This window comes from Frondihabitans sp. Leaf304 (assembly GCF_001423105.1).
In the GTDB taxonomy this organism is placed as follows: domain Bacteria; phylum Actinomycetota; class Actinomycetes; order Actinomycetales; family Microbacteriaceae; genus Frondihabitans.
In genome coordinates this window covers 578,543-693,885 of the sequence record NZ_LMNV01000002.1, presented here as the reverse complement: position 1 = coordinate 693,885, position 115,343 = coordinate 578,543, and the positions used below count along the sequence as shown (strand labels likewise).

The window sequence follows — 115,343 nt, the reverse complement described above, 5'->3', positions numbered from 1 at the left end:
CGCCGTCGACGTCGAGGCGGGTACCTTCCGCGTCGAGCGCCTCGACGGTCGCCGCATCGACCGGATCCGCTTCACGCCGGCTGTCGACGACAGCATCGCCCGAGAGCACATTGATGCCGCCACTGCCGCGGCTTCGCGCGAAGGGCAGGTGACCCGATGAGCAGCGACTGGTGGGGAATCGTCTGGCTGGTCGTGCTGCTGCTCGGCAACGCCTTCTTCGTCGGCGCCGAATTTGCCGTCATCTCGGCGCGGCGGTCGTCGATCGAACCCAAGGCGGAGGCCGGCAACCGTGCGGCCAAGACTACGCTCTGGGCGATGGAGCACGCGACGCTCATGCTCGCGACCAGCCAGCTCGGCATCACCGTGTGCTCGCTGCTGATCCTGAACGTCTCGGAGCCCTCGATCCACCACCTGCTCGAAGGGCCGTTGCACCTGACCGGCCTCTCGACCGAGTTGGTCGACACCGTCGGTTTCATCATCACGCTGCTGCTGGTGTCGTTCCTCCACGTCGTCTTCGGCGAGATGGTGCCGAAGAACCTCTCGTTCTCGGTGCCCGACCGCGCAGCACTCCTGCTCGCCCCGCCGCTGGTGTTCGTCGGACGCATCTTCAGCGTCGTGATCCGGTCGCTGAACTGGGTGACGAACTGCATCATCAAGGCTTTCGGCGTCGAGCCGAAAGACGAGGCCACCAGCGCGTTCACCGTCGAAGAGGTGCAGACGATCGTCGCTCAGTCGCAGCGCGAGGGCGTGCTCCGCGATACGACGGGTGCGCTCACCGCCGCGTTCGAGTTCACCGAGAAGAAGGTCTCCGACGTCGCGGTGGCCCTGCCGTCGCTGGTGACGCTCGATGAGGCGGCGACGCCGGCCGAGGTCGAGCGAGCCGTGGCGCAGAGCGGATTCTCGCGGTACGTGCTCGTCAACGAGCAGTCCGAGCCGACCGGGTATCTCCACCTCAAAGACGTGATCGATCTCGCCGATGACGAGTACTCGGATCCTGTGCCTCCGAAGCGGATCCGGCAGCTGATCTCGATCTACGAGGGCACCGAACTCGAAGACGCCCTCGCGACCATGCGCCGTGCCGGAGTGCACGTCGCGCGGTCGTTCGACGAGCGGGGTACGACCCGCGGCGTGCTGTTCCTCGAAGACATCATCGAGGAGCTCATCGGCGAGGTGCAGGACGCCACCAGGCGTCGGTAGCGCGGTGTCTGCCGTGGCTGCGATCCGCGAGTGACGGCAAATGCCCCCTGCACGCGTGTGCAGGGGGCATTTCGCGTCACTCGGCGCCGCCGGCGCGGTGGGCTACGCCGGTGGGCCAGCTACGCCGGCTGCGACACGTGGAACGGTGCGCGGTGGTACTGCTGCGGGTAGTACGGCAGGTCGACGCCCAGCTCGGCCGCGACCCGGAGGGCGAAGTGCGGGTCGCGAAGGAACTCGCGGCCGACGAAGACGACGTCCGACTCACCGTCGGCGACGATCGCCTGGGCCTGATCGGCGCCGATGATCAGGCCGACCGCACCCGTCTCGACCTCGGCGTCGGCGCGGACCGACGCGGCGAGCGGCACCTGGTAGCCGAGGCCCACCGGGATCTCCGCTTTCGCGACGTTTCCGCCGGACGAGATGTCGAACAGGTCGGCACCGGCGTCGCGCGCCCAGCCCGACACGATCGCGGTCGAGGCTTCGTCCCAGCCGCCCTCGGTCCAGTCGGTGGCCGAGAAGCGGACCAGGATCGGGAAGTCGTCTCCGGTGGCGGCACGGATGCCGCGAACGGCGTCGACCACGATGCGGGCAAGGTTCTCGAGCGATCCGCCGAACTCGTCGGTGCGCTGGTTGCTGAGCGGCGAGAGGAACTCGTGCATGAGGTACCCGTGGGCGGCGTGGAGCTCAACGAAGTCGAACCCTGCCTGCTGCGATCGGACGGCACCGTCGACGAACGCCTGTACAACGCCCCGGACCTCCTCGGTCGTCAGCTCGCGGGGAACGTCGTAGCCGTCGAACGCGATCGGAGACGGGCCGACCGTCTTCCAGCCGTGCTGCGACTCGTTCAGCGTGCCGACCTGGTCGTCCCAGGTGCGAGGCGTCGAGGCCTTCCGCCCGGCATGGGCGAGCTGCACGCCGATGGCGGAGCCCTGCGAGTGAACGAAGTCGACGATTGGGCGGAACGCGTCGCGCTGCGCGTCGTTCCAGATGCCCAGGTCTTGCGGCGAGATGCGGCCCTCGGGCACGACGGCCGTCGCCTCGGTGATGATGGCGCCGGCGCCGCCGCGGGCGAACGAGCCCAGGTGCACGAGGTGCCAGGTGCTGGGCATCCCGTCGAAGTTCTCAGCCGAGTACTGGCACATGGCGGGTACCCAGAGGCGGTTGCGGAAGGTCGTTCCGCGCAGCGTGATGGGGTCGAAGAGCGAAGTCATATCTGTTTCAACGACGTCGGCCGCGGATCATTCCGGCAGGTCGAGGGGGAGCGCAGGATCCGACGCGGCCAGCCCGGTGAGGAACTCCCGGAGCGAGGCGGGCGACGTGAACACGTGCCCGGTGATGCCGAGGGCTTCGGCCGCCTCCACATTCACGCGCTTGTTGTCGACGAAGACCATCTGGCCGGGCGTGATCGCGAGCTCGCGCAGAACGGTCTCGTAGATGGAGGCGCTCGGCTTCAAGTCGTGCATCTCGGCGCTGACGAAGTGCCGGTCGAAGAGGGTGCCCACGGGGCCGAAGCGGAAGGGCGAGCCGAAGTCGAAGCCGGCGTTCGAGAGGAGGGCGAGCGGCGTGCCCCCGTCGTGCAGCTCTTCGAGGATCGCCACCGTGCCGGGCTCGGGGTGGAGCCACCCGGCGAAGTCGACCGCCCAGAGCTCGTGGATGCGCCCGAGGGTGAATTCGGTGTCGTTCTCGGCGGCGATCAGGCGCCAGTACTCGACGATCGAGAGGTCGCCCGAGTCGAGTGCGTCGCGGTGCGCGTCGTAGCTGCGCCACAGCCCCTCAGCGGCAACCCCGGCGAGGCGCTCCACTTCGGTGCGAGCCGAAGCCGGAGGCGACACGCTGATCACCTCGCCGTAGTCGAAAACGATCGTGCGGCCCGGAATCGACAAAGACATGCCAGTCACGCTAGCGGAGCCCGGTGAACACGCGACAGGCCTACCGTGGGGGAGTGACTGCATCGACCGAACCCACGTATACCCCTTGGACGCCCTCCGACGCGGGCGGCTCAATCTCGGTTCCCCGCGAGAACGACGACAAGTACAGCCGCGGCGTGCTCGGCGTCGTGACCGGCTCAGACCAGTATCCGGGCGCGGCCGTGCTTGGTGTCGATGCCGCTTTGCACACGGGCCTCGGCATGCTCCGCTACCTGGGGCCCTCCCGTGCATCCGATTTCGTGCTCCACCGGCGACCGGAGGCCGTGACGAGCCCCGGTCGCGTGCAGGCCTGGTTGCTCGGCTCGGGGATCGACCCGGCGACCCTCGACGGCGTCACGACGAACCGCTTCGCCGAGGCGGTCGCGACCGGCAACCCGATGGTGCTCGACGCGGGTGCCCTGCAGCTTCGCGAGCAGGCGACCGGGCCGATCGTCGTCACACCGCACTTCCGCGAGCTCGCCCGAGCCACCGGGCTGGAGGTCTCCGAGGTCGCCGACGACCCCGCGAACGCTGCGGCGCGGGTGGCCGACGAGTGGGGCGCGACGGTGCTCCTCAAGGGGCACCGGACGTACGTCGCCGCACCCGGCGGGGTGCGACTCGTGGCCTCGAGTGCGCCGTCCTGGCTCGCGACGGCCGGGGCGGGGGATGCGCTGGGCGGGATCCTCGGGGCTCTCGTTGCCACGCACGCCGACGAGATCGCGAGCGACTCGAATGCGCTCGCGCGATTGGCAGCGACCGCGAGTGTCGTTCACGGTCTCGCCGCCGAGCGGGCGTCGGGCGGTGGGCCGCTCACGGTGCTCGGGCTCATCGACGCACTGCCGGCGACCATTGCCGAGCTGCTCCGGGGCTGATCCGTCGTGCTGCTGAAGCGCCCGCAAATGTGAGAGCGATCCGCTCCCGCAGGCCGGCGGCGGCGGCGGCGGGTGGCGGATCGCTCTCACGCTGGCGGGTGGGCGGAGATCAGGCTGCGGGCGACGCCTTCAGCAAAAACTCCACCGAACCGGAGTCTTCGACCTTGACGAAGCCGAGGCTGGGCGCTGCGACCTTGTAGTCGGCGAAGGTGACGGGGATCGACCCGCTCACTTCGGCGCCGTCGCCCGACAGCGCCGCCTGCATTGGCACCGAGACCGTCTTGGTGACGCCGTGCATGGTGAGTTTGCCGGTGGCCGTGAACTTCGTCACGTCGCCGTCCGAGAGATCGCCGGTGTCGAGGGGTGAGGTGAGCGTGAATGTCGCGTCGGGGTGGATGTCGGTCTCGAGCGCGGAGGTGCGGAAGTACTCGTCGCGACTCGTGCTATCGGTGGCGATCGACGCGACGTCGACCGTGATGTCGGCCTTGGTGATCGAGTCGGAGTCGAAGTCGACCGTGCCGGTGACGTCGGAGGTCTTGCCGACCACGGTCACGTCGGTGCCGTTCAACACCTCGTCGACCCGGTAGCCGGCGGTACTGCCCGATCCGACGCTCCATGACCCGGTGAGGTCGGACCCGGCGAGTGCGGAGTCGCCCGGCGTGACGGACACGGTGGGCGCGGCCTCGGGCTCCCCGACGATGACATCGCGGTAGAAAGCGGGACCGGCGATGGCGACGACTCCGCCGACCACGACGACTCCCGCTGCCACACCGATGAGGACCTTGCTTCGTCTCTTCATGCCAAAACGATGACGCGTCACCCTTGCCGAGTCCTGAAAGCGTGCAGGCCGTGCAGGCTTAGCGGCACGTGTCGGTTCGCTAGCCTTCGAGGGTGACCCGCATTCGAGCCCTGCTGCCGATGGTGCTGCTCTGGGTCACGTTTCTGGCGGTGCACGCGTGGCTGTCGGTCGCCGTGTGGAACGGCCCGCACACGCCCCTGAACGACGTGTCGACCGTGTATCGCGACTGGATCCTTCGGGGTTCTCTCGGCGACGGCTGGGTCGGTGTCGACCTCGCCTGGGTGTACCCGACGGCCGCACTCGTGCCCATGCTCGCCGCAGCGGCTGCCGGCTTCGACCACTACTCGGAGGCGTGGCTCGTGCTGGTGGCGCTGCTCGACGCAATTGCCCTCGGGGTCATCGTCAGCGGCCGATCTCGGCGGCACCTCGTCGCCGGCTTCTGGTGGCTCGCCTACCTGCTGGCGCTCGGCCCGATCGCCGTCGGTCGGATCGACAGCATCACAGTGCCGCTCGCGATCGCGGGCCTGCTCGTCGCCGCTCGGCGCCCGGGGGTGGCGGGCGTTCTCCTCGCTCTGGCCACCTGGATCAAGGTCTGGCCGTTCGCCCTGATTCTGGCGGTCGTGATCGCCGAGAGACGAAGGATCCGGGTGCTCGCCGCCGCCGCCACGACGAGCCTTGCGATCGTGCTCGCCGCTGTGCTCGGCGGGGGCAACCTGGCCGGCATCGCGGGGTTCGTCGGCAAGCAGACCGGGCGCGGGCTGCAGTTGGAGGCACCGATCACCACGTTCTGGCTGTGGGCTGAGGCGCTCGGAGCCGCAGGAGTCTCGACCACGTTCGATCAGACGCTGCTCACGTACCAGGTGACGGGGCCCGGCTCAGGGTTGGCTGCCGCCGCCACGACGCCGATCATGGTGCTGGCGCTCCTGCTACTCGTCGCCCTCGGCATCGTCGCCACTCGCCGCGGGGCACCGGCCGTGATCCTGCTGCCCCCGCTCGCCCTCGCCCTGACCACGGCGTTCATCGTCACCAACAAGGTGGGGTCGCCTCAGTACGAGGCGTGGTTGGCGGCACCGGTGGTGCTCGGACTCGCGACTCTCGGCCGTCGCTTCACAGCGCCGAGCATTCTCACCGTGCTGATCGCCGGCCTCACCCAGGTCATCTACCCCTGGCAGTACGACGCCCTGGTCATGGCCCTGCCGTGGATGGTCGTCGTCGCAACCCTCCGCAACGTGCTTCTCGTGACTCTCCTCGTCGTCGCCGCGCGGGCGATCGTCGTCGCTGGCCGCCCTGGGGAGAACTTCGGCGGGGTCGGGGCGACGAATGCGAGGATGAAGCCATGATCGTCGCATTCAGCGTTTCTCCCTCCGGTGGGCCGCCCGCAGGCTCCGAGCCCGATTCCGTGCACGACGCAGTGGCTGCCGCCGTCAAGGTCGTGCGCGACTCCGGCCTGCCGAACCGCACCTCGTCGATGTTCACCGAGATCGAGGGGGAGTGGGATGAGGTGATGGCCGTCGTCAAGGCTGCGACCGAGGCCGTGGCGCCGTTCGGGCGTCGCGTCTCTCTCGTGCTGAAGGCCGACATCCGTCCGGGGCACACCGGCGAGCTCGACGGCAAGATCGAGCGACTCGAACGGGCTCTCGGCGAGGCTTAGAATCGACTGGGAGAACAACCGCTCCCGCACGACTCGACGGCGAGTTGTCGATCCCCTTTCCGACGACGAAATGGCTGTCTTCCCGTGCCTCAGATCTCACCCCGCCGGAGGCGCTTCGCGCTCCTCTCCCTCGCGATGGGCGGCTTCGGCATCGGTGCCACCGAGTTCGTCGCCATGGGGCTCCTGCCGAACATCGCTCGCGACCTCCTCCCCGGCCTCTACGCCAGCTCGGTGGAAGACGCCACCGCGCACGCCGGCATCATGATCAGCGCCTACGCGCTCGGGGTGGTGGTCGGTGCCCCGACCATCGCGGCGACGACCTCGCACCTGCCGCGCAAGAAGCTGCTGCTGATTCTGCTCGCCGCGTTCCTGGTCGGGACGATCGCGAGTGCGATTCTGCCGTCGTTCGGGCTCGTCGTGCTCGCACGCTTTGTCGCCGGGCTCCCGCACGGGGCGTACTTCGGTATCGCGTCGCTGGCTGCGGCCAATCTCATGGGCCCGGGCAATCGCGGCAAGGGCGTCGCGTTCGTCATGGCGGGTCTCACCATCTCCAACATCGTCGGCGTCCCGCTCATCACCGCGCTCGGCCAGGCAGCCGGCTGGCGGGTGGCCTACGGCGCGGTAGCCCTCATCTTCGCTCTCACCTTCTTCGCCGTGGCCCTGGCGCTGCCGCATCAGCCGGCCGCCGAGGGGGCTTCGATCCGGCGTGAGCTCAGCGCCTTCCGCCGGCCGCAGGTCTGGCTCGTGATGGGCGTCGGCGCGATCGGGTTCGGCGGATTCTTCGCCGTCTACAGCTACGTGTCGACCGCCGTCACCGAGGGTGCCGGCATGCCCGAGGGGTGGGTGCCGTTCGTGCTCGTCGCCGTGGGCGTCGGCATGACCATCGGCAACCTGCTCGGCGGCTGGGGTGCCGACACCAACCTCCGCCGAACGATCTACTTCGGCTTCGGTGGCCTCCTGGTGGCGCTGATCGGCTACGCCCTGACCAGCGAGATGCTGATCGGCATCTTCGTCTTCGCTTTCCTACTCGGCTTCTTCAGCTCGGTGATCAACCCGGCTATCCAGTCGCGCCTCATGGAGGTCTCGGGCGACGCGCAGGTGATCGGTGCAGCGCTCAACCACTCGTCGTTCAACCTCGGCAACAGCCTCGGCGCCTACCTCGGCGGGGTCGTCCTCGCAGCAGGCCTCGGCGTGGGTTCACCCGCATGGGTCGGGGCGATTCTGGCCTCGGCCGGAGTCGTGCTCGTGACGATCAGCTTCGCGGTCGATCGGCGGGGTCGGGGCAACTCGGGGTCGGGCAGCGCAGGATCCGGCGGTTCGTCGATCGGCTCCGCGGATCGTTCGCCCCGAACTCAGCCGGTGCCCGTCGCCGGCCTGTAACGACGTCGATCCACGTCTTCTCGGTCGAGAAGACGTGGATCGACAGTGTGGGTCCTAGAAGCCGGTCGGCCCGGCATCGTCGGTCTGCAGAAGGATGCCGTCTTGGATGGCGCGCTTCCGCAGGGCGACTTTGGTGCCCACGTCGAAGCCGGCGACGCGGTACTTCTCGCGGATGCGCTTGAGGTACGACTTCGCGGTCTCTTCGGAGATGCCGAGCTGGTACGCGACCGCCTTGACGGGTTCGCCACCGCCGTAGAGCGCCATGACGCGGCGCTCCTGGGCGGAGAGCTTCGGCACACCGCCGACCTCGGAGGCGTTCAAGGCGAGGTCGAGCTCGGCCGAGATGTACGACTCGCCGATCGAGGCCGTGCGGATCGCCTCGACGATCATCTCGGCGTCTTCGCTCTTGACGAGGTAGCCGAGGGCACCGGCAGCGAGTGCCTCGCGGACCACATTCGGCTCGGAGTACGTGCTCATCAGGACGGTCTTGACGCCGGCCGTCTTGAGAGTCGAGATCTTGAGAGAGATCGGGAGGTTGTCTTTGAGGTCGAGGTCGAGGAGGACGACGTCGACCGGAAACTCCGGGTGCGTGAGCAGCTCGGGCCAGGATGCGACCGCGGCGACCATGGAGATGTCGCTTGCGGCGCCGCGAATCCATTCGCTCAGGGCCCCGAGCAGCATCTTGTGATCGTCGACGAGGGCGAGACGAATTCGTCCTTCGGAGTCAGGCACTGGTTTCTCTCTTTCGATGGGTGGCTTCGGTAAGCCGCGAGGCGTAGTGACGCGCACAGGGAACACCCGGTGCGCTCATGTTAGGCGTCTGCCGGGTTCTCGACGGAACACCTGATGGCGAGCCGCAGACTGCCCTGGTGGGTTGAGGTCTGAAAGTCACCGACGCGGTTCAGGGCGTTCCAGGTGGCGGGGGTGACCCGATTGCGGCGGATGCCCGTCGAGGTGACGTCGATCGGGACGTCGATGGTGCGTCCTGCGAGAGACGCGATCGAGTTCGACGTGCCGATGGGGCCGAGGGTGAGAGTGATGCTCGTGCCGGCAGCTCGGGTGCGGCGATCACCGAGGAGGAGCCATACGGCTTGAAGGAGCCCGTCGCGCTGCTCGGGGGTCAGCAGGCCGGCGAGGGACGACGGATCAGCGAGCTTGACGGCGCGGCCCAGGTATTCGGATTCGGTGACGGCGTGATACAGCCAGGTCTCGCGTCGTCCTTCGATGAGGTGGAGGCGCAACTCGGTCGCGAGCGAAGCGGCGGTGGAGGCGACCTGCGGTTCGAGAGGGAGTGGGATGTCGCCCACGGCCACTCCGTCGAGCAGCTTCTCGGCGGCGAGGTCGAGACGGGCCAATTCGTCGCTCGCGAGCATTCCCACGGCGAACCGCGGCTGGGTGACGGTCGACTGCACGAGGACGCGGTCGAGCTCGATCTGAATCATGCCGCGGAAGCGCTGCACGGCATAGGTGGCGATGGCGGGCGGCAGGACGGCCAGGGCGATCGTGGCGACCTGCTGAGGGAACGTGACCCGGTCGATCGGCGTGGTGAGGATCACTGCGCCGACGAGGAGGAGGAACAGGGCTGCCGTGGCGATGATGAGCTCGCGGGCCGGCCGGAGGGTGATGAGGGGGAGGAGGCCGAAGCCGACCGAGATGCTGGCGGTGGCGTAGGCCCCGACGTTGTGCAGGGGCCAAATGGCGATGAAGTCGAGGACGACCACGAGGGCGAGGGCTGCGCACAGGCCGATCATCACTGGGCCGGTCAGGCGCTCGCCCTGGATGGCGACGAGGGTGACCACTCCGATGAATGCGGCGAGGTAGACGAGCCAGGCGACGATGGCGGGCGCGGCCACCGGATACGAGGAGAGGTGCACCAAGAAGAAGATCAGGCCGTAGATGGCCTGCAGGGCTGCGACGGCGGCGGCGCCCATTCCGAGATAGCCGGTGCCGAGGGTCGCACCCGCCTGCTGGGCCTGGCGCATGGAGCGAGCACCGGTGGAGGAGGTCGGAAGACCCCTGGGTGCCCTCCGGTGTCGGGGGACGCCGAGGGTGTTCTCATCGATGCTCACGCGGGGAGCCTCCGGTCGCTAGTGCTCATCGCGGTGCCTCCAAGACGACGGTTGTGCCGGCTCCGGGAGCAGAGAAGAGACGGGCGCTACCGCCGACCTCTCGCAGCCGGTTGACGACACTCTCTTTGAAGCCGAGACGCTCCTCGGAGACGCCCTCGAGCTCGAATCCGACGCCGGCGTCGGTGACCATCGCCCGGACCATCTTGTCGTCGTGGATGATCGTGACGTGCGCCTCGACGACGCCCGCGTGACGCCGGACGTTCTCGAGGCACTCGGCGAGTGCGAGGAGGAACGCGTCGAGCACGTTTGTCGGGAGGAGCACCTGACCGGTGCCGTGCCAGCTGACTTCCAGGCCCATTCGACCGAACCGCTGCTTGACCGACTCGAGTGTCTGGCCGAGGGGGCTCTCTTCGACGGTGTCGAGGTTGTAGTCACCGGAAGCCTGCGGCTGCGGTGTCGAGCCCAGGCGGAGGTGGCGAAGCAGGCGGGCGTCCTCGGCCGCCTGAGCGCGGAGAGCATCGGGCGTGACTCCGAAACCCGAGTGGGCGAGAAGGGTCAGGGTCGCGAGCACGGTGTCGTGCAAGAGCCGTGCGCCCTGGCGGCGCTGGGCCTCGGTCTCGCTTGCCTGGCGCTCGGCCCGGTGGGCGTTTCCGATCGAGTAGATGCGGCGGGCTGCACGGGGAACGCTGTTGCCGATCCAGAATCCGGCCACGAAGCAGAGGACCCAGCCGAGGAGCACGGCGGCGACCTGCACGGAGAAGATCGACTGCGTACCGATCACGACCTCGGCGACAACGACCACGGCAGCCGCGGCCGCGAGGAGCACGCGCTTGGTGCTCGAGGAGAGCAGGAGAGCGAAGGAGGCGATCGCGCCGCCGACCAAGGGGATAACGGCAGTCGCGAGAGGCCCGTCGATGCCGCCCGGCACGAGCGCGATACCCCCGGCGATCAAACCCGCAGCCATTCCCAAGACGACCCACAGCATTTTGCCGCTTCGGCCGATCATGATGAAGAAAGCGATCATCACGAGGCTGAAGAAGACGATGGCAGCTTGCCGTCTCAGGTCGGTCACGCCCGGGTAGCTCAGGGCCACCAACGAGACAACGGTTGCCGAGATCCCGAGAAAGCGGGTCGTCGTCCGGAGAAGACGATCGCGCTCCTGGGCGAAGAGATCCATTCGAGTCCAACAGTCAGAAGAGAGGGCCGCCCGAGAGGGCGCCTAGACACATCGTTCCACAGATGTCGCGCCGGGGGACGGTACAGGGGGATCGGCGCGCTGATGAAAAAGGTGTCGAGCGAGACTCATTCTGGCGGAAAGCGCGCTCATCCTTCAAGTAGGGCTCGAAGGTGGTTCCCCACCGCCTCGTTTTCGATCAAGAATCCGTCGTGGCCGAACTCGCTCGGAAGGATCACCGCCTCGCTGGCGGCCGCGCCGCGGAGGCCCTCCGCGATCAGCACCTGGTCGCGGGGTGGGAACAGCCGATCGGAGTCGATGCCGATGACGAGCGACCGGGCGGTGATCCGCGACAGGGCTCCGGTCACGCCACCGCGATCCCGTCCGATGTCGTGGCTGTTCATGGCCCGCGCGAGGCTCACGTAGCTGTTGGCGTCAAAGCGGCGAGTGAACTTGTTGCCGTGGAAATCGAGGTAGCTCGCCACCGAGAACCGACCGCTGCCGGTCAGGGGGGAGAGCTCGCTCTGCCATCCCCGGCCGAATCGGGCGTTCAGCTCGTCGGGCGAACGGTAGTTGAGCAGAGCCATCCGTCGGGCCAGCGCGAGGCCGCGGTAAGGGCCCTCGCCGTCGGCGGCCTCGTAGTAGTCGCCGCCGAGAAACCCGGGATCCATGTGGACGGCTTCGATCTGCACCGTGTTGAGTGCGATCTGGTCGGCACTCGTCGAGGCGGTGGTCGACAGCACACCGAGGCGCGCCACTCTCTCCGGCTGGCCGACGGCCCATTCGAGGGCGTGCATGCCTCCCATCGAGCCGCCGATCACGGCGTGCCAGCGATCTACGCCGAGCTCGTTGGCGAAGCGCACCTGCGCCTCGACCTGGTCTCTGACGGTGAGTCTCGGAAAACGGCTGCCCCATTCGTGACCCTCGGGGTCAAGGGAAGCCGGGCCGGTGGATCCTTGGCAGCCCCCGAGCATGTTGGGTGCTACGACGAACCAGCGGTCGGTGTCGATCGCGAGCCCCGGGCCGACGATGCCGTGCCACCAACCGGCGGTGGCGTGGCCCTCGCCCGCGGGGCCGGCGAGGTGGCTGTCACCGGTGAGAGCGTGCAGCACCAGCACGACGTTCGAGTCGTCGGTCGCCCGGGTGCCGAACGTCTCGTACGAGATGCGAGGTCGGGGGAGCGTCTCGCCGCTCTCCAGCTCGAGGTCGTCGAGAGTGACGAAGAGCCGATCGCCGACCGGATCGCCGTCTCGCCAGGCACCCGTCGCGGGTGGCTTGCCGAGCATGGTCCGGCGGGTGCGCTCCGTGATGACCCGCGAGGGCACCGTGTCTTCGGGGGTCGTCTGCCAGTCCATTTGGGTCAAGCATGACAACAAAAGGCGGCGACCGCCGGACTGTTACGCCCGATGGTCGCCGCCCCGTGGGATCCTCGGCCGGCGTCAGCTGCTCTTGAGCAGCCCGGTCGTCACCTGCCTCGCAGCGGTGAACCCGGCGTCGAGGTCGGCCTTCAGATCGTCGATGTTCTCGAGGCCCACCGACAGTCGCACGAGGCCGGGGGTGACGCCCGTCGTCAGCTGCTGCTCAGGGGTGAGCTGCGAGTGCGTGGTCGAAGCGGGGTGGATCACCAGCGAGCGGACGTCGCCGATGTTGGCGAGGTGGCTGAAAAGGTGGAGGTTGTCGACGAGGGCCGCCCCGGCGTCGACGCCGCCCTTGAGTTCGAACGAGAGCACAGCCCCGACGCCCTTGGGTGCGTACTTGTTCGCGGCCGCGTACCAGGGGCTCGTCGGCAGTCCGGCGTAGAAGACATTGGCGACGTCGTCACGGGCGTCGAGCCACTCGGCGATCTCCTGGGCGTTCTGTACGTGCCGTTCGATGCGCAGCGACAGTGTCTCGATGCCCTGGATGAGCGAGAAGGCGGTGTCGGCCGAGTTCGACGAGCCGAGGTCGCGGAGCAGCTGCACCCGCGCCTTGATGATGTAGGCGAGGGGGTCGCCGACCGCGCCCGTGTAGCTGGCGCCGTGATACGACGGGTCGGGTTCGGTGAGCTCGGGGAACTTCTCGACGTTCTTCGACCACTCGAACTTTCCGCCGTCGACGATGAGCCCGCCGATGACGGTGCCGTGACCGCCGAGGAACTTCGTCGCGGAGTGCACGACGATGTCGGCCCCGTGCTCGAACGGGCGGATCAGGTAGGGCGTCGCGATCGTGTTGTCGACGATGAGCGGCACGCCGGCCTCGTGCGCGATCGACGAGACGAGCGAGATGTCGAGGATGTTGATCTTCGGGTTGCCGATGGTCTCGGCGAAGAAGAGCTTGGTGTTGGGGCGTACGGCGCGGTGCCACTCGTCGGCGTCGTCCTGGTTCTCGACGAATGTGGTCTCGATGCCGAGCTTGGCGAGCGTGTACTTGAACAGGTTGTAGGTGCCGCCGTAGATCGACGACGACGAGACGATGTGGTCGCCCGCCTGTGCGATGTTCAGGACGGCGAGGGTCTCGGCCGCCTGTCCGGACGCGACGAGCAGAGCCCCCGAGCCGCCCTCGAGAGCGGCGATGCGCTGCTCCACGACGTCGTGGGTGGGGTTCATGATGCGCGAGTAGATGTTGCCGAACTCCGCGAGCGCGAACAGATTCTTCGCGTGCTGCGAGCTGTCGAACACGTACGACGTCGTCTTGTAGATCGGCGTGGCACGCGCGTGGGTCGTCGGGTCGGGCTGAGCGCCGGCGTGGATCTGCTGGGTCTCGAACTTCCAGGCGTTCGTCTGATCGGGCATTGAGGTCTCCTCGGGGTTCCGGTGCCGGCCGATCCTCGGTGAACGGGCGGTCGTTCTCTCTGGGGCGAGCGTAGGCCCGGCGTCCGGTGTGCGCCACGGCGGCGACACGCGGCGTAACGGGGTACGACGAGGATCCGCGAGCGCGTTTGCCACAATCGGCCCATGCACTCGACCGCGCCCTCCCTCCCCTCCTGGCCCGCCACCTCGGCGAGTCATCGTCGGTCGGAGGTCTCCGCCGTGATCGGACGGGGCGACGCCGCGTGGTCGCGGGCATCGACGGGCGTGCTCCGGTGGGAGGTGAAGACCCGAAGCGGCTTCCGGGTCGACGACGGACGCCCCGTGGTCGCCGGCCGATGCGTGACGGTGACGGCGAAGGTCGCGGGTGTGCGAGTGGTCGAGCCGGTTCAGGTGGTCGAGGTAGTCGATGAGCCGTCTCGCGTCGGTTTCTCGTACCGGACGCTTCCCGGCCATCCGGTCGACGGCGAAGAGGCCTTCGTCGTGCACCGCTCGGGCGACGACGTCGTGCTCACCATCCGGTCGCTGACGCGCCCCGCTCCGCAGCAGCCCTGGCGCGCGCTGTTCCCGCTGCTGCGGGTGGCGCAGGTGGTTGCGCGGCGCCGGTATCTGCGTGCGCTGGAGTAAACGCGGGCCGGTCGGCGAGGTGGCGACGCGGTTCGGCCAAACTGACGTGGCGCGCCGGGTCGCAATGGCCGACGTGCGTCGGGTCGCTAACGGCGGCGATCGACCGTCGGCCTCAGCAGGTCGGGCTCGGCACCGAACTCGGCATAGGTGAGTTCGCCGTCGACCCAACGCCGCTAGAGTGCTCGTGCTTGGCGGCTGCTTCGCCCGCCCTCGAGTTGCGAAGACTGCCCGGCACGCTCGACGGTCGTGCTGCGGCGGGCTGAGTCGATCGAGTCGATCCGGCTGGGGTTCATGGCGTGCTCCCTTCGAGACCTCCAAGTCCACAGGCGAGCCTTCTGGCGAAACAGGTGCGCCGCCGAAGTCGCTAGCGTGGACGCACCGACGAAAGAGGGATGGACGCATGGCACGACGCGCAGTGGTCACGGGAGCGAGCTCGGGTATCGGAGAGGCCACGGTTCGGCTGTTCCGCGAACGCGGCTGGGAGGTGCTGGCGGTGGCTCGGCGCGAAGATCGCCTGCGACAGATCGCCGCCGAGACGGGCGCGACCTGGTTCCGGGCCGACGTGACGAGCGACGCTGACATGGCGGCCCTCCGCGCCCACGTCGAAGAGACCGGCCCGGTCCACGCCCTGGTCAACAACGCGGGCGGTGCCTTCGGGCTCGACAGCGTCGAGGCGGGCTCGATCGACGACTGGCAACGCATGTTCGACGTCAACGTGCTCGGTACCAAGCGCGCGATCAGCGGACTCCTGCCGTCGCTGCGAGCCGGGGCGAAAGACGCAGGATCCGGCGACATCGTCACCGTCACCTCCATCGCCGGCCACATCGCGTACGAGAACGGGGGCGGCTACAACGCCGCCAAATTCGCGGAACACGCGCTCGTCGCGGCCCTCCGTCTCGAGCTCAACGGCGAGCCGCTGCGCGTGATCGAGATCGCCCCCGGCATGGTCAAGACCGACTTCTCGCTGGTGCGGTTCGACGGCGACCAGGCGCGCGCCGACGCCGTCTACGACGGAGTCGTCGCCCCGCTGACGGCTGACGACATCGCCGAGTCGATCGTGCACTCGGTCGAACTGCCGGCCCACGTCAACCTCGATCTGGTGACGATCAAGCCGGTAGCGCAGGCGCAGCCGTACAAGCTGACGCGCGGCGAGCTGACGACGCGCGGCTGACGCGCGGCCGGGATCAGCCGATCGACACGAACTCCGCCACATCGTCGCGCGGCAATACGTCGGCGACGGCACCGACCTCCAGCTCGAGCAGCTTGACCCAGCCGCCCGACGACGACAGGAAGGCGGTGTCGGATGCATCGCGCCCGGTCGCGATGCGCACGAGACTCTGACGCGGAGCCAGGTGCGTCGCGTCGATCACGTACCACCGACCGTCGATGAGAGCCTCGGCGACCGCGTGGAAGTCCATCGGATACAGGCCCGGCGCGTACACCGACACGAGCCGCGCCGGAACGTCGAGCGCTCGCAGCAGTGCAACGACGAGGTGGGCATAGTCGCGGCAGACGCCGCGCCGGTCGAGAAAGGTGCGGACGGCGCCATCGGTCGGCGCGCTCGAGCCCGGCACGTACGAGAGGTGCCCGTTGACCCAGGATCCGACGGAGTCCAGCAGGTCGAGACCGCTCAGCCCCGCGAAATCGCTGCGCGCCGTCGGAAACAGCGTGTCGGATTCGCAGTAGCGGCTGGGCCGCAGGTACTGGATGCTGTCGAGTGCACCGAGAGCGATCGGATCCTGCTGTCCTGTGACTTCGACGCGATAGTCCATCTCGAGCCGACCCGGAGCCATCTGCGCGACGTGAAGGCGAGTGCCGCGATCGTCGATGACCTCGCGGATCGGCACCTCTCTGCCACCCTGGGTGACCGACAGTGTCTCGGTGATTCGCTGTCCCTCGGCAGCGGCCACCGAGAGCACCAGCTCGGCGGGCTCGGTCGACGACAAGACCATCCGGGAGAACGCGTTCCGCTGCATGCACGAAGCTTAAATGGCAGGGCGAGCCCGGAACCAGAAATCGAACATACGTTCGAATTCTGCAGTACGATCGAGGTATGTCACTCGCGTTCCAGACCTCGCTTTTCGACGACCTCGACGCCGACCCCACCCTCGAGAAACTCGGCAGCTCGGTCGAGCGAATCGACCTCGGCGAGGGCGCCTGGCTCGACGTCCGGCCGGGCTGGGTGCAGAACTCCGATGCGCTGTTCGAGCGTCTCGCCGGCGGGGTCGACTGGAAGGCCGACCGGCGCGAGATGTACGACCGGGTCGTCGACGTTCCCCGTCTCGTTTCATGGTTCGGCCCCGACCACGTCTTTCCCGATCCCGTGCTCACCGAGGCCCAGGCCGCTCTCAACGACCACTACGGGCGACCGTCGCAGCAGGTGTTCGAGACGGCAGGGCTCTGCTTCTACCGAACCGGAGACGACAGCATCGCGTGGCACGGCGACAAAGTCGGCGACGCCATCGATCGCGACACGATGGTCGGCATCGTCTCGGTCGGCGCCGCCCGCACTCTGGCGCTGCGCTCGCGGTCGGGTGGCGAGGTGCGGCGCTTCCCCGTCGGGCACGGTGATCTCGTCGTGATGGGCGGCTCGTGCCAGCGCACGCACGAGCACTCGATCGCCAAGACGAAGCGCGCGATCGGGCCGCGCATCAGCATCCAGTTTCGGCCCGTGTGGTCGCGATCGGCGTGATGACGGCGGCCCCGCCGCCCACTACGGTTGACTCCATGGTTTCCCTCTCCGATGACGCCGTGCCCGGCGTGCGTGCCGACGACCTCGAGCCGGTCTCCTTCGACGAACAGCCGTCCCGCCCCGTGACGTCCTCCCGAGACTCCACCCGCGAGATCCTGGGCTGGCTTGAATTCGGCGAAGCCTCCCGCGACCTGGCGCAAGACGTTCTCGCCAGCGGTTTCCGCCCCGATGTCGTCGTCGCGATCGCCCGAGGCGGTCTTCTTCTCGCCGGTGCCATCTCGTACGCCCTCGACACCAAGATGTGCGGCTCGATCAACGTCGAGTTTTACACCGGTGTCAACTCCGTGCTCGAGAAGCCCGTCATTCTGCCCCCCGCGCTCGATGCCCCGGCACTGTCGGGCAAGAGGGTGCTCCTCGTCGACGACGTCTCCGACTCCGGCCGCACCCTCGAGCTGGTCCGCGACATCCTGCGCGGTCACGGTGCCGACGTGCACACCGTCTGCCTCTACTCCAAGCCGCGCACGATTCTCGAACCCGACCATGTCTGGCGTCACACCAGCGACTGGATCACGTTCCCGTGGAGCGCACTGCCCCCGGTGACGGTGAGCACATGAGCATTCACCTGGTGGGTGGCGGCTGGTCGGAGTCGACCGCTGTCTTCGAACCGTTCGTCGTCGAGGCTGCGGCCCGCGGCAAGCGGCTCGGGCGCGACGTTCCCCGCGTCGCTGTGCTCGTCGTCGTCGAAGACGACGTCCCGTCGTCCGAGTTCCGCTCGGGTTTCCCGGCGATGCTGGCCTCGATCGGGCCCTGCGAACCGCTGGTCACCGAGGTCGTGTCGAGCGATGTGTTCGACACGCGCGTGCTCTCCGACATCGACGGCCTCGTGATCGCCGGTGGTTCGACCCCCGCCTACTTCGAGGCAGTCGTGCCCCTCATCGACCAGGTGCGACTCCTCGTCGCTGACGGCCTGCCGTATCTCGGCTTCTCGGCCGGGGCGATGATCGCTGCCGACACCGCCATTCTCGGCGGCTACACGATCGGTGGGGTCGAGGTCTGCCCTCCCGATGCGGCCGAAGGCCTCGACGAGGTGACCCTGGCGCAGGGTCTCGGGCTCGTCGACCTCGCTATCGACGTGCACGCCGTTCAATGGGGCACCCTGAGTCGACTCATCGCGGCAACCGAGGCGGGAATGGTCACGGGCGGCGTCGCCATCGACGAGAACACCGCACTCGTGGTCGGTGATGGCGCCCTCGGAGTCATCGGCACGGGCAGCGTCTGGCGGGTCGAACCCCAGCTCGACGACGACGGCGAAATCGTCGGGGTGTCGGTCGGCACGCTCGGCGTGGCCGTCTGACCGCTCGATGACGACGCACTCTCTCGTCGAGCTGCTCGATCCGGGCTGGGCTCGGGCCCTCGCCCCCGTCGAAGACCGCATCCACGACCTGGGCGATTTCCTCCGTGCCGAGACCGCTGCGGGGCACGGGTACCTGCCCGCCGGCGACGCCGTTCTGAGGGCCTTCACTACTCCGTTCGATGAGGTGAAGGTCGTGATCGTGGGGCAGGATCCGTACCCGACGCCCGGTCACCCGATCGGCCTGTCGTTCGCCGTCGACCCGCACGTCCGGCCCGTTCCGCGCAGCCTCGCCAACATCTACCGCGAACTGAACGACGACCTCGGCATCGCGCCTGTGGCTCACGGCGACCTCACCTCGTGGTCGGAGCACGGCGTGCTCCTCCTCAACCGCGTGCTGACGGTGCGTCCGGGCGACGCCGGATCGCACCGCCGCAAGGGCTGGGAGGCCGTCACCGATCGGGCGATCGAGGCGTTGGTCGCTCGCGAGAAGCCCCTCGTTGCAGTGCTCTGGGGTAAAGATGCCCAGAAGCTGAAGCCGCTGCTCGGCTCGACGCCGACTGTCGAATCGGTGCATCCGTCGCCGCTCTCGGCGTCGCGCGGCTTCTTCGGCTCGAAGCCGTTCAGTCGGGTCAACGAGCTTTTGACCAAGCAGGGCGCCGAGCCGGTCGATTGGCGCTTGCCGGAAGCAGTACGTCCGGCGTAGACACGCCTCAACGGCACATGCCCGCAGGGCTGGCGTAGGCACACGGCCGCGCCGGCGGGTCTAAGTCACTCGGGCGGGTCTAGGCCGCGCGGGCGGGTCTCTGCCGATGTCGCGGGGCGGGGGGCGCGGGGTTCGGGGGAGTGCGCCTGCGGCGGGTATGTGGGTGACGGCTCGCGCATCCTTGGCCCGGACCTGCGGTTCTGCCCATGGATAGGCCCCCGACATGGAAGGCTGAGCGCGTGCTCGAAGAGGAATACCAGCCGCGGCGTGTGCTTCCGCGCCATTTGCGCAAGCCGCCGGCGGCGGAGGCCCCGTTCTCGTTCGAGATCCGCCCGGCTGTGGCAACCGACTTGCCGGCGGTCCGAGACGTCTACAACCTCTACGTGGCGAACTCGACCGTGACGTTCGACACCGCCCCGAAGCAGCTCGCCGAGTGGCGCGGAGTGTTCGCCAAGGCGGAGAAGCTCGAACTGCCTTTTCTCGTGGCGGTGTCGCCCGGCGGGACCCTGCTCGGCTACGCCCACGTGGTGCCGTGGCAGACCCGTGCCGCAAATCGCGCGATCGTCGAGACGTCGATCTATCTCGGTCCGGCGTCGACCGGCAAGGGCCTAGGCCGTGCGCTGCTCGGCGCGCTGCTCGAAGCCTGCGATGCTGCGGGTGTGCGTCAGATCATCGCGATCATCGGCGACCAGGGTGCCGACGCGTCGATTCGGCTGCACGCCTCGTTCGGCTTCACCGAGATCGGCCGGATGGGTCGGGTCGGCTTCAAGTTCGACCGGTGGCTCGGCACGGTGACGATGCAGAAAAACCTGCCGCGTCGATTGCGGCGTGCGGTGCGCGGCCGGAGCTAGAGGCACGCGTCGGGGCCGGCACCGTTCACAACTCTGGCAAAAGTGGCCACCACCCGGTCAATCGAGCCGGTTCGGGCCACTTGTGCCAGAGTTCTGAACACCTCCCGGGCAGGCCGGAGCGGCCACGCGACCCGATGAGGTCGCGCAGCCGCTCCCGCCTCACCGATCAGCGGCGGAGTCGAGCCCGCAGCGCGAGGGCCAAGCCTCCCAGCAACAGGAACGCTGCCGCGAGCAGGCCCGCCAGGGTGGAATCGCTGCCGGTGAAAGCGAGCGATCCGTCAGCGGCGACAGCGGTGGTTGCGGCCAGGGCCGTCGTTCCGCCGAGTCCCGCTGCGGCGATGCTGCCGCCGTTCGCGGAGTCACCTGTCGTCGCGGCCTCGTTCGTCGTGGCGAGCACGGTGGAAGGAACCGAGGGAGCAGAAGGAACCGAAGGATCCGACGGCTCGGCAGGCGAGACCGGGTCGGTCGGGTCGGTCGGGAGCGTCGGGGTTCCGGGCTCTGCGGGCGACGTCGGTGTGGTCGGCGTCGTAGGGTCGCTCGGCGTGGTCGGTGTAGTCGGCGTCACCGGGTCGGTCGTCGTGCCGGTGGTGCTGGTGTCGCCGATCACCGAGACGGCGTTGCCGCCGATCGTGACGGGCAGTCCGATGACGGGCGCGATCTGCGTGCCGCCGAGGGTGCTGTCGTCACCGGTGGTGGTGCTGCCGGTTCCGGTGGTGCTGCCGGTGCCGGTGGTCAGCGCGGTACCGGTCGTGTTGCCGCCGGTCGAGCTGCCCGACGACGAAGAGTCGCCGATCACGGAGATGGCATTGCCGCCGACCGTGACGGGCAGTCCGACGGAGGGGATGATCTGCGTGCCCCCGAGGGTGCTGTCGTCACCAGTGGTGGTGCTTCCCGTTTCAGCGGTGGTGCCGGTGCCGGTGGTCTGCGTGGTATCGGTCGTGCTGCCGCCGGTCGAGCTGCCGGACGACGAACTGTCACCGATCACGGAGATGGCGTTCCCGCCGACCGTGACGGGCACTCCAACGACAGGCACGATCTGGGTGCCGGACGCGATGCCGTCAGATCCGCTCGTCGAGCTGCCCGAACCGGAAGTCGCAGGCGAGGTCGGCGTGGTGGCCGGGGCCGAGGCGTCGGATCCTGCGCTCTTCGAGTCACCGAGCACCGAGATGCTGTTGCCGGAGACCGTCACGGGAGCTGTAGCGTCGATCACGGCCTGGGTTCCGGATGCGATGGCGTCGGAGCCGGAGGTGGTGGGCGCGGCGGGAGCTGCGGGAGCCGGAGCGGCCGGAGCCGCAGGAGCCGCGGAGGCGGGAGCGGAGGGTGCCGCAGAGGCCGAGTGCGAGTCGCCGACCACCGAGATCGCATTGCCCGTCACTGTGACAGGAACGGGAACGGAGACGATGCCCTGGGTGCCGGACAGGATTCCCGATGCGCCCGTCGTGGTGGGTGCCGAAGCTGCGGGAGCAGCAGGCGCCGGGGCCGACGCAGCCGGAGCAGCAGGACCAGCCGAAGCTGCGGGAGCCGGAGCAGCAGCAACGGGCGCCGCAGCTGCCGGAGCCGAGCCCGACACCGAGTCGCCGACGACACTGACCGCGTTACCGGCGGCCTGGACGGGTGCCGATACGACGGCGTCGAGCTGGGTGCCGGAGAGCAGCCCTTCGGATCCTGACGTGGTGGCCGCGTTGGCCCCCGTGGCGCCGACGGCCCAGAGGCCTCCGACGAAGCAGGCTCCGATGAGCCCGCGGAAGACGTACTTGTTCATGATGATGACTCCTGTAACGAATGGTTCGACTGAGCGGGGCGCGAGTGCGCGGCGCTGGAGGGATGCGTGTGCCCGGCGCGCGTGCGGTGAGCACAGCGCGGGGCGAGCAGCCCGTCAGTCGGGTGTCGTGTCGGAGTCGTAGGTGGGCGAGAGCGGAACGGCGTCGCGTTCACTCGTGCCGGAGGTGAGCAGGGCAAGCGTGGGGAGGTAGCCGAAGTCGGCGGTCATTGCGATCGCGCCGGCGGATCCTGAGCCGCCCGACGATGCCGATCCATTCATGCCCGCAGGGGCAGCCGGTACAGGCCCGGGAGCGGGCTGGTCGGCGGGGGAGTGCGCCGGGGTCGGAACGGCAGGATCCGACATGGTCGATCCCGTAGTCGAGACGCCCGTCACCGAGGTGGCCGCCACCGGGAGGAGAGAGGCGCTGCGAGGAGCGGCTGTGCCCCAGGTCACCTCGATGGAACTCGCGGCGGAATGAGCCTTTTCGGCGGGAGCGGTCGCAGATGCGGAAGCCGACTCGGAGACACTCGCGACCGGGTCGCCGCCAAGGACGGCGTGGGTCGGATTCGAGGTCACGACGGGCGGGACGTGGGGAGCGGGAGGTGACGTGACGCCCGGCGGGATGATCGGCGTCGTCGGGTGTGAGACACCGTCGGAGACGCCGGAAACGGCTGAGTCGACGGTGTCGGCGACCGGCTTCGTGACCGTGCTGACCGGGGATTTTCCTGTTACTGCAGCAACGGGGGGCGCCACCTGCGTCACTGTGTCGACAACCTTGTCGACGGTAGTGGCAACTGGGGCCACGACGTGGGCGACCGGCTTGGTGGCGGCCACCTGAGCGACGGCCTTCGGCACGACCGGAACGACTGCGGAAACCACCTTGTGCACCGGCGCAACCGGGGCGGTGGCTTTCTCGACGGTCTTCGTCACGCCACCGACGGTGCTGCCGGCGGTCTTGGCCGTTCCGCTGACGGTGGTCGACACAGGTGCCGCGACCTTCTCGACGGTCTTCGAGAGGGATCCGACAAGGCTGGAGCCCGAGCCGGGCTGCGATGGGGGAGCGGCGGGGGCGGCGGCATGAGCCTGACCTGACCCCAGGAAGAACGAGATGACCACGAGGGCGAGACCGACGAGGCCGGAAAGAAGCAGAAGGCGCACGACGGTGATCGGGGTGCGGGCCGAGCGGTTTATTCCGCTGGCCGCGACTCCGTCCGTCGGGTGCTCTGACGAGCACCGCACCGTCTGATCCACGGGCGATCACCTTCATGGTCGATCGAGTGAGAGTGGTTGGCTCTCTTGGTGCAGCTGGGCTGCGTTCGGGGTGGTTGGCCCCGAAGGTGACTTCAGAGTACGCCCGGCTCGGACGATTCGTGCCTGGGAGTTCGCAGAACATCGCAAGTGACGTGGGGCCTCTAGGCTCGTGATCGATGTTCGAACTCCACCATCTCAGCGCGCACGAGCAGTACGACTGGCTGCGGCGCGGCGACGTCAGCGTGCGCGAGCTCACGGATCACTACCTGGAGCGCGTCGAGCGGATCGACGCCTCGGTCGGATCCTTCGTCACTGTCACGGCCGACCTCGCACGCGCCCGGGCCGACGCACTCGACCGAGAAGGAAGCACGGCGGCTCCGCTCTGGGGTTTGCCGCTCGCCGACAAAGACCTCGTCGACCGCCGCGGCGTTCCGACGTGGGCAGGCTCGCGGCTCTCGAGGGGTCGAGTGGCCGAGACGTCGTCACCGATCGTCGATGCTCTCGACACGGCCGGAACGGTCAGTCTCGGCAAGACGACCACCCCCGAATTCGGGCTGACGGCGTACACCGAGTCGCTGATCGGCCGGTCGACGAGCACCCCCTACGACCAGTCGCTCAACGCCGGCGGGTCGAGCGGAGGGTCGGCTGCCGCGGTTGCAGCCGGCCTTGTTCCGTTCGCACCAGGATCCGACGGCGGCGGGTCCATCCGCATCCCGGCGTCGGCCACGGGCCTGGTCGGGCTGAAACCCTCGCGCGGACGGGTGCCCACGCAGTCCGGCCTCACGAGCCTCGGCGGTCTCGCCGTGGGAGGCCCACTGGCCCGAACGGTCGCCGATGCCGGAATGCTTCTCGACGCGATGATGTCGCCGGACTCGAGGCCTCCACGTGACCTCTACGCGGTGCGGGCTGCTCCGAGCGTGGAGTTCTCGTACCTCGCCGCGGCGGTGCGCGGCGAAGGACGGTTCCGGATCGCGACCACCACCACGAGCCCCTGGGACGACACGTTCGACATCGGTCTCGACCCGTCGGTGCTCGCCGCGATGAGCCTCACGATGGAGCACCTCGCCGCAGTCGGTCACGAAGTCGAGCCCGATGGTGTGCGTGTTCCGGTGGCCGACTACGGGCGGCTCTTCACTGTCTTGTGGAAGGCCGGTGCGTCGACGATCCCGGCATTCGGCGACGACCTCGACCTGCTCGAGCCGATCACGCGCTGGCTGGTGCTGCAGGGGCGTGCCCTGTCGGCGTTCGACCTCGCCTCGGCTCTGGCAGGTCTGACCGCCTACGAGCGCACGGTCATCGACGCCTTCTCGGGGTTCGATGCGGTGCTGACTCCGACGCTCGCTCTGCCGCCGCGCCCGAACGGCTGGTACGACGCGGTCGACGCCGAACGGAACTTCGAGCAGCAGTGCCAGTACGCGCCGTTCACGTCGTTCGTCAACGTCGCCGGGCTGCCGGCCATCTCGCTCCCGGTGCACGAGGTCGACGGTCTTCCGGTGGGCGTGCAACTGATCGGGCGGCCGGGCCGCGAGGACGTGTTGCTCGCGATCGGGGCGCAGCTCGAGCGGCGGTTGAAGTGGCAGAGGCGGCACCCGCCGCAGTGGTGACGTGTCATCCGCCCAAGCAGCAGCACGCAACCTCGCGCGAATCGGCCGACTTCGCGCGCCGCGGCGATGTGATCTTGGCCGATTCGCGCGACCCCGCAGGCAGCGCAGCCCGCGCGGCCCGCGCAGCCCGCCCGACCTCGTCGGCTCAGGGCAGCGTCGGCACCGACGCGATCAAGCGCCGCGTATACGCATGCTCGGGCGAGCGCAGCACCGCCGACGTCGCGCCCTGTTCGACGATCCGCCCCGCCTGCATCACCGCCACCCGGTCGCACAGGTGGTCGACGAGTCCGATGTCGTGCGACACGATCAGCAGCGACAGACCCATGTCGTCGCGGAGGGTCGCCAGCAGTTCGAGGATCTGCGCGCGAACCGTCACGTCGAGGGCGCTGAGCGGCTCGTCGCCGACCAGCAGCCGGGGCGAGTGGACGAGGGCGCGGGCGAGGGCGATCCGCTGCCGTTGACCTCCGGAGAACTCGTGCGGGTAGCGGTCGAGCATCGACGCCGACAACCCGACCCGGTCGAGCATGGCCGTGATGAGCGAGCGATGCGATCCGGCGATGTCGAGGGCGCGGAGGGGTTCGCCGACGATGGCCTCGACGGTCATGCGGGGGTCGAGCGACGCATATGGATCCTGGAGCACGACACCCGTTTGCCTGCGGAACCATCGCAGCGAGGCAGCCCGCCCCGGTGTGACCGGGCGTCCGTCGAAGCGGACGGTTCCCGCGGAGGCGGGGGCGAGAGCCAGAAGGATCCGCACCAGCGTCGATTTACCCGACCCCGATTCGCCGATCAGCCCGACGCTCTCCGAGGCGCCGACCGAGAGCGACGCGTCGACGACGGCGTGCCGGGTGGCGCCCGGCGTGAAGAGCGACTGGCGGGGCAGCGTGAAGTCTCGGCCGATCCCCGAGCCGACGAGCAGGGGCGACGAGCCGCCGAGCCCCGGCGACGGCGCGGTCACGAGGCGCTCCAGATCGTAGCGCGGGCGGCGGCGACGAGACCCCGGGTCACCGGGTGCGTCGGAGCTTCGAGCAGCGTGGCGACCGGGCCCCGTTCGACCATGTGCCCGGCCGAGAGCACCGCCACGTCGTCGGCGATCTGCGACAGCACCGCGAGGTCGTGCGTGACGAAGACGAGCGAGGTGCCCCGGGACGAGACGAGTCGCTCGAACAGGGCGAGAATCTCGGCCTGTGTCGTCACGTCGAGTGCGGTGGTCGGCTCGTCGGCGAGCAGCAGACCCGGTCGGCAGGCCAGCGCGATCGCGATTCCGACTCGCTGTCGTTGCCCGCCCGAGAGCTGGTGCGGGTACGCATCGACGAGGGATTCAGGATCCGGCAGCCCGACCTCGCGCACCGCCTCGACGGCCCGCTCGCGCAGCTCGGCCTTCGACAGCCGCTCGTTCCTGCCCCCGTGCAGACGCAGCGGCTCGACGATCTGTCGCCCGATGCGGTGGAGCGGGTTGAGCGCCGACTGCGGATCTTGGAACACCATGCCGACCCGGTTGCCGCGGATGGTCGCGAGCTCCTCCTCGGAGAGGCCGATCAACTCGGTGCCGTCGAGAACGGCGCTTCCGGTGACGTGGGCGGCTTCGGGGGCGAGGCCCAGCAGCGAGAGGATGGTGAGCGATTTGCCGGATCCTGATTCGCCAATGAGACCGAAGCGCTCCCCGTCGGCGACCGTGAACGAGAGGTCGTCGACGACGGTGCGACCGCCGATGGTGACGGTGAGGCCGGTGACGATGAGGCTCATGAGTGGTTCCTCCGCCGGTCGGCGCGGTTTGAGGCGGTGCGGAGTCGCGGATCGCTGACCTCGCGGATCGCGTCGCCGAGCAGATTGAAGGCCAGCACGGTGAGGGTGATCGCGAGCCCCGGCCAGACCACGCTGCCCGGGTGGATCGCGATGTACACCTGCAGGTCGTTCAGCAGGCGGCCCCACGACGCGGTCGACGCGGAGGCGCCGTAACCGAGATACGACAGCCCGGCCTCCGCCAGAATCGACGTCGCCATGGCGAGCGACAGCTGCACGACGAACACCGGGGCGACGTTCGGCAGGATGTGGCGGCCGAGGATCCCGGCCGGTCCGACTCCGCTCGCGCGAGCGGCGAGCACGTAGTCGGTGCGCCCCACGCGGCGGATCTCGGCGCGCGACACCCGCGAGATGTTCACGCCGTAGCCGATGCCGACGGCGGTGACGACGACGAAGAGCGACCCGCCGAGGATCGACGACAGCAGCATGGCGATGAGGATCGTCGGGAACGCGATCAGGATGTCGATCACGACGGCCATCGACTCGCGCACCCACCGGGCCGTGAGCGAGCCGAGGGCCGACAACCCGACGCCGACGACCGTGGCGAGGAGCCCGGCCGAGACCGCGACGAGCACCGTCGTGCGACTCGCGGCGAAGACGTAGCTGAAGATGTCGCGGCCGATGCCGTCGGTCCCGAACAGGTGCGCCCCGGATGGGGTCTGCCACATCGACGCTGGGTCGGCCTCGAACGGGTCGTGCGGAGTCCAGAACGACGAGACGACCGCCGAGACGACGAGCACGAGGATCCAGGCTCCCGCCGCGACCCCGGCGGGCCGGCGCAGCAGTTCGGCCAACCACGGCGCCCGGCGCGTGCGGCGCCCGGTTGTGCGGGCCTCTTCCACGGTCTCCACGCCGCTCACTCGCCCGGCTCCCGCAGTCGCGGATCGACGGCGCGGTGCACCAGGTCGACGACGAACCCGAGAATCAGCACGAGGCCCGTCAGCGCGAGCAGCTCGCCCTGGACCTTCGGGAGGTCGCGCACGCCGACGTCGGAGACGAGCATCCGGCCGACACCCGGGAGCGCGAAGAGCTGCTCGACGAGCACGGCGCCGACGAGCAGCGCTGCCAGCTGGACGCCGAGGACCGACACGACGCTGAGCAGTACATTGGGCAGACCGTGCCGCACGACGGCCTGCGTCCGGGTCATGCCCTTCGACGCGGCCGTTCGGACGTAGTCCTCGTTGAGCGCACCGAGAGTGGCCGATCGGGTGAAGCGGAGCAGGACGGCGCCCTCGATCAGCCCGATCGTGAGGGCCGGCAGGAGGATGCTGCGCAGGGCGCGTGCCGGATCCTGCCAGCCGTCGCTCGGGAACCCCTGCGTCGGAAGCAGTTTCAGCGTGACCGCGAACACGGCGATCAGGATCATGCCGCCCCAGACCGCGGGGATCGCCGCGATGGCCTGAGCGACGACCGAGATCGCCGTGCCGCTCGGGCGCCGATGTCGGATCGCCGACACGACGCCGAGGGGGATGCCCACGACGAGTCCGATCACCAGCGAGAGCCCGGCGAGAGGCAGCGTGACGGCGAGCTTCTGGCCGAGCTGCGACGCCACCGACGAGCCGGTCACGATCGAGCGACCGAGGTCGCCGTGCAGCAGGCCGAGGATCCAGTCGGCGTACTGAACAGGCAGCGGCCGGTCGAGCCCGAGCGACGACCGGATAGCGGCGACCTGTTCGGCGGTGCCCTGCGTGCCGGCGATCACCTGCGCGACGTCGCCCGTCAGCAGCCGCAGCGTGAAGAAGATCAGCGCGCTGGCTGCGGCGAGGCCGACGACCAGCAGCACCAGTCGCGACAGGACGAACCGGATCACCGGCCGGTCACTCGGACTTCGCCAGGTCGGCCAGGTCGAGGCGGGCGGAGGTCGACGACGTCGGGAACCCCGTGATGCCATCGTGCACAGCCGTCAGGGTCGTCGCGGTGTAGAGCCAGTCAGCGGGCGCGTCGTTCGCAACGATCTTCGCTGCCTGCTTCAGTTTGTCCGCCGCGGTGGCCTCGTCGGTCGCCGAGAGCGATTCGGAGTAGAGCTGCTGCACCTTCTTGTTGTCGTACCCGAAGTAGTAGTCGGGGTTGGCCCAGTTGCCGAAGTCGTGCGACTCGGCGTGATTGACGATGCTCAGCTCATAGTCGTGGTCGACGAGCACGTTGTTGATCCAGGTGGTGAAGTCGGTCTGCTTGACGTTCAGCGTGATGCCGACCTTCTTCAGATCGGAGGTGAGCACGTCGCCGATAGCCGCGGGGTAGAAGTTGGCGTAGGTGAGGTCGAGCGTGAGGTTCTCCGCGTCGGCCGCTTTGAGCAGCTTCTTGGCGTTGTCGGGGTTGTAGGCGTCGACGCTCGAGAGGTCTTCGTAGCCGGGGTCGAGGGCGGGAATGGGACCGCCCTGTGTGACACCCGAGCCGCCGAGGGCCGCGATCAGCGCCTTGCTGTCGATCGCCTCGCGGATCGCCTGGCGCACCCGGATGTCGGTTAACGGCTTGACCCTGTTGTTGAAGGCCAGCGTGTATTTGTCGGTGGTCTTGCCCGACTTGAGGCTGATGCCGTCGACCCCGGTGAGCTGCGACTTGAGTGTCGCGTCGACTGCGGTCTGCACGTCGACGTCGCCCGAGATGACCGCGTTGATGGCGGCCGAGGGGCTGGTGTAGTAGCGGAACGTCACGCCCGCGACCTTGGCCTTGGTGCCCCAGTAGTCTCCGTTGCGGGTGAGAGCGATGCTGTCGCCCTGCTTCCACGTCGTCAGCTTGTACGGGCCGGTGCCGTTCGCGGTCGTCTTGAGGTCGTTCGTCGCGGCCTTTTCGAGCACCAGCCCGGCGCGGCCGGAGAGGGCCCAGAGCAGGTTCGAATCGGGCTGCGAGAGCTTCAGTGTGATCGTGTTGCCGCTCGCCGAGATGGTCTTCACCTTCGCGAGATCGGCCGAATTGACGAACGTCTTCGTCTTCTTGACCTGCTCGAGCGACCAGACGACGTCGGCCGGGGTCATGGCCTTCCCGTCACCGAAGCTCACGCCCGTCTGCAAGGGGAAGGCGTAGGTGAGGCCGTCGGACGAGACGGTGTGGCTCTTGGCGAGCACATCGACGATCTTGTTCGTCGAGGTTCGCCCGACGAGGCCCTGGTAGACGTTGTCGATCAGAACCTGATCGAGGGCGATGCCGGCGGTGGTGCGGATGTCGAGGTCGGTGGGCTCGAGTACGAGGCCGACGGTGACGGTGGCGGATGTATCGGGGGTGCCGGTGCCGTTCGGCGCGGATCCTGCGGTGCAGCCCGCGAGGATCAGGGCGGAGGTGGCCGCCAGGGCGGTGGCGGCGAGAAGACGGGCGCGGGTGGTACGGATGCGAGCAGAGCTCATCAGTGAGGCAGACCTTTCGGAGCGGATGTGGACGCCGGGAGACACCTGTTGCTGATGAACACGTTGTCGATGCGGACCATTCCGTCGCTGCTGAACGGAAGATCGCCCCCGCCGAAGATCACTGCTGAACCGTCGGCCAGAAGAGAAATTACCACGGCATCGAGAGAATGCGGCCACTGCCCGGCGGGTGCGCTGGCGGAATAGGTAAGCCTTACCTATATTGGAAGGACTCATGTACCTCGCACACAGCACCCCCGAGCTCCAGCCGTCGGCCACGCGCATCCTCTTCGCCGGCGACACGTCGTCGATCGACGACATTAAGACGATGCTCGAGGTGCTCCCGATCTGTGCGCGAGGCCAGGTGTTCATCGAGGTCGCCGACGCGTCTGAGATCGTGCCCATCACCGCTCCCGGTCGCGTCGCGATCTCCTGGCTCGACCGGTCGCGTCGCAGCGGACGGCCCGGCACCGGCGAACGCTGCCTCTCCGGCATGGCCCTCGACCGTGCCGTTCGCGCCTGGGTGGGGGAGTTCTTCGTCGACTCCGAGTCACTCGTCACCAGCGACTACGTGTTCTGGATCGGCGGCCCCGCCTCGTTCGCCTACGACCTCCGGCACGACCTCGGCGAGATGTTCGCCAGCCCCGCGCCGGCTCTGTAACGTCTGCGACTGATCGTCGAGCAGTCGCCCGCGGGCAAATGTGAGAGCGATCCGCGGCGACACGCCGGGCCAGCTGCCTCTCGCTGCCGGGATCGCTCTCGAATTTGCGGCCCGGTCAGCGAGCCACAGCCGCCAGCGGCACCACCATCGGCGTGTGCGACTGCGGGTCGTCGATGATCTGGCACGGCAATCCGAACACCTCGTCGACGAGCTGCGCTGTCACGATCTCGCCCGGAGCGCCCTGGGCCACGATCGCCCCCTCCTTCATGACGACGAGGTGGGTCGCATAGCGCGCGGCCTGGTTGAGGTCGTGCAGCACCACGACGAGCGTGCGGCCCTCCCGGTGCAGACGTGCAGCGAGCTCGAGCACCTCGTACTGGTGGGCGATGTCGAGGAAGGTGGTCGGCTCGTCGAGCAGCAGCAGCTCCGTCTCTTGCGCCAGGGCCATCGCGATCCAGGCGCGCTGGCGCTGGCCTCCCGACAGCTCGGCGACCTGCCGGTCGGCGAGCTCGGCCACCCCGGTCGACTCCATCGCCCGGTCGCAGGCCGCCTCGTCTGAGACCGACCACTGCCGGAACACCCCCTGGTGCGGAAACCGCCCTCGACCGACGAGGTCGCGCACCGTGATCGCCTCGGGGGCGATCGGGCTCTGCGGCAACATGCCGAGCCGCTTGGCGATGTCTTTGCTGCGGTACGACGAGAGCGGCTTGCCGTCGAGCGACACCTGCCCGGCGGAGGGCTCCAGCGTGCGGGCGAGGGCCTTGAGCAGCGTCGACTTGCCACACGCGTTCGGGCCGATGATCACGGTGAGCTCCCCGGCCGGAACGGCGAAGTCGAGACCGTCGACGATCACCCGGTCGTCGTAGGCGAGCCGGAGGCCGGTGGCGGTGAGCGAACTCGGCGCGGCACCTATAGCGGGAGCAGAGGGGGCAGCGGACATCAGATGGTCCCTTTCTTCCATTCGCGGAGCAGCAGATATCCGAGATAGACGCCGCCCACCATCGCCGTGAGGAGCCCGACCGGTAGTTGCGCGCCGAACGGCGACTGCTGCACGAGCAGATCGGCCGCCATGAGGATGACGGCGCCGAAGAGCGCGGAGAGCAGGATCCCGGCGCCCGGTGCCTTCGCGAGCCGTCGGGCGACCTGCGGTGCGGTCAGGGCGACGAACGAGATCGGACCCGTCGCGGCCACGGCTGCCGTGCCGAGACCGATAGCCACAAGCACGACGAGGGTGCGGGTCAGCGATGACCGGCCCCCGAGCGAGTCTGCGACGTCGTCTCCCATCTCGACCAGGTCGAGGCGACGGCCGAGAAGCAGTGCGAAAGGAACGAGCACGATGACGGCAACCCAGATCTCGGTCGCATCGCCCCAGTCGCGGTCGGCGAGCGTGCCGCTGATGTAGGCGGCGAGGGTCGTCGCCTCCTGCTGATTGACGCGCGTCATGACGTACTGCACGAAGGCGACGGCCATGGCCGAGACGGCGATGCCGACGAGGATCATCCGGCCCGGCGACGAAAAGCCCCGCCCGGTGCCGAGCCACACGAGGCCCATCGCGACCAGTGCTCCCACGAGGGCCCCGGCGGGTACGGGCAGGATCCCCGGCAGCAGCAATCCGAAGCAGGCGGCACCGGCGCTTGCTCCCGCGCCGAGCCCGATCACGTCCGGGCTCCCGAGCGGGTTCCGCGTCACCGTCTGGAACAGCGCCCCCGCGACGCCGAGAGCCGCACCGGTGCCGATCGCGGTCACGAGACGCGGGCCCCGGAGGACATTGAGGACGAACTCGGTGCGGCCCGGCTTAGGGCTCGCGATCGCGGCGGGAAGCTCGGTCAGCGGGATGCCGAGGGTGCCGAGGGTGAGTGTCAGGAGGGCGAGCAGCAGAACGCCGACGGCGAGGATTCCTCCCACGACGACCGACCGACGCCGATAGGGCAGGCTCAACCAGGATCCGACGCGGACGACGGGTCGCCTCGTCGCGGTCGAGCTCAGAGCGGCGTCCGGGGCTATCCCTGGCCGCGACCCCTCGGCGCTCACTCGCGCCCTCGGATCCTGCGCACGGCCCACAGCAGCACCGGAGCGCCGAGGAACGCGGTCACGACGCCGACCTCGAGCTCCTGCGGGCTCGCGATGACGCGGCCGACGATGTCGGCCAGCAGCAGCATCGCGGGCCCGAGCAGCGCCGAGAAGGGGAGGAGCCAGCGGTGGTCGCCGCCCGTGAAGCTGCGGACGATATGGGGCACAGCGAGCCCGATGAACGCGATCGGACCGACGGCGGCCGTCGCCCCGGCACACAGTAGGGCGGCTGCGAGACCACCGAGGATGCGGGTGCGGCCGACCTTCGCGCCGAGCGATGTCGCGGTGTCGTCGCCGAGGGCGAGCGCATTCAAGGATCCCGGCAGCAGGGCTGCGAGCGCGAACCCGGCGACGAGGTAGGGAAGCGTCTGCCCGATCAACTGGGCGTCACGCCCGGCCAGAGAGCCGAGCACCCAGAACCGGTAGCTGTTGAAGGCATTCGGGTGGGTGAGCGTGATCGCCTGGATGTAGGCACTGAGGATCGCGGTGATGACCGCTCCGGCCAAGACCAGCTTGACCGGAGTGGTTCCTCGCCGGCTGGAGCCGAGCGCATAGACGGCGACTACCGCGACCAGAGCGCCGGGAAGGGCGAGCCACACCCGCTCGGAGCCGGTGCCGACACCGAAGAAAGCGATGCCGGTGACGATCGCCGCGGCGGCGCCCACGTTGACGCCGAGGAGGCCCGGATCGCCGAGCGGGTTGCGCGTGAGGCCCTGGACGATGACCCCGGAGACGGCGAGCGCGGCTCCGGCGAGGAGGCCGAGGACGGTCCGCGGGATCCTCGACTGCACCACCGTGTCGGCGTAACTCGTGCCGGGGTCGACGAGCGCCTGCCACACGCGGGGGAGCGGTACGTAGTACGTGCCCACGGCGACGCTGAGAAGAAGGACGAGGGCGAGGATCCCGGCGGCGAGAGCGAGACCCGGTGCCAGACGAGCAGCACTCGGCCTCGGGCGACGTGCGGATGTTTCTCGCGAGCTCAGGCCGGTGCGCGGGGTGGTCGTGGCCTCAGCCACGGGTCGTGCTTGTCGGGTGCATCAGTTCTCCGACTTGCCGACGCGCCAGTACCCCATAAAGGCCACCTGACTGCGGTCGATGCCGACCTCGCTCACCAGGAAGCGGCGGAGCGTCTTGATCGCTTGGGCTTCACCGGCAAGCCACGCGTAGAACTGGCCGGAGAGGTCGCGGCCCTCCGGCACCTCCCAGAGGATGTCGTGGTCGATGTCGACGTCTTTGAGCGTGGCCGGGTCGATCGCTTTACCGTGGTGCGTGGCCGTGAGGTAACGGCTCGTCCAGTTGCGGACGGCGTCGATGAGCTTGGTTCCATGCGCCGCAGGGTCGGCCTCGCGGTCGAGCCACTCGACGTGGACGCCCTCGGGCTTGACGAGGTCGAGAGCGTCGGCCGTGGTGGGCACTTCGAGAAACACGCACCCCTGGGCGTCGCTCGGCAGCTGGTTCAGGATCGCTGCGATGGCCGGCACGGCAGTTTCGTCTCCGGCCAGAAGCGTCGTTGCGGCTCCGGCAGGCTTCCACTCGATGCCGGATCCCGACCAGCCGCTCGTTCCGTCGGGCCCGATGAGCATCATGTCGTCGCCGACGTTCGCATGATTCGCCCACGCCGAGGCAGGCCCGGTGTCGCCGTGGGAGACGAAATCGACATCGACTTCGCGCTCGGCCGGGCGAATGGCACGCGCCGTATAGGTACGGAGCGGGTGCCGGGCTCCGTCGGGCAGCTGTCGCCAGGCGCCGTACCAGTCGTCGTCGACCGGGAACGTGTCGTACCCCGACTCGGGCAGAGGCAGCACGATCTTGATGCGCTGGTCGAGACCCTCGTCGCCGAAGTCGTGGAGATCGTCACCGGTGAACGTGATGCGCACGAAACTCGGGCTGAGGCGCCTGACCCGCTTGACGGAGACACGGAACGACCGATGTGCGGGGCGGGCCGGGGCCGGTCGGGCAGTGGCGGGTCGAGGCGGGGCCGGTCGGTTCGTCTCGGAAGTAAGCACACCCTAACTATGGCATGCCTTACCTAACGGAACCGAACGGCCTTTCTCGATCTGGAGGGATTTGCGAGGTTGGCTGTCAGATCAGCCCTGCCTGCATTGGCCCGGCCGCCACACATGGGGTGCGATCGCCGAGAGTAGGCAAATGTCCCCTCACCACTGGCGGAAGGGCCATTTGCGTACTCTCGGCGCCCACGAAGGGCTAGCGCGGCTCAGTCGAGCGACGCCGGCAGGCCGACCATCTCCGACGTCCGCTCCCAGACCACTTCGGCGAGCATGGTGTTCTTCGCCTGCGGCGCCTGACGGCCGAACGGCTTCAGCTGATCGAAGTACGTGCCGCTCGGAACGCCGATCGTCGTCGGCCCGGCCAGCTGAATGAGCGGGACAGCGCCCGCGTCCGCCGAGATGCCGTAATGACCGTTCGTGACCGAACTGACGACCCGCATCGTGGCCGAGTTCATGCCGAACGACGTCGTCACGATTCCGGGGTGGAACGCAAACGCCTTCACCCGCGACCGTGCGGCCAACTGCGAGATGAACATGTTCGTCAGCAGCTTGCTCGTGCCGTAGGCGCCCCAGCCGCCGAGCCAGGGGCGTTTGCCCCAGTTCAGGTCGTCCGGTCGAACGCGGCCGAACATGTTCGCGGCACTGGAAGTCGAGATCACTCGACCATCGGACTCGAGGATCCGGGGCAGCAACAGACGAGTCAGCAAGAACGGCGCGAGATGGTTCGACTGCAACGTGCGCTCGAAGCCGTCGGCGGTCACCGCCCTCTGGCTGACCAGCCCGCCGGCGTTGTTCGCAAGCGCGTCGATGCGCGGGTGAGCGTCGAGCAGCTTCTGCGCGAGCTCGCGCACGGCGTCGAGTCGGTCGAAGTCGCAGACGTAGGCGATCCCACCGACTTCCTCGGCGACAGCCCGCGTGCGTTCGGGGTTCCTGCCGACGACAGCGACGGTCGCACCGCCCGCGGCGAGGGCGACCGCGGCCTTCTTGCCGATTCCGCTCGAGGCGCCGGTGATGATGATCGTGCGGGGGTCGTGCGCGGATCCTGAAGTCATTAGTAGCCGCCCTTCTCGAGACCGGCTTCGACCTCGAATCGGTTCTTGCGTGGATCCTGTCCCGCGATCGCGTACAGGAGCGGCATGAGCATTCCATAGCGGCGCCACTGGGCGACGTGAACGGCCTCGTGCTCGAGCACGTCGGGGCCATCGTTGTCGCGGGTCAGGTACACCCGGCCGATGCAGGTGCCCCCGCGCCGGAATGCCCAGCGGGGCAGGCCCCGGCAGACGATGAGGTCACCCTCGACCCGCACGCGCCCGATGCTCAACGGCACACCCACGGCGAGCCCGACCGCCGTGGCGAACGCAGCTCCCGCGCGGGAGACCGAAGAGTCGAGCAGAGGGTTCTTCATCGCGGGCTACGGGCGCCCGTACGTGTCGAGAAGTCGGAGCCAGACCTCGCTGACCGTCGGGTACGAGGGGACGGCGTGCCAGAGGCGGTCGATCGGCACCTCGCCGACGACGGCGATGGTCGCGGCGTGCAGCAGGTCGGAGACCTCGGGGCCCACAAAGGTGGCGCCGACGATGACCTTGCGCGACTCGTCGATGACGAGGCGCGCCTGACCCTTGTAGCTGTCCGACTTCAGCGCCGAGCCGGCGACCCCCGCGAGGTCGTAGTCGATCACCTTGACGTCGATGCCCTGCTTGCCGGCGGCGTCGGCGGTCAGGCCGACGCTCGCCACCTCGGGGCTGGTGAAAGTGACCTGCGGTACGGCGGCATTGTCGGCCGTCGCGACGTGAGCACCCCACGGCTCGGTGTGCAGGTCGGTTCCTTTCGCGCGGGCCGCGATGACCTCGCCGGCAGCGCGCGCCTGGTACTTGCCCTGGTGGGTGAGGAGTGCGCGGTGGTTGACGTCGCCGACCGCGTAGAGCCAGTCGGTGCCGTGCACGAGAAGGGTGTCGTCGACCTCGAGCCAGTCGCCCGGGGTCAGGCCGACGTTCTCGAGCCCGAGGTCGGAGGTGCGGGGGACCCGGCCGGTAGCGACGAGGATCTCGTCGGTGATGACGACGTCACCCGAGTCGAGGGTGGTCTCGACCAGGCCGTGCTCGGTGCGCACGACGCCGGTGGGCGACGTGTTCAACCGCACGTCTGCGCCGAGAGCCGTCAGTGCCTCTGTGACGAACTCACCGGCGAAGGGCTCCTGGCCGCCGAGGAGGCCGCTGCGCGAGGCGATAGTCACCTTGGCTCCAAGCTGCTGGTACGCCGTCGCCATCTCGGCTGCGACGACCCCGCCGCCGATGATCATCAGGCTCTGGGGAATGCTCTGCTGGCTGGTCGCTTCGCGGCTTGTCCACGGTTTCGCCTCGGCAAGACCGGCGATGTCGGGGAGCAGGGCGCTCGACCCGGTGACCGCGGCGACGGCGTGCGTGGCCGTGTAGACGGCGCCGTCGACGGTGACCTCTTTCACGCCCGTGATGGTCGCGTGCCCGCGAATCAGATCAATGCCGGCTCCCGACACCCAGTCGGCCTGTGACGAGTCGTCCCAGTTGCTGGTGAACGAGTTGCGGCGGTTCAGGACGGCCTGCACGTCGACCTCGCCGGTAACGGCCTCGCGGGCACCGCCGACTGCCTTGGCGGCATCGAGCACGGTCGAGCTCATGAGCAGGGCCTTCGACGGCATGCACGCCCAGTAGGAGCACTCACCGCCGACGAGCTCGGCTTCGACGAGGGCGACCTTGAGGCCATTGCGCGTGGCGTAGTCCGCCACGTTCTCGCCGACCGCGCCGGCTCCGATCACGATGAGGTCGTAGGTAGTGGTCATGACACGAAGGTATCGCCCCGCCGTCGACCCCGCGCGTGTCATCCCGGAGTATTCGCTGAGAGAGGCATGGGGGACAGGGAGTACTTTCCATTTCAGACACGGACCCGTGTCAATTCATCGCGACGAGGAGGCACTCATGGCACTCGGAGACAAGATCCAGAACGCAGCACAAGACATCGCCGGCAAGGCCAAAGAGGTCATCGGCGACAAGACCAACAACGAGAACCTCGAAGCTGAGGGTCACAAAGACCAGGCCTCCGCTTCAGTGAAGAAGACCGGCGAAGACGTGAAAGACGTCTTCAAGAGCTGACATCTAGCTCCCCCTTACGAAAGCCCGTCCCGCCAAGCGCGGTGGCGGGCTTTCGTGCGTCTCGGCCGAATGACCACGAGGATCCGCGGATCCTTTGCTCTACCGCCCCGTGAACTCCGCTTCCCCTCGGTTCTGGAACGACGTCATCCCGAGCTTGGAGTCGTCGGTCGCCATCAGCCGAACGAGCTCGCCCTGCAACGCGGCGTGGGCTGCTTCCTCGCTTTCCCGGCCGGCGAGCTTGGCGTTGGCGAGCGTTGCCTGCACGGCGAGGGGTGCTTGGGCCGCGACCCGGTGTGCGATGTCGATCGCGCGGTTGTAGACCTGATCGTTGAACACGACCTCTTGCACCAAGCCGATGCGGAGGGCCTCTTTCGCGTCGAAGGTCTCGCCGGTGAGCATCCAGCGCATGGCGTTGCCCCATCCGACCCGCGCCGGAAACCGTGTGGTCGCGCCGCCGAACGGCAGAATTCCGCGCCGCACCTCCATCTGGCCGAAGCGCGCGTTCTTCGCCGAAATCACGATGTCACTCACCAGGGCGAGCTCGACGCCGAGCGTCAGACAGGTGCCCTGAACTGCCATCACCAGCGGCTTCCTGAGCTGTGTGCCGTCGACCTGCCACGGGTGGAGGCCCCCCTCGGGAACGATGTCGAGCCCGTCGGCGGTGACTGCTCGCGCGACGTCGCCGAGGTCGAGTCCGGCGGTGAAATGCTCGCCGTGGGCGAAGACGAGGCCGCACCAGAGATCGGGATCGCGGTCGAGGAGCCCGAAGGCGAGACTCAGCTCGCGGAGCATACGGAGGTCGGCGGCGTTGCGCTTCTCTTCGCGGTCGAGGCCGATGAGGAGGACGTGGCCGTCGCGTTCGACGCTGACGCGCGGGCGATCGTCGGGAAGGGCCGCGATGGCGGCCTTGGACTTGGAGGCGGGGCTCATGCCCTCATCGTAGGGAGGGACGCTGTTCAGAAGTCTGGCGAAATCGACCGATTCGACTACTTGCGGGTCGGTTCGCGCCGTTTTTGCCAGAGTTCTGAACGTGCCTCAGCGGGCGATCGCTCCGATCACCCGCAGAATCGTGCTCATGTCGTCGGCCGCAGCGTCGTCGTTCGCCGGCGCGAACGAGCAGATACCCGCCCCGACCAGGTCGAATCGGGCCCGAAGTGCCTGGATGGTTGCGATCAGGGTCGCTGGCTCGAGGCCGAACGGTTGCGGGTCGAGGAGTCCGGCGAAGGCTGCGGGGTCGAGCACGTCGAGGTCGACGTGGATGTAGACGGAGGTCGCACCGGTGGCAGCGACAGCCTCGACGACCTCCTCGGGGACCAGGTCGAACGCGCCGACGGAACGCATGCCGGTGGCTTCGACGTAGGAGTCTTCGGCTTCGTCGAAGCTCCGGGCGCCCGCAAGCACGACTCGATCGGCCGAGAGTTGCACTCGCGGCGGATCAATCCCGATCGAGGCGAGCTCGATGTCTGCCCGACCGAGCAGTGCTCCGAGCACCATCCCGCTGAACGCTCCGCTTTCGCTGGTCTCGGGCGAGTGCACGTCGGGGTGGGCGTCGAACCAGACCACTGCGGTGTCGTCACGGAGAACGGTGCGGACCGCAGCGAACTCGATGCCGCAGTCGCCACCCACGACCAACGCCGGGTCGTCGCTACGGGAGAGCTCGTCGGCGAGAGCCCGAGCGACCGCGGACACAGCCGAGAGACGGTGGATGCTCGTGCCCACACCGTCGCCAGCACCGGGCGGCACCTCGATCACCGAGGTGGCTTTGGCGGGCAGATCGCCGAGAATGGCGTTCGCTCCATCGACCAGCCTCATGGCTCGTGACGACGGTGAACCCTGCCATTGCGGAACTGCGACGAACCTCATGCGGCCAGTGTGGCACGGTGCCCTCGGACGAGCCGAGTCCGGCTCGACCGGGGCACCGAGAAATTCAGGATCCGAGCGGCTTGCTCTCCCAGTGCTCGACCGGGGCGGCGCCACCACCGAGCTTGAGCTGCGCGAGGCGCGCCTCCACCTCGGTCTCGGCGCCGAGGTCGTCGAGGCTCTCGAACTGCGCATCGAGGCTCGACGCCTGCAGCTCTTGTTGGCCCATCACCTTCGCCTCTTCGCGGCGGATCTTGTCTTCGAACCGCCCCAGGTCGCTGGTGGGATCCATCACGGTGATGCTGCCGATAGCGTCGTTGACCTTGCCCTGCGCTTCGGCCATCTTCGAGCGGGCCACGAGCTCGTTGCGCTTGTTGCTGAGGTCGCGGAGCTTCTCTTCCATCTGCGTGAGGCCGGTCTTGAGCTTGGCCACGACCTCCGTCTGCTGCGCGATGGTGGGCTCGGCGTCTTTGGCCTCCTTCTCCGCCGACATCTGGCGCCCGATGGCGACCTTGGCGAGGTTGTCGAACTTGTCGGCCTCGGTCGAGTTGCCCGAGGTGCGAAGCTCGTCGCCTTTTTTGCTGGCGGCGAGGGCCTTCGTGCCCCAGTTGGCGGCCGCCTCGACGTCTTCGGTGTGATCCTGCTCAAGGAGACGCAGGTTGCCGATGGTCTCGGCGACGGCGCTCTTCGCGTCGGCGATGCTGTTGGTGTAGTCGCGAACGAGCTGGTCGAGCATCAGCTTCGGATCTTCAGCCTGGTCGATGAGGTTGTTGATGTTGGCCTTCGTGAGCTGCGCGATGCGCCCGAAGATCGACTGCTTTGCCATCCTGTTTCCCTTTCGTGGTGCTTCGCGATCGCGAAGCCGTTTGTAGTGTCGCTTGCCTTGCTTCTGGCAGTGCTGGGCCCGTCAGAGCTGGTCTGTCAGTGCTGGGTCTGTCGGTGCCGGGAGTGTAGGCGCCCGGTCAGAAGCGACCTCCGCTGGATTCGCGGCCGCCTCCGCCTCCGCCTCCGCCTCCGCCGCCGAAGCCGCCGCCACCCCCGCCAAAGCCGCCGCCTCCTCCGCCGAACCCGCCGCCCCCGAAGCCGCCGCCGCCACCGTTCAGCAGCCCGCCGATGATCACGCCCGTGAGGATGCCGCCGAGGTTGGCTCCGCCGCCGCCGCGACCGCCGAGGAGGCCTCCGCCTCCGCCCAGCATGCCCTGCTGGTAGCTGCCGACCTCGGCGTCGGCGTCTCGCATCGCTGCGTCGGCCATCGCGGAGGCCTGCTGCGCCTCCGCCACGGCTGCCTGTGGGTTGGTGGGTGCCTGCGAGACGGCACTCGACAGGTGACGCTCGGCCTCCGAGAGTCGGGTTCTCGGCCCGGCGCTGATTGCACCGCGCCGGGTCTCGATGAAGTCTCGGGCGGCGCTGACCTGGCTGCGGGCGGCGAGGAGAGCCTGGTCGAGAGTCGCCTGGACCCGCTGCTGCGCGACCGCGGTCTCGCGGATCTGCGCCATGGCGGCGTCGATGCGGGTGTTCGCCGCCGTGAGTCGATCGAGCACGGAAAGGGGGTCGTCACGAGTCGCCTCGGCGTAGCCGAGAGCCCCCTTGACGTCGGCGACCGCTCCGGGCAGGTCGACAGCGGAGCTCGTCGGACCGCTAGGCACCGTGGCGGCCACCTGGAGGTCGGATCGGAGGTCGGCGCTGGCAGTATCAATGGTCGACTGTGCCGTCCGCAACGTCTCGCCGGCGGTGTCGATCGCTGTGAGCAGCTGGTCGATCTGCGCGAGTGCCTGCCGGCCGGCCTGCACCGAGCCGACGGCCTCACCGGGGTTGCCGGCAGCGATGGATGCCTCGGCCTTGGCCGCTGTATCGCCGACGAACTCGAGCAGGCGGTCGACCTGATCGGGGTTGCCGGCGATGCTCGAGACGGCGCGGGCGCTGTACGTCGTCGAGAGCGTGGAGAGCGTCGTCTCGGCTGCCTGGGCACGATCCTGGAGCGCCGCGGCGTCGGTGCGGAGTCGCGCGGTGTCTTCGGTGACGGTCGCCTCCGAGGCGCGGAGCTTGTCGTACGCCGCCGATTGCGCCTCGATGTCGGCGTGGGCGCTCTCACAGAGCTCGATGATCTGTGTGGTCCACTCGCGCTTCTGCTCCGGGGTGTCGGGCACCTCGTCGTCGAGTTTCTGACGGAGCTCGAAGGCCTGCGCCGCCTTGGCTTTGGCCGAGCGCACCGCCTCGGCGAACGGCTGAGCCGCCGAGTCGCCGAACTGGGCCGCCGCGAAACCGACCTCCTGCGACGCCTGGGTGATCTGATCGTCGATACCAACGAGCAGGTCGCCGGCGCGCCGGTCGAGGGCCGTCTGCTCGGCCTGCTGCTTCGCGCCGAGGGCCTTGGCTGACCGTCGACGGCGAATCACCACGAAGACGACGATGGCGGCGATCACGAGCACAACGATGAGGAGCGCAATCGGGATCCAGCTGAGATCGGCCGGGCCCTCCGATTCGTCGATGCCATTCGCCATCGCGACGGCGGCTGCGGCCCAGTTGTCGTTTCGCAGCTGCGGGACGAGATCGTTGGTCTCGATCTCTCCCAGCTTCGCTGCCGTCAAAGTGGATCTCTTGTCTCTTGAGACGTCGTAGAGCTTGTCGTCGACCGCGACCGACAGCAGGATGTCGTTCTCGCCGAGGGAGTTCTGCTGCGCTGTTGCGGCACCCCATTCGACGCGGTCGGTGGGGCTGGTGAACTCGGGCACGAAGGCGACGAGCAGGTTGATGCCCGTGTCGGCCTGCAGCTTGTCGACGGCCGCCGTGATCTCGCTGGTATCGGCGGAGCTGAGCACCCCGGCCTCGTCGACGACGTAGGCGCCGTTGAAGTCGACGGGAGCGGTGGCCTCAGCCGCGAGGGCCGGACCCAGGGCTACACCGAACACGCCGAGCACGAGGCCGACAACGACCAGGGGCACTCCACGGCCGGTACGACGACCCCGACCGAGACGAAGACCGGTGCTGCTGCTGGTGGTACCGAACACGTGACTCCCCGTGGGTCAGACCGCCCGGCACACGAAAAGAGCCGTGCGCGGGGCAGTCACTTCGTTGTAAACATGCCGCTTTTCGGAGTCTAGCGACGCCCCCCGACGCCGGTATGCGTTAATTGACAGGTGCCCCGCGTACCCGCTCCACTGCTCGCGGTGACCGCGATCTTCTCCGTTCAATTCGGCAGCGCGGTGGCGCGCACCCACTTCGACGAGGTAGGCCCGACCGGGGCGGCAGCCCTTCGTCTGGGCTTCGCGGCGGTCATCCTTCTGATCGTCGTCCGGCCTCGAGTTCGGCACTGGTCGCGCACGCAGTGGCTGGCGGCGATCGTGCTCGGAATCGCCCTCGCGGGCATGAACTCGCTCATCTACCTCGCCCTCGACCGGATTCCGCTGGGAGTCGCCGTCACGCTCGAGTTCACCGGCCCGCTCGTGCTCGCCCTCGTACAGACCCGAAGGATCCGCGATGCCGCCTGGGCGCTCATCGCCTTCTGCGGTGTTCTGCTGCTGGGGCTCGGCTCCTCGGGCAGCGTCGCTCTCGGGGGAGTCGTGCTGGCCTTCGGCGCCGCTGCCTTCTGGGCTCTCTACATCGTCGCCAACAGTCGCGCCGGCAAAGCGATCGCGGGAATCGACGGACTCGTGGTGGCGGTCGTCGTGGCTGCAGTCGTCGTCATCCCTTTCGGCGCGGGTCGAGCCGCGACGGCCATCGCTTCGGATCCTCGTCTCGTTCCGATCTTCATCGGGGTCGCCCTGCTCACCTCTGCCCTGCCCTACGCCCTCGAGATGATTGCCCTTCGGGCGCTGCCCACGCGCGTGTTCGGCGTGCTGTCGAGCCTCGGCCCGGCAGTGGCGGCCCTGGCCGGTTTCGCCGTGATCGGGCAGGCCCTCACTCCGCGCGAGATAGTCGCGATCGCTCTCGTGACAATCGCCAGCGTCGGCGTGACCCTCACCGTGAGGCGAGTCGGGCCACCGGCCCCGCCCCCAACCAGCGCTTGACGGAGTGATCAGCGTGAATTGTCACCCGAATTCCGCCCATACACAGCGTTTTCCGTGGAGATCTGTAGAGCTGCGTACCCCGGCTCGGGAGTAGCCTTAGCCATAGACGGTCCTGCAGAGCACGGGACGGACAACGTTGTTGAAGGGAACACCATGGGAGCTGTTCTGGAACGCACATCATCCGCCGAGGTAGTTCCGCTCGGTGAGGGGTACAGCCGGGTGTCGACGCCGACAGCCGGAGTCATCGGATTCATTCGGGAGAACGACGGTCGCTTCGAAGTGCTTCGGGGTCGAGTTCGCAGTGCGACACGAGCCGAGGGCGCCTACGGCAGCCTCGACGTCGCCGTGATCGCTCTGACGTACAGCTGATCTGACTAGCTCTACCCCACGAACGGCCCTCGCTTCGGCGGCGGGCCGTTCGTCGTTTGACCCCGGGCCCCGCCAATGTGTGAGCGATTCGCCTCGACGCGCCGAGGCGGGTGGTGCTGGGAGCCCGGATCGCTCGCAAATCGGCGCCCGGTGCGCGAGTGCCCGCCCCGGAACTGCTAACGTTGTCCACGCTCCTGGCCCCCATAGCTCAGGGGATAGAGCACTGCCCTCCGGAGGCAGGGGCGCTGGTTCGAATCCAGCTGGGGGCACCACCCGCTGGCTCGACGCTGGTCGCTCGCTACGCTCACTCCCAGCGCTCGGGCGGTGCGTGCTTGTACGCGCGTGTCGTTCCGCCACGCGGCGCTAGCCAGGCCATGCGTGTCGTTCCGCCACGCGGCGCTAGCCAGGCCGGGCGTGTCGTTCCGCCACGCGGCGCTCGCCAACCGCGAGGGTGTTGGCTCGACGCATGACCACCGACGACACCTCCATTCGCCAGCTGCTCAAAAGGGCCAAGAAGTCTTCCCCCGATGTGGCCGGGCTGGATCCTGAATCCGTTCCCGAATCTCCAATGGACCTCTTCGTCGACTGGCTCGAGACGGCAGTCGAGGGGGGCGTGACCGAACCGCAGGCGATGACGCTCTCGACCGTCGACCACGCCGGGACGGTCAGTGCGCGAACCCTCCTGCTGAAAGACGTCGACGACGCATTCTGGTTCGCCAGCTCGTCGCTGAGCCCGAAGGGGCGGCAGATCCGCGAGAACCCTCGGGTTGCACTGACCCTCTACTGGCGGGAGCAGGGGCGGCAGGTCAGGATCCTGGGCGATGCCGGCCCCGGCCCTCGCGAGACGTCGGTCGCCGATTTCACCGCGAGACACCCCGACTCGCGCGCGGTCGCCATTGCCATGCCGCAGAGCACCCCTGTCGACGACGACGAGAAGGCCAAGCAGGCACTCGACGCCGCGAAGGCCCGCATCGCCGACGATGACGAGTTCGCCCCCGACGACTGGACGGCCTTCCGGGTGGTGCCGACCTGCATCGAGTTCTGGCAGGCGACGACGGGACGCGACCAGGTGCGCGTGCGCTACGACCGGACCGCGCCCACGACCTGGACCCGCAGCCGCCTCTGGCCCTGAGCCGCCCCTCTGCCAGCCGGTGCCGTTCCGAATTTGAAGGAGAAACGCGCGGGCGGCAACGAAGTCATGCGGATCGGGCCGGGTACGCCTGCTGTTTCTCCCTCAAATTCGGCGGGCGCCCAAACTTGGCGGGCGACGCACCGGCGCCCTAGGCGTAACAGGGCGACACACCCGCGACACGAGCGCCGCCCCTGCCGCAGAGTGGAGGCATGAACACGCTCGCCGTCATCGAGGTCACGCGCTTCCGGCCGCACGCGCCGGAGTACCACGCGTACGTCGACACGCTGAACGGTCGCGTGCAGGGTCTCGCCGAGGTCACCGGCTGGGAGGCGACTCGCTACGGCGCCGCCGACCTGGGCGAATCGACGCTCCTGCAGTTGACCGACAGCGCCGACGCCGTCGTGCTGATGGGCGGCGAGGACCTCGCCCCCGAGTGGTACGGCGGCGAAAGCGGCTACCGCCGTGAGGGGCGCCACTACGAAGAGGCGGATGCGGCGCAGATCGCGCTCGTGCACCGCGCCCTCGATCGCGGCACTCCACTGCTCGGCATCTGCCGCGGGCACCAGCTGATCAACGTCGCCCTGGGCGGCACGCTGATCCAGCACCTCGACGGCGACTCGGCGCACCTGAACACAGGAGCCCCGGTCGAGGAGCTCATGACGACGCACCGGGTCGAGCTCGAGTCGTCGAGCGGGTTGGCCCGGATCCTCGGCGATTCGGTCGACGTGCAGAGCGCCCACCACCAGGCCATCGACGCGCTGGCGAACGGCCTCGGCATCGTGGGTCGAGCGGTCGACGGCGTGATCGAAGCCGTGGAGCACCGCGACGCACCGATCACCGGCGTGCAGTGGCACCCCGAAGATCGCAAGGCCCCGCCCGGTCAGCTGCTGCGCCTGCTCGACGGGCTGGCTCCCACCGCAAACCCGGAGCGCGTCGCCGCCTGACACCGTCTCCCGAGACGGCAGAGATCACACTGCAAGACCACACAGCAGAAACCCCACGTCGAAGACCAGACCCGAGGATCCGGCCCGACCTACTTCAACCCGGCGATTGCCGCGTCGACCAGCGGCTCGGCTCCGCCGGGTTCGCCGAACACGGCGTCGTCAGACGTCGCGACTATCCAGTACGACCCGGTGAAGGCCTCGGCTGTGCCGACCCCGTCGACGAGGTCGAAGTAGCCTTCGCCGTCGTACGTGGGCACGGCGTTGCTCGATGTGATCAGGCTGTTCTTGAGCCGGGTGAGGCTGTCGTTGTCGAACCGTCCGACGGCTAGTGTCATCGAGCTGCCGGTCGTGCTGGTCCAGCCGCAGACGGTGCCGTCGTAGCCGCCGATGACAGCGGCGTCGCTGGCCTTCGGGGGAGTGGGCTTCTCCTCGGGCGTCATGCCTGGGTATGCGGCGCTGACCGTGGCGTCGGGGGCGATCGTCTGGCAGTCGACGGTCAGCGGCGTGGCCGTGAGGGCTCCCGCTCCGCCCGTCGGGGTCGCCGAGGCGCGGGGCGCGGTGGGGGAGCTCGACGCGGCGGGCGCCGCGCCGGTACAGCCGGCGAGGAGAAGCACCGCGAGGGCAGCGGGCAGGGTGCGGACAGCGAGGAGACGCGGGGCCGTGAGCATGGTCTCCATCTTCGCGGCATTCACCTTGGTGGGAGATTCGGATCGCCGTCGGCGGCCCCGGAAGAGGCGGGCGACGGCCCGGTAAGCTTGACGACCGTGACTCCCGCCGAACTCTCCGCCTCTCTGCTCGCCATCGTCCAGGGGATCGCCGAGCGACGCCGCGCAACCGCGACCGCCGACGACGGAGCCGCAGCGGCACCGGTCGAGATCACCATCGCCGACGCCGTGCTCGAGCGCCCTCGCAACCGCGACCATGGCGACTGGGCCTCGAACATCGCCATGAAGTTCGCCAAGCGCCTCGGGTCCAACCCGCGTGAGCTCGCGACCGAGATCGCGGGCGAGCTGACCGAGACCGACGGCGTTGCGAGGGTCGACATCGCTGGACCGGGCTTCATCAACATCACACTCGAAGCGGCTGCGGCCGGGGCCCTCGCGAAGGCCATCGTCGAGAGCGGCGGGGCCTACGGCAACGGCGACTACTACGCGGGCGTCACCATCAACCTCGAGTTCGTCTCCGCGAACCCGACCGGCCCCATCCACATCGGCGGTGTCCGCTGGGCTGCCGTCGGCGATAGCCTCGCCCGCATCTTCCAGGCGGTCGGCGGTGTCGTGACGCGGGAGTACTACTTCAACGACCACGGCGCGCAGATCGACCGCTTCGCCCGCAGCCTGATCGCTTCAGCGCTCGGCGAGCCCACACCGGAAGACGGCTACGGCGGCGTCTACATCTCCGAGATCGCTGCGCGCGTCATCGAGACCTTTGACGGTGACGTCCGAGACCTGCCGCGCGACGAGGCGCAGGAGCTCTTCAGGGCGGTCGGAGTCGACTTCATGTTCGCCGACATCAAGAAGTCGCTGCACGACTTCGGCGTCGACTTCGACGTCTACTTCCACGAGAACTCCCTGCACGAGTCGAAGGCCGTCGAGCGCGCCATCGCGCGGCTGCGCGAGCTCGGACACGTCTACGAGGCCGACAACGCGACCTGGCTGCGGACGACCGACTTCGGCGACGACCGCGATCGCGTCATCATCAAGAGCGACGGCGAGGCCGCGTACATCGCGGGCGACCTCGCCTACTACCTCGACAAGCGCGAGCGCGGATTCGAGCGGAACATCATCATGCTCGGCGCCGACCACCACGGCTACATCGGCCGAATGATGGCCATGTGCGCGGCGTTCGGAGACACTCCGGGCGTCAACCTCGAGATCCTCATCGGCCAGCTGGTCAACCTCATGCGCGACGGCGAGCCCGTGCGCATGTCGAAGCGCAACGGCACCGTCGTCTCGATGGAAGACCTTGTCGATGCGGTCGGCGTCGACGCGGGGCGCTACTCGCTCGTGCGGTTCTCCGCCGACTCGATGATCGACATCGACCTCGACCTCCTCACCAAGCGAAGCAACGACAACCCGGTCTTCTACGTGCAGTACGCGCACGCCCGCACCCAGGCCGTCGCCCGCAACGCGAGTGCCTCCGGGGTCGACCGCAGCGCGTTCGACGCCTCCCTGCTGACCCACCCGACTGAGGCATCGCTGCTCGGAGCACTCTCCGAACTGCCGCGAGTCGTCCAGCAGGCGGCCGAGTTGCGCGAGCCGCACCGCGTCGCCCGTTATATCGAAGAGGTCGCCGGCACCTACCACCGCTGGTACGACGCGTGCCGCGTGACGCCCCTCGGCGATGAAGAGGTCACCGACCTCCACCGCACACGCCTCTGGCTGAACGATGCCGCTGGGCAGGTGATTCGCAACGGCCTCGGCCTCCTCGGCGTGTCCGCACCTGACAGGATGTAGGGCATGAGCGTCTCGAAACCCGACGATCTCGACGCCTTCCTCGAGCCGAACCACAACGTCAAGAAGCGCCGCGGGTTCACGATCTTCATGATCGTGCTGATCTCGCTCGTGGTGATCGGCGCGATCCTCGCCGTGCTCGCTGACATCGTTGCGCGCAACTACGCCGAAGGTCGTGCCGCGAAAGAGATCGAGTCGTCTCTGCCGACCGGGTCGTCCGGTCAGGTCGATGTCAAGATCCACGGTCTCTCGGTGATCCTGCAGGCACTCAGCGGTTCGCTCGACGACGTGACTCTCTCGTCGTCGAACCTCGTGGTGCAGAAGATCCCCCTTACCTTCACCGCCGATGTCAGTGACGTCCCCCTCAAGGTGGGTGGCACGACGGGCACGGTCGATGCGTCGATCCACGTCACCGAGAAAGCCGTCAATGAGACCAAGGCTGTTAACGGTCTGGGCGGTTCGATCTCCCTCGGTTCGGGCGACTTCGCGTTCGACAAGACGCTGACGGTTCTCGGCCAGTCCATCGCGACCCAGATCACGGCGACCCCGAAGCTGGCAGCGGGGGGTTTGAAGTTGTCTGTCGTGCCGAAGAGCGCCTCGGTCAACGGCGCCGCACTGCCGGCCGTCTTCGCGCCGGCCCTTCGAGCAGCGACGCAGACCGTCTGCCTGGCTGGCTACGTTCCGAAGAATGCCCGGCTGACCTCGCTGACGGTCAAGCCTTCCGGCGTCACCATCGATTTGCGCTCGGCCGGTCTGCCATTGACGAAGACCGGCCTCACCGCAACAGGGAGCTGCTCATGACGACCACTGCCAACCCGCTCGCACCCGCCTGGCTCGACGTTCCCGCCGATGCGAATGACCTCGTCGCAAGCATCTGGCCGTCCTCGGCGGGTCGTGACGAGGACGGCGCGCTGACTGTCGGCGGCGTGTCGGCCACCGAACTCGCGGCCCGGTTCGACACCCCCCTCTACGTCGTCGACGAGGCTGACTTCCGCGCGCGTGCCGTCGGCGCCCACGACGCTTTCGCCGCCGAGGCCGCTCGCATCGGCACCCGGGCCAAGGTCTACTACGCGGGCAAGGCCTTCCTGTCGGTCGAGATCGCGCGCTGGGTGAGCGACGCGGGCCTCTTCGTCGACGTCTGCACCGGGGGCGAGCTGGCCGTGGCCTTGGCCGCGGGCGTCGCACCCGAGCGGATGGGCTTCCACGGCAACAACAAGTCGCGGGCCGAGATCGACCGGGCGGTTTCGCTCGGCGTGGGCGCAGTCGTGATCGACAGCATCCTTGAGATCGACCGCGTCGCCGAGGCGGCAGAGCGCCACGGCACGGTTCAGAACGTCAGGATCCGAGTCAACAGCGGAGTGCACGCCTCGACCCACGACTATCTCGCCACCGCGAGAGAAGACCAGAAGTTCGGCATTCCCCTTGCCGACACCCCGGCCGCGGTCGCAGCGATCCGTTCGCACGCGGGTCTCCGGCTGCTCGGCCTCCACAGCCACATCGGCTCGCAGATCTTCGGCACCGACGGCTTCGCCGAGGCGGCGCGTCGACTGCTCGAGGTGCATGCGAGCCTCCTGGCGGGTGGCGACCTGCCGGAGCTGAACCTCGGCGGTGGGTTCGGCGTCAATTACACCCGCATCGACGACGCCGCGCCGATCACCGAACTCGCCGCGGGGATCGCCGACGTCGTCGCGGCGGAGTGCGCCCGACTCGACATCCCGATTCCGGTACTCGCGGTCGAGCCCGGCCGGGTGATCGCCGGGCCCGCCGGCGTCACTCTCTACACGGTCGGCACCATCAAAGACGTCGAGGTGTCGCTCGACGGCGAAGATACGGGCGCCGATGGGCACTCGAGCGCTGTTCGCCGCTACGTGAGCGTCGACGGCGGGATGAGCGACAACGCGCGCACAGCTCTGTACGCGGCCGACTACTCGGTCCGGCTCGCCTCGAGGGTCTCCGCGTCGGATCCTCGTCTCGTCCGCCTTGCGGGCAAGCACTGCGAGTCGGGCGACCTCGTCGTTCTCGCCGACTACCTTCCGGGCGACGTGGCACCCGACGATCTCGTCGCCGTTCCCGTGACCGGTGCCTACTGCTGGAGTCTCGCCAGCAACTACAACCACGTGGGCCGCCCGCCGGTCGTCGCGGTGCGCGACGGTGTGGCCCGCGTGATCGTCCACGGCGAGACCATCGACGACCTCCTGGCACGTGACGCGGGGTTCGACCCGCAGCACGACGCTCGACCACACGAAGCAGAGAGAACCGCATGATCGAATACCGCAACGTCCGCGTCGCCCTTCTGGGTGCCGGGTCCGTCGGAAGCCAGGTGGCCAGGCTCCTGCTCGAACAGGCTGCTGAGCTGGCCGGCCGGGCCGGTGCCGGCCTCGAACTCGTCGGGATCGCCGTGCGCGACGTCGACGCCGAGCGCGATGTCGACCTGCCGAAAGAGCTGTTCACCACCGATGCCGAGTCGCTGATCCTCGGCGCCGACATCGTCGTGGAGCTCATCGGCGGTATCGAGCCCGCCAAGACCCTGATCCTCCAGGCGCTCTCGTCGGGAGCCGACGTGATCACGGGCAACAAGGCCCTGCTCGCGAGTCACGGACCGGAGCTCTTCGAGGCGGCCGAGCAGGTCGGTGCTCAGCTCTACTACGAGGCCGCTGTAGCCGGGGCGATCCCGATCATCCGTCCCCTGCGCGAGAGCCTCGCGGGCGACACCATCGTGCGGGTGATGGGCATCGTCAACGGCACGACGAACTTCATCCTCGACCGTATGGACACCCTCGGCGAATCGCTCGACGATGCTCTGGCCATCGCGACCGATCTCGGTTATGCCGAGGCCGACCCGACCGCCGACATCGAGGGCTACGACGCGGCGCAGAAGGCAGCGATTCTCGCGAGCCTCGCCTTCCACACCAGCGTTCCGCTCGTCGCGGTGCACCGCGAAGGCATCACGGGGGTGAGCCACGAACAGGTCGAGGCCGCCCGGAAGGCCGGATACGTCGTCAAGCTCCTGGCGATCTGCGAGCGGATCTCGGACGACGACGGCAAGCTCGGGGTGGCAGCGCGAGTCCATCCCGCTCTCGTCCCGCTCGGTCACCCTCTGGCTGCCGTCCACGGCGCCAAGAACGCCGTCTTCGTCGAGGCCGAGGCGGCCGGCGACCTCATGTTCTACGGCGCCGGTGCCGGGGGAGTCGAGACCGCATCCGCAGTGCTCGGCGACCTCGTGTCGGCGGCACGGCGCCACGTGATCGGCGGGCCCGGTCTCGCTGAGTCGAACCACGCCGACCTCCGCGTGCTGCCCCTGGGCAGCGTCTCGACGAGCTATCAGATCACGCTCGACGTGGCCGATCAGCCCGGGGTGCTCGCGACGGTCGCCGGGATCCTCGCCCAGCACGGCGTCAGTGTCGAGACCGTGCAGCAGACCGCGGGCGTCACACGCGGCGACGAGGGGCCCGCCACCGCTACGCTGATCATCGGAACGCACCGTGCCCGCGAGTCTTCGCTCGCCGCCACGGTCGACGCTCTCACCAACGCCGCAGTCGTGAACTCCGTCACGAGCGTGCTCAGAATCGAAGGAGCCTGATGGCCCACCAGTGGCAGGGTGTCCTGCGCGAATACGCCGACCGTCTCGATGTCACGGAGGCGACCCCGATCGTCACCCTGGGTGAGGGCGGCACACCGCTGATCCCGGCTCGGGCTCTCTCCGAGCGAACCGGTGCGAACGTCTACGTCAAGTACGAGGGCATCAACCCGACCGGCTCGTTCAAAGACCGCGGCATGACCATGGCCATCTCGAAGGCCGTCGAGCACGGCGCTAAGGCCGTCATCTGCGCGTCGACCGGCAACACGTCGGCGTCGGCCGCCGCCTACGCCGCTCACGCCGGCATCACCGCCGCGGTGCTCGTGCCCGAGGGCAAGATCGCCATGGGCAAGCTCAGCCAGGCCGTCGCCCACAACGGTCAGCTGCTGCAGATCCAGGGCAACTTCGACGACTGTCTCGACATCGCGCGCGACCTCGCCAAGAACTACCCGGTGCACCTGGTCAACTCGGTGAACAACGACCGCATCGAGGGTCAGAAGACCGCCGCCTTCGAGGTCGTCGACGTGTTGGGCGATGCCCCCGACTTCCACTTCCTGCCGGTCGGCAACGCAGGCAACTACACCGCGTACACCCGCGGCTACCGCGAAGACCTCGTCGTAGGCCGCTCGACTAAGCTGCCGCGCATGTTCGGCTTCCAGGCCGCGGGCAGTGCTCCCATCGTCGGCGGCTCGGTCGTCAAACACCCCGAGACGATCGCCAGCGCGATCCGCATCGGCAACCCGGCCTCGTGGCAATTCGCCCTCGAGGCGCGCGAGCTCACCGACGGCTACTTCGGTGCCATCGACGACGCCAAGATCCTCGAGGCGCAGCGCATCCTTTCCGCCGAGGTGGGCATCTTCGTCGAGCCCGCGTCGGCCATCAGCGTCGCCGGTCTGCTGGAGCGCGCCGAAGCCGGTCAGGTGCCGAAGGGCGCCACGATCGTGCTCACGGTCACCGGCCACGGTCTGAAAGACCCGCAGTGGGCTCTCAAGACCCCCGAGGGCGGCGAGGTCACCCCGACGGTGGTCGGCGTCGACACCGACGAGGTCGCCGGAGTCCTCGGACTGGTGCGAGCGTCGGCGTGACAGCAGAACACGTCTCGCTCGCGGGGCGTTCCGTGCTGGTGAAGGTGCCCGCCACCTCCGCCAATCTCGGGCCAGGGTTCGACACGCTGGGAATCGCGCTGTCGCTGTACGACGAGTTGGTCGTCACGGCGCGCGCGGATCCTGGTGTCTCGGTCCACGTGACCGGTGTCGGCGCCGGTGAGGTGCCGACCGACGAGACCAATCTGGTTGTGCGAGCCATCGCGTTCGCTTTCGAGCAACTCGGACAGCCCCTTCCCGGGCTGACCCTGTCGGCGACGAACGTCATTCCCCACGGGCGCGGATTAGGATCCAGCGCGGCCGCGATCGTCTCGGGCATCATGGCCGCCAAAGGCCTGCTCGACGGTGTCGTCGAGGTCGATTCATCGACGCTGCTGCGACTCGCCACCGAGCTCGAGGGGCATCCCGACAACGTCGCGCCGGCCCTGTTCGGTGGTCTCACGATCGCCTGGACTACGAAAGACGGCCCGGCGCACAAGCGGCTTCTGGTGCACCGGGGTGTGTCGCCGGTGGTCTTCGTGCCCGAGACAACCCTGTCGACGAAGCTCGCCCGGAGCCTCCAGCCGGCCTCCGTGCCGCACGAAGACGCCACGTTCAACGTGTCGCGCTCCGCCCTGTTGGTCGCCGCGCTGATTCAGAGCCCCGAGCTCCTGCTCGCCGCGACCGAGGATCGTCTGCATCAGAGCTATCGCGCGAGTGCGATGCCCGAGACCGACACGCTGATCCGCATGCTCCGCGACGCGGGGCTGGCCGCAGTCGTCTCGGGTGCCGGCCCGTCGCTCCTCGTTCTCGGAAGCGACCCCGCCCAGAGGCTGTTCGCCGCCGATCTGGTCGGGGAGCATTCCGTCACGACATGGCGCGCGCTCATGCTGGCCGTCGATCTCAAGGGTGCTACAGTGGTGCCGCACCCGGTAGAAACCCCGCTTCTTTAGAGGCGGTTGCCTGTTTCGGCAGTGACCTAGTCACGGCAGGAGCGGATTCCCGGGTTGCACGTAGTTCCAATCAGTGCTTCTGCAATCAGTGCTCTTACCCCGCGCATCTCGCCTCCGTGCTGTGCATCCGTACACGTCCGGAGAGAGTCCTCTGCGCAGGCCGTTGCCCAAGGTACGGCCAGCTCACCCCCGCCTATCTGCGCGGGGGAGCGAAAGGAAACCATCCCCGTGACCGACATCACCTCCGATCCCTCCGCAGACCTCTCGGCTCTGCGTCTTCCGGCGCTCCAGGCTCTCGCCTCCTCGCTCGGAATCTCCGGCATCTCGAAGCTCCGCAAGGGCGACCTCGTCGCCGCGATTGCTTCCGCGCAGGCGGCAGCGCCGGCCGAGACCGCCGCCGCCGCGCCGGTTGCCGAGGCTCCCGTCGCCGACGACGCCCAGTCCGTTGTCGCCGACGCGCCTGCCGCCGAGGCCGTCCAGCCCGAACTCGCTATCGAGGCCGAGCCTGCAGCTCCGGTCCGCGCCAAGCGCGCACCGCGCCGCGCTTCGGCCGCAGCCGCCGCTCCGAAGGCCGCTGACGCCCACGCCAACCAGGGTGCCGCCGGCGTCCTCGAGATCCCCACCGAGACGCCGAAGACCGAGACTGCCGCAGCCGCGCCGGTCGAGGCCGCAGCGACCGAGACAGCGTCGACCGAGACAGCGTCGACCGAGGCAGTATCGACCGAGGCCGCCGCACCCGCCGAGACCCCGACGGAGCAGTCGGAGCCTCGCGAGGGTGGCAGCCGCCGTCGCCGAGGATCCCGTCGCGCGAGTGACAAGGGCGGCGCACCCGCCGTCGTCACCCCCGAGACCACGACCGAGGCGCCTGCCGAGAAGCAGGCTGACAAGCAGGGTGAGAAGTCGGGTCGCCCCGAGCTCACCATCGACCTCCCGCCGCGCCAGTCGCGTGCCGACCGGACCCGTGCCGAGCAGGCCCGCCTCCGCGCCGAGCGCGACGCCGCCGCACCGGCAGCCGACGAGGCCGCTGCGGCTCCCACCTCCGCGGCCGAGCCGACCGAGCAGGGCGACTCCGGCAAAGACGAGCAGGGCCAGAACGACCAGTCGCAGCAGCAGGGCGGTGGCCGACGTGGTCGCAACCGCAACCGCGGCGACCGCCAGAACCGCGAGCAGAACGGCAACGGTCAGAACGGCAACGGCCAGCAGCGCGACGGCCAGGCGACCGTCGCCGAGAACGGCAACGGCCAGCAGCGCGACAACCAGCAGGCGAACGCCCAGCAGTCGAACAAGCAGCCCTCCGGCGGTAACGACCGTCGCAACGAGGCCGACCGCCAGAGCGACTTCGACGACGACCGTCAGAAGCAGAACGGTCAGCAGGGCGGCGGCCAGCAGGGCAGCCAGGCCCAGCAGCAGCGCGACGACAGCGAGAACGGGCGTGGGCGCAACCGCCAGCGCGACCGCAAGCGCGGACGCGGCAACCAGAACGACGAGTTCGAGCCCGAGATCACCGAAGACGACGTGCTGATTCCGGTCGCCGGCATCCTCGACGTCCTCGACAACTACGCGTTCGTCCGCACCACGGGCTACCTGCCCGGTGCGAGCGACGTCTACGTCTCGCTCGGCCAGGTCAAGAAGTACCACCTGCGCAAGGGCGACGCCGTGGTCGGTGCCATCCGTCAGCCGCGCGAGGGCGACAACCAGCAGGGTCGTCAGAAGTACAACGCGATCGTCAAGATCGACTCGATCAACGGTCAGACGATCGACGAGGCAGCCAAGCGTGTCGAGTTCAACAAGCTCACGCCGTTGTACCCGCAGGAGCGTCTGCGTCTCGAGACCGAGTCGTCGAAGCTCTCGACCCGCATCATCGACCTCGTGTCGCCGATCGGCAAGGGCCAGCGCGGTCTGATCGTGTCGCCGCCGAAGGCCGGCAAGACGATGGTGCTGCAGTCGATCGCCAATGCCATCGCCCAGAACAACCCCGAGGTCCACCTCATGGTCGTGCTGGTCGACGAGCGCCCCGAAGAGGTCACCGACATGCAGCGCACGGTGAAGGGCGAGGTCATCGCCTCGACCTTCGACCGCCCCGCCGAAGACCACACCACGGTCGCCGAGCTCGCCATCGAGCGCGCGAAGCGCCTGGTCGAGCTGGGCCACGACGTCGTCGTGCTGCTCGACTCCATCACACGACTCGGGCGCGCCTACAACCTCGCCACCCCGGCGTCGGGCCGGATCCTCTCCGGTGGTGTCGACTCGTCGGCGCTCTACCCGCCGAAGCGCTTCTTCGGTGCCGCTCGCAACATCGAGAACGGCGGATCGCTCACAATCCTCGCCACTGCTCTGGTCGAGACCGGCTCCAAGATGGACGAAGTGATCTTCGAGGAGTTCAAGGGCACCGGCAACATGGAGCTCCGCCTGTCGCGCCACCTGGCCGACAAGCGCATCTTCCCGGCCGTCGATGTCAACGCATCGGGCACCCGCCGCGAAGAGATGCTCCTCAGCCCCGATGAGGTCAAGATCACCTGGCGTCTGCGTCGGGCCCTCGCGGGCCTCGATCAGCAGCAGGCTCTCGAGATCGTGCTGCGCAACCTCAAAGAGACGCAGTCGAACGTCGAGTTCCTGGTGCAGGTGCAGAAGTCCGTGCCGGCCACCGGCCACAAAGAAGACTGATCATGTTCGAGTCGGTAAGCGTGCTACTGGCTGAGCACGACGAACTGCAGGTTCAGCTCTCTGACCCTGCAGTCCACGCGGATGCGGCCCGAGCCAAGAAGATCAACCGCCGCTACGCCGAGCTCAGCCGCATTGTGGCTGCCTACTCGGCGTGGAAGCAGGGAGAAGACGACCTCGAGGCCGCGCGCGAACTCGCGGGTGAAGACGCGGCGTTTGCCGACGAGGTGCCCGCACTCGAAGAGACGCTCGACCTCGCCCAAGAGAAGCTGCGCCGTCTGCTGATCCCGCGCGACCCCGACGACGGGCGCGACGTGATCATGGAGATCAAGGGCGGCGAGGGCGGAGCCGAGAGCGCGCTGTTCGCGGCCGACCTCCTGCGCATGTACTCGCACTACGCCGAGTCGAAGGGCTGGAAGACCGAGCTGCTAGACCGCGACGAATCCGACCTGGGCGGCTACAAGAACGTCCAGGTGGCGATCAAGTCGAATTCCTCCGACCCGGCACAGGGCGTCTGGGCGCACCTGAAGTACGAGGGCGGCGTGCACCGGGTCCAGCGCGTGCCCGCCACCGAGTCGCAGGGGCGCATCCACACCTCGACCACCGGCGTGCTGGTGTTCCCCGAGGTCGACGAGCCCGAAGAGGTCGAGATCAACCAGAACGACCTCAAGATCGACGTGTACCGCTCGTCGGGGCCGGGCGGCCAGTCAGTCAACACGACCGACTCCGCCGTGCGCATCACCCACCTCCCGACCGGCATCGTCGTGGCCATGCAGAACGAGAAGTCGCAGCTGCAGAACCGCGAGGCCGGAATGCGGGTGCTCCGTGCGCGCATCCTGGCTCGTCAGGCCGAGGAGCAGGCTGCGGTCGCCTCCGACGCGCGCAAGAGCCAGATCCGCGGCATGGACCGCTCCGAGCGCATTCGCACGTACAACTTCCCCGAGAACCGCATCGCCGACCACCGCACCGGCTACAAGTCGTACAACCTCGACGCCGTGATGGACGGCGCTCTCGAGCCGGTCATCGAGTCGTGCATCCATGCCGACGAAGAGGCGCGACTCGCCGACATCGGCGACACGGGCGAGTGACGCGGTCGATCGCTGACGCTCTCGACGAGGGGCGCAGGATCCTCGTGGCCGGCGGCGTGCCCGACCCGGCCGTCGATGTCGAGTTGCTGCTTGCGCACGTGCTCGACATCGGCCGCGGCGAGGTCGCGGTGAAGGCGATCACCGGGGGAGTCCTCGACGAATCTCTCGGCCTTCGCTTCGACGAGCTTGTCGCGCGCCGAGCCGAGCGTGAGCCGCTCCAGCACCTCACCGGACTCGCGCCGTTCCGCTCACTCGAGTTGCACGTGGGCCCCGGGGTGTTCGTCCCGCGACCCGAGACCGAGGGCGTGGCGCAGATAGCCATCGACGCGCTCGACGCCCGAGCCGACGAGTCGCCGATCGCGGTCGACCTCGGTACCGGAAGCGGTGCGCTCGCTCTGGCCCTGGCCACCGGGGTGCCCCGGTCGCGGGTGTACGCCGTCGAGCTCTCGCCCGAAGCCGCCGTCTGGACGCGCCGCAACATCGAATCGACCGGAGCGAACGTCACCCTCGTGCTCGGCGACATGACCGATGCCCTCCCCGAGCTCGACGGCACCGTCTCGGTCGTCGTGTCGAACCCGCCCTACATCCCGACCGGGATGATCCCGCGCGACCCCGAGGTGCGCCTGTTCGATCCGGCCCTCGCGCTCTACGGAGGAGAAGACGGCCTCGACCTCGTGAGGGCGCTCTCGCAGCGGGCACTCGCACTCCTCGTGCCGGGCGGGACGCTCGTGATCGAGCACGGCGAAGAGCAGGGGGCGGCGATCCGGGAGCTGCTCGCGCACGACGGCTGGCGCGGACCCTCGACGCATGAAGACCTGACGCGTCGCGACCGGGCGACGACCGCGACTCGCTGAGCCGTCGGATCCTGCGGGCGCGGCGTCGAGACCCCTCAGGGCGTCGCACTACAATCGGTGAGTCATGGCCTCCCTCTACGACTGCGCGAGCGACGCAGAACTCCTCACCGGTATGCGCTTGGCGCGCGCCGCACTCGGGCGCGGTGAGCTCGTCGTCGTGCCGACCGACACCGTGTACGGCATCGCCTGCGACGCATTCGATCCCGAGGCCGTTCAGCGCCTGCTCGATGCGAAGGGCCGCACGCGCCAGTCGCCGCCACCCGTGCTCGTGAAGTCGCAAGAGACCCTCGCCGCCCTCGCCGAGAGCGTTCCCGACCTGATCAGACCGCTCCTCGACGAGTTCTGGCCCGGTGGGCTGTCCGTGATCCTGCGCGCTCAACCATCGCTGGCGTGGGATCTCGGCGAGACACGGGGCACTGTCGCCCTCCGTCAGCCCGACAACAAGCTTCTGCTCGAACTGCTCGAAGAGACCGGCCCGCTGGCCGTGTCGAGTGCGAACCTGACCGGCAAACCCGCCGCCATGAGCGCGATGGATGCCCTCGAGATGCTCGGCGACAGCGTCGAGGTCTATCTCGACGGCGGCACGGCGGGCACGGCGTACGAGCCCCGTCCCGGGGCGAACAGCGGGTCGACCATCGTCGATGCGACGGCCGCAGCTGACGGGGTGCTGCGCATTGTCCGTCACGGGGTCATCTCCGACGACGAGATCCGTCGCGTCGTAGGCGACGACGTGGTCGTCTGAGGCTCGCGCGATGAGGTACTACCTGCTGGCCGCGGCCGTCTCAGCCGTCGTCAGCTTCGCCTTCTCGGTGCTCGCCTGGCGCCTCGGCACGAAGTACAAGCTGGCCCCCAAGATCCGCGACCGCGACGTGCACACGAACCCCACGCCTCGGCTCGGGGGAGTGGCGATGTTCATCGGCGTCGTCGTGGCCCTGCTGTCGGCGTGGTTCATCTTCCCGTTGATATCGGGAGTCGACTACTTCCGTCTCGTCTTCTCGGAGCCCGGCCACATCCTCGCCATCTTGGCTGCCGCCTTCATCATCGTGGTCGTCGGCGTCATCGACGACCTCTACGACCTCGACTGGATGACCAAGCTCGCGGCCCAGATCATCGCGGCGGGTGTGCTGGCCTGGCAGGGCGTGGCTCTCGTCTCCCTGCCGATCGGCGGTCGCACGGTCGGTTCGAGCTACATGTCGCTGATCCTGACCGTTTTGGCCGTCGTTCTGGTGATGAACGCCGTCAACTTCATCGACGGTCTCGACGGCCTGGTGGCGGGTGTCACGATCATCGCCAACGGCGTGTTCTTCATCTACAGCTTCGTCCTCGCGAGCGGCACCGAGGGCGTGGAGTACTTCAACCTCGCAGCTCTCGTGTCGGCGGTGCTGATCGGGGCCGCGGTGGGCTTCCTCCCGCTGAACTGGCACCCGGCACGCATGTTCATGGGCGACGCCGGCGCGCTCCTGACCGGCCTTCTGATGGCCGTCAGTGCGATCTCGGTCACGGGCAACATCGACCCGACGACGACCGACCGCAGCACGCTCCTCCCGGCGTTCATCCCGATCGTCCTGCCGTTCGCGATCCTCATCGTGCCGCTGCTCGACTTCGGCCTCGCCGTGCTTCGGCGGGTCAGTGCCGGTAAATCGCCGTTCAGCGCCGACCGCAAGCACCTCCACCACCGCCTGCTCGACATGGGGCACTCGCACTTCCACGCCGTGCTGATCCTCTACGGCTGGACGGCCGTCGTCTCGATCGGCTGCCTGCTGTTCTACTTCCCGATCCCGACGAACTGGGTGATCATCTTCCTGGTGGTGGGGCTCGTCGTGTGCGCGGCCCTCACCCTGTCGCCCCTCAGCCGCCGCAAGCGGGTCGAGATCGCCGTTCAGAGCGCCCCCTCCGCCAGCGCCGCCGATGCCGGAGTCGAGCGCTTCGACGCCCTCGATCAGGCCGGTCGCTCCGTGGTCGGCGCGCCGAAGCCGACGGCCGCCGAAGAGCGCTCCGCAGTCGAGGGCTTGCGCGGCACCGTGTCGTCGCACCGGACGCCCAAGCCGGGATCAGCTCTCGGCCTGAGCGCCGTCGAGCCGTCTTCGAACGCGCCCCGTGATTCGAGTACGACTGGCGCCTCGCCTTCGACTCCCACAGGAGCCCCCGCCTCGCGGCCAGCAGAACCAGCCCGCCCCACCGAGACAGAACGGCACGCATGAACCCCGAGAACAACCGGATCTACACCAGGATTCTTCGCTACGGTGCGTTGCTGGCTCTGGCCATCGCCGTCATCGGCTGCCTCGTCGGCGGCCTCACCGTGGGTCCGACCGGTGTGGCCGGCGCCCTGGTCGGCACCGGCCTGGCGCTGCTCTTCACCGGAATGACGGCCGCAAGCATTTTGCTCGCGTTCAAGGCGTCGGGCGGCAACATGATCAGTGGAGCGTTCTTCGGCATCGTGCTCGGCGGATGGCTGCTCAAGTTCATCATCTTCATCGTTCTGGTAGTGCTGTTGAAAGATGCCGTGTGGGTTGACCGCTACGTGCTGTTCTTCGCCCTGGTCGCCGGCGTGGTGGGCTCGCTCGTCGTCGATGTCGTCGTCGTGATGCGATCGAGGCTGCCGTACGTGAGTGACATCCAGCTTCCCGGTGCACGAGACGCAAATTCCGACAAATAAGCGGCGTGACGGCCCGGAATGGTTCGTCTGGCGGCCAATCTGTTGATAGGCTGAACTTGTTCGTGTCCCCGGCCTGTTTAGTGCCGAAGGGTCGCTTCCCCACAGATCATCGCCGCGTCTCGCGGTGGCGGGCGGGGCTGTTGCACGACAGGCGTTGTCTTAATTGGCTCGTCGGTCGCGCCGTGGTTTCGTTCGGCGCCGAGTGTCCGCGTCCCGAATCAGGAGATAGCGCTGTTAGCTAACGCCATCACCCTGTTGCATCCTCTCGCCGCAGCGAGTGATAGCAGCGGAGGTTTCCAGGGCCCATCGATCGACGAATTCTTTCCGTCGGTCCTTCTCTTCGAGGGCACTCCTTTCGAGATCACCCGCATCACGCTGGCACGATTCTTCGTCGTCATCGTCCTCTTCCTGATCTTCTGGATCGGCACCCGGCGCATGAAGCTCGTGCCCGGTCGCTTCCAGAGCGTCGTCGAGATGGGTCTCGACCTCGTCCGAGTCAACGTCGCCGAAGATCTGCTAGGCAAGAAAGACGGCCGTCGCTTCCTGCCGTTGCTGACGACAATCTTCTTCATGGTGCTGTTCATGAACCTCACGGGCATCATTCCCGGGTTCAACATCGCTGGCACGTCCGTCATCGGCATTCCGCTGATCCTCGCAGTCGTCGCGTATGTCGCTTTCATCTATGCGGGTCTCAAGAAGCACCCGGGTACGTTCCTGCGCAACGCGCTGTTCCCGCCTGGTGTGCCGTGGCCGCTCTACATCATCGTGTTCCCGATCGAGCTCGTCTCGACGTTCGTGCTTCGGCCGATCACGCTGACTCTCCGGCTCCTGATGAACATGGTCGTCGGGCACCTTCTCCTCGTCCTCTTCTTCACGGCGACGTCGTTCTTCTTCTTCGAGTCGGGCAACCTGTTCGCCCTCTTCGGAATCGGCACGATCGCCTTCGGCTTCGTCTTCACCCTGTTCGAGATCCTCGTGGCTGTTCTTCAGGCCTACGTCTTCTCGCTGCTCACCGCTGTTTACGTTCAGCTCGCTCTGAACGACGAACACTAATAACGGCCCGGGCATCCGCCCAAGCCGCCATCACGGAAGGAAACACACGTGGACGCAACAACCGTTCTTGCTGAGATCAGCGGAAACATCGCGACGGTCGGTTATGGCCTCGCGGCAATCGGCCCCGCCATCGGCGTCGGTATCGTCGTCGGCAAGACCATCGAGTCGGTCGCCCGCCAGCCCGAGCTGCAGGGTCGCCTCACGGTGCTCATGTACATCGGTATCGCCTTCACCGAGGCACTGGCGTTCATCGGTATCGCTACGTACTTCATCTTCACCAACTAAGGAAGACGCATGAACAGCGCACAAATGATCGTTGCGGCGGGTGAGGAACACAACCCGTTGCTGCCCGCGACACCCGACCTCGTTTGGGGTGCTGTGTGCTTCATCGCGATCCTCCTGATCTTCTGGCGCCTCGTGCTTCCTCGCATGAAGGCGACGCTCGACGAGCGTGCCGAGGTCATCGAAGGCGGCATCAAGAAGGCCGAGAACGCTCAGGCTGAAGCGGCTGCCGCCCTCGAGGAGTACAACAAGCAGCTGGCCGACGCCCGCTCCGAGGCTGCCAAGATCCGCGAGCAGGCGCGCACCGACGCGACCCGTATCGCCAACGATGTGAAGGCTCAGGCGCAGACCGATGCCGACCGCATCACGGCGAATGCGACCGCGCAGATCGAGGCAGAGCGTCAGAGCGCTCTGGTCTCGCTGCGAAGCGAGGTCGGATCGCTCGCGATCGACCTGGCTTCCGGTGTCATCGGCGAGAGCCTCAGCGACGACGCCAAGGCCTCGGCCATCGTCGACCGCTTCCTGGCCGACCTCGAGGCCGACGAACAGTCAAAGGCAGGCAAGTAACCGTGGGTTCGATGTCGAGAGAGGCACTTGCGTCCGCGCGAGGCGTGCTCGCCGACCTCGGCGACGCGGCAGACCTCACCACGGGTGAGCAGTTGCTCAATGCGGGTCGCATCATCGGCGGCTCCTCGAAACTTCTCGCCTACCTGGCCGATCCGGCTGAAGACGTGGTCGGCAAGAAGGCGTTCCTCGATCGAGTGTTCGGAGAGTTCACGCAGTCGGCCCGCGCGCTTCTCACCTCGATCGTCGGCAGCCGCTGGTCGTCTCACGGCGACCTGCTCGCCGGCATCGAAGAGATCGGCATCCGGACGATCGCGAAGAGCGCGCCTGTCGGTCTTTCGATCGAGGGTGAGTTGTTCGCCTTCGGCGAGGTCGTCGCCTCTGACGCCGGGCTCGAACTGGCTGTCGGCACCAAGTTGAGCGACGGGCCCGCGAAGTCGGGTCTCGTCGAGCGGCTCCTCGCCGGCAAGGCCTCGCAGCAGACGATCTCGATCGTCTCGCAGCTCGTCCAGCAGCCTCGTGGCCGCCGGATCGGCGAGCTCATCCGCAACGCGAGCGCCATCGTGGCCGACCAGTCCGATGAACTCGTGGCAGTCGTCACGAGCGCAGCACCCATCGCTCAGGAGCAAGTGACCCGACTCGAAGCCGGTCTCGCCCGGCAGTTCGGTCGTAACCTTCGAGTCAATCTGGTCATCGACCCGTCCATTCTGGGCGGACTTCGGGTGCAGGTCGGCGACGAGGTCATCGACGGGACCGTCTCGACGCGTCTCAGCGATCTCCGACTGCAGCTGGCCGGCTAGACACCACCGACGCAACGGCTCGCCGCACACACCAGCGGGCTGACCCACCGACTCGAGGCGAGTGCCTCGGTTACTGTGACAAGACATAACGACAAAGGAATCCCAATGGCAGACATCAAGATCAGCCCTGATGAGATTCGCGACGCCCTCAAAGACTTCGTCTCGGCGTACGAGCCCTCGCAGACGTCAACAACCGAGGTCGGACACGTCATCGACGCCGCCGACGGTATCGCCCACGTCGAGGGTCTCCCCGGCGTCATGGCCAACGAACTCATCCGCTTCGACAACGGCGTTCTGGGCCTCGCCCAGAACCTTGACGAAGACGAGATCGGTGTCATCGTCCTCGGCGAGTTCAGCGGCATCGAAGAGGGCATGGAGGTCACCCGCACGGGTGAGGTCCTCTCTGTTCCCGTGGGCGAGGGCTACCTCGGTCGCGTCGTCGACCCCCTCGGAAACCCGATCGACGGTCTCGGCGAGATCGAGACCTCGGGCCGTCGTGCCCTCGAGCTCCAGGCTCCCGGTGTCATGCAGCGCAAGTCGGTGCACGAGCCCATGCAGACCGGTATCAAGGCAATCGACGCCATGATCCCGATCGGCCGTGGCCAGCGTCAGCTCATCATCGGTGACCGCCAGACCGGCAAAACGGCCATCGCGATCGACACGATCATCAACCAGAAGGCCAACTGGGAGTCCGGCGACACCAACAAGCAGGTTCGCTGCGTGTACGTCGCCATCGGTCAGAAGGGTTCCACGATCGCTTCGGTCAAGGGCGCCCTCGAAGATGCCGGAGCCATGGAGTACACGACGATCGTCGCGTCCCCGGCTTCCGACCCCGCCGGCTTCAAGTACCTCGCTCCTTACACCGGCTCGGCCATCGGTCAGCAGTGGATGTACGAGGGCAAGCACGTCCTCATCGTCTTCGACGACCTGTCGAAGCAGGCTGAGGCCTACCGTGCCGTTTCGCTGCTGCTTCGCCGCCCGCCGGGACGCGAGGCTTACCCGGGTGACGTCTTCTACCTGCACTCTCGTCTACTCGAGCGTTGCGCGAAGCTGTCCGACGAGCTCGGCGCCGGCTCGATGACGGGTCTTCCCATCATCGAGACCAAGGCGAACGACGTCTCGGCGTACATCCCGACCAACGTGATCTCGATCACCGACGGCCAGATCTTCCTGCAGTCCGACCTCTTCAACGCCAACCAGCGCCCTGCTGTCGACGTCGGAATCTCGGTCTCGCGAGTCGGCGGTGACGCTCAGGTCAAGTCGATCAAGAAGGTATCTGGCACGCTGAAGCTCGAGCTGGCCCAGTACCGCTCGCTCGAGGCCTTCGCCATGTTCGCTTCCGACCTCGATCAGGCCAGCCGCCGCCAGCTCGCTCGTGGTGCTCGCCTGACCGAGCTGCTCAAGCAGCCCCAGTACTCGCCGTTCCCCGTCGAGAAGCAGGTCGTCTCGATCTGGGCCGGTACCAACGGAAAGCTCGACGAAGTTCCCGTCGCCGACATCCTGCGCTTCGAGGCTGAGCTGCACGACTACCTCGACCGCAACGGCGATGTCCTGACGACCCTTCGCGAGAAGAACGTCCTCTCCGACGAGATCGTCGCCGAGCTCGACTCCTCGATCGACTCCTTCAAGAAGGAGTTCCAGACCGGCGAGGGCAAGCCTCTCGCCTCGGTCGGACGCGAAGAGTTCACGGCCACAGACGCCGAAGACGTCAACCAGGAGAAGATCGTCAAGTCGCGCTAGCGGCTGACCGACCTTTTCCTCACACGACACCAACAGGAGACACATGGGAGCGCAACTTCGGGTCTACCGACAGCGCATTCGCTCTGCCCAGACGACCAAAAAGGTCACCCGGGCGATGGAGCTCATCTCGGCCTCGCGGATCCAGAAGGCCCAGGCGCGCATGGTCGCGTCCGGTCCCTATTCGCGTGCGGTCACCCGCGCCGTGTCAGCCGTGGCGACGTTCTCGAACGTCGACCACGTGCTGACCACCGAGCCCGAGTCCATCGACCGAGCCGCCATCGTCCTCTTCACCTCCGACCGAGGCCTCAACGGGGCCTTCTCGTCGAACGTGCTGAAGGCGGGCGAAGAATTGGCCACGTTGCTCCGGAGCCAGGGCAAGGAGGTCGTCTACTACCTCGTGGGTCGGAAGGCGGCCAGCTACTTCGCCTTCCGCCAGCGTGACGCCGAGCAGGGATGGACGGGCAACACCGACCAGCCCCAGTTCTCGACGGCCAAGGAGATCGGCGACGCCGTCGTCTCCAAGTTCTTGACCGACTCGGCCGAAGGCGGCGTCGACGAGATCCACGTCGTTTACAACCGCTTCGTGAGCATGGTGACGCAGACCCCCGAGGTCGTCCGACTCCTGCCTCTCGAAGTGGTCGAGGGTGTCGAAGAGCCCGAAGAGAACGCGATTCTGCCTCTCTACGAGTTCGAGCCCGATGCGGAGAACGTCCTCGACGCGCTCCTCCCGGTGTACATCGAGAGTCGCCTGTTCAACGCGATGCTGCAGTCGGCCGCTTCCGAGCACGCCGCTCGCCAGAAGGCGATGAAGTCCGCGAGCGACAACGCCGACACCCTGATCCGCGATTACACGCGTCTTGCCAACAATGCGCGCCAGAGCGAGATCACGCAGCAGATCTCCGAGATCGTGGGCGGCGCAGACGCCCTGAGCTCGGCCAAGTAGCCTGCCTTCCACAGAGGCAATGAGAAGAGAGAAAAATGACTGACATCGCCACCGCGCCAGTCGAGGCCGACAAGGCTCCCGGTGTCGGGCGTATCGCCCGCGTCACCGGTCCTGTCGTCGACATCGAGTTCCCGCACGATGCCATCCCCGGCGTCTACAACGCGCTCAAGACGTCGATCACCATCGGTGACCAGCACGTCGACCTCGTCCTCGAGGTCGCACAGCACCTCGGCGACGACCTGGTCCGCGCCATTGCCCTGAAGCCGACCGACGGACTCGTCCGCGGCCAGGAGGTCACCGACACCGGAGCACCGATCTCGGTCCCGGTCGGAGACGTCACCAAGGGCAAGGTCTTCAACGTCACCGGCGACATCCTCAACGGTGCCCCCGGCGAGACCGTGGAGATCACCGAGCGCTGGCCGATCCACCGTCAGCCGCCGGCTTTCGATCAGCTCGAGTCGAAGACTCAGCTGTTCGAGACCGGTATCAAGGTCATCGACCTCCTCACGCCTTACGTTCAGGGTGGAAAGATCGGCCTCTTCGGCGGTGCGGGCGTCGGAAAGACCGTCCTCATCCAAGAGATGATCCAGCGCGTTGCGCAGGATCACGGTGGTGTCTCGGTCTTCGCCGGTGTCGGTGAGCGCACCCGTGAGGGCAACGACCTCATCATGGAAATGGAAGAGGCGGGCGTCTTCGACAAGACCGCCCTCGTCTTCGGCCAGATGGACGAGCCGCCGGGAACGCGTCTTCGCGTGGCCCTGTCGGCGCTGACGATGGCGGAATACTTCCGCGACGTGCAGAAGCAAGACGTGTTGCTCTTCATCGACAACATCTTCCGCTTCACTCAGGCGGGCTCCGAGGTCTCCACGCTGCTCGGCCGTATGCCGTCGGCCGTTGGTTACCAGCCGAACCTCGCCGACGAGATGGGTGTGCTCCAGGAGCGCATCACCTCGACCCGCGGTCACTCGATCACCTCTCTGCAGGCGATCTACGTTCCTGCCGACGACTACACCGACCCGGCTCCGGCGACGACGTTCGCTCACCTCGACGCAACGACCGAACTGTCGCGCGAAATCGCGTCTCAGGGTCTCTACCCGGCCGTCGACCCGCTGTCTTCGACAAGCCGCATTCTCGACCCGCGGTACCTGGGCGAGGACCACTACAACACGGCCATCCGCGTCAAGGCGATCCTTCAGAAGAACAAAGAGCTCCAGGAGATCATCGCGATCCTCGGTGTCGACGAGCTCTCCGAAGAAGACAAGATCACCGTTTCGCGTGCGCGCCGCATCCAGCAGTTCCTCTCGCAGAACACCTACATGGCGAAGAAGTTCACCGGTGTCGAGGGTTCGACTGTGCCGCTGAAAGACACGATCGAGTCGTTCACCGCTATCGCCAACGGCGAGTTCGACCATGTCGCAACGCAGGCATTCTTCAACGTCGGTTCCATTTCTGACGTCGAAGAGAAGTGGGCACAGATCCAGAAGGAGAACGGCTGATCATGGCCGCTCTCACAGTGAACGTCGTTTCGGCGGATCAGCAGATCTGGACGGGCGAAGCCGCGCAGGTCACGGCTCGCACCACCGAGGGCGAGATCGGTATCCTTCCGGGTCACGAGCCGGTTCTGGCGATCCTTGCTTCCGGGCAGGTTCGCGTCCGCCAGGCAAGTGGTGCCACGGTCGAGGCTACGGCCGAAGACGGGTTCCTCTCTGTGGAGAACGACACGGTCACGATCGTCGCCCGGAACGCGTCGCTGGTCTGATCGTTCCAACCCAGCCGTAAAAGCCCGGGCGGGCAGTGCACTCTGCACTTCCCGCCCGGGCTTTCGTCTGTCCGGGGTCGGTTGCCCCGTCTCCTCACCTATGCCCACGTGTTGTGCGACGGCGAGTCGTCGCCTGCTTTCGAGATGCTGATGCCCCTCCTCTTTCTTCTGCCCCCGTCCGAGACGAAACGAGACGGAGGATCACCCGACTCCGTTCTCGACTTCACAGCGCTGTCTTTTCCCGGTCTCGACCGGCAGCGGCGATCGGTCACGGCTGCGCTGCATCGCCTGAGCCGCGACCCCGAGGCGACCATGGCGGCTCTGAAGATCGGCCCTCGTCTCGCGACCGAGGTCGAGCGCAACCGTCTCGTGAAGAAGTCACCCACCCTGCGGGCCCTCGAGAGGTACACCGGAGTCGCCTACGATCCCATTGGTGCGTCGGAGCTTCCGCCGGAGGCATGGGCCTGGGCTGGCGAGCACCTCGCCATTCATTCCGCCCTTTTTGGCCTGGTGGGGGCGACCGACCCCATTCCGGCGTATCGCCTCTCTCATGACTCCCGCCTGCCGGGAGTTGCGCTGAAGGCCCATTGGTCACGCGCGGTTGCTCGGGTGCTGGCGGATGCCGGAAGACCGGTCATCGACCTCCGCAGCGAGGGCTACGCCGAGCTCGGCCCGGCACCCGCCGGCAGTGCCTTCGTTCGGATCGTGTCCGACGATGGCGGTCGGCGGCGCGCGCTCAACCATTTCAACAAGAAGACCAAGGGCGTGCTCGTTGCACGACTCCTGGCTTCGCGCCCTTCGCTCGAGTCGATCGAGGATTTCGTGGGGTGGGCACGAGATGACGGCATCGTCGTCGACACTTCGGGCGCTGAGCTCGAGATCGTGTCGGAGTCCGTCCTTCGCGGGTGACCAGTGGGATCCTCGGGGCCTTCTCCGAGAGAGCGCAACACTCGTGACGGTCGTGCCGGCGTGGGCACGGCGACCGGGAACGCGTCAGGCGAATGCCTCCTGCTCGTGTCGGAGAAGCCAGCGTTTCGTCTCGATGCCCTCGCCGGGTGTGTAGCCGGTGATTCGACCATCGGAACCCACGACACGGTGGCACGGGATGAGGATGGCGATGCGGTTGGCGCTGATGGCGCCGCCGACTGCACGGGCGCCGTTCTCACGGCCCACACGGTGGCCGAGCTCTCCGTAGCTGATGGTCTCACCGCACGCGACGCGGAGGAGTGCGCCCCAGACCTCGTCTTGAAACGGAGTGCCGATCTGCAGAAGCGGGAGGTCGAATCGATCTCGCTTGCCCGCGAAGTAGTCGTCGAACTGCCGACGCGCCTCGTCGTGGAGAGCGGTGGGGCACTCGTCGAGACCCTCTCCGGGGAGGACGCCGCCTCGGGCGATGTCGACGCGGATGATGCTGCCGGATCGGGTGTGGATGCCAAAGGCCCCAACGGGGGAGTCGTAGCGGACGAAGGAGGTGGGAAAGAGGCGTGTTTTCTGCATGGGGCGACGCTAGAAGGAAGCGCAGCAACCGCGGGGGCGCTTTCCACAGGCCTGACAAGGGGCGACGAAAGAGCCGGGAGAACCGGGACTGTCGACCATTGGTAGCGTGATCCCATCCGCCGACCGGCGGTCGATCGAGGAGGGCCCGTGGCGATGCTCAGCCCCCAGCGATTTCATCGCGTTCGGCTCGGCTCCGAGGCGGTGGAGCTCACTGCCCCGGTAATAGTGGGTCGTCGTCCTTCTGCGCCCCGGGTGGTCCGGGGAGTCACGCCGGTGCTGCTGACCGCTCCGTCGCCCCGGCGCGAAGTCTCGTCCACTCACGTCGAGATCAGGCAGGAGGGCAGTGCCGTCGTGGTCACCGACCTCCGCTCGACCAACGGAACGCGTGTGACCATTCCGGGGCGGCATCCGGTCGCTCTTCGGCAAGGCGAGTCGATCGTCGTGCTCGTCGGCACCACAATTGATATCGGAGACGGTAACCGTCTCGAGATCCTGCCCAGTACGCGCATCACTCCTCAGGAAGACTTCACTCCGTGACAGAGATCGGCCGCCCGACGACCGCCCACAGCATTCGCTTCGACGAGGGGTCGACCGTCGTGCTCGACTGGGCGGGCGCTACCGACGTCGGTAAGCGTCGCGCCCACAACGAAGACAGCTTCATCGCCCGGGCACCGCTCTTCGTGGTCGCCGACGGGATGGGCGGGCACAGCGCCGGCGACGTTGCGAGTGACGCGGTCGTCACCCGTCTCGACCAGGCCGCCGACGGTGATTTCTTCGACACCGAGGCCCTTGAAGAAGCCCTTCGCACAGCGACCGACGACATCGAGATCGCCGCCATCGGCACCGAGCTGGGTGTGGGCACCACGGTCACGGGAGCGATTCTCACGCGGGAGGGCGAGGGGGCGTTCTTCACCATCTTCAACGTCGGCGACTCGCGCGTCTACATGCTCGATTCCGGTGTGCTCCGCCAGGTCACCGTCGATCACTCTGTAGTGCAGGAGATGGTCCAGGCGGGCATGCTGCACCCCGATGACGCCGAGAATCACCCCGACAGCAATGTGATCACCAAGGCGATCGGCTTCGGGGCGGAGCCGAGCCCCGACTACTGGAGAGTCCCTGCCCGGCCGGGGCTTCGGATCCTGGTCTGCTCTGACGGTCTCACCAAAGAGTTGAACCCGCGAGCGATCGCCACGCTGCTCGATGCGAACCCCGAGTCGAACGCGGCTGCTCAGGCTCTCGTCTCGGCGGCCGTCGAGGCGGGCGGGCGCGACAACGTGACGGCCGTGGTCGTCGACGTGCGCGGTGCCGAGCACCCGGGTGACATCGAGGCGACCGTTCCCACGGGACAGCTGCCCCGCAACTGATTCGCGGCGGGCCACGTCGGCTCTCAGTGCCCGGCACCCCCCGAAATGGGGTGTCCCCGGTTGTCCCCAGATGCACCCCCGAGACGAGAGGGGTGTCGGCGGCTCCGCTTACAATGACGGACATCGGCAATTCGTCGGGGCTTGCAGAGCATCAGCCCCGGGCGGAGAAAACAGGGCGCACCCAACGCCCTGCGAATGCTGATCCGCACGCACTCGAGGAGGGGGCGACATGGCACGACGCCTCCCTTCTCAACCCCCGGTTCTCCCGGGTTTCTCGCACATGCACGTGCTCGGCTCGGGTGGTTTCGCCGATGTGTTCCTGTATGAGCAGAACATGCCGAGGCGTCAGGTCGCTGTCAAGGTCATGCTGAGCGAGGTCGTCAACGACCAGGTTCGTCAGATGTTCCAGGCCGAGGCCAATCTGATGGCGCAGCTGAGCGCTCACCCCTCCATCCTCACCGTCTACCAGGCGAGTGTGTCGGCCGATGGGCGTCCGTATCTCGTGATGGAGCTCTGCTCGTCGTCGTTGAGCGAGCGCTATCGGCGCGAGCGCATCCCCGTCGCCGACGTCCTCCGCATTGCCGTCAAAATCGGCAGCGCCCTCGAGACGGCCCATCGGCAGGGTGTTCTGCATCGCGACGTGAAGCCGTCGAACATCCTGATGACCGCCTACGGCCATCCCGTGCTCTCCGACTTCGGCATCGCCGCCTCGCTCGGCGAGAGCGAACCGAGCGAGGTCGTGGGGCTGTCGATCCCGTGGTCGGCCCCGGAGGTCTTGCGTGACGACAGCTCGGGCACGATCGCTTCGGAGGTCTGGTCGCTCGGTGCCACGGTGTACTCGCTTCTCGCCGGTCGCAGCCCGTTCGAGGTGATGGGGGGATCGAACACCTCGAGCGACCTCATGGCTCGAATCGAGAAGGGTCGATTCCAGGCGATCGGCCGAACGGACGTGCCGTCCGGGCTGGAGGCGACACTCGCGCGAGCGCTCTCGCACCGACCCGAAAACCGCCAGGGTTCGATTCTGGAGCTGATCCGGGAGTTCCAGCAGGTCGAATCCGAGATCGGAGTCGCCCAGACCGCGATCGAGGTGGCGGTCGACGATTGGGCACTGGCCACCGTCGCCGATCTCGAAGACCGCACCCGGGTGCGCGGCTCCGAGACGCCGACCTCGGGCTCGTCGAATCGACGGCGACGTCGTCGACCCGCTGCCTCGTCAACACCCGTTTCGCGCACGCTCGACACCGGGGTGCGCAACTCGAATGCCATTCCCCGGTCGACGGGCACGCGCCCGGCCGGGCCGGTACGGCGTCGCCAGTACGTGTGGTGGGGCGTCATCGCGGCGGCGGCCGTGCTCATCGCCCTCGGGGGCGTCGCCACGCTCTTCCTCGTGCGATCGACGTCAACCGACATTCCACGGGTCAGCGACATCCAGGCGACGACCAAGGGATCGTCGATCGAATTCAGCTGGGCGGATCCGGGCATCCGGAGCGGCGACTCGTACCTCGTCACGCAGGGCACCGACTCGAGCACCCAAACCTCCTCGACGTTCCTCGCGCCCGTCGACTCCGGTCAACAGGTCTGCATCACGGTCACCGTCACCCGCGAGGGCAAACCCGGGCAGGTCAGCGCCGAGAAGTGCGCTTCGCCGGAGGAGACCGGGTGAGGCGGCTCCTCTCCTATCTGTCGACTCACCGATCGTTTACCGCGACCGGTCTGGGCGTGGTGCTTCTGGCGGCCGTGGCAGCCACCATCGGCCTGACGAGCCCCGGCTACCAAGCCCAAAAGCTCAACCTCGACGACGGAACCGTCTGGGTGACGAACCAGTCGCTCTCGGCCGTCGGGCGGGCCAATCCCGGTGTGCTCGAGCTGAACTCGGCCGTCCGTTCGAGTAGCTCCGACATCTCCGTGGTGCAAGATCCCCAGAATGTCTTGCTGGTGAACCGGAGCGACGCCACGGTCGGCGTGGTCGACACGGCCACGGCCGAACTCGGTCAGACCGTGCCCCTTCCTCCCGACTCTCCCGACGTGCTGATGGCGGGCGACACGGCAGTCGTTCTCTCGCAGAAGACCGGACAGTTCTGGACGACACCGGTCGACACTCTGGCCTCATTCGACGCGCAGACCCAGGCCGAGCTCAGCCTCGGGTCGACCGTGACGACGGGCATGAGCCCCGCCGGCCGTCTCTCCGCCTACTCGGCCGATACCGGCGAGCTCTCCATCGTCTCGTCGGTCACCCGGTTCGGGGTCACCGACCGTGCGCGCCTGAGTCTGCCCAAGCGCGATGCTTTCCAGGTCGCGACCGTCGGATCCCACTGGGCGGTTCTCGACCGGACCACCAAGACGCTCGTGGTTGACGGTCGCCCAGTGGAGCTCTCCGGCGAGATAACAGGCCGGGCGACGCTGCAGCGATCGGCGGATGCCGGATCCTCGATCTTGGTCGCGGGCTCTTCGGGCCTCGTCTCGGTGTCGTTCGGTGGCACGGTGACGAATCGGGTCGCCGATCGATCGGGAACACCGGCTCGACCGGTCGTCGTCGGCGGCTGTTCCTACGCCGCATGGACCGACGGCGCGTCGTGGACCGACTGCCCGGGTGCAGGGGCGGCCGCTACTGGCGTGACCGAGCTGGCCTCGGTGCCGTCGTCGGCGGCGCTGGCCTTCGCCGTCACGGGTTCTCGGGTCGTGCTCAACGACACGGCCGGGGGACGGGCGTGGGCGATTCAGCGGGACGGTCAGCTCATCGACAACTGGGGCGACCTGATCGACGATCAGCGCGACCAGCAGAACGACGAGACACCCGTCACCGACGACAAAGAGAAGCTCGAGGTGCAGCAGAAGCCTCCCGTGGCGACTGCCGACAACCTCGGTGCCCGGGCTGGGCGAGCCACCCTGCTTCCGGTGCTTCTCAACGACTACGACCCCAACGGCGATCCGATCTCGATCGACTCGGTGACCGATCCCACGTCGGCAGGCGCGACAGTGCAGGTCGTGTCGAACCGGCAGCAGATCATGCTGACGCTCCCCGCGGGGGCGACCGGATCGGTGACGTTCGACTACACGATCTCGGACGGCCGCGGTGGCACCTCGACGGCGCGGGTGACGGTCGGAATCCACGGCGATGCCCTCAACGGCGCTCCCAAGCAGGTGCGGGCTCTCCGCGACGTCGTCTCGTCGTCGGGGCGGGTGACGGTCGACACTCTGGGATCGTTCGTCGACCCGGATGGCGATCCGTTCTACTTGACCGGCGCGTCGGGTGGCGACGGGGGCACGGTCACGTTCAAGCCGACCGGCGAGGTCGTCTACCAGGATGCCGGCGACGGGCCGTCGACCCAAGAGATCGTGCTCTCGCTCTCGGATGGCCGCTCGACCGGCCGTGGAACCCTGCAGATCACCGTCGACGCCCCTGGCGCCACGCCCCTCCGCGCCGAGTCGTTCTCCGTCCAGGCCGACGAGAACCGCACGACCACCATCAATCCGCTCCGCTACGCCTCCGGCGGTTCCGGCGCGATCAAGCTGAACAGCGTCCCCGCGAAATCGGGCGTGACCATCACGCCGAGCTACTCGACGGGCACGTTCACCTTCGTCTCGGGCAACGTGGGCTCGCACCAGCTCGAGTACACAGTGACAGACGGTCAGAAGACCGCCACCGGCACGATCCGGGTCGACGTCCGCAGCCCTCCCGACCCGAACACGGCTCCGATCACGACACCGAAGACCGTCTTCGTGCAGACGCTCAGCTCGCAGTCGGTCGACATCACGGCGACCGACATCGACCCGGCGGGCAACGTGCTCATGGTCACGGCCGTCGATGCTCCGGCGACCGCGTCGGGAGTCCAGGTGCAGACCCTCGAGCAGCGCTACCTCCGGATCACGCTGGCGCAGCCCATCGAGGCCCCCGTCTCGTTCACCTACACGGTCTCGAACGGGCTCGCGTCGTCGACGGGCACCGTCACCGTGGTCGAGATCCCGAAGCCGTCGCAACTCCAGCCGCCGATCGCGACCAACGACCAGGTCACCGCCCGCGCCGGCCAAGCGGTCGACATCGACGTCCTCGCCAACGACGAGCAGCCCGACGGCGAAGACATCGTGCTCGAGCCGAAACTCGTCTCGAACGTCTCGTCGGGGGGAGGGCTGCTGTTCGTGTCGGGGGAGCAACTGCGGTACCTCGCGCCCACCACACCAGGAAACTTCACGGCCGAGTATGCCGTCGACGGACCCGACGGTCAGAGGGCGACGGCTCAGGTCAGCATCTCGGTTCGCGAATCCGACCGCTCCACCAACCAGGCGCCGGTTCCGCAGACCGTGACGGCACGGGTCGTGGCGGGGCAGACCGTGCGGGTGCAGGTGCCCCTCGACAACATCGACCCCGACGGCGACTCCGTTCAGCTGCTCGGCGTCGACTCGAACCCGCAGAAGGGCAGCGTGTCGAGCGTCGGAGCCGGCGACATCGAATACCAGGCGGGGAGCTACTCGGCTGGCACCGACACCTTCACGTACACGGTCGTTGACGGGCTCGGTGCTCGGGCGACCGGCACAGTGCGCATCGGCATCGCCCCGCGCGCCCAGGGATCGAAAGACCCGATCGCAGTGGCCGACGCAGTCACCATGCGGCCGGGCGGAAGCATTCTGGTGCGGGTCTTGGCCAACGACTCCGACCCCGATGGGCAGGCGCTGCGGGTCACGGCGGTTCGCCCGAACGACACGTCCGTGAAGGCGACGATCCTCGCCGACGGCGTGGTGCGGGTCACGCCGCCCGCCAAGACGAACACCTATGGGCTCGTCTACACGGTGGCGAATGCCAGCGGGGGTAGCAGCTCGAACTTCATCACGGTCAAGGTCGACCCCCGGGCCGAGCTCAACTACCCCGAAGCGGCCGACAGCGTGCTTACTCTCAAAGATGTGCTGGGTCGTACGACAGTCGACGTCGACGTGCTCGCGAACGTGTTCTTCGCCGACGGCAGCGTCTCGAGCCTCGGCCTGCGCCTCGTCGACGGGTACGGAGACACGGCGAGGGTTCTTTCCAACAAAAGGATCCGGGTCACCGTCACCGCCCAAAGCCAGATCATCCCCTTCGCCGTCTCTCATCCCGACGACTCGCGCATCACCACCTACGCGTTCATCCGCGTGCCGGGCTCCGACGAGACGCTCCCACAGATCGACGAGACGGCGCCCGGGCTCTCCGTGGTCAGCGGCGCCACCCTCGACATCGACCTCAACGACCACGTCGTGGCAACGGGATCCAACGGGGTCCGGGTGACCGACAGCAGCACCGTTCGGGCGACGCACTCCGACGGAGCGAAGCTCGTGGTCGGCCCGAGTCGGCTTCGATTCACCTCGGCCGCTGGCTTCTTCGGCCAGGCGTCGATCTCGTTCCAGGTCACCGACGGCACCTCGGCTGACGACCCGAACGGTCACGTCGCGACGCTCGTGCTGCCCATCACGGTCACTGCCAGGCAGAATCAGCCGCCGGTCTTCCAGGCCTCATCGATCGATCTCGAGCCGGGGGAGTCTCGCACTCTCGACCTCCGACGTCTCACCACCTACAACTACCCGAACGACCTCGGGCAGCTCCGCTACGCCCTCACCACGTCGAGCGTGCCCGGCTTCCGGGTGGAGCTGACCGGCTCGAACCTCACCGTCTCGGCGACCTCGAGTGCCGAAACGGGCGACACGGGCCGGATCGGCGTCACCGTTCGAGACCGCACGTCGGCTGCGCAGGCCGGATCCGTCTCGATGACGGTCGTCCGTTCGACGAGGCCGTTGGCGATCGCCGCCGCCGACACCGCGATCGTCAAGCGCGGTTCGACAACGGTCGTCGACGTCCTCGCCAACGATCGGGCCGCGAACCCGTTCCCGGGTCAGGCGCTGCGCGTGATCGCGATCCGCGGCCTCGGCGGCAGCTCCCTGCCGAAGGGGGTGTCGGTGAAGCCTTCCGCCGACAAGAGCCGCCTGACCGTCACGGTGTCCGCGTCAGCGAGGCCGACGAACTCGAACCTGCAGTACCAGATCGCTGACGTCACAGGCGATCCGTCCCGGTACGTCTGGGGCAATGTCACGATCTCTGTGCAGGACATCCCGGACGCACCGGCGGCACCCACGCGCTCGGGTACCTTCGTGGGCGGCGAACTGACGCTCACCTACCAGGCGTCGGTGGCCAACAACTCCGCGATCACGTCGTACCGGCTCACGGGCACCTCGGGCTCGGCGACCTACGTCAAAGACTGCGGGACCTCCACCCTGTGCACGCTCACCGACCTCGAGCCCGGCGTGCGCTACCAGTTCTCCGTCCAGGCGATCAACGCCGTCGGAGCGTCGCAACCGAGTGCCCTGAGCTCGGCGTACAGCGCCGACTTCGTCCCCTCGGCCCCGACCGGGGTGACAGTCACCCCGTCGTCGACCACTCCGGGTGCGCTCGTGATCGCGTGGAATGCCGTGCCGAAACCGGCCCGAGGCACGTCTGTCGCCAGCTACGTGGTCGAGATCGCCGGCGACGGTGCCCCCGGATCGCAGACCGTACCCGCTTCATCGACCTCGACCACGATCGGCGGGCTCACCCCGGGTGCGCAGTATTCGGTGCAGGTGTACGCCAAGAACGCCGCGGAGGTCGATAGCTCCGACGACTGGGCTCGCAGCGGCGCGGTCACGGGCTCACCCGTGGGCACGCCCGCGCCGGTCACCGGCATCACCGCGTCGAGCGACCGAAACGGCGCGATCACGGTGAGCTGGACGGCCGCGGGGAGCAACGGGGGCAGCGCCGTGAACTACGTGGTGGGGCGCGATGCCGCCGGATCCTCGACCCCCGCGTGCAGTGCCACCAGCAAGCCCGGCGCGATCTCGAATTCGCTGCAGGCGACGTCGTACGTCGACTCCAACGCGTCGGACGGCAAGTCGTACACGTACTTCGTCTACGCCGACAACGGCTACTTCTGCTCGGCGGCGAAGTCGGACGGCGTGCAGAGCCTGGCGGCTCCGGGGCAAGCCTCGGCGTCAATCGCCGTAGCGCCCAGCACGACTTCGGTCTTCTCCGATGTCACAGTCGGCGATCTGTCTGTCGCCAGCGGAACGGCCGTGCTTTACCAGGTGCGGAGCTCGGGCGTCTGGACGACCGTGCAGCGCGGAGACCAGCTGACCAGCTCTCAAGATCGAAGTGTGTACGGGTCGCCTCAGACCTATACCGTTCGCGGCTGCCGCGATGCCGCTGCGACAGTGTGCGGGCCCGCCGGAACGAGCAATTCGGCCACACCCGTCAGCACCGATGTCGGAGCGACCTACACGGGGCCGACAGACCTCACTCTCACCGGCAGCTACGCGTTCAACTACGACCCGGCTGCGAACCCCGGCTACAGCAAGCTCGAATTCCGCTGTGTCGGCGGCGACTGGCAGGATGCGGTGAGCGGCGCGAACTCCTGCACGGTCGACGGAGGGGGTCTCCTTGCGCCGAGCCTCGATATCAGAGTGACCGCTAACGGGCAGACTTACGAGCACACGTTCTCCGACCCGGCCACACCGTAAGCCCCAGCGCCGCGATCGTCACCCACACCAAAGGAACCCCCCGAGCATGAGCATGACGCCTGAGCAGGCCACCTGGTTCGCCGATATCTTCGCGCGCCTCGTCGGCAACGTCGACAAGGTGCTGCTCGGCAAGTCGTTCGTGATCAAGCTGTCGTTCACGGCCCTTCTGAGCGAAGGCCATCTTCTGCTCGAAGACTTCCCCGGCACGGGCAAGACGTCACTCGCCCGAGCCGTCGCGCAGACCGTGCAGAGCGAGAGCTCCAGGATCCAGTTCACCCCCGACCTCCTGCCCGGCGACATCACCGGCGTCAGCATCTACGACCAGAAGACGAGCGAGTTCGAGTTCCACCGCGGACCGATTTTCGCGAACATCGTGCTCGCCGATGAGATCAACAGGGCGAGCCCGAAGACCCAGTCCGCGCTTCTCGAAGTCATGGAGGAGTCGCGCGTCACGGTCGACGGGGTGACGCACGAGGTGGGGTCGCCGTTCATGGTGATCGCCACCCAGAACCCCATCGAACAGGCGGGCACCTACCGCCTGCCCGAGGCGCAGCTCGATCGGTTCCTGATGAAGACCTCCATCGGGTATCCCGACCATGCGGCCACCCTGCGGATCCTCGAAGACTCCGCGGTTCGCGTGCACGAGGGCAGCCTGTCGCCAATCGTCGAGGCGGGAGTCATCGGCGAGATGTCTCGCCTCGCGCGAACGGTGCACGTCGATCCGGTCGTCGCCGACTACGTCGCCCGGATAGTCGAGGGCACTCGAACGGCTCCCGAAGTGCGCCTCGGTGTGAGCGTCCGCGGCGCTCTGTCCCTCGTGCGTGTCGCCAAGACGTACGCGGCGTCGACCGGTCGGCACTACGTGACGCCCGACGACGTCAAGCTGCTCGCCGAGCCCGTTCTCGCCCACCGGATCGTGCTCGATCCCGAAGCTGAGTTCGACGGAGTCACCGCCAGCAGCGTCATCAGCCAACTGCTGATCGAGATCGCGCCGCCCGCCGAGAGGGTCTCCGCGTGACCTGTGCGGCGGCGTACGCGTGACGCCGCCGGGAGAACGCGCTCGAACCGAGGGCTCGCGGGTGCAGGGATCGCCGGCGGAGCGGTCTCGCGCTGGGCGGCCGGGCCCCGACCGGGCGCGCGGCGAAAGCACGCGAAACGCCACTGCCGACTCGCACTACGGAACCAGCACGCAGGGGCTCACGAACGCCCGCACCCGGATCGTGGGCGACAGGCAGGGCTTCAGCGCCGACATCGTCGTGCTCATCGTCCGACTCGGCCGTCGGCTCGCTCTCGTCCTCAGCCGGGGAGTCGAGGTGGCCTCGAGCGTGGTCACCCCGGTCGGTTGGGCACTGCTGGTTCTCACCCCCGCCTGCCTCGTGGCGGGCTATGCGCTCGGCTGGGTCGAGCTCGTCACGGTCGGATTCGCGCTCGTCGTCATCCTGATCCTGGCGGTCGTCACGGCCATCGGTCGCAGCGTCTTCACGATCGCTCTCGATCTGCCTCACAGTCGGGTGGCTGTGGGCGATGAGGCCTCCGGTCGCGTGACGGTGAGCAATCCGACGAGGCGCCGCGTGCTCGGGATCACCGTCGAGATTCCGATCGGCGCCGGTCTGGTGGAGCTCACCCTCCCGGGCCTGCGCGGGGGTGAATCGGTCGACGAGACCTTCGAGGTGCCGACGAACAAGCGCGGGGTCATTCCCGTGGGGCCGGTTCGCACGGTTCGCGGAGATCCGATCGGCCTCGTCCGCCGCGAGCTCGACTGGACCGACGTCGTCGAGTTGTTCGTCCACCCGCGCACCATCGGCATTCCGTCGACGAGTACCGGGCTGATCCGTGACCTCGAGGGCAGTCCGACCCGCGACCTCTCGCCGAGCGATATCTCGTTCCATGCCCTTCGCGAATACCTTCCGGGCGACGACCGCCGCCACATCCATTGGAAGTCCAGCGCCCGCGCGGGCACCTACATGGTGCGGCAATTCGAAGAGACACGTCGCAGCCACATCGTCATCGCCCTGAGCCTCGCTAACGCCGACTTCGCCACCGAGGAGGAGTTCGAGCTCGGCGTCGGCGTGGCGGCGTCACTCGGGGTGCGCGCGATTCGCGACGCCCGGGAGGTCTCGGTGGTCGTGTCGGAGCGGACCCCCGAGTTCGCGAAGCGGAAGACCCTGGCCGTCCGTCCGCTGTCGACCCTCACCCCGACCCGTCTCCTCGACGATCTCTCGCTGGTGGCCTATTCCGAGGCCGCGCTCGGAATCTCGGACGTCGCTCGGGTGACGGGGGAGCAGGTCGCCGGCATCTCGGTCGCGTTCCTCGTGGTCGGCTCGACGACGGGTATCGGTGAGTTGCGCGCAGCCGCCTCGGCGTTCCCGGCGGGCGTCGAGACGGTGGCGATCGTCTGCGATCCCGAGACGGTTCCCGGCCTTCGTCGCGTCGCCGACATGACCGTGTTGACGGTCGGCTACCTCGAAGACCTGCAGAAGTCACTCGCACGGACGGTGGCGTCATGACCGTCGTCGACCGGAGAGAAACACCGACGACTGGATCGACGGCCCGCGGGCCGGGGCTCCGCCCGCGATCCACCCGGCCGAAGATCCGCACCGGTTTCGCCCTGGCCCAGACAGCCCTCTATTTCGTCGTCATGGTGGCGGCTAGCGCCACCCTCTGGCCCATCTACCGCAGCAGCGCCTTCCTGATCCTGCTCGTCGGCGGCTTCGCGCTCGGGGCGACCATCGCTCTCGCCGGTCTTTTTCTGCGGTTGGCGAGCGTCTGGATCCTCGCGCTTCTGATCGTGGCGTTCGGGGTCTTCGGGGTCGCTCTCGCGGTGCCGAACCAAGCGCTCTACGGGGTGCTCCCGACCGTCGACGGTCTGCGTGAGCTGGTCGGGGGCGTCGCGCTCGGCTGGAAGCAGCTGCTGACCATCACGCTCCCGGTGGGCGACTATCAGGCCCTGCTGGTCCCGGCTCTAGTGCTCGTGCTCGCCGGGACGACCGTGGGGCTCAGCACGGCGTTCCGCAGCCGCCGCGCCGAGCTCGCGCTCGTGCCGCCCGTGCTGATCTATCTGGTGGGCATCGTCCTCGGTCCTCGCGAGCCCCTCCTGCCCCTGGTCACCGGACTGGTGCTGCTCGCGGTGTCGGTGCTCTGGATCGTCTGGTGGAGGCTTCGCCGGCGGCGCCTGGCCATCGACCTGCTGACACGGGGAACGGCTGCCGGCCGCCGGAGGCCATCCGGAGGTGAGGCTCGCGGTCGGTCCGGTCACGGCGCCGTGGCACGCCGTGCCGTCGCCGGAACGCTGCTGACTCTCGTCGTCGCGACCGCCGCGGGAGCGGCTGTGACCGGTGCAATCGGTCCGAAGTCGTCCCGCTGGGTCGCCCGCGACGCCGTGCAGACGCCTTTCGATCCGCGCGACTACGTGAGCCCCCTCAGCGGATTCCGCGCCTACGAGCAGTCCGCCGAGGCCGACACACCCCAGATCACGGTTACCGGTCTCGGAGCGGGCGGTTTCGTCAGGATCGCCACTCTCGACACCTACGACGGCGTGCAGTACTCGGTCGGCAGCGACGAAGTCTCGACCGCTTCGGGCACCTTCACGCGCGTGCCCACGTCGATCGATCAGGCTCAGGTCAGGGGCAGGCAGGTCACGATCGATGTAGCCGTCGACGGCTACACGGGTGTCTGGGTTCCGACCGTGGGCAAGCTGGAGTCGATCGACTTCGGCGGCTCGAGAAGCACCGCTCTTCGAGACGCGTTCTTCTACAACGACACCACGGGCACCGCCGCCGTGCTCGGCGGGCTCGCACAAGACGACTCGTATCGGCTCACTGCCGTCGAGCCGCAACAGCCCTCGCGAGCGGCGCTCCAGTCGTTGACCCCCGGCGACGCCACTGTGCCTGCGCCGACGAAGGTGCCCTCGGCACTCACGGCCGCCCTCGAGTCGTACGTCGACGGGGTTCAGGGGCAGGGCCCACGCCTGCAGGCGGCCCTCGACGGCCTGAAGAAGAACGGGTACGTGAGTCACGGCGTCGGTTCCGACGAACCCGCCAGCCTCTCCGGCCACGGAGCCGACCGACTCACCCGCCTCTTCACAGACAACCTGATGATCGGCGACGGTGAGCAATACGCCGCGGCAGCCGCGCTGATGGCCGACGAACTCGGGTTCCCCGCGCGGGTGGTACTGGGATTCGCCGGCTCGTCATCGACGGGCGGCACGGCGACCTTTACAGGATCCGACATCACGGCTCGTATCGAGGTCGACACCGCCCAGTACGGCTGGGTCTCGCTCGACCCGAACCCGGAACCCCGCGAGATCCCGAAAGACCAGCAGGTCGATCCGAACCAGGTCTCGCGACCCCAGTCGGTGATTCAGCCACCCCAGCAAGAGGCCGACCCGCCGAACGATCAGACCCAACCGCAGAGCCGCCAGGACAGCCCCACCGATCCACCGGCCTGGATCGCCCTCCTGGTCGCCGCCGGCCGCATCGCCGGCTGGGCCGCCCTCATAGCAGGCCTGGTGATGTCGCCGTTCCTCGCGATCGTCGCGGTCAAGGGGCGTCGACGGGTGCGGCGGCGCCGGGCCCGTGACCCTGGCGTCCGCATGACCCACGGATGGCAGGAGTACCACGACGCCGTCGTCGACCACGGCATCCCCACCCCGAGCGCCGCCACTCGAAGCGAGGTCGCGGCGGCGGTCGGCAGCACCCGCGCCGGTGTTCTCGCTCGCGTAGTCGACCGGGCCGTCTTCGCTCCCGAGCCGCCGTCCGCGCCCGACGCGGATCGCGTCTGGAAGGCGGTCGGCGAGATGCGCACCCATCTCGATACCGGCCTCACTCGGTGGCAACGATTCCGGGCCGCGGTCTCGACGAGGTCGCTCCGTGGATACCATGGCCGGAAGCCTTTCAAGCGTTAGGGATCACTCACCACACATGCGTTGCCCCACCTGCTCGAGCCCGCTGCCCGACGGAGCCATGTTCTGCGGCCAGTGCGGTCGTGCCATCACCGCGGCCGACTGGGCTGCATTCCGTGCCGAGGCTCCGGTCGAGCAGGCACCGGTGGCGGCACCGCCGCGCCGCCCCTGGGTGTTGCAGGAGCCCCAGGCCACCGCTGTTCCGGCCGGCACACCCTGGTGGCTCGACGGCGAGCGCGGAGACGGTGCGCCTGAAGACGGCGTGCGCGAAGACGGCGCACCCGAAGGCAGCGCTCTTGAGGACAGCGAGTCCGGAGACGACGAGACGCCCCGGCGCCCCGACACGGGCACGGTGCGTCCGGCGTCCGGGCCGCTGTGGACGGCGTCGGTGACTCCGATCACGGTTGACCCCGCGGTCAAAGTGGATGCCCGCCCCACCCCGACCACGCACGACTCGATCGACGAAGCCGACGTCCCCGGCTCGCTCCCCGCTGCCGCGCAGACCGCCGACGCTCCTGCGGTGGTCGATCACGCGGCCGCCGTGGAATCGTCCGCCGACGATGCTCAGGTCGAGGTCGCCGACGTCGCACCTGCGGTGGCGGTCGAGCCGGTGCTCGAGGATGAGCCGTCGGATCCTGAGCCCATTGCCGCTCCGCCCGGCGTTGACGTGGCTGCCGTCGAGGGCGATACCAACGTGATCGCCCCGCTCGTTGCGCCGACAACAGCGCGCGAATCGGCCGGCGCCGTGTGCTCGGACTGCGGCGCACCCCTGCACCAGGGCGATATCTTCTGTGGCGAGTGCGGGGCCGTGGTCCAGTCTGTAGCCGCCTCCTTCACCGGACCCATCGTGCCGATCACCGGCACTGCTGCGGCACCATCGAGTGGACGGACCCCGTCGGAACGCCCCCTGCCAGAAGGCGCTCAGCCGGGACGCCCGCAGTCGGGTGAGACGCACGAGGCCCCTCCGGCCCCCCGGTCGGCTCCGCTGACCCCGACGCCCCTGCCGTCGCCGGTCGAGGTGTCTCCGCCTTTCGTGCCTGATCCTGTTCCCGCGCCCAAGCGACGACGCCTCTTCGGTCGTCGACAGCCGAGCGAAGCGCCGCAGTTGTGGTCGTCGTCGTCAGCTGCGCCCTCGCAACCCGCGTCCGATCCCTCTGCTCCTACTGCCGCCCACGTCGAGCCGATCCGGCACGCGGGAACTCCCACGCACTCTGCTCCGACGGCCGCGCGCCACACACCGCCCGCCTCGTCGCCGGAGGTGCCTCCTGTCCGCGTCGGCGACGTGCCCGAGGCCCTGGTCGATCGGCCCGTCAGCCCCCCGCAACCCCCTGTGCGAGCAGCCGAACCCGAGGCCCCTGCGGCGAGCCGCGCGGCGCAATCGGCAGTGCCGACCGTCGCCCCCGCGCCGCAGCCCTCGCCGTCGGCCGCGCCCTGGGCCGTGACCCTCGGTGCGCCGGCCGACGACGTCGAGAGCACTCGCATCGTGCCGCGTCGCGAGGTAGGGGAATCGTTCATCCTCCAGTTCTCGACGGGCGAGAGTTTCACCGTTCAGGGAAGCGGCCTCGTCGGACGAGCGCCGACGCCGCAGCCGGGCGAGGCGATCGAGCTGCTCGTTCGGATCCTCGACCCCGGCCGATCGGTGTCGAAAACGCACCTCGAATTCGGCCAGGACGACGGCCACCTGTGGGTCGCCGACCGCTGGTCGGGCAACGGCACGATCGTGAAGGCACCGTCGCAGGAGGTCCGCCGGGCCGAGCCGGGCAAGCGGGTTCGCGTGCCCCGGGGCACGCGGGTCGAAATCGGCGAGCAGTTCTTCATCGTGAGCTGAGACGGGCTGCGAGCGCGACTCGCTGCACGCGATCACGACTTTCTGAGCGTGGGCCCGAGTCGCCGGGCGTCACCTCGTCTCCACAGACGAGGATCCGAGACCGTCTCACCACAGATCCCCGCATCCACGCCTGCCGAGGTGTCGCGACGGCTTGACTCGACGTATGAGCCACGTCCACCTCACCGCACCGCAGTCTCCGCCGGGTGCTCCGGCGCCGTCCTTTCCCATCGTCGCTTCCGCGGCCCTAGGCCTCCTCGTTGCAGTCACTCTGGCGCTCTCGCCTCCGACGCCGATGCTCGCGGTCGGCATGGGCGTGGTCGCACTCGCCGCCGTCGCGGAGGTACTCGTTCGCACGGCGCTGCGAGAGCGGCGTCGACGCGACGGGAGTGCCGCAGCGCGGCTCGACTTCGAGAGGCGTCTTGACGAGGCGATGGCCGAGGAGCTCGCTGGGCTCGTTCGGGGCTGCGATCCTCCTCGGGCGAGGAGCGTAGTCGTGGGGTCGGGAGCGGTCGTGAGCGCGGTGCAGGTCGGGGGTGAGGCGGCTCCGCGGATCCTTGAGAGGGCTCCTCTCGTTGCTCCAGCTACACGAGTGCGCCTGTTCGCGCCTCCGGCACTCGGCGCGCTGCTGCCGTCGCTGCTGCGGCTCGGGGCCGAGACTGTCGTCGAGGTCTCACCGCCGGCGGCAGCCCTCGGTCTGGTCGTGCCGCCGGAGACGGTGGATGTCTGGGTCGGGCCCGACGGCATCGCCTGCGTGCGTGCAGCGGGGGAGTGCGGGGGCGCCTGGACCGCCCTTGAGCTCAGGGCCGTCGTACAGCCCCCGGCCGACCGACCAGTTCGCCCCGACCGGTCACGCCTCGGGAGCACCGCGTGACGCAGCCCCGCGACCCCGCGACCCCGCGACCCGGCGACCCCGCGAACCCGCGACCCCGCAGCCCCGCAACTCAGCCGCACGGCCCCGCAATTCCGCCTCGCGAATCAGCCGCGCATTCCTGCCAACGCCGCGCCGGCCCGAATCCCGCCGACCACGACGCCGCCGCCGGTCACGCGCTCCAGCGTCTGGTCGAGCACGCGATCGACGGCGTCCGATGCGACGGCCCCTTCGGCTTCGAGCAGGGTCAGTCCTGCGAGTGTCCCGGCCCGGAGGTTGCCGTCGAGCACTTTCACGGCGACGGCCAGTCCCTCACGGCTTCCCATGATCATGACTCCCTCGGCACCCAACTTCGCGAACAGGCCGGTCTCGTCGATCGTGACGGTGTTCGCGCGGCCTTCGCCGTCGAGGGCCCAGGCGTCGTCGAACACGGCGCGAACCAGGTGGCCGGCCAGAGGGTCGTCGTCGGTGTCGGCCGAGCGCACCAGACGAGCCACGGCCCCCGCGAGCCCAGTCAGCGTCGCCGCGAACACGGGTGCACCGCAGCCGTCGACACCGGCGTGATCGACCGTCTCGCCGAGATAGTCGGCGACCGTCTCTCGGGCAGCCACCTGCAGCGGGTGGTCGAGGTCGTCGTACGAGCGCGGGTCCCAGCCGTTCTCGGCACAGGCGAGAAGAAAGCCCGCGTGCTTGCCACTGCAGTTCATGAAGATGCGTCGCTTGTCGCTCGCCGTCCGGGCGGTGTCGCGATCATACGGCCAGTCGGGCGGGCACAGCAGGTCGTCTTCGGTGGCACCGATCCGGGCCAGCATGCCCTCGACGACGGCCTGGTGACGCGGGGTCCCGGCATGGCTGGCGGTCGAAAGCACCGCCTCCGGCCCCTCCAGTCGCACGCCCGACCGCAGCACGGCGAGAGCTTGAAAAGGTTTGAGGCACGAGCGCGGATAGATCGACGCGGCGGCATCACCGAGCGTTCGCACGATCCGCCCTGACGAGTCGACCACGGCGGCGGCGCCGATGTGGCGACTCTCGGCCATGCCGGAGCGCTCGAGTACCGCGAGCTCCACGCTTCCCGACACCTCCAGCGGATGACGCGACGTGGCGGGCTTCGGATCCTGGTGCTCGTGACTCATGAGGCCGAGTGTAACTTTGACGGCATGATCGACCACACCTACGCGCTGCACACCGTCTGGACGGGCAATCGCGGCGAGGGAACCCGCGACTACCGCTCGTACGGGCGCGATCACACGCTGACCGTGACGGGCAAGCCCGAGATCCTCGGGTCGGCCGACAAGCCGTTCCGCGGCGACGTCGATCGCTGGAACCCCGAAGAGATGCTTCTCGGCGCCCTGTCGCAGTGCCACCTGCTGAGCTACCTCTGGGTGTGCACGACGGTCGACGTCGTCGTCACCGGCTACGTCGACGACGCCACCGGCACGATGGTGCAGACCTCCGACGGGGGCGGGCACTTCACCGAGGTCGTGCTGCATCCGACGGTCACGGTGGCCGAGGAGTCGATGGTCGAGCGGGCTCGAGAGGCGCACCGGGAGGCGTCGTCGAAGTGCTTCATCGCCTCCTCGATGAACTTCCCGGTGCGCCACGAACCCACCGTCGTCGTGGCGAACGCTCAGCTTCCCGCCTGAAAGCTCAGCGACACTGGCTGGCGATGCCCAGACTCTCTGCCTTCGCCGCTCTCGCTCTCGTTCCCGCTGTCGCCGTCGCCCTGGCCGGCTGCTCAGGATCCCCGAGCACCTCTGCCACCTCGACGTCGACCCCGAATCCCTCGTCGACCGCTGCCGCCGAGACCCAGTCGTCGTGCGCGGCGCCCTCCGCGGGTACTGCGTCGAAGTCGGTAAAGGTCACCGGAAAGCTCGACGCCGCTCCCACCGTGAAGTTCGACAAGGGCCTGTCGGTCACGTCGACCCAGCGGTCGACCGTGATCGAAGGATCCGGCGAGAAGGCCCTCACCGGTACCCTCCTCGACGTCGCCTTCACCATCTACGACGCCAAGACCGGCAAGAAGATCTCGACCGCCGGCTATTCGGGCTCCGCGGCCACCCAGTTCACGGTCTCGAAAGACCTCTACCTCGCGGGCCTCGTCGATGGGATGCACTGCGCCCAGGTCGGCTCCCGCACTGTGACGGTCGCCGACTCGGCCGACATGTTCGGCACGACCGGCAACGAGTCGCTCGGTGTCGCTGCCGGCGACGACATGGTCATCGTGATGGACATCCTGTCCAAGGTGCCGACGAAGGCGACCGGCACGACCGTGGCGCCGAAGAGCGGATTCCCGGCCGTGAAGCTGGCGGCCGACGGCAAGCCGACGGTCACGATTCCCAAGACGACGGCGCCGAAGTCGCTCAAACTCGAGGTGCTCAAGAAGGGCGACGGCGCCACCGTGAAGAGCGGCGCGACGGTCACCGTGCAGTACCAGGGCACGCTCTGGCGCACCGGCGAGGTGTTCGACCAGAGCTGGGGGAGCGGGCCCACCTCGTTCTCTACCGACAAGGTGGTCGCCGGTTTCAAGAAAGCCATCGTCGGTCAGACGATCGGATCGCAGGTCGTCGTGATCGTGCCGCCGAGCGAGGGCTACGGCTCGGCCGGCAACACGACCGCCGGCATCAAGGGAACCGACACGCTCGTCTTCGTGGTCGACATCCTCGCGCAGGGCTGATCACCTCGGCCTGAGGTGCTGGTGGATTTCTCGACACCGGGTTTCGACGCGAACACCGCCCAGTGACGGTGCCGAGACCGAAAGATGGTGCCAAGACCGAAAGACGGGGCCGATCAGCCGCCCGCAATAGGCTGACTGCATGCGACGCGTCACCGTTCTCGGATCCACCGGCTCCATCGGGGTCCAGGCCCTCGAAGTCATCGAAGCCAACCCGCACCTGTTCGAAATCGTCGGTCTCTCCGCCGGCACGAACGCCGAACTGCTGGCCGAGCAGGCGGCGAAGTTCGGCGTCGAGCACACGGCTCTCGGCACCGACGAGTCGGTGGCTCTCGTCCACGACGTCGAGACCGACGTCGTGCTGAACGGCATCACGGGCTCGGTAGGGCTCGGTCCGACCCTGGCCGCCCTCGAATCGGGGGCGACTCTCGCCCTGGCGAACAAGGAGAGCCTCATCGTCGGCGGCGACCTCGTCAAGGCGAAGGCGTCACCCGGTCAGCTCGTTCCCGTCGACTCCGAGCACTCCGCGATCGCACAGGCACTCCGTTCGGGCACGCAGCAGGAGGTCCGCCGCCTGGTCTTGACGGCGTCGGGCGGCCCGTTCCGCGGGCGGACCCGCGACCAGCTCAAAGACGTCACACCGCGAGAAGCCCTCGCTCACCCCACCTGGGACATGGGCCTCGTCGTCACCACCAACTCGTCCACCCTCGTCAACAAGGGTCTCGAGGTGATCGAGGCGCATCTGCTGTTCGACATCGACTACGACCGGATCGACGTCACGGTGCATCCGCAATCGATCGTCCACTCGATGGTCGAGTTCGTCGACGGCTCCACGATCGCCCAGGCGTCGCCGCCCGACATGCGCCTGCCGATCGCTCTCGGCATGGCCTGGCCCGACCGCGTGCCGGGCGTCGGCAGGCCCCTCGACTGGACGACCGCCTCGGAGTGGACGTTTGCGCCCCTCGACTCCGTCGCGTTCCCCTCGGTCGATCTGGCCAAACAGGTCGGCCGTGCCGGGGCGACATTCCCGGCCGTCTTCAACGCCGCCAACGAGCAGGCCGTGCTCGCCTTCCACGCCGGTCGCATCGGCTACCTCGACATCCTCGACACCATCAGGGCAGTGGTCGACCTGCACGAGCCGGCGGAGCTGACGCTCGAGGGTGTGCTCGATGCCGAGCGCTGGGCTCGTGCGGCGGCGGACCGGATCCTCGGCTCCCGCTAGCTCGGGTCCAGAGACCGAAGGATCCGCCGACCCGCCGCGAGGCACAGCGACCTTGCGGCTCGTTCATGCCTTCCGTCCCGTACTGTGCCCTACGTGGAAACAGTCCTGCTCTATATCGTCGGCATCCTGATCGTCGTCGTCGGCCTCATCGTGTCGATCGGCCTGCACGAGATCGGCCACCTCATTCCGGCGAAGGCGTTTGGCGTGAAGGTGGGCCAGTACATGATCGGCTTCGGGCCGACGATCTTCTCGCGCACAAAGGGCGAAACCGAGTACGGGGTCAAGGCGATCCCCCTCGGCGGCTACATCTCGATGTCGGGCATGTTCCCACCGCAGAGGACCGCCGAGGTCGCGGAAGACGCCCTCGGCGCACCGGGTGAGCAGCATCGGGTCGCGGCGGGTCGCACCGCCACGACCGGCGTGTTCCAGACCCTCGTGCAGGACGCCCGCACGGCCAGCGCCGAGACCGTCGACGAGGGGGAGGAGCAGCGCACCTTCTACCGGCTCGCCGTGCCGAAGCGAATCGTCATCATGCTCGGCGGGCCCGTCATGAACCTGCTCATCGCCATCGTTCTGTTCGCCGTCGTGCTCTGCGGCATCGGCACGCAGCAGCCGACGACCACGGTGGGCTCGGTCTCGGCGTGCGTGCTGCCAGCGGGGTCGACCGAGACGACGTGCCCCGCGGGTGCAACTCAGTCGCCCGGGGCCGCGGCTGGCATTCGAGCGGGCGACCGGATCCTGAGCATCGACGGCACGACCGTCTCGAGCTGGGATCAGTCGACGTCGATCATCCAGAAGTCGTCGGGCCAGACGGTCGACATGGTCGTGCTTCGCGACGGCGCACGGGAGACGCTCGAGATCACCCCGCTGCTGACGAAGCGCTACGTGACCGACGCGAACGGCAACTACGTCACCGACTCGTCGGGGGCGAAAGAGACCGAGGAGGTCGGGTTCGTCGGCATCGGCTCGGTCTACGAGCGGCAGCAATCACCCGTGTCGGCCGTGCTGCCGGCTGTCGGCAGCAACATCGCCAATGTCGGCCACCTGATTCTGAACCTGCCGCAGCGCCTGATCGGAGTGGCGCAGGCGGCCTTCGGCGGCGGAGAGCGCGACCCCAACGGCCCGGTCAGCGTCGTGGGCGTCGGCCGCATGGCCGGCGACGTGGCGAGCCTCAACTCGGTGCCCGTGCTCGACCGCGCCAGTGTGCTGGTGGGTCTGCTCGCCTCGCTGAACGTCGCGCTCTTCGTCTTCAACCTAATTCCGCTCATGCCGCTCGACGGCGGCCATGTCGCGGGAGCCATCATCGAGGGCGTGCGTCGCTTCTTCGCGAAGCTCTTCGGACGCAAGGATCCGGGGCCCGTCGATACGGCCAAGGTGATCCCCCTGACCTTCGCCGTGGTCGCCATCCTCGGTGCCATGAGCCTGCTGCTCTTCTACGCCGACATCGTCAACCCGATCTCGATCGGCTGAGCGTTCGAGAGACCGGCCTCGCCGTCGAGCCGATTGTCGGGCGTCGGGCTTACGATGTGAAACGTGCCTGCAGTCAATCTCGGAATGCCCAAAATCCCCGAAACCCTTGCCCCGCGTCGTAAGACGCGTCAGATCAAGGTCGGCAAGGTGCTCGTCGGTGGCGGCGCCCCCGTCAGCGTCCAGTCGATGTGTACGACCCCGACGACGAACATCAACGCGACGCTCCAGCAGATCGCCGAGCTGACGGCCTCCGGGTGCGACATCGTGCGTGTCGCCGTGCCGAGCCGTGACGACGCCGAAGCGCTGCCGATCATCGCGAAAAAGAGCAACATCCCGGTGATCGCCGACATCCACTTCCAACCCAACTACGTCTACGCGGCGATCGACGCCGGGTGCGCCGCAGTTCGCGTCAACCCGGGCAACATCCGCAAGTTCGACGACCAGGTCGGCAAGATCGCCGCGGCCGCCAAGGCCGCTGGCGTCTCGATCCGCATCGGCGTCAACGCCGGTTCGCTCGAGCCGAGCCTCATGCAGAAATACGGTCGCGCGACCCCCGAGGCGCTCGTCGAGAGCGCTGTGTGGGAGGCAAGTCTCTTCGAAGAGCACGACTTCCACGACTTCAAGATCTCGGTCAAGCACAACGACCCCATCGTCATGGTCAAGGCCTACCGCCTGCTCGCCGAGCGAGGCGACTGGCCGCTTCACCTCGGTGTCACCGAGGCCGGCCCGTCGTTCCAGGGCACCATCAAGAGCGCGACCGCCTTCGGCATCCTCCTCTCGGAGGGCATCGGCGACACCATCCGTGTCTCGCTCAGCGCTCCGCCCGCCGAAGAGGTCAAGGTCGGTCTGCAGATCCTCCAGTCGCTCAACCTGCGCGAGCGCAAGCTCGAGATCGTCAGCTGCCCCAGCTGCGGTCGCGCTCAGGTCGACGTCTACAAGCTCGCTAACGACGTCACCGATGGCCTCGAGGGCATGACCGTGCCGCTCCGCGTCGCCGTCATGGGCTGCGTCGTCAACGGTCCGGGCGAGGCGCGCGACGCCGACCTCGGTGTGGCTTCGGGCAACGGCAAGGGCCAGATCTTCGTCAAGGGCGAGGTCATCGCGACCGTCCCTGAAGACCAGATCGTCGAGACGCTCATCCGCGAGGCCAACCGTCTCGCCGCCGAGATGCCCCCGGGTGAGCTCGGCTCGCCGGAGGTCATCACCGCGTGACCGACGCCGCGACGACCACTCCCGAGTCTCCGGCCGACGGGGTGACTGCTACCGACGCTGCTCCTGTCACGGCTGCTCCTGTCACGGCTGCCGATGCAGCCCCCGTCAGCGCTGCCGAGCTCGAGCGCGCGGGTGAGGTCGTCGCCCGGGTGTCGAAGGCGTTCGCGGCCAAGGTCGTCGGGCAAGAGGGTCTTCGCGAGTCGCTTCTGATCGCGTTGATCACGGGTGGTCACGTCCTCCTCGAGAGTGTGCCCGGCCTTGCCAAGACCACCGCCGCCCAGACACTGGCGCAGGCGGTCGACGCGAGCTTCCGGCGAATCCAGTGCACCCCCGACCTGCTCCCCAGCGACATCACGGGCACACAGATCTACGACGCCCAGTCGTCGACGTTCGTGACCCAGCTCGGCCCCGTGCACTCCAACTTCGTGCTGCTCGACGAGATCAACCGGTCGAGTGCCAAGACGCAGAGCGCCATGCTCGAGGCCATGCAAGAGCAGCAGACGTCGATCGGCGGCACGGTCTACAAGCTCCCCAAACCGTTCCTGGTGCTCGCGACGCAGAACCCCATCGAGCAGGAGGGCACGTACCAGCTGCCCGAGGCACAGCTCGACCGGTTCCTTCTGAAAGAGATCCTCGACTACCCGTCGCCGGCCGAAGAGGCCGAGGTCATCCGTCGGATCGAGACGGGCGTGTACGACGACAACTCGGCGGCCGAGTCGACGGGTGTCCACCTCGACGACGTGACGTTCTTGCAAGACGTCGCCAAGCGCGTCTACATCGACCAGTCGATCGTCAACTACATCGTCCAGGTCATCTACGTCACCCGGCATCCGCAGGGCTACATCCCCGGAACGATGGCCGACTACGTGCAGTTCGGGGCGAGCCCCCGCGCCAGCATTGCGTTCACCCGGGCCGCCCGTGCCCTTGCGATCCTGAATGGGCGTGACTACGTCATCCCCGAAGACGTCAAGCATCTGCGGCACTCCGTTCTCCGGCACCGGTTGATCCTCGGCTACGAAGCCGCAGCTGACGAGGTGCGCCCCGAGACGATCATCGACGCCATCTTCGGCGCCGTTCAGACGCCGTAGCTTCATGGCGGGCCTCCTGTTCCGGGTGAAGACGAAGATGAGCCTCTTCGCGACTCGCAAAACCCTCGACCTGCTCGAGGGCGGCTACGCGTCGGTTTACCGGGGTCGAAGCCACGACTTCGACGATCTGCGCGCCTACGTCCCCGGCGACGAGGTGAAAGACATCGACTGGAAGGCGACCGCGCGACACGGCGAGCCCCTCGTCAAGCGCTACATCGCGTCGCGTCGGCACAGCCTGGTGCTCGTTGTCGACACCGGCCGCAACATGGCGGCCACCGCCGAGAGCGGGGAAGCGAAAAAAGATATCGCCATCATGGCGGCGGGCGCTCTGGCGTCGATCGCCACCGGTCACGGCGACGTCGTCTCGCTCGTGGTCGGCGACGAGAGCGGCGTCCAAAGTTTTCCGTCCGGCCAGAAAGACGAGCATCTCGAGCGCCTCCTGCGCGTCGTCGACGAGCGCATCACTCTCGATGCTCCCCACAGCGACGTCCTGGGGCTGCTCGAGCACGTTGCTCGCCGACTGACCACCCGTTCGATGATCCTCATCGTCACCGACGACGGGCGACTCACCGACGAGCACGTTTCCGCACTGCGTCGGCTCCGCGTCCGCCACGAACTCCTCTGGCTGACGATCGGGGATGCCGACCTCATGCGCCGCGCGACCATGGGCGCGCCGGTCTACGACGTGCAGGAGGTGGCGGCGCTTCCGGCGTACGTGCGCTCCAATCGATCGCTCCAGGTCCTCTTCGAGCAGACGGCGGCCACGACCGTCGAGGCGACCGAGCACGAGTTGCGTCAGCTGGGCGTCACGAGCCACCGCGTCGCATCACAGGGCGAGGTTGTCGCCGGCCTATTCACCCTTCTCGAGAAGCAGCGCCGTGCTGGGCGATAGGGGCTTCTTCGGCCCCACCCAGTACGACCGCTGGGTGCTCTATCTCGTCGTCGGAGTCCTCCTCCTGGCGCTCGTCGCCGCCTGGTACGTCTTCGTCGTGCGCTTCTCTGCGACGAGAGTCCCTCGGCCGGTTGTCGAGGGCCCGGCACCTCGGGTCGATCTCCATGAACTCCAACGGAAGTACTCCGCCATGATCGACGAGGTCGGGTCGGAGTCCTCTGCAGGGCGTCTCGACGAGCGTGCCGTGCACAGCCGCCTCAGCCTGCTGCTCCGCTTCTTCGCCTCCGAGGCGGCCGGGGTTGACGCGCAGGTCATGACGCTCGACGACCTCCGTCGCACGCCGTTGCCGTCGGTGACTCGCGCAGTGGAGCGTTATTACCCGCCCGCCTTCCAGAAGCAGCACCCGGGAGATCCCGATGCCGCGATCGCCGAGGCGCGTCAGGTGGTGCACTCGTGGAGCTGATCTTCTGGTGGATGCCCCTCGCGGCCATCGGTGCCGCCATTGTCGGCGCCTTCGTCTACGTCCGCTGGCGCCGCCGCACTCGCGAGTGGCTCCACCGCGACGGAACCCCCGTCGCTCACAGCGAGCGGCTCACCGAGCTGCCGGAGTACCGCCGCGTCCTCCGTCGGTACCGAGCGCTCCTGTCCGCCCTGCTCGTCGTGGTGGTCGTCGCCTCCGGTGCGGGAGTGCTGCTCTCCTCCCGCGTGGCCAGTCGCGACGTCGTCGAGCCTCAGTCGTACAAGCGCGACATCATGCTCTGCCTCGACGTGTCCGGCTCGATGACCGACGTCGACGCGCGCATCGTCGACACCTTCGCCACGCTCGCCAAGGGGCTCGACGGCGAGCGGATCGGGTTGACGGTCTTCGACAGTTCGGCCGTGCAGGTCTTTCCGCTCACCGACGACTACGACTACGTGCGCAGCCAGCTCACGAGCTACCGCGACTCGTTCCGGTCGCAGGGGGAGAGCGGACTTCGCTACTGGACGGGCACCGACCTCGGCCAGGGCGCCTCGCTGATCGGAGACGGTCTCGCGTCGTGCGTACTGGGGTTCGACGGCGACGACTCGGGCAAGCGCCCGAAGTCGATCGTGCTGGCCACCGACAACTACGTCAACGGAAGCCCGATCCTGACGCTCACGCAGGGTGCCGCCCTCGCCAAGAAGCGTGACGTGCGCGTCTACGCGATCGATCCGGTCGACTACTCGGCCGACGGCTCGCCCGACAAGGTCGCCACCGAGCTCAAGACAGCGGTCGATTCCACCGGGGGTGGCTTCTACGGGCTGTCGTCGAGCGACACGGTCCCGTCGATCGTCCAGAAGATCGGCGCACAGGAGGCCGGGCTCTTCACGGGTGCCAAGCGTCTCGTCATCGCGGATCACCCGGCGCCCTTCGCCATCGCCGCTCTACTGCTTGTGATCGGTGCGCTGGGGTTGCTCTGGAGGGTGCGCCTGTGAGCTTCCTCGTCTTCAAGCCCGTGCTTCCCTTTCCAGTGCTCGTCATCGCTGCCGTGGTCCTCCTCGGTTTCGTCGCCTGGCGCATCGTCGCCGAGCGGTCAAGTCGCCGTCTGGCGCTCGCCTGGGTCCGTCGCGGGGTGGTCGTGGCGCTTCTGATGGTCATCGCCGCACGCCCCGGAATCCCGGGCGGCACCTCGCAGGCCTCGGTGGCCGAGTTGAACGTGTTCTTCGTCGTCGACACCACGTCGAGTTCGGCAGCCGAAGACTGGAACGGCTCCAAGCCGCGCCTCGACGGGATGCGGAGCGACATCGAGGCTCTCACGGGCGAGCTCGCGGGGGCCCGTTTCTCGCTGATCACCTTCGACTCCGACGCCCTGCAGCGCGTGCCCCTCACCGACGATTCCTCCGCCGTCATCTCGACGGTGAAGGCAATGCGACAGGAGATCACGACCTATTCGCACGGGAGCACCATCTCAGAGGCGTCGTCGCTGTTGACCGAAAAGCTCGAGGCCGCTCACAAGAGCGACCCCCGACGCGCGAACGTCGTCTACTACCTCGGCGACGGCGAGCAGACGGTCGAGGCGGCACCCGGTTCGTTCGCTTCGGCGCGCAACGCCACCGACGGCGGGGGAGTACTCGGGTACGGCACGGCGGCCGGTGGCCGCATGAAGGTGTTCGACGGCTACGGAGACCAGTACTCGCAGAAGGGGTACATCCAAGACCGGACCGCCGCCGGTTCGCCCGATGCGGTCTCGAAGATCGACCAGCCCAAGCTCGAAGCCATCGCCTCCCAGCTTGGCGTGCCCTATCTGCACCGCGAGTCGGGTGCATCGCTCGCCTCCGTCGTCGACGACGAGAAGAAGGGCCACGTGGTGAGTTCTGCGGGACGCACGGAGAACACCCGCGACCTGTACTGGATCCTCGCCATTCCGCTCTTCCTCCTCCTCTTCGTCGAGATCGCCGTCGTCACCCGCGCTCTCGGCGACATCCGCCCGGCCCGCGTCGGCAGTCGCGCCCAGTCGAGAACGCGACCGGCCGGAGGTGTTCGCCGATGAGCACGACACTTCTGCCGCAGGTCGCACCGCCCCCGCCGCCCGACGGCATCGACGACGTCTCGGAGCCGCAGGTTCCGGCCGACCTCGCCGCCTACCGTCGGCGGTATCGCCGTCGACTCCTCTGGTGGTCGCTCGTTCCCGTGGTTCTGATCGTGCTGGTGGCACTCAAGCTGCTCAGCCTGCCCACCTTGGCCGCGCTCTCTCAGGCGACGTACGATCGCGGTGCCTACGAGCAGACCACGACCATCAGCGACGGCCTCGCTCCCGTCAACGTCATCGAGCCGTGGGTACGCCACTTCGAGCGCGGCACCGGGCTCGCCGGGGTCGGTGTGATCGTCGATGCCCGTGGTGAGTTCGAGCGGGCTCTGCAGCTGGTGCCGGTCGCGAACGTCCGGGCGGTCTGCAAGATCCGTACTAACCTCGCGCTCGTCGTCGAGCAACAGGGCGACAGCGCGCGCCTCGACGGCGACCAGACGAGCTCGGCGAAGTTCTACACCGAGGCCCTCGCACTAATCGACGCTTCGCCCGACGGCTGCTTCGACAACTCCGACGGAGCCGGAACCCCTCCCACCAAGAAGCCGCTCGACGACGAGAAGGCGCGCCTTCAGCAGAAGCAGCAGGGCTCCGGCGGAGAAGACGGCGGCCAAGGGCAGGGCGGCTCGAACCAGGGTGACCAGGGGCAGGGCGACCAGAACGGCCAAGGTGACTCCGGGTCAGGGTCCAACGGTTCCGGTCAGGGCGACAGCCAAGACGGCGACGGCTCGTCTGGTAGCTCCGGCAAAGACCCGCTCGACCAGTTGCAGCAGCAGAACGGCGACGCCCAAAAGCAGCAGCAGGAGAACAACGATCGCAACCGGCAATTCGACCAGAACGACGGCGATTACTCCGGCAAGCCCTGGTAGCGGTCGCGGTGGCCCGGTCTCGGCCTCGCTAGGCTTGGCGCGTGACCACTCGTCTTTCTCAGCTCTTCGTCCGCACGCTTCGTGAAGATCCCTCCGACGCCGAGGTGACCAGCCACCGCCTGCTCGTGCGCGCCGGCTACATCCGCCGACAGGCCCCGGGCATCTTCGCGTGGCTGCCGCTCGGTCTCAGGGTGAAGGCGAAGATCGAGGCCATCATCCGCGACGAGATGCAGGCCGCCGGCGCTCAAGAGGTGCACTTTCCCGCCCTCCTGCCCCGTGAGCCCTACGAGGCGACCGGCCGGTGGTCGGAGTACGGCGAGGGTATGTTCCGTCTGAAAGACCGCAAAGACGCCGACCTGCTGCTGGCGCCGACGCACGAAGAGGCGTTCACGCTCCTCGTCAAAGACCTCTACTCGTCGTACAAAGACCTGCCCCTGACGTTGTTCCAGATCCAAGACAAGTATCGCGACGAGGCACGCCCCCGCGCCGGTCTCCTGCGCGGCCGCGAGTTCACGATGAAAGACGCCTACTCGTTCGATGCGTCGGATGCCGGTCTTGACGCGAGCTACCAGAAGCAGCGCGACGCCTACGAGCGGATCTTCGCGCGCCTCGGGCTCGAGTACGTCATCGTCAAGGCCGATGCCGGTGCCATGGGCGGTTCCCGCAGCGAGGAGTTCCTGCACCCGACCCCTGTCGGCGAAGACACGTTCGTCCGTTCGGCGGGCGGCTACGCGGCCAACGTCGAGGCCTTCACGACGATCGTCCCCGACAGCATTCCCATCGAGGGTCTCGCACCCGCGACCGAGCTCGAGCCGCACGACACTCCGACGATCGCGACGCTCGTCGCCCACATGAACACTGCCCACCCGCGAGCGACGGGGGAGTGGTCGGCATCCGACACCCTCAAAAACGTCATCGTGGCCCTGACGCACCTCGACGGCACCCGTGAGATCGTTGCCGTCGGGCTTCCCGGTGATCGCGATGTCGACATGAAGCGCCTCGAGGTTGCCTTCCAACCGGCCGAGGTGGAGGCGGCGGGCGAAGCAGACTTCGCGAAGAACCCCGTGCTGGTCAAGGGCTACATCGGGCCGCAGGTGCTCGGCGCAGAATCCGAGAGCAGGATCCGCTACTACGTCGACCCCCGCATCGTCTCGGGCAGCGCCTGGGTCACCGGAGCCAACGCCGAGGGCGTGCACGTCTCCGGCCTCGTCATGGGTCGCGACTTCGCAGCCGACGGCGTCATCGAGGCCGCCCAGGTGCGTGAGGGCGACCCCGCTCCCGATGGCTCCGGCCCGATCGAGACGGCTCGCGGCATGGAGATCGGCCACGTGTTCCAGTTGGGCCGCAAGTACGCCGAAGCGCTCGGCTTGAAGGTGCTCGACGAGAATGGCAAGCAGGTGACCGTCACGATGGGGTCGTATGGCATCGGAGTGACGCGGATCCTCGCCATCATCGCCGAGTCGAACAACGACGCCAAGGGCCTGATCTGGCCCGAGAACGTCGCACCGTTCGACGTCCACGTCGTCGCGACCGGCAAAGACGCGGTGGTCTACGAGGTCGCCGAAGAGCTGGTGTCGGCGCTCGAGGGCGCTCGACTCGACGTGCTCTTCGATGACCGTCCGAAGGTGTCGCCCGGGGTCAAGTTCGGTGACGCCGAGCTGCTGGGAGTCCCGCAGATCGTCGTGGTCGGTCGGAGCGCCGGTGAGGGCATCGTCGAGCTCTGGGATCGCCGCACGGGCGAGCGCAGGCCGGTGCCGATCGCCGAGGCCGTCGCCGCGCTGACTGCGCCCCGCGCCTAGGCTCGGGCGAAGGCAGCGAAGCGCCTTTTTGCCTTGAGCCTCTCCATCTCAAGGAGTCCGAAGGGAGCGGAGCGACCCTTCAGCGTCGTGAACCCGGCCATCTGCCATGCCGGCCGCCCTCCACTCCCGCTGTTCGGCCTTCTCCCTCCCACCCGGTAGGCTGAGGTCTGCGAATCGGCCACCGCCACATTCGCGACAATTAAAAAAGGAGGCTTTCCAAGTGGATATCGACCTTGGCGTGTTGCGACTCATGGAGCGCGAACGCGAGATTCCCTTCGATGAACTGGTGCAGATCATCGAGCAGGCCATCCTCACGGCCTACCTCAAGCACGAAGACCAGTCCGAGGGCGCCGACTCTCACCCGTCGACGCCTTCCGCCCGTGTCGAGCTCGACCGCAAGACCGGTCATGTCTCCGTCTTCTCGATCGAGCGCGACGAGAACGGCGAGGTCGTCGGAGAGGCGATCGAGACGCCCGACGACTTCGGCCGAATCGCTGCCTTCGCAGCGAAGCAGGTCATCAACCAGCGTCTCCGCGACATCGGCGACGACAAGGTGCTCGGCCAGTTCAAGGGGCGCGAGGGCGAGATCGTCGCCGGCGTCATCCAGCAGGGGCCGAACCCGCGGATGATCCACGTCGACCTCGGCTCATTCGAGGCGATCCTGCCTCCCGAAGAGCAGGTGCCCGGTGAGAACTACGCGCACGGCACCCGCATTCGCGTGTATGTGACCAGCGTCTCCAAGGGTCTGAAGGGTCCGTCGGTGACGGTCTCTCGCACCCACCCCTCGCTGGTGCGGAAGCTCTTCGCACTCGAGGTCCCCGAGATCGCGTCGGGCGTCGTCGAGATCGTCTCGCTCGCTCGCGAGGCGGGCCATCGCACCAAGATGGCCGTTCGTGCGACAGAGCCCGGTGTGAACGCAAAGGGTGCCTGCATCGGCGAGCTCGGTCAGCGAGTGCGCGCGGTCACGGCCGAGCTGAACAACGAGAAGATCGACATCGTCGACTACTCGCCCGACCTGCCGACGTTCGTCGCCAGCGCTCTTTCGCCCGCCAAGGTGTCGAGCGCTTTCGTGATCGACGCCGCCACCAAGGCCGTCCGGGCCCTCGTACCCGACTATCAGCTGTCGCTGGCCATCGGCAAGGAGGGGCAGAACGCCCGTCTGGCGGCAAAGTTGACGGGTGCCCGCATCGACATCCAGCCCGACTCGATCCTCGAAGACTGAGGCCGTCGACCGATTCGATCTGCAGATAATCGAGTTCGTTCGCCCGTGGCGTCCCTGGCGCCACGGGCTCAGGGGAGTAGTATGGAATCCGTCAGAACGTGCATCGGTACTCGAACGCGCGCTCCACGGTCCTCTCTCTTGAGGGTCGTCGCCCGAGATGGCCGCGTTATCGCAGATGCGTCGGCCACCGAACCGGGCAGGGGTGCCTGGTTGATGCCAACGATGCAGGCCTACGAGACGGCCGTCCGGCGCAAGGCTTTTCGCCGAGCGCTCCGGCTCGACGCAGAACCCGACACTGGCGACTTGCTCCTCTACCTGCAACGGCACGAGCAGAGCGTCAACAACCCCAACGAATCATCCCTCCCGTAAGAACCCTTACGACCACGCGTCCGGGCACCTCGCCCGGCCGCCGAAAGAACAGGCTGATCGGCTTATGGACAACTAATGAGCACCTCGAAATGAGTTGCGTCCAGCACTAATGGCTTCCTCCTATCCGGGTGGAGGCCCGAGACAGGAGAACAGTGGCTAAACCACGCGTACACGAGATCGCAAGCGAGCTCGGTATTGAAAGCAAGATCGCGCTCGAGAAGCTGAAAGAGATGGGCGAGTTCGTCAAGGGCCCGTCTTCAAGCATCGAGCCCCCCGTCGCACGCAAGCTCCGCGCTGCGTTCGCCGGGCAGGCCAAGCCGGCCGATGCCCCCGCGGCCAAGGCTCCGGCCGCCGCGGCGGCGACGCCCACCAAGGCTCCCGCTTCGAGCGGCCCTCGCCCGGGCGCTCCTCGCCCGGCTGCGCCGACCCCCGGCCCGGCGGCTCCCAAAGAGACCGTCGCCCCCGCCGAGGCTCCCGTTGCCGAGGCCCCTGCGGCCGACGCCGTCGTGACCCCGGCCCCGCTCACCGTCGCCGAGCGTCAGGCTCAGGCCGAGGCCGCTCGTAACGCCCCCAAGGCCGACGTCGATGCGCCGGCCGCGGCCAAGGGCGCCCCGACTCCCGGTGGGCCCCGCCCCGGCGCCCCGCGCCCCGGCAACAACCCCTACTCGTCCAACCAGGGCATGGGGCGCCCGAGCGCTCCTCGTCCGGGCGGTACCGGCGCTCCCGCGGCCGGCATGCCCCGTCCCGGCGGAGCAGCGGGCCCGCGCCCGCAGGCTCCTCGTCCCGGTGCTCCCCGTCCGGGTGCTCCTCGTCCCGGCGGCCCCGCTCGACCCGGCGGCTTCGGCCAGCGTCCGGCCGGTGCCGGCGGTCGTCCCGGTGGCGGCGGTTTCCAGCGTCCCGGTGCAGCCGGTGCTGGCGCAGGTGCTGGTGCTCCCGGTGGTTTCCGTCCCGGCTTCGGCGCTCCGCGCCCTGCCGGCGGCGGTGGCGGCGGTCGCGGCCGTGGCCCCGGTGGTGGTACCGCTGGTGCATTCGGTCGCGGTGGCGGCAAGAGCAAGGCACGCAAGTCGAAGCGGACGAAGAGGGCCGAATTCGAGATGCGTCAGGCGCCGTCGCTCGGTGGCGTCAGCGTTCCCCGCGGTGACGGCAAGACGGTAGTCCGACTGCGCCGCGGCGCGTCGATCAGCGACTTCGCCGACAAGATCGATGCCAGCCCCGGCAACCTCGTCACGGTGCTGTTCCACCTCGGTGAGATGGCGACGGCGACTGAGTCGCTCGACGAGGCCACGTTCGAGGTGCTGGGCGAAGAGCTCGGCTACTCGATCCAGGTCGTCTCGCCCGAAGACGAAGACAAGGAGCTCCTCGAGGGCTTCGACATCGACCTCGAGCAGGAGCTCGACGACGAAGACGAATCCGTTCTCGAGATCCGTCCCCCCGTCGTCACGGTCATGGGTCACGTCGACCACGGTAAGACGCGCCTCCTCGACGCGATCCGCAATGCCAACGTGGTCGCCGGCGAAGCCGGTGGCATCACGCAGCACATCGGTGCTTACCAGGTGTGGGCTCCGCACGAGGGCGTCGAGCGCGCCATCACCTTCATCGACACACCGGGTCACGAGGCGTTCACCGCCATGCGTGCTCGTGGTGCCCAGGTCACCGACATCGCGATCCTCGTGGTGGCGGCTGACGACGGCATCATGCCGCAGACGGTCGAGGCCCTGAACCACGCCCAGGCGGCCGGCGTGCCGATCGTGGTCGCGGTCAACAAGATCGATAAAGACGGCGCCAACCCGGCGAAGGTCCGTCAGCAGCTGACCGAATACGGTCTGGTCGCTGAGGAGTACGGCGGAGACGTGATGTTCGTCGACGTGTCGGCTCGCGATCACAAAAACATCGACAAGCTGCTCGAGGCGGTTCTTCTCACCGCCGACGCCGGTCTCGACCTGCGTGCGAACCCCGATAAAGATGCTCGTGGTATCGCCATCGAGGCGCGACTCGACAAGGGTCGCGGTGCCGTCGCAACCGTCCTCATCCAGTCCGGTACCCTCCGGGTCGGAGACGCCATCGTCGCCGGAACGGCTTATGGCCGCGTCCGCGCCATGATGGACGAGAACGGCGACCCGGTCGACGAGGCTTACCCCTCGCGTCCGGTTCAGGTGCAGGGCCTTTCGAGCGTTCCTCGTGCCGGTGACACCTTCCTCGTCACCGAAGAAGACCGCACGGCCCGTCAAATCGCCGAGAAGCGCGAAGCCGTCGAGCGCAACGCCCAGCTGGCCAAGGCCCGCAAGCGCATCTCGCTCGAAGACTTCACCCGCGCACTCGAAGAGGGCAAGGTCGAAGCGCTCAACATCATCATCAAGGGTGACGTCTCCGGTGCCGTCGAGGCACTTGAGGAGTCGCTGCTCAAGATCGAGGTGGACGACAGCGTGCAGCTGCGCATCATCCACCGTGGTGTGGGTGCCGTCACCGAGAGCGACGTCAACCTCGCAACGGTCGACAACGCCGTCATCATCGGGTTCAACGTTCGGCCCGACACGAAGGCGCGCGAGCGTGCTGCTCGAGAAGGAGTGGACATCCGCTTCTACTCGGTCATCTACGCCGCGATCGAAGACATCGAGAACTCGCTCAAGGGCATGCTCAAGCCCGAGTTCGAAGAGGTCCAGTCGGGTGTCGCCGAGATCCGCGAGATCTTCCGCTCCTCCAAGGTCGGAAACATCGCCGGTGTCATCGTCCGGTCCGGAACGATCACGCGCAACGCCAAGGCGCGGGTCATCCGCGACGGTGTCGTTATCGCCGACGGTCTGGCCATCGACTCGCTGCGTCGCTTCAAAGACGACGTCACCGAGGTGCGGACTGACTTCGAGGCCGGTATCGGTCTCGGCAAGTTCAACGACATCCAGATCGGCGACGAGATCGAAACCACCGAGATGGTCGAGAAGCCCCGCGTCTAACGTGTGGCAGCGCCTCTCACGAGAGCAATAGAGCGGGCCCGCCGGATCCTTCGATCCAGCGGGCCCGTTCCCGGCACGAAGAAAGAAGCACACCATGGTCGACGCACAGCGCGCCAGCAAGATGGCCGATCGCATTCAGCAGATCGTCGCCCGACGTCTCGAGCGCGGAATCAAAGATCCGCGCATCGGTTTCGTCACCATCACCGACGTGAAGGTCACGGGCGATCTGCAGCACGCCTCGATCTTCTACACGGTCTATGGCAGTGACGAGGAGCGGGCCGACACGGCTGCGGCTCTCAAGTCGGCGACGGGCATGTTCCGCACCGAGGTCGGCAAGAACATCACAGCTCGACTGACGCCGTCGCTCGAGTTCATCCCCGATGGCATCCCCGAGAACGCAGCGGCGATCGACGCGCTCCTGATCGAGGCACGCGAGCGCGACGCTGCGGCCCAGTCGCTGGCGTCGTCGGCGAAGTACGCGGGCGACGAAGATCCGTACGTCAAGCCGCGCGAGATCGCCGACGACGAGCCCGACGAGCGCTAGCCCGAGAAATAAGGGCACAGGCCCGCACAATCGGCACAGACCCTCCGCCTAGCCGGGGTGGTTGCGCCGATCGTGCGGGTTTCGTCATTCCGGCAGCGTGTAGCCCGCCGCCGCTGAGCCCGTCACGAGCCCGTCGCGCAGCAGGCTCGCGAGCGCTCGCGCCCGCTGCGCCGCGTCGGGCCAGACGGCATCGACTTCGGCGGCCGTGACAGGGATGTCGCTGGCGCGCAGTTCACCGAGGATCCGTCCGCGCACCTGGCGATCCGACCCCTCGTACTTCTTCTGTGTGCGTCGAGCGGGCCCCTCGTGCGCCGGCTTGCCCGCCAGCACCCACGCGCACTGATCGCGCAGCGGGCAGTCGTCGCAGCGCGGGTTTCGAGCCACGCAGACGAGGGCGCCGAGCTCCATGACGCCGGCGTTGGTGTCGTGGGCCAGGGCCAGGTCGTCCGGTAGCTGCGACTCCATGAGGGGGAGATCGTGCTTGGCGTTCGGCGAGGCCGGCTCGGCCCGACCCTCGACGGCTCGGGCGAGCACGCGGCGAACGTTGGTGTCGACGACGGGAACACGCAGCCCGAAGGCGAAGGTGGCGATGGCCCGAGCTGTGTAGTCGCCGATGCCGGGCAGGGCGAGGAGTGCGTCGACGTCGGAGGGCACCTCACCGCCGTGCTGATCGGTGATGGCGACGGCGCAGGCGTGCAGGTTGAGGGCGCGCCGGGGATAGCCGAGGCGGTCCCACGCGCGGACCGCCTCCGAGGCGGGGGAGGAGGCCAGTGCTGCCGGGGTAGGCCAGCGCTCCAGCCACGCTTCGAGCTTCGGGATGACGCGGACCACGGGCGTCTGCTGCAGCATGAATTCGCTGACGAGTGTGCCCCATGGAGAGAAGCCGGGCCGCCTCCACGGCAGGTCGCGGCCGTTCTCACGAAACCAGGCCACGATTGCGGGGGAGATTGTCACTCGACGAGCCTAGGCTTTGCCGCATGATCCGTTGGGCACCCGAGAAAAAAGACACCGTTCGCGCGTTGGCGGACGAGATCCTCCACAACTACGGGCGGGGGCGCACGTTCATCGCGGTCGACGGGCCCGACAGCGAGGCTGCGGGGGCGTTTGCGGACGACCTGGTCCAGGCAGTGGCCGAGGCCGGTCACGCCGGGTTCCGCGCCTCGCTGCGCGACTTCCTGCTGCCGCGCGCCGAGCGGGAGCGCCTGCAAGACGATCGCGCCGTCGATGTCTCCAAGCTCCGCCGCATGTTGATCGAGCCGTTCCGCCTCGGCGGCAGCGCGTCCTGGGTGCCCGCGGCGTTCGACGCCGCGGCCGACCGGGAGTTCGAATCGACCTGGGTGACAGGCCCCGACGATGCCGTCCTGATCGTCGACGACGCTCTTCGCGGTCGCGACGAATTGTCGGTGCTCTGGAACTACTCCGTCTGGGTCGAGGGCGGCGAGACCGCCGACCGGAGCCCCGCGGGTCGCCGTCGCGCGCAGGCCGTCATCGACAACACCGACCCCGAGCACCCGCGCCGCCTGTTCGACGACGCCTGCTGACCACCTCGGGCAGCCGGTAGACTCGGGCCCCGTGAACAGCGGCATTCTTCTCGTCGACAAGCCGCAGGGCATCACGAGCCACGGCGTCGTCTCCCGTGTGCGCAAGGCGGCCGATACGCGCAAGGTCGGCCATGCCGGCACGCTCGACCCGATGGCCACAGGCCTGTTGGTCGTCGGCATCAACTCCTCGACGCGGCTCCTGACGTTCGTCGTCGGCCTCGACAAGACCTACGAGGCGACGATCCGGCTGGGTGTGTCGACCACGAGTGACGATGCCGACGGCGAGGTGCTCTCGGTGACCGGGGCTGCCGACCTGGCGAGCGATCGGATCCTCGAGGCCATGACACCGTTGACCGGCGACATCCTGCAGGTGCCCACGACCGTCAGCGCCATCAAAGTCGACGGCAAACGTGCCTACGACCTCGCCAGGCAGGGCATCGACGTCGAGCTCAAGGCCCGACCGGTGACCGTCTCGCGCTTCGACGTCGTCGAGCGGCGAGACGCAACCCATGAGGGCACACCGGTGATCGACCTGGACGTCGTGGTGGATTGCACCTCGGGCACGTACATCAGGGCTCTGGCGCGCGACCTCGGGTCGGCTCTGGGAGTCGGTGGGCATCTGACCGCCCTGCGGCGCACGCGAATTGGCCCGTTCGGCGTCGACGGAAGCGTAGCCGTCGACGACCTCGATGCCGACGCCGTGGATGCCCGTTTGCAGCACCCCGCAGACGTGGCCAGGATCCTGTTCGACGTCCTCCAGCTCGATGCCCAGCAGACCATCGACCTCGGCCACGGCAAGAAGCTCGAGGTCCAACGCGACGACACACCTGGCCCGGTCGCCGCGATCACCCCCGAGGGCCGCCTTCTGGGGCTCGTCTCGGTGGCTCAGGGGCGCGCCAAGCCGATCATCAACTTTCCCACCGACGAGGTACGCGCATGATCGACTGGTTCACCTGGGTGCAAGCGGGAATCGCCACCGCCGTCGCCCTCTTCTGCATCGTCATGGGGTTGGCCAAGCGCCAGCCCAACGACTACACCGTCGGCGCGATGGCGCTGATCGAGGTGCTCCTGCTGGTGCAGCTGGTGGTCGCGATCGTCGCACCGTTCGCGGGCAACCAGGCGACCGGCAGCGTCGTCGAGTTCTACATCTACCTCGTGGTGGCCCTGCTGCTTCCCCCTCTGGCGGTCGTGTGGGCGCTCGTCGATCGATCGCGCTGGAGCAACGTCGTCATGGGGGCGGGGGCGTTCGCGGTCGCCGTGATGATCGTGAGAATGCTCCAGATCTGGACTGCTTAGTTCCGCGCGACGAGGTAAACGCCCATCGTCACGCCCGTCCAGTAAGACTTGAGCTTGAGTCGCGACGGCGCACGGTCACCCCGAATGCCGCCGGGGCCATATCCTAGGACGTGATGGTTCAGAAGACTTCAACACGAGCAGTCGGCATCGGCCGCGTCCTTATCGCGGTCTACGCGATCCTCGCTCTTGCGGCGACCGCACGGTCGGTGTTCCAGATCAGCACTCAGTTCGACCAGGCTCCGCTCGCCTACTCGCTCAGCGCCCTCTCCGGTGTCATCTACATCATGGCGACCATCGCGCTGATCATGCCCGGGCGTCGCTGGTACGCCATCGCCTGGGCGACGATCTCGTTCGAATTCGTCGGCGTCGTGCTCGTGGGCCTGCTGTCGATCATCGACCCGTCGGTGTTCGTTCCGAGCTCGCAGTACGCGCACTCCGATCACGCCACCGTGTGGAGCTACTTCGGCATCGGCTACGGCTTCGTGCCTCTCGTGCTACCCATTCTCGGAATGCTCTGGCTGCGCCACACGCGCCCCGGCCACAACGCTGAGGTCGCCGCCGACGATCCGGCCGTCCAGGACGCCTGAGCGCCGTGGAGTTCTTCGCGGGCGTCGACCAAGTCCCGCCGGGGTTCGGGCCCTCGGCTGTGACGATCGGCAAGTTCGACGGGGTGCACCTGGGGCACCGCGCGGTGATCAATGCCCTCGAAGACGTCGCTCGAGCGCGAGATCTCGTCTCGGCCGTCGTGACATTCGACCGGCACCCTCTCGCCGTGCTGCACCCGGGCTCCGTTCCCGCGGCCCTCACGAGCAACCGCCAGAAGCGCGAGCTGCTCGACGGCACCGGTGTCGAGGCCACCCTCCTGCTGACCTTCGACGAGCAGCTCCGACTGCTCAGCCCGGAGCAGTTCGTCGACCGGATCCTCGTCGGCGCGCTCCAAGCCGAGGTCGTCTTGGTCGGCTCCGATTTCCGATTCGGAGTGCGGGGCACCGGCACGGTCGACGTGCTTCGAGAGCTCGGTCGGAGTCGAGGCTTCGATGTCGAACTCATCCCCGACGTCCTCATCCCCGCTTTCACCGTCCCGGGTGATCCCGACGGGCCCGAGCGGCGGGTGTCGTCGACCTGGATCCGCGAACTCCTCGACGAGGGCAAGATCGACCAGGCCACCGTGCTCCTCGGACGTGCTCCCTCGGTTCGCGGGGTGGTCGTGCACGGCGAGAAGCGCGGCCGCGAGCTCGGCTACCCGACGGCGAACATCGAGCCCCGCAGCGAGGGGTTCGTGCCGGCCGACGGGGTCTACGGGGCCCGGGTGATCATCGACGGAACCGTTCGCGCGGCGGCCGTCTCGGTCGGCAACAACCCGACGTTCGACGGCGTGCCCGAGAAGCAGGTCGAGGCGTACGTGCTCGACTTCGACTCCGACCTCTACGGCGCTGAGATCACCGTCGAGTTCGTGCGGTACCTGCGCGGCAATGTGCGTTTCGCCGGCATGCCCGCCCTCATCGCTCAGATGGCCGACGACGTCGAGACGGTTCGCGGCCTGCTGTTGTAGCCCCCGCCGCTTCGCGGCCGTCCCTAGTTCGTTCTGGCGTCCTCCCGAGGCCCCGTGCCTGACTCCAGCCGCAGCGCAACGGCGTACCGTGAGCGAATGCCCTCACAGAACGCAGGATCCAGCGCGGTCACCGGAACGGGTCGGCGCGCCCTGGTCACCGGAGCCACCGGATACATCGGCGGTCGCCTCGCCCCCCGTCTCGTCGAGGCGGGCTTTGACGTGCGCGTCTTCGTGCGCAACCCGGACAAGCTCATCGGCGTTCCGTGGGCCGACACCGTCGAGGTCGCCCAGGGCGACCTGACCGATCGCGAGTCGGTCGGCGCGGCGATGGCGGATGTCGACGTGGTCTACTACCTGGCGCACGCCATGGCCGGTCGCGGCGACTTCGAGAAGGCCGAACTCCAGGCCGCGCAGACGGTCGCCACCGCAGCCGCCGCGGCGGGCGTGAAGCGGATCGTCTACCTCGGCGGGCTCCACCCGGAGGGCGACCTGTCTCGTCACCTGGAGTCCCGAAAGAAGGTGGGCGACACGCTCCTGGCGAGCGGTGTGCCGACCGTCGCCCTCCAGGCGGGGGTGGTGATCGGATCCGGCTCGGCCTCGTTCGAGATGATCCGTCACCTGACCGACGTGCTGCCCTACATGCCGGCGCCCAAGTGGGTGCGCAATTTCATCCAGCCGATCGCCGTCCGCGACGTGTTGCACTACCTGCTGGGTTCGGCCGATGCCCCGACCGACGTCAACCGCACATTCGACATCGGCGGCCCCGACGTGTTGCGCTACGGCCAGATGATGAACGGCTACGCGGTCGAGGCGGGTCTCAAGCAGCGGCCGATCGCCCCTCTTCCCGTGCTGACCCCGTGGCTCGCCTCGCAGTGGGTCAACCTCGTCACTCCCATTCCTCGCGCCCTTGCCGTGCCGATCATCGAGTCGCTCCAGTACGACTGCGTGGTGCGCGAGAACGACATCGAGGCACTCATTCCGGCCCCGGAGGGCGGACTGACCGGTTACCGCCGTGCCGTGCGCCTCGCGCTCGGCAAGATGCGAGACGGCGAGGTCGAGACGAGCTGGCAAGACTCGTCGATCTACGGGGCCCCGAGCGATCCGCTTCCGAGCGACCCCGACTGGTCGGGACACACCGTCTACACCGACGATCGTGAGCGCGACACTGTGGCGAGCCCGGAAGAACTGTGGAAGGTCATCGAGAGCATCGGTGGCGAGAACGGGTGGTACTCGTTCCCGCTCGCCTGGGCCACCCGAGGGTGGATGGACCGGCTGGTCGGGGGAGTGGGGCTGCGGCGCGGGCGGCGGAGCGCGACCTCGTTGCGCCCGGGCGACGCCCTGGACTGGTGGCGTGTGGAGAAGATCGACCGGGACCGATTCCTCCGCCTCCGCGCCGAGATGAAGGTGCCGGGCAAGGCCTGGCTCGAGATGTTCGTCGAGGAGCGTCCCGGCGGCTCTCACTACCGCCAGCGCGCCGTGTTCTTTCCACAGGGGCTGAGCGGCAGACTGTACTGGTTCGCGATCCTGCCCTTCCACGGGGTCATCTTCTCGGGCATGCTGAATAGGATCGCCGCAACGGCCGAGCAGGGCACGGTTGCCGATGGCACCGAAGCCACTCGGACCGATGTCGCCGCGCAGAAGGGTAATTGATGACGATGAGCGAGAAGCTGGTATTCCTCGGAGACAGTCTGACCGAGGGCGGTGACTGGCAGGCCTGGTTCCCGGGCGACGATGTCGTCAACCTCGGCGTCGGGGGCGACACGACCGCCGATGTCCAGGCGCGACTCGACGCGGTGGTCGCAGCCGACCCCGACTCGATCGTCCTCCTCATCGGCACGAACGACTTCGCCTCCAAGCGGTCGGTCGAACAGGTCGTGCGCGCCGTCGAGACGATCCTCGTCGATCTGCGTCGCATGCTGCCGGGCGTCCGGCTCCTGTTGCAGTCCATCGCGCCGCGCCAACCGGAGTTCAGCGACCGCATTCGCGACGCAAACCGACACCTGCGCCAATTCGCGGCAACCGTCCGCGCTCAGTATCTCGACCTCTGGCCCGCTCTGGCGACCGACGGGATCCTGAACCCCGACTTCACCGACGACGGCCTCCACCTCACGCAGGCCGGGTACGACGCCTGGCTCGACGAGCTCCGCCCAGGGCTTGAGCGACTGCGCGAAGAACCGCCGATGAGCCGCCCCATCACGATCATCCGCCAGCCGTAGTCGCCGGTAGGCTGGGGCCATGCCCACACCCCAGAAGGCTGCGTTCTTGCGGCCTGCCCTCGCCCCGGGGCTCCTCGCCGCCGTGGCGCTCGTGGCCGGGGCTACCCTGATCCATTCGCCGGCCTTCGTCGGGTTCCGATACGTGGTGTCGATCCTCGCGTTGATCGTGCTCGTCTTCGCCTGGCGTGGGCGGGCGTACCTCTATCTGCCGTTCCTGGCCGCCATCGCCGTCGTCTGGAACCCGGTGTGGGTCATTCCCCTCACCGGCCAGCTGTGGCAGGGCCTGCAGTTCATCGCAGCGGCCGTGTTCATCGCGGCGGGCATCCGGATCAAGGTGCCGTCGCCCGAAGCGACGTCGACGGGCCCGGGCTCCCGGTCTCCGCAACCTCGCTGAGCCGGATCCTTGTCACCTTTCGGGGTGAGCGCACCCCGTTCGCATCAGTAGGTGCGAATCAGAGTAAAATCGTGTGATTGCACGAACGGCCAACCCGGGCCGTCGCAAGACTGGAGTATGAATGGGCACGGAGATCGTCGACCAAGCGGAGAGTCCCCTCTTGACCCCCCGCTCGAAACCCGACGGTCGAGAGCTCACTCTCCATCGAGACGACCTCGTGATCCGCAAGGGGCAATACACGCTCCTCAACGGGCACCTGACTCCGCAGCAGTCCATGCTCGAAGACCTGGCGTTCGTCAAACGCGTGCTCGACGAGGCGCGTATTCCGCACCTCCTTGTGCGCGGCAACCACGACCGACCGGTGATCGCGCTCGAGATCACTCGTCGTGCCGAGTTCGAAGAGGCCCTTGCGGCCGCCGCCGGAACCGAGCCGTTCTATTCAAAGCCCGGAAAGCAGCGTGCCCAACTCGTCTCGACCGACGGCCTCGGCCCTGAGTCGGAGCGCGTCCTGCGCATCTACCGCCCCCGGGTCGAACCCATCGGCCGCCTCCGCTACGGTGCCGGATCCGCGATCCAGATCGAATTCTGGATCATGACCGAGACCGAAGTGCTGGCTCCGGTCGAGAACTCGCTCATGCGCCGCGAGCTACCCCGCGGTGAAGCCGTCGAAACGCCGATCGAGCGCTACGGCATGGACTGGGTGACGCTCGAGCACATGTTCGACGATCACGCCACCGACATCACTTTCGAGATCGACATGGTCTTCTCCTGGGTCGACGGCAACTCCGTCGAGTACCAGCGCGCGCGAGCCGCGCGAGCGACGAGCCACGTGGTGGGGGAGGGCGACGACTCCGTGGCCCGCTTCCGCCAGATCGACGAGCTCAAGTACGCCCTGCGATCGGTCTACATGTTCGCGCCGTGGGTGCGGAACATCTACATCGCGACCGACTCACCCGCACCCGAATGGCTCGCCGACCACCCGCGCGTGCGCGTGGTGCGAAGCGAGGAGTTCTTCGCCGACCCCTCCGTGCTGCCGACCCACAACTCGCAGGGCGTCGAGTCGCAGCTGCACCACATCAAGGGTCTCAGCGAGCACTTCCTCTACTCGAACGACGACATGTTCTTCGGGCGTCCCGTCTCACCGGGAATGTTCTTCTCGCCGGGCTCGGTGACGAAGTTCATAGAGGCTGCGACGCGAATCGGCCTCGGCCTCAACAACGCCGAGCGCAGCGGGTTCGAGAACTCCGCGCGTGTCAATCGCGCGCTTCTGCAGCAGCGGTTCGGTCGGGTCACGACCCGGCACCTCGAGCACACGGCGGCGCCGCTTCGAAAGAGCGTGCTGACCGAGATGGAGCACGAGTTCGCCGAAGAGTTCCGGGCAACCGCCGCATCGCCGTTCCGGGCCGCCTCGAACATCTCGGTGACGAACTCGCTGTACCACTACTACGCCCTGATGACGGGCCGTGCGATCGTGCAAGAGAATGCCAAGGTCAGCTACGTCGACACCACGATGGTGTCGGGGCTCGCATTCCTCTCGGAGCTGCTGAAGAAGCGGTCGTACGACTTCTTCTGCCTCAACGACGGATCGTTCCCCGAGGTGACCGACGAAGAGCGCACCGCTGTCGTCACCGACTTCCTGGAGCGCTACTTCCCGTTCAAGGCTCCCTGGGAGGCCTGAGGGTCGTTTTCGGCGGCTACACCCGCCCTACAGGGTGCCGATCGGGCCGGTCAGCGACAGGTCGCGCGTCGGCACGACGATCTCGGCCGTCTGCTCGGCACGGTGACGCGGACGCGCCTCAGGAATCCGGATGCCGGCGGCTTCGAGCTTGGCGGCGACCTGCTCCGGCCCGACGTACTCGCCGACCGTGCGGTAGCTCCCGATCGGCACGACCGAGTTGACGATCGTCTCCGGGTAGACGTGCATCAGGTTGTACGACTGGGCACCGTCTTGACCACGCGTGGCATCGGTCGGGATGTTCAGGTCAGCCGTGTAGCACGTAGCCGACGCCACTGAAACCGGAACCCCGGCGAACATCGCGTTGGTCGAGAAGTGCAGGTGGCCCGCGATGATGGAGCGGACGTCGCTGCCCTCGATGACCTCGGCGAGAGCCGCCTGATCGCGGAGTTCGACCAGGACCGTGAGGTCTTTGATGCTGGGAACGGGCGGGTGGTGCATGGCGAGGATCGTGCCGTCGGGAGCATTCGTCGAGAGTTCTTCGGCGAGCCAGTCGAGCTGGTCTCCGCTGAGTTCGCCGTAGTGCTTGCCGGGAACGGTGGTGTCGATGGTGATGACTCGGAGGCCATTGACGTCGTAGACGAGGTCGACCGGTCGAGAACTCGGGATCTGGCCGAAGAGCTCCTGTCGGAAAGCACCACGATCGTCGTGGTTGCCCATCGCCCAGATGATCTGCGCTCCCAGACGAGAGGCGATCGGCTCGATGAGCTGACGGAGCTTGCGGTACGCACCCGCCTCGCCCTTGTCGGCCAGATCTCCGGTGACGACAATGGCCTCGGGCCGGGCACCGGAGTCTTCGAGCTCGGCCATGATCTGGCGGAGCCTCGATTCGCTGTCGACGTCGCCGTAGAGGTCGCCGTCACCCTCGATGAGGTGGGTGTCGCTGAGGTGAAGGAGGAAGTGGTCGGGCCGAGCATGCTCGGCCGTGCGGAGACCCATGGTTCTCACATTCGCGAATAACTTGTGTAGCAGGCTGACGTGGACGACCTTGACGCTCACGCTTGTGCATTGTGTTCGGAGACAAGTTCACCATCGGTGGGCTGGTCGTACGGTGAACGTCACCGCGCGAGTCGGTAAACCGTGCCTGAACATGTCTTGAACCCGCTCGACACTAGTCGGGCATCTTTCACGGGGCGAGGCCCCCGTTCGAGTCGTTGGCGAGTTATTGCCCAACTCAATGGGTCAGGGCAGAAAAGCGGACACGAAAAAGCGGGCCACCCGAAGGTGACCCGCTAGTCGAACTGGCGAACCGAGACTTACGCGTCGGCGCCGACGATGTTGATGACCTTGCGGCCGCCCTTGGCACCGAACTCGACGCTGCCCGCGGCGAGG

The 115,343-nt window shown here is 67.9% G+C and carries 107 protein-coding genes and 1 tRNA gene (1 of these 108 cut by a window edge); 76 read left to right on the top strand and 32 right to left on the bottom strand.

Going from position 1 to position 115,343, the window contains the following annotated elements; genetic code table 11:
* Both ASF54_RS03075 and ASF54_RS03070 read left to right on the top strand, forming a co-directional pair.
* Positions 1-160, top strand: the 3' end of a protein-coding gene (locus tag ASF54_RS03075; protein ID WP_055958674.1) for a hemolysin family protein. The gene continues 1,205 nt to the left of window position 1, outside the view; only the last 160 of its 1,365 coding nucleotides appear in the window; its start codon lies off the left edge, out of view; it ends in the stop codon at positions 158-160.
* Positions 157-1,197, top strand: coding sequence for a hemolysin family protein (locus tag ASF54_RS03070; protein WP_055958672.1), 1,041 nt, complete (start codon positions 157-159; stop codon positions 1,195-1,197). The genes ASF54_RS03075 and ASF54_RS03070 overlap by 4 nt, the downstream gene beginning before the upstream one ends.
* 119 nt (positions 1,198-1,316) lie before the next feature.
* Here ASF54_RS03070 and ASF54_RS03065 read toward each other — a convergent pair whose 3' ends face one another.
* Both ASF54_RS03065 and ASF54_RS03060 read right to left on the bottom strand, forming a co-directional pair.
* Positions 1,317-2,408, bottom strand: coding sequence for an NADH:flavin oxidoreductase/NADH oxidase (locus ASF54_RS03065; protein WP_055958669.1), 1,092 nt, complete (start codon positions 2,406-2,408; stop codon positions 1,317-1,319).
* Between the two features lie 27 nt (positions 2,409-2,435).
* Entirely contained in the window at positions 2,436-3,086 is a 651-nt protein-coding gene (locus ASF54_RS03060; protein WP_055958666.1) for an HAD family hydrolase, read from the bottom strand.
* Between the two features lie 53 nt (positions 3,087-3,139).
* On the opposite strand from ASF54_RS03060, the gene ASF54_RS03055 reads away from it, so the two are divergent.
* Positions 3,140-3,976: an ADP-dependent NAD(P)H-hydrate dehydratase gene (locus ASF54_RS03055; RefSeq protein ID WP_055961933.1), complete on the top strand. Its 837-nt coding sequence runs from the start codon at positions 3,140-3,142 to the stop codon at positions 3,974-3,976.
* A 109-nt stretch (positions 3,977-4,085) separates the two neighbouring features.
* On the opposite strand, the gene ASF54_RS03050 is transcribed toward ASF54_RS03055, so the two are convergent.
* On the bottom strand, positions 4,086-4,775 hold the full coding sequence (locus ASF54_RS03050) for a YceI family protein (RefSeq protein WP_055958663.1): 690 nt from the start codon (positions 4,773-4,775) through the stop codon (positions 4,086-4,088).
* 92 nt (positions 4,776-4,867) lie between these two features.
* Here ASF54_RS03050 and ASF54_RS03045 point away from each other — a divergent pair, with 92 nt between their 5' ends.
* From ASF54_RS03045 to ASF54_RS03035, 3 genes are all read left to right on the top strand, one after another.
* A complete protein-coding gene (locus tag ASF54_RS03045) occupies positions 4,868-6,115 on the top strand; it encodes a glycosyltransferase 87 family protein (RefSeq protein WP_055958660.1) in 1,248 nt (415 codons plus the stop codon).
* The gene (locus ASF54_RS03040) at positions 6,112-6,426 is read left to right on the top strand and encodes a thiamine-binding protein (RefSeq protein WP_055958657.1); all 315 of its coding nucleotides are present in this window, start codon (positions 6,112-6,114) and stop codon (positions 6,424-6,426) included. The genes ASF54_RS03045 and ASF54_RS03040 overlap by 4 nt, the downstream gene beginning before the upstream one ends.
* A gap of 135 nt (positions 6,427-6,561) precedes the next feature.
* The gene (locus ASF54_RS03035; protein WP_084816125.1) at positions 6,562-7,806 is read left to right on the top strand and encodes an MFS transporter; all 1,245 of its coding nucleotides are present in this window, start codon (positions 6,562-6,564) and stop codon (positions 7,804-7,806) included.
* A 54-nt stretch (positions 7,807-7,860) separates the two neighbouring features.
* Here the strand turns inward: ASF54_RS03035 and ASF54_RS03030 are convergent, their stop codons facing one another.
* The 5 genes from ASF54_RS03030 to ASF54_RS03010 all read right to left on the bottom strand — a co-directional run bounded on the left by ASF54_RS03030 (position 7,861) and on the right by ASF54_RS03010 (position 13,820).
* Positions 7,861-8,538, bottom strand: coding sequence for a response regulator transcription factor (locus ASF54_RS03030; RefSeq protein ID WP_255410131.1), 678 nt, complete (start codon positions 8,536-8,538; stop codon positions 7,861-7,863).
* 80 nt (positions 8,539-8,618) lie between these two features.
* A complete protein-coding gene (locus ASF54_RS03025; RefSeq protein WP_157509991.1) occupies positions 8,619-9,875 on the bottom strand; it encodes a hypothetical protein in 1,257 nt (418 codons plus the stop codon).
* Between the two features lie 25 nt (positions 9,876-9,900).
* Positions 9,901-11,052 (bottom strand): sensor histidine kinase, encoded by a 1,152-nt coding sequence (locus tag ASF54_RS03020; RefSeq protein WP_055958647.1) that lies wholly within the window; start codon positions 11,050-11,052, stop codon positions 9,901-9,903.
* Between the two features lie 146 nt (positions 11,053-11,198).
* A complete protein-coding gene (metX, locus tag ASF54_RS03015; protein ID WP_055958644.1) occupies positions 11,199-12,404 on the bottom strand; it encodes a homoserine O-acetyltransferase MetX in 1,206 nt (401 codons plus the stop codon).
* Between the two features lie 84 nt (positions 12,405-12,488).
* On the bottom strand, positions 12,489-13,820 hold the full coding sequence (locus ASF54_RS03010) for a bifunctional o-acetylhomoserine/o-acetylserine sulfhydrylase (RefSeq protein WP_055958641.1): 1,332 nt from the start codon (positions 13,818-13,820) through the stop codon (positions 12,489-12,491).
* A 162-nt stretch (positions 13,821-13,982) separates the two neighbouring features.
* Between ASF54_RS03010 and ASF54_RS03005 the strand changes: the two genes are divergently transcribed.
* Together ASF54_RS03005 and ASF54_RS03000 are read left to right on the top strand one after the other, a co-directional pair.
* The gene (locus tag ASF54_RS03005; protein WP_055958638.1) at positions 13,983-14,462 is read left to right on the top strand and encodes a DUF1990 family protein; all 480 of its coding nucleotides are present in this window, start codon (positions 13,983-13,985) and stop codon (positions 14,460-14,462) included.
* 400 nt (positions 14,463-14,862) lie between these two features.
* Positions 14,863-15,633: an SDR family oxidoreductase gene (locus tag ASF54_RS03000; RefSeq protein WP_055958635.1), complete on the top strand. Its 771-nt coding sequence runs from the start codon at positions 14,863-14,865 to the stop codon at positions 15,631-15,633.
* Between the two features lie 13 nt (positions 15,634-15,646).
* On the opposite strand, the gene ASF54_RS02995 is transcribed toward ASF54_RS03000, so the two are convergent.
* On the bottom strand, positions 15,647-16,438 hold the full coding sequence (locus ASF54_RS02995) for a transglutaminase-like domain-containing protein (RefSeq protein ID WP_055958632.1): 792 nt from the start codon (positions 16,436-16,438) through the stop codon (positions 15,647-15,649).
* A gap of 77 nt (positions 16,439-16,515) precedes the next feature.
* Here ASF54_RS02995 and ASF54_RS02990 point away from each other — a divergent pair, with 77 nt between their 5' ends.
* The 5 genes from ASF54_RS02990 to ASF54_RS02970 all read left to right on the top strand — a co-directional run bounded on the left by ASF54_RS02990 (position 16,516) and on the right by ASF54_RS02970 (position 20,062).
* A complete protein-coding gene (locus ASF54_RS02990; protein ID WP_055958630.1) occupies positions 16,516-17,154 on the top strand; it encodes an alpha-ketoglutarate-dependent dioxygenase AlkB in 639 nt (212 codons plus the stop codon).
* Between the two features lie 35 nt (positions 17,155-17,189).
* Positions 17,190-17,768, top strand: a complete 579-nt coding sequence (locus ASF54_RS02985; RefSeq protein ID WP_084816124.1) for a phosphoribosyltransferase — start codon at positions 17,190-17,192, stop codon at positions 17,766-17,768.
* A complete protein-coding gene (locus tag ASF54_RS02980; RefSeq protein WP_084816123.1) occupies positions 17,765-18,508 on the top strand; it encodes a Type 1 glutamine amidotransferase-like domain-containing protein in 744 nt (247 codons plus the stop codon). Before ASF54_RS02985 ends, ASF54_RS02980 begins: the two co-directional genes overlap by 4 nt.
* Positions 18,509-18,515: 7 nt before the next feature.
* Positions 18,516-19,211 carry a uracil-DNA glycosylase gene (locus ASF54_RS02975; RefSeq protein WP_055958627.1) on the top strand — a complete coding sequence of 232 codons (696 nt, stop codon included), beginning with the start codon at positions 18,516-18,518 and terminating at the stop codon, positions 19,209-19,211.
* Positions 19,212-19,450: 239 nt separating this feature from the next.
* Positions 19,451-20,062, top strand: coding sequence for a GNAT family N-acetyltransferase (locus ASF54_RS02970; protein ID WP_055958624.1), 612 nt, complete (start codon positions 19,451-19,453; stop codon positions 20,060-20,062).
* Positions 20,063-20,228: 166 nt separating this feature from the next.
* Here the strand turns inward: ASF54_RS02970 and ASF54_RS16255 are convergent, their stop codons facing one another.
* Complete coding sequence (locus ASF54_RS16255; protein ID WP_055958621.1) at positions 20,229-21,824, bottom strand: chaplin family protein; 1,596 nt, start codon at positions 21,822-21,824, stop codon at positions 20,229-20,231.
* Between the two features lie 114 nt (positions 21,825-21,938).
* Positions 21,939-23,075, bottom strand: a complete 1,137-nt coding sequence (locus tag ASF54_RS02960; RefSeq protein ID WP_055958618.1) for a hypothetical protein — start codon at positions 23,073-23,075, stop codon at positions 21,939-21,941.
* 176 nt (positions 23,076-23,251) lie between these two features.
* Between ASF54_RS02960 and ASF54_RS02955 the strand changes: the two genes are divergently transcribed.
* Positions 23,252-24,679 carry an amidase gene (locus ASF54_RS02955; protein WP_055958615.1) on the top strand — a complete coding sequence of 476 codons (1,428 nt, stop codon included), beginning with the start codon at positions 23,252-23,254 and terminating at the stop codon, positions 24,677-24,679.
* 145 nt (positions 24,680-24,824) lie between these two features.
* Here ASF54_RS02955 and ASF54_RS02950 read toward each other — a convergent pair whose 3' ends face one another.
* From ASF54_RS02950 to ASF54_RS02930, 5 genes are read right to left on the bottom strand one after another with little or no spacing between them, the layout of a single operon-like run.
* Entirely contained in the window at positions 24,825-25,637 is an 813-nt protein-coding gene (locus tag ASF54_RS02950; RefSeq protein WP_235480917.1) for an ATP-binding cassette domain-containing protein, read from the bottom strand.
* The gene (locus ASF54_RS02945; protein WP_055958613.1) at positions 25,634-26,425 is read right to left on the bottom strand and encodes an ABC transporter ATP-binding protein; all 792 of its coding nucleotides are present in this window, start codon (positions 26,423-26,425) and stop codon (positions 25,634-25,636) included. The genes ASF54_RS02950 and ASF54_RS02945 overlap by 4 nt, the downstream gene beginning before the upstream one ends.
* On the bottom strand, positions 26,422-27,324 hold the full coding sequence (locus ASF54_RS02940) for an ABC transporter permease (protein ID WP_442855780.1): 903 nt from the start codon (positions 27,322-27,324) through the stop codon (positions 26,422-26,424). Before ASF54_RS02940 ends, ASF54_RS02945 begins: the two co-directional genes overlap by 4 nt.
* Before the next feature lie 14 nt (positions 27,325-27,338).
* The gene (locus ASF54_RS02935; RefSeq protein ID WP_055958610.1) at positions 27,339-28,292 is read right to left on the bottom strand and encodes an ABC transporter permease; all 954 of its coding nucleotides are present in this window, start codon (positions 28,290-28,292) and stop codon (positions 27,339-27,341) included.
* A gap of 7 nt (positions 28,293-28,299) precedes the next feature.
* Positions 28,300-29,823 (bottom strand): ABC transporter substrate-binding protein, encoded by a 1,524-nt coding sequence (locus ASF54_RS02930; RefSeq protein ID WP_055958606.1) that lies wholly within the window; start codon positions 29,821-29,823, stop codon positions 28,300-28,302.
* 232 nt (positions 29,824-30,055) lie between these two features.
* Here ASF54_RS02930 and ASF54_RS02925 point away from each other — a divergent pair, with 232 nt between their 5' ends.
* On the top strand, positions 30,056-30,481 hold the full coding sequence (locus ASF54_RS02925) for an SIP domain-containing protein (protein WP_055958603.1): 426 nt from the start codon (positions 30,056-30,058) through the stop codon (positions 30,479-30,481).
* A gap of 115 nt (positions 30,482-30,596) precedes the next feature.
* Here ASF54_RS02925 and ASF54_RS02920 read toward each other — a convergent pair whose 3' ends face one another.
* From ASF54_RS02920 to ASF54_RS02890, 7 genes are all read right to left on the bottom strand, one after another.
* Positions 30,597-31,421 (bottom strand): ABC transporter ATP-binding protein, encoded by an 825-nt coding sequence (locus ASF54_RS02920; RefSeq protein ID WP_055958600.1) that lies wholly within the window; start codon positions 31,419-31,421, stop codon positions 30,597-30,599.
* Positions 31,421-32,512 (bottom strand): FecCD family ABC transporter permease, encoded by a 1,092-nt coding sequence (locus ASF54_RS02915; protein WP_084815898.1) that lies wholly within the window; start codon positions 32,510-32,512, stop codon positions 31,421-31,423. The genes ASF54_RS02920 and ASF54_RS02915 overlap by 1 nt, the downstream gene beginning before the upstream one ends.
* Positions 32,509-33,567, bottom strand: coding sequence for a FecCD family ABC transporter permease (locus ASF54_RS02910; RefSeq protein ID WP_235480916.1), 1,059 nt, complete (start codon positions 33,565-33,567; stop codon positions 32,509-32,511). Before ASF54_RS02910 ends, ASF54_RS02915 begins: the two co-directional genes overlap by 4 nt.
* Positions 33,568-33,588: 21 nt before the next feature.
* Positions 33,589-34,557: a siderophore-interacting protein gene (locus ASF54_RS02905; protein WP_055958597.1), complete on the bottom strand. Its 969-nt coding sequence runs from the start codon at positions 34,555-34,557 to the stop codon at positions 33,589-33,591.
* Positions 34,558-34,766: 209 nt separating this feature from the next.
* On the bottom strand, positions 34,767-35,612 hold the full coding sequence (locus tag ASF54_RS02900) for an SDR family NAD(P)-dependent oxidoreductase (protein ID WP_055958594.1): 846 nt from the start codon (positions 35,610-35,612) through the stop codon (positions 34,767-34,769).
* Complete coding sequence (locus ASF54_RS02895; protein ID WP_055958591.1) at positions 35,612-35,965, bottom strand: hypothetical protein; 354 nt, start codon at positions 35,963-35,965, stop codon at positions 35,612-35,614. Before ASF54_RS02895 ends, ASF54_RS02900 begins: the two co-directional genes overlap by 1 nt.
* 6 nt (positions 35,966-35,971) lie before the next feature.
* Entirely contained in the window at positions 35,972-37,375 is a 1,404-nt protein-coding gene (locus ASF54_RS02890) for a dihydrolipoyl dehydrogenase family protein (protein ID WP_055958589.1), read from the bottom strand.
* A gap of 136 nt (positions 37,376-37,511) precedes the next feature.
* On the opposite strand from ASF54_RS02890, the gene ASF54_RS16000 reads away from it, so the two are divergent.
* Positions 37,512-37,685 carry a CsbD family protein gene (locus tag ASF54_RS16000; protein WP_084815897.1) on the top strand — a complete coding sequence of 58 codons (174 nt, stop codon included), beginning with the start codon at positions 37,512-37,514 and terminating at the stop codon, positions 37,683-37,685.
* Between the two features lie 99 nt (positions 37,686-37,784).
* Here ASF54_RS16000 and ASF54_RS02885 read toward each other — a convergent pair whose 3' ends face one another.
* From ASF54_RS02885 to ASF54_RS16950, 4 genes are all read right to left on the bottom strand, one after another.
* A complete protein-coding gene (locus tag ASF54_RS02885; RefSeq protein ID WP_055958586.1) occupies positions 37,785-38,615 on the bottom strand; it encodes a crotonase/enoyl-CoA hydratase family protein in 831 nt (276 codons plus the stop codon).
* Positions 38,616-38,720: 105 nt separating this feature from the next.
* On the bottom strand, positions 38,721-39,548 hold the full coding sequence (locus tag ASF54_RS02880) for an arginase family protein (RefSeq protein ID WP_055958584.1): 828 nt from the start codon (positions 39,546-39,548) through the stop codon (positions 38,721-38,723).
* Positions 39,549-39,612: 64 nt separating this feature from the next.
* The gene (locus ASF54_RS02875; protein ID WP_055958581.1) at positions 39,613-40,371 is read right to left on the bottom strand and encodes a PspA/IM30 family protein; all 759 of its coding nucleotides are present in this window, start codon (positions 40,369-40,371) and stop codon (positions 39,613-39,615) included.
* A 136-nt stretch (positions 40,372-40,507) separates the two neighbouring features.
* Positions 40,508-42,553, bottom strand: coding sequence for a TPM domain-containing protein (locus tag ASF54_RS16950; protein ID WP_084815896.1), 2,046 nt, complete (start codon positions 42,551-42,553; stop codon positions 40,508-40,510).
* 159 nt (positions 42,554-42,712) lie between these two features.
* On the opposite strand from ASF54_RS16950, the gene ASF54_RS02865 reads away from it, so the two are divergent.
* The 5 genes from ASF54_RS02865 (at position 42,713) to ASF54_RS02850 (ending at position 45,997) form a co-directional block, all read left to right on the top strand.
* Positions 42,713-43,552 carry an EamA family transporter gene (locus ASF54_RS02865; RefSeq protein WP_235480914.1) on the top strand — a complete coding sequence of 280 codons (840 nt, stop codon included), beginning with the start codon at positions 42,713-42,715 and terminating at the stop codon, positions 43,550-43,552.
* A 153-nt stretch (positions 43,553-43,705) separates the two neighbouring features.
* Positions 43,706-43,921, top strand: a complete 216-nt coding sequence (locus ASF54_RS16250; protein WP_123944763.1) for a hypothetical protein — start codon at positions 43,706-43,708, stop codon at positions 43,919-43,921.
* A 197-nt stretch (positions 43,922-44,118) separates the two neighbouring features.
* Positions 44,119-44,193: transfer RNA gene (locus ASF54_RS02860), tRNA-Arg, on the top strand.
* Positions 44,194-44,387: 194 nt separating this feature from the next.
* Positions 44,388-45,053, top strand: a complete 666-nt coding sequence (locus ASF54_RS02855) for a pyridoxine/pyridoxamine 5'-phosphate oxidase (protein ID WP_084815895.1) — start codon at positions 44,388-44,390, stop codon at positions 45,051-45,053.
* 209 nt (positions 45,054-45,262) lie between these two features.
* A complete protein-coding gene (locus ASF54_RS02850) occupies positions 45,263-45,997 on the top strand; it encodes a gamma-glutamyl-gamma-aminobutyrate hydrolase family protein (RefSeq protein ID WP_055958570.1) in 735 nt (244 codons plus the stop codon).
* A gap of 89 nt (positions 45,998-46,086) precedes the next feature.
* On the opposite strand, the gene ASF54_RS02845 is transcribed toward ASF54_RS02850, so the two are convergent.
* Positions 46,087-46,665 (bottom strand): hypothetical protein, encoded by a 579-nt coding sequence (locus ASF54_RS02845; protein ID WP_157509990.1) that lies wholly within the window; start codon positions 46,663-46,665, stop codon positions 46,087-46,089.
* Between the two features lie 96 nt (positions 46,666-46,761).
* Between ASF54_RS02845 and argS the strand changes: the two genes are divergently transcribed.
* The 21 genes from argS to ASF54_RS02740 all read left to right on the top strand — a co-directional run bounded on the left by argS (position 46,762) and on the right by ASF54_RS02740 (position 69,371).
* Complete coding sequence (gene argS / locus ASF54_RS02840; RefSeq protein WP_055958566.1) at positions 46,762-48,453, top strand: arginine--tRNA ligase; 1,692 nt, start codon at positions 46,762-46,764, stop codon at positions 48,451-48,453.
* A gap of 3 nt (positions 48,454-48,456) precedes the next feature.
* A complete protein-coding gene (locus tag ASF54_RS02835; protein ID WP_055958565.1) occupies positions 48,457-49,251 on the top strand; it encodes an LmeA family phospholipid-binding protein in 795 nt (264 codons plus the stop codon).
* Positions 49,248-50,714, top strand: a complete 1,467-nt coding sequence (gene lysA / locus ASF54_RS02830; RefSeq protein WP_055958564.1) for a diaminopimelate decarboxylase — start codon at positions 49,248-49,250, stop codon at positions 50,712-50,714. Before ASF54_RS02835 ends, lysA begins: the two co-directional genes overlap by 4 nt.
* Positions 50,711-52,030, top strand: a complete 1,320-nt coding sequence (locus ASF54_RS02825; protein ID WP_055958562.1) for a homoserine dehydrogenase — start codon at positions 50,711-50,713, stop codon at positions 52,028-52,030. Before lysA ends, ASF54_RS02825 begins: the two co-directional genes overlap by 4 nt.
* Positions 52,030-53,112: a threonine synthase gene (gene thrC / locus ASF54_RS02820; RefSeq protein ID WP_055958560.1), complete on the top strand. Its 1,083-nt coding sequence runs from the start codon at positions 52,030-52,032 to the stop codon at positions 53,110-53,112. Before ASF54_RS02825 ends, thrC begins: the two co-directional genes overlap by 1 nt.
* The gene (gene thrB, locus ASF54_RS02815; RefSeq protein WP_055958558.1) at positions 53,109-54,062 is read left to right on the top strand and encodes a homoserine kinase; all 954 of its coding nucleotides are present in this window, start codon (positions 53,109-53,111) and stop codon (positions 54,060-54,062) included. Before thrC ends, thrB begins: the two co-directional genes overlap by 4 nt.
* 228 nt (positions 54,063-54,290) lie before the next feature.
* On the top strand, positions 54,291-56,726 hold the full coding sequence (rho, locus tag ASF54_RS02810) for a transcription termination factor Rho (RefSeq protein WP_055958556.1): 2,436 nt from the start codon (positions 54,291-54,293) through the stop codon (positions 56,724-56,726).
* A gap of 2 nt (positions 56,727-56,728) precedes the next feature.
* The gene (prfA, locus tag ASF54_RS02805) at positions 56,729-57,811 is read left to right on the top strand and encodes a peptide chain release factor 1 (protein WP_055958554.1); all 1,083 of its coding nucleotides are present in this window, start codon (positions 56,729-56,731) and stop codon (positions 57,809-57,811) included.
* Positions 57,808-58,665: a peptide chain release factor N(5)-glutamine methyltransferase gene (gene prmC / locus ASF54_RS02800; protein ID WP_055958552.1), complete on the top strand. Its 858-nt coding sequence runs from the start codon at positions 57,808-57,810 to the stop codon at positions 58,663-58,665. Before prfA ends, prmC begins: the two co-directional genes overlap by 4 nt.
* Positions 58,666-58,729: 64 nt before the next feature.
* The gene (locus tag ASF54_RS02795) at positions 58,730-59,407 is read left to right on the top strand and encodes an L-threonylcarbamoyladenylate synthase (protein ID WP_055958550.1); all 678 of its coding nucleotides are present in this window, start codon (positions 58,730-58,732) and stop codon (positions 59,405-59,407) included.
* A 10-nt stretch (positions 59,408-59,417) separates the two neighbouring features.
* Positions 59,418-60,866: an MraY family glycosyltransferase gene (locus ASF54_RS02790; RefSeq protein WP_235480913.1), complete on the top strand. Its 1,449-nt coding sequence runs from the start codon at positions 59,418-59,420 to the stop codon at positions 60,864-60,866.
* Positions 60,863-61,321, top strand: coding sequence for a hypothetical protein (locus tag ASF54_RS02785; RefSeq protein WP_199726233.1), 459 nt, complete (start codon positions 60,863-60,865; stop codon positions 61,319-61,321). Before ASF54_RS02790 ends, ASF54_RS02785 begins: the two co-directional genes overlap by 4 nt.
* A gap of 252 nt (positions 61,322-61,573) precedes the next feature.
* Positions 61,574-62,374: a F0F1 ATP synthase subunit A gene (gene atpB / locus ASF54_RS02780; protein WP_370544456.1), complete on the top strand. Its 801-nt coding sequence runs from the start codon at positions 61,574-61,576 to the stop codon at positions 62,372-62,374.
* Between the two features lie 48 nt (positions 62,375-62,422).
* Complete coding sequence (gene atpE / locus ASF54_RS02775) at positions 62,423-62,659, top strand: ATP synthase F0 subunit C (RefSeq protein WP_055958547.1); 237 nt, start codon at positions 62,423-62,425, stop codon at positions 62,657-62,659.
* 9 nt (positions 62,660-62,668) lie between these two features.
* Positions 62,669-63,223: a F0F1 ATP synthase subunit B gene (locus ASF54_RS02770; RefSeq protein WP_055958545.1), complete on the top strand. Its 555-nt coding sequence runs from the start codon at positions 62,669-62,671 to the stop codon at positions 63,221-63,223.
* Positions 63,224-63,225: 2 nt separating this feature from the next.
* Entirely contained in the window at positions 63,226-64,020 is a 795-nt protein-coding gene (locus ASF54_RS02765) for a F0F1 ATP synthase subunit delta (RefSeq protein WP_055958543.1), read from the top strand.
* Between the two features lie 105 nt (positions 64,021-64,125).
* A complete protein-coding gene (atpA, locus tag ASF54_RS02760) occupies positions 64,126-65,760 on the top strand; it encodes a F0F1 ATP synthase subunit alpha (RefSeq protein ID WP_055958542.1) in 1,635 nt (544 codons plus the stop codon).
* Positions 65,761-65,803: 43 nt separating this feature from the next.
* Positions 65,804-66,703 carry a F0F1 ATP synthase subunit gamma gene (locus ASF54_RS02755; protein WP_055958539.1) on the top strand — a complete coding sequence of 300 codons (900 nt, stop codon included), beginning with the start codon at positions 65,804-65,806 and terminating at the stop codon, positions 66,701-66,703.
* 35 nt (positions 66,704-66,738) lie between these two features.
* A complete protein-coding gene (gene atpD / locus ASF54_RS02750; protein WP_055958535.1) occupies positions 66,739-68,199 on the top strand; it encodes a F0F1 ATP synthase subunit beta in 1,461 nt (486 codons plus the stop codon).
* Positions 68,200-68,201: 2 nt separating this feature from the next.
* Positions 68,202-68,462, top strand: coding sequence for a F0F1 ATP synthase subunit epsilon (locus tag ASF54_RS02745; RefSeq protein WP_055958533.1), 261 nt, complete (start codon positions 68,202-68,204; stop codon positions 68,460-68,462).
* A gap of 150 nt (positions 68,463-68,612) precedes the next feature.
* Positions 68,613-69,371, top strand: a complete 759-nt coding sequence (locus ASF54_RS02740) for a YaaA family protein (RefSeq protein WP_055961913.1) — start codon at positions 68,613-68,615, stop codon at positions 69,369-69,371.
* An 84-nt stretch (positions 69,372-69,455) separates the two neighbouring features.
* On the opposite strand, the gene ASF54_RS02735 is transcribed toward ASF54_RS02740, so the two are convergent.
* On the bottom strand, positions 69,456-69,959 hold the full coding sequence (locus ASF54_RS02735; protein WP_084815893.1) for a methylated-DNA--[protein]-cysteine S-methyltransferase: 504 nt from the start codon (positions 69,957-69,959) through the stop codon (positions 69,456-69,458).
* 153 nt (positions 69,960-70,112) lie between these two features.
* On the opposite strand from ASF54_RS02735, the gene ASF54_RS02730 reads away from it, so the two are divergent.
* The 9 genes from ASF54_RS02730 (at position 70,113) to ASF54_RS02690 (ending at position 86,431) form a co-directional block, all read left to right on the top strand.
* Positions 70,113-70,496 (top strand): FHA domain-containing protein, encoded by a 384-nt coding sequence (locus ASF54_RS02730; protein ID WP_084816120.1) that lies wholly within the window; start codon positions 70,113-70,115, stop codon positions 70,494-70,496.
* Positions 70,493-71,323 carry a PP2C family protein-serine/threonine phosphatase gene (locus ASF54_RS02725; RefSeq protein WP_055958526.1) on the top strand — a complete coding sequence of 277 codons (831 nt, stop codon included), beginning with the start codon at positions 70,493-70,495 and terminating at the stop codon, positions 71,321-71,323. The genes ASF54_RS02730 and ASF54_RS02725 overlap by 4 nt, the downstream gene beginning before the upstream one ends.
* A gap of 229 nt (positions 71,324-71,552) precedes the next feature.
* Positions 71,553-72,986: a serine/threonine-protein kinase gene (locus tag ASF54_RS02720; RefSeq protein WP_055958523.1), complete on the top strand. Its 1,434-nt coding sequence runs from the start codon at positions 71,553-71,555 to the stop codon at positions 72,984-72,986.
* A complete protein-coding gene (locus tag ASF54_RS02715; RefSeq protein WP_157509989.1) occupies positions 72,983-78,832 on the top strand; it encodes an Ig-like domain-containing protein in 5,850 nt (1,949 codons plus the stop codon). The genes ASF54_RS02720 and ASF54_RS02715 overlap by 4 nt, the downstream gene beginning before the upstream one ends.
* Positions 78,833-78,878: 46 nt before the next feature.
* Positions 78,879-79,850: an AAA family ATPase gene (locus tag ASF54_RS02710; protein ID WP_055958518.1), complete on the top strand. Its 972-nt coding sequence runs from the start codon at positions 78,879-78,881 to the stop codon at positions 79,848-79,850.
* Between the two features lie 61 nt (positions 79,851-79,911).
* Positions 79,912-81,339, top strand: coding sequence for a DUF58 domain-containing protein (locus tag ASF54_RS02705; RefSeq protein WP_084815892.1), 1,428 nt, complete (start codon positions 79,912-79,914; stop codon positions 81,337-81,339).
* The gene (locus tag ASF54_RS02700; protein WP_055958515.1) at positions 81,336-83,735 is read left to right on the top strand and encodes a transglutaminaseTgpA domain-containing protein; all 2,400 of its coding nucleotides are present in this window, start codon (positions 81,336-81,338) and stop codon (positions 83,733-83,735) included. Before ASF54_RS02705 ends, ASF54_RS02700 begins: the two co-directional genes overlap by 4 nt.
* A 16-nt stretch (positions 83,736-83,751) precedes the next feature.
* Positions 83,752-85,560, top strand: a complete 1,809-nt coding sequence (locus ASF54_RS02695) for a zinc-ribbon domain-containing protein (protein WP_162237089.1) — start codon at positions 83,752-83,754, stop codon at positions 85,558-85,560.
* A gap of 163 nt (positions 85,561-85,723) precedes the next feature.
* The gene (locus ASF54_RS02690; protein WP_055958510.1) at positions 85,724-86,431 is read left to right on the top strand and encodes a hypothetical protein; all 708 of its coding nucleotides are present in this window, start codon (positions 85,724-85,726) and stop codon (positions 86,429-86,431) included.
* A 104-nt stretch (positions 86,432-86,535) separates the two neighbouring features.
* Here the strand turns inward: ASF54_RS02690 and ASF54_RS02685 are convergent, their stop codons facing one another.
* Positions 86,536-87,561: an asparaginase gene (locus ASF54_RS02685; RefSeq protein ID WP_084815891.1), complete on the bottom strand. Its 1,026-nt coding sequence runs from the start codon at positions 87,559-87,561 to the stop codon at positions 86,536-86,538.
* 24 nt (positions 87,562-87,585) lie between these two features.
* Here ASF54_RS02685 and ASF54_RS02680 point away from each other — a divergent pair, with 24 nt between their 5' ends.
* From ASF54_RS02680 to rbfA, 16 genes are all read left to right on the top strand, one after another.
* Positions 87,586-88,071, top strand: a complete 486-nt coding sequence (locus tag ASF54_RS02680; protein ID WP_055958509.1) for an OsmC family protein — start codon at positions 87,586-87,588, stop codon at positions 88,069-88,071.
* A gap of 23 nt (positions 88,072-88,094) precedes the next feature.
* A complete protein-coding gene (locus tag ASF54_RS02675) occupies positions 88,095-89,102 on the top strand; it encodes an FKBP-type peptidyl-prolyl cis-trans isomerase (protein WP_055958507.1) in 1,008 nt (335 codons plus the stop codon).
* Between the two features lie 139 nt (positions 89,103-89,241).
* Positions 89,242-90,321, top strand: coding sequence for a 1-deoxy-D-xylulose-5-phosphate reductoisomerase (gene dxr / locus ASF54_RS02670; protein ID WP_055958504.1), 1,080 nt, complete (start codon positions 89,242-89,244; stop codon positions 90,319-90,321).
* A gap of 93 nt (positions 90,322-90,414) precedes the next feature.
* Entirely contained in the window at positions 90,415-91,791 is a 1,377-nt protein-coding gene (locus tag ASF54_RS02665) for a M50 family metallopeptidase (RefSeq protein WP_084816119.1), read from the top strand.
* A gap of 63 nt (positions 91,792-91,854) precedes the next feature.
* On the top strand, positions 91,855-93,003 hold the full coding sequence (gene ispG, locus ASF54_RS02660; RefSeq protein WP_194604263.1) for a flavodoxin-dependent (E)-4-hydroxy-3-methylbut-2-enyl-diphosphate synthase: 1,149 nt from the start codon (positions 91,855-91,857) through the stop codon (positions 93,001-93,003).
* A 41-nt stretch (positions 93,004-93,044) separates the two neighbouring features.
* Positions 93,045-94,091 carry an AAA family ATPase gene (locus ASF54_RS02655; RefSeq protein WP_055961900.1) on the top strand — a complete coding sequence of 349 codons (1,047 nt, stop codon included), beginning with the start codon at positions 93,045-93,047 and terminating at the stop codon, positions 94,089-94,091.
* A gap of 4 nt (positions 94,092-94,095) precedes the next feature.
* Positions 94,096-94,983, top strand: a complete 888-nt coding sequence (locus ASF54_RS02650; protein WP_055958493.1) for a DUF58 domain-containing protein — start codon at positions 94,096-94,098, stop codon at positions 94,981-94,983.
* Positions 94,970-95,446, top strand: coding sequence for a hypothetical protein (locus ASF54_RS02645; protein ID WP_055958490.1), 477 nt, complete (start codon positions 94,970-94,972; stop codon positions 95,444-95,446). Before ASF54_RS02650 ends, ASF54_RS02645 begins: the two co-directional genes overlap by 14 nt.
* Positions 95,437-96,438: a VWA domain-containing protein gene (locus tag ASF54_RS02640; protein ID WP_055958488.1), complete on the top strand. Its 1,002-nt coding sequence runs from the start codon at positions 95,437-95,439 to the stop codon at positions 96,436-96,438. Before ASF54_RS02645 ends, ASF54_RS02640 begins: the two co-directional genes overlap by 10 nt.
* Positions 96,435-97,493 carry a vWA domain-containing protein gene (locus tag ASF54_RS02635; RefSeq protein WP_055958486.1) on the top strand — a complete coding sequence of 353 codons (1,059 nt, stop codon included), beginning with the start codon at positions 96,435-96,437 and terminating at the stop codon, positions 97,491-97,493. The genes ASF54_RS02640 and ASF54_RS02635 overlap by 4 nt, the downstream gene beginning before the upstream one ends.
* Complete coding sequence (locus ASF54_RS02630; RefSeq protein ID WP_055958484.1) at positions 97,490-98,395, top strand: hypothetical protein; 906 nt, start codon at positions 97,490-97,492, stop codon at positions 98,393-98,395. Before ASF54_RS02635 ends, ASF54_RS02630 begins: the two co-directional genes overlap by 4 nt.
* Positions 98,396-98,436: 41 nt before the next feature.
* Positions 98,437-100,194: a proline--tRNA ligase gene (locus tag ASF54_RS02625; protein WP_055958480.1), complete on the top strand. Its 1,758-nt coding sequence runs from the start codon at positions 98,437-98,439 to the stop codon at positions 100,192-100,194.
* A gap of 220 nt (positions 100,195-100,414) precedes the next feature.
* Positions 100,415-101,416, top strand: a complete 1,002-nt coding sequence (gene nusA, locus ASF54_RS02620) for a transcription termination factor NusA (RefSeq protein WP_055958477.1) — start codon at positions 100,415-100,417, stop codon at positions 101,414-101,416.
* A gap of 81 nt (positions 101,417-101,497) precedes the next feature.
* Positions 101,498-101,785 (top strand): YlxR family protein, encoded by a 288-nt coding sequence (locus ASF54_RS15995; protein WP_084815890.1) that lies wholly within the window; start codon positions 101,498-101,500, stop codon positions 101,783-101,785.
* A 152-nt stretch (positions 101,786-101,937) separates the two neighbouring features.
* Positions 101,938-104,733: a translation initiation factor IF-2 gene (gene infB, locus ASF54_RS02615; RefSeq protein WP_055958474.1), complete on the top strand. Its 2,796-nt coding sequence runs from the start codon at positions 101,938-101,940 to the stop codon at positions 104,731-104,733.
* 94 nt (positions 104,734-104,827) lie between these two features.
* A complete protein-coding gene (rbfA, locus tag ASF54_RS02610) occupies positions 104,828-105,277 on the top strand; it encodes a 30S ribosome-binding factor RbfA (RefSeq protein ID WP_055958471.1) in 450 nt (149 codons plus the stop codon).
* 84 nt (positions 105,278-105,361) lie between these two features.
* On the opposite strand, the gene ASF54_RS02605 is transcribed toward rbfA, so the two are convergent.
* Entirely contained in the window at positions 105,362-106,231 is an 870-nt protein-coding gene (locus ASF54_RS02605) for an A/G-specific adenine glycosylase (protein ID WP_055958467.1), read from the bottom strand.
* 23 nt (positions 106,232-106,254) lie between these two features.
* On the opposite strand from ASF54_RS02605, the gene ASF54_RS02600 reads away from it, so the two are divergent.
* From ASF54_RS02600 to ASF54_RS02560, 9 genes are all read left to right on the top strand, one after another.
* Positions 106,255-106,818 carry a hypothetical protein gene (locus ASF54_RS02600; protein ID WP_055958464.1) on the top strand — a complete coding sequence of 188 codons (564 nt, stop codon included), beginning with the start codon at positions 106,255-106,257 and terminating at the stop codon, positions 106,816-106,818.
* Positions 106,819-106,849: 31 nt separating this feature from the next.
* Positions 106,850-107,758 carry a tRNA pseudouridine(55) synthase TruB gene (truB, locus tag ASF54_RS02595; RefSeq protein WP_055958461.1) on the top strand — a complete coding sequence of 303 codons (909 nt, stop codon included), beginning with the start codon at positions 106,850-106,852 and terminating at the stop codon, positions 107,756-107,758.
* Entirely contained in the window at positions 107,755-108,114 is a 360-nt protein-coding gene (locus ASF54_RS02590) for a hypothetical protein (protein WP_055958458.1), read from the top strand. The genes truB and ASF54_RS02590 overlap by 4 nt, the downstream gene beginning before the upstream one ends.
* Positions 108,115-108,227: 113 nt before the next feature.
* A complete protein-coding gene (locus tag ASF54_RS02585) occupies positions 108,228-108,701 on the top strand; it encodes a hypothetical protein (protein ID WP_055958455.1) in 474 nt (157 codons plus the stop codon).
* Positions 108,702-108,706: 5 nt separating this feature from the next.
* Positions 108,707-109,666 (top strand): bifunctional riboflavin kinase/FAD synthetase, encoded by a 960-nt coding sequence (locus tag ASF54_RS02580; protein ID WP_055958452.1) that lies wholly within the window; start codon positions 108,707-108,709, stop codon positions 109,664-109,666.
* 96 nt (positions 109,667-109,762) lie between these two features.
* Entirely contained in the window at positions 109,763-111,316 is a 1,554-nt protein-coding gene (locus ASF54_RS02575; protein WP_055958449.1) for an SDR family oxidoreductase, read from the top strand.
* A 5-nt stretch (positions 111,317-111,321) separates the two neighbouring features.
* Positions 111,322-111,882 carry a GDSL-type esterase/lipase family protein gene (locus tag ASF54_RS02570; RefSeq protein WP_235480909.1) on the top strand — a complete coding sequence of 187 codons (561 nt, stop codon included), beginning with the start codon at positions 111,322-111,324 and terminating at the stop codon, positions 111,880-111,882.
* Positions 111,883-111,901: 19 nt separating this feature from the next.
* Complete coding sequence (locus ASF54_RS02565; RefSeq protein ID WP_055958443.1) at positions 111,902-112,276, top strand: DUF6804 family protein; 375 nt, start codon at positions 111,902-111,904, stop codon at positions 112,274-112,276.
* A gap of 121 nt (positions 112,277-112,397) precedes the next feature.
* A complete protein-coding gene (locus tag ASF54_RS02560; RefSeq protein WP_055958440.1) occupies positions 112,398-113,954 on the top strand; it encodes a stealth conserved region 3 domain-containing protein in 1,557 nt (518 codons plus the stop codon).
* 27 nt (positions 113,955-113,981) lie between these two features.
* Here ASF54_RS02560 and ASF54_RS02555 read toward each other — a convergent pair whose 3' ends face one another.
* Positions 113,982-114,950 (bottom strand): phosphodiesterase, encoded by a 969-nt coding sequence (locus ASF54_RS02555; protein ID WP_055958437.1) that lies wholly within the window; start codon positions 114,948-114,950, stop codon positions 113,982-113,984.
* Positions 114,951-115,343: the final 393 nt, after the last annotated feature.

Coding starts and splice junctions, on each gene's coding strand:
- ASF54_RS03070 (WP_055958672.1), top strand. CDS start 157: ATGAGCAGCGACTGGTGGGGAATCGTCTGGCTGGTCGTGCTGCTGCTC.
- ASF54_RS03065 (WP_055958669.1), bottom strand. CDS start 2,408: ATGACTTCGCTCTTCGACCCCATCACGCTGCGCGGAACGACCTTCCGC.
- ASF54_RS03060 (WP_055958666.1), bottom strand. CDS start 3,086: ATGTCTTTGTCGATTCCGGGCCGCACGATCGTTTTCGACTACGGCGAG.
- ASF54_RS03050 (WP_055958663.1), bottom strand. CDS start 4,775: ATGAAGAGACGAAGCAAGGTCCTCATCGGTGTGGCAGCGGGAGTCGTC.
- ASF54_RS03040 (WP_055958657.1), top strand. CDS start 6,112: ATGATCGTCGCATTCAGCGTTTCTCCCTCCGGTGGGCCGCCCGCAGGC.
- ASF54_RS03035 (WP_084816125.1), top strand. CDS start 6,562: ATGGGCGGCTTCGGCATCGGTGCCACCGAGTTCGTCGCCATGGGGCTC.
- ASF54_RS03020 (WP_055958647.1), bottom strand. CDS start 11,052: ATGGATCTCTTCGCCCAGGAGCGCGATCGTCTTCTCCGGACGACGACC.
- metX (WP_055958644.1), bottom strand. CDS start 12,404: ATGGACTGGCAGACGACCCCCGAAGACACGGTGCCCTCGCGGGTCATC.
- ASF54_RS03010 (WP_055958641.1), bottom strand. CDS start 13,820: ATGCCCGATCAGACGAACGCCTGGAAGTTCGAGACCCAGCAGATCCAC.
- ASF54_RS03005 (WP_055958638.1), top strand. CDS start 13,983: ATGCACTCGACCGCGCCCTCCCTCCCCTCCTGGCCCGCCACCTCGGCG.
- ASF54_RS03000 (WP_055958635.1), top strand. CDS start 14,863: ATGGCACGACGCGCAGTGGTCACGGGAGCGAGCTCGGGTATCGGAGAG.
- ASF54_RS02995 (WP_055958632.1), bottom strand. CDS start 16,438: ATGCAGCGGAACGCGTTCTCCCGGATGGTCTTGTCGTCGACCGAGCCC.
- ASF54_RS02990 (WP_055958630.1), top strand. CDS start 16,516: ATGTCACTCGCGTTCCAGACCTCGCTTTTCGACGACCTCGACGCCGAC.
- ASF54_RS02985 (WP_084816124.1), top strand. CDS start 17,190: ATGGTTTCCCTCTCCGATGACGCCGTGCCCGGCGTGCGTGCCGACGAC.
- ASF54_RS02980 (WP_084816123.1), top strand. CDS start 17,765: ATGAGCATTCACCTGGTGGGTGGCGGCTGGTCGGAGTCGACCGCTGTC.
- ASF54_RS02975 (WP_055958627.1), top strand. CDS start 18,516: ATGACGACGCACTCTCTCGTCGAGCTGCTCGATCCGGGCTGGGCTCGG.
- ASF54_RS16255 (WP_055958621.1), bottom strand. CDS start 21,824: ATGAACAAGTACGTCTTCCGCGGGCTCATCGGAGCCTGCTTCGTCGGA.
- ASF54_RS02955 (WP_055958615.1), top strand. CDS start 23,252: ATGTTCGAACTCCACCATCTCAGCGCGCACGAGCAGTACGACTGGCTG.
- ASF54_RS02945 (WP_055958613.1), bottom strand. CDS start 26,425: ATGAGCCTCATCGTCACCGGCCTCACCGTCACCATCGGCGGTCGCACC.
- ASF54_RS02930 (WP_055958606.1), bottom strand. CDS start 29,823: ATGAGCTCTGCTCGCATCCGTACCACCCGCGCCCGTCTTCTCGCCGCC.
- ASF54_RS02925 (WP_055958603.1), top strand. CDS start 30,056: ATGTACCTCGCACACAGCACCCCCGAGCTCCAGCCGTCGGCCACGCGC.
- ASF54_RS02920 (WP_055958600.1), bottom strand. CDS start 31,421: ATGTCCGCTGCCCCCTCTGCTCCCGCTATAGGTGCCGCGCCGAGTTCG.
- ASF54_RS02900 (WP_055958594.1), bottom strand. CDS start 35,612: ATGACTTCAGGATCCGCGCACGACCCCCGCACGATCATCATCACCGGC.
- ASF54_RS02895 (WP_055958591.1), bottom strand. CDS start 35,965: ATGAAGAACCCTCTGCTCGACTCTTCGGTCTCCCGCGCGGGAGCTGCG.
- ASF54_RS02890 (WP_055958589.1), bottom strand. CDS start 37,375: ATGACCACTACCTACGACCTCATCGTGATCGGAGCCGGCGCGGTCGGC.
- ASF54_RS16000 (WP_084815897.1), top strand. CDS start 37,512: ATGGCACTCGGAGACAAGATCCAGAACGCAGCACAAGACATCGCCGGC.
- ASF54_RS02885 (WP_055958586.1), bottom strand. CDS start 38,615: ATGAGCCCCGCCTCCAAGTCCAAGGCCGCCATCGCGGCCCTTCCCGAC.
- ASF54_RS02880 (WP_055958584.1), bottom strand. CDS start 39,548: ATGAGGTTCGTCGCAGTTCCGCAATGGCAGGGTTCACCGTCGTCACGA.
- ASF54_RS02875 (WP_055958581.1), bottom strand. CDS start 40,371: ATGGCAAAGCAGTCGATCTTCGGGCGCATCGCGCAGCTCACGAAGGCC.
- ASF54_RS16250 (WP_123944763.1), top strand. CDS start 43,706: ATGGGAGCTGTTCTGGAACGCACATCATCCGCCGAGGTAGTTCCGCTC.
- ASF54_RS02855 (WP_084815895.1), top strand. CDS start 44,388: ATGACCACCGACGACACCTCCATTCGCCAGCTGCTCAAAAGGGCCAAG.
- ASF54_RS02850 (WP_055958570.1), top strand. CDS start 45,263: ATGAACACGCTCGCCGTCATCGAGGTCACGCGCTTCCGGCCGCACGCG.
- ASF54_RS02845 (WP_157509990.1), bottom strand. CDS start 46,665: ATGCTCACGGCCCCGCGTCTCCTCGCTGTCCGCACCCTGCCCGCTGCC.
- ASF54_RS02835 (WP_055958565.1), top strand. CDS start 48,457: ATGAGCGTCTCGAAACCCGACGATCTCGACGCCTTCCTCGAGCCGAAC.
- lysA (WP_055958564.1), top strand. CDS start 49,248: ATGACGACCACTGCCAACCCGCTCGCACCCGCCTGGCTCGACGTTCCC.
- ASF54_RS02825 (WP_055958562.1), top strand. CDS start 50,711: ATGATCGAATACCGCAACGTCCGCGTCGCCCTTCTGGGTGCCGGGTCC.
- thrC (WP_055958560.1), top strand. CDS start 52,030: ATGGCCCACCAGTGGCAGGGTGTCCTGCGCGAATACGCCGACCGTCTC.
- prfA (WP_055958554.1), top strand. CDS start 56,729: ATGTTCGAGTCGGTAAGCGTGCTACTGGCTGAGCACGACGAACTGCAG.
- ASF54_RS02795 (WP_055958550.1), top strand. CDS start 58,730: ATGGCCTCCCTCTACGACTGCGCGAGCGACGCAGAACTCCTCACCGGT.
- ASF54_RS02790 (WP_235480913.1), top strand. CDS start 59,418: ATGAGGTACTACCTGCTGGCCGCGGCCGTCTCAGCCGTCGTCAGCTTC.
- ASF54_RS02785 (WP_199726233.1), top strand. CDS start 60,863: ATGAACCCCGAGAACAACCGGATCTACACCAGGATTCTTCGCTACGGT.
- ASF54_RS02770 (WP_055958545.1), top strand. CDS start 62,669: ATGAACAGCGCACAAATGATCGTTGCGGCGGGTGAGGAACACAACCCG.
- atpA (WP_055958542.1), top strand. CDS start 64,126: ATGGCAGACATCAAGATCAGCCCTGATGAGATTCGCGACGCCCTCAAA.
- ASF54_RS02755 (WP_055958539.1), top strand. CDS start 65,804: ATGGGAGCGCAACTTCGGGTCTACCGACAGCGCATTCGCTCTGCCCAG.
- atpD (WP_055958535.1), top strand. CDS start 66,739: ATGACTGACATCGCCACCGCGCCAGTCGAGGCCGACAAGGCTCCCGGT.
- ASF54_RS02745 (WP_055958533.1), top strand. CDS start 68,202: ATGGCCGCTCTCACAGTGAACGTCGTTTCGGCGGATCAGCAGATCTGG.
- ASF54_RS02740 (WP_055961913.1), top strand. CDS start 68,613: ATGCCCCTCCTCTTTCTTCTGCCCCCGTCCGAGACGAAACGAGACGGA.
- ASF54_RS02735 (WP_084815893.1), bottom strand. CDS start 69,959: ATGCAGAAAACACGCCTCTTTCCCACCTCCTTCGTCCGCTACGACTCC.
- ASF54_RS02730 (WP_084816120.1), top strand. CDS start 70,113: ATGCTCAGCCCCCAGCGATTTCATCGCGTTCGGCTCGGCTCCGAGGCG.
- ASF54_RS02720 (WP_055958523.1), top strand. CDS start 71,553: ATGGCACGACGCCTCCCTTCTCAACCCCCGGTTCTCCCGGGTTTCTCG.
- ASF54_RS02710 (WP_055958518.1), top strand. CDS start 78,879: ATGAGCATGACGCCTGAGCAGGCCACCTGGTTCGCCGATATCTTCGCG.
- ASF54_RS02700 (WP_055958515.1), top strand. CDS start 81,336: ATGACCGTCGTCGACCGGAGAGAAACACCGACGACTGGATCGACGGCC.
- ASF54_RS02695 (WP_162237089.1), top strand. CDS start 83,752: ATGCGTTGCCCCACCTGCTCGAGCCCGCTGCCCGACGGAGCCATGTTC.
- ASF54_RS02690 (WP_055958510.1), top strand. CDS start 85,724: ATGAGCCACGTCCACCTCACCGCACCGCAGTCTCCGCCGGGTGCTCCG.
- ASF54_RS02685 (WP_084815891.1), bottom strand. CDS start 87,561: ATGAGTCACGAGCACCAGGATCCGAAGCCCGCCACGTCGCGTCATCCG.
- ASF54_RS02680 (WP_055958509.1), top strand. CDS start 87,586: ATGATCGACCACACCTACGCGCTGCACACCGTCTGGACGGGCAATCGC.
- ASF54_RS02675 (WP_055958507.1), top strand. CDS start 88,095: ATGCCCAGACTCTCTGCCTTCGCCGCTCTCGCTCTCGTTCCCGCTGTC.
- dxr (WP_055958504.1), top strand. CDS start 89,242: ATGCGACGCGTCACCGTTCTCGGATCCACCGGCTCCATCGGGGTCCAG.
- ASF54_RS02650 (WP_055958493.1), top strand. CDS start 94,096: ATGGCGGGCCTCCTGTTCCGGGTGAAGACGAAGATGAGCCTCTTCGCG.
- ASF54_RS02630 (WP_055958484.1), top strand. CDS start 97,490: ATGAGCACGACACTTCTGCCGCAGGTCGCACCGCCCCCGCCGCCCGAC.
- ASF54_RS15995 (WP_084815890.1), top strand. CDS start 101,498: ATGGAATCCGTCAGAACGTGCATCGGTACTCGAACGCGCGCTCCACGG.
- rbfA (WP_055958471.1), top strand. CDS start 104,828: ATGGTCGACGCACAGCGCGCCAGCAAGATGGCCGATCGCATTCAGCAG.
- ASF54_RS02600 (WP_055958464.1), top strand. CDS start 106,255: ATGATCCGTTGGGCACCCGAGAAAAAAGACACCGTTCGCGCGTTGGCG.
- ASF54_RS02590 (WP_055958458.1), top strand. CDS start 107,755: ATGATCGACTGGTTCACCTGGGTGCAAGCGGGAATCGCCACCGCCGTC.
- ASF54_RS02585 (WP_055958455.1), top strand. CDS start 108,228: ATGGTTCAGAAGACTTCAACACGAGCAGTCGGCATCGGCCGCGTCCTT.
- ASF54_RS02575 (WP_055958449.1), top strand. CDS start 109,763: ATGCCCTCACAGAACGCAGGATCCAGCGCGGTCACCGGAACGGGTCGG.
- ASF54_RS02570 (WP_235480909.1), top strand. CDS start 111,322: ATGAGCGAGAAGCTGGTATTCCTCGGAGACAGTCTGACCGAGGGCGGT.
- ASF54_RS02565 (WP_055958443.1), top strand. CDS start 111,902: ATGCCCACACCCCAGAAGGCTGCGTTCTTGCGGCCTGCCCTCGCCCCG.
- ASF54_RS02560 (WP_055958440.1), top strand. CDS start 112,398: ATGGGCACGGAGATCGTCGACCAAGCGGAGAGTCCCCTCTTGACCCCC.
- ASF54_RS02555 (WP_055958437.1), bottom strand. CDS start 114,950: ATGGGTCTCCGCACGGCCGAGCATGCTCGGCCCGACCACTTCCTCCTT.